General features: G+C 62.3%; 86 protein-coding genes and 1 pseudogene (1 of these 87 only partly in view). 27 read left to right on the top strand and 60 right to left on the bottom strand.

Features of this window, described 5'->3' with window-relative positions; translation table 11 throughout:
- Window positions 1-357: 357 nt before the first annotated feature.
- The 32 genes from J5N58_RS06300 to J5N58_RS06145 all read right to left on the bottom strand — a co-directional run bounded on the left by J5N58_RS06300 (window position 358) and on the right by J5N58_RS06145 (window position 36,773).
- Window positions 358-2,004, bottom strand: a complete 1,647-nt coding sequence (locus J5N58_RS06300; RefSeq protein ID WP_425314454.1) for an acyl-CoA synthetase — start codon at window positions 2,002-2,004, stop codon at window positions 358-360.
- A 181-nt stretch (window positions 2,005-2,185) separates the two neighbouring features.
- Complete coding sequence (locus J5N58_RS06295) at window positions 2,186-3,304, bottom strand: branched-chain amino acid ABC transporter substrate-binding protein (protein ID WP_112828541.1); 1,119 nt, start codon at window positions 3,302-3,304, stop codon at window positions 2,186-2,188.
- Between the two features lie 139 nt (window positions 3,305-3,443).
- Window positions 3,444-3,797: a DUF6867 family protein gene (locus J5N58_RS06290; RefSeq protein ID WP_112828542.1), complete on the bottom strand. Its 354-nt coding sequence runs from the start codon at window positions 3,795-3,797 to the stop codon at window positions 3,444-3,446.
- Window positions 3,798-3,816: 19 nt separating this feature from the next.
- Window positions 3,817-4,545 (bottom strand): ABC transporter ATP-binding protein, encoded by a 729-nt coding sequence (locus tag J5N58_RS06285; protein ID WP_112828543.1) that lies wholly within the window; start codon window positions 4,543-4,545, stop codon window positions 3,817-3,819.
- Window positions 4,545-5,417, bottom strand: a complete 873-nt coding sequence (locus J5N58_RS06280; RefSeq protein ID WP_112828544.1) for an ABC transporter ATP-binding protein — start codon at window positions 5,415-5,417, stop codon at window positions 4,545-4,547. Before J5N58_RS06280 ends, J5N58_RS06285 begins: the two co-directional genes overlap by 1 nt.
- A complete protein-coding gene (gene livM / locus J5N58_RS06275) occupies window positions 5,417-6,808 on the bottom strand; it encodes a high-affinity branched-chain amino acid ABC transporter permease LivM (RefSeq protein WP_112828545.1) in 1,392 nt (463 codons plus the stop codon). The genes J5N58_RS06280 and livM overlap by 1 nt, the downstream gene beginning before the upstream one ends.
- A 4-nt stretch (window positions 6,809-6,812) precedes the next feature.
- A complete protein-coding gene (locus J5N58_RS06270; RefSeq protein ID WP_244710080.1) occupies window positions 6,813-7,715 on the bottom strand; it encodes a branched-chain amino acid ABC transporter permease in 903 nt (300 codons plus the stop codon).
- A 267-nt stretch (window positions 7,716-7,982) separates the two neighbouring features.
- Window positions 7,983-10,409 (bottom strand): GcvT family protein, encoded by a 2,427-nt coding sequence (locus J5N58_RS06265; protein ID WP_244710077.1) that lies wholly within the window; start codon window positions 10,407-10,409, stop codon window positions 7,983-7,985.
- Window positions 10,410-10,938: 529 nt separating this feature from the next.
- Window positions 10,939-11,787 (bottom strand): alpha/beta fold hydrolase, encoded by an 849-nt coding sequence (locus J5N58_RS06260; RefSeq protein ID WP_113424585.1) that lies wholly within the window; start codon window positions 11,785-11,787, stop codon window positions 10,939-10,941.
- Window positions 11,788-11,848: 61 nt separating this feature from the next.
- A complete protein-coding gene (locus tag J5N58_RS06255; protein WP_113437071.1) occupies window positions 11,849-13,351 on the bottom strand; it encodes an ABC transporter substrate-binding protein in 1,503 nt (500 codons plus the stop codon).
- Window positions 13,352-13,427: 76 nt separating this feature from the next.
- Window positions 13,428-14,561: a PLP-dependent cysteine synthase family protein gene (locus J5N58_RS06250; RefSeq protein ID WP_113340582.1), complete on the bottom strand. Its 1,134-nt coding sequence runs from the start codon at window positions 14,559-14,561 to the stop codon at window positions 13,428-13,430.
- A 3-nt stretch (window positions 14,562-14,564) separates the two neighbouring features.
- Window positions 14,565-14,951: a Rid family detoxifying hydrolase gene (locus J5N58_RS06245; RefSeq protein ID WP_113340583.1), complete on the bottom strand. Its 387-nt coding sequence runs from the start codon at window positions 14,949-14,951 to the stop codon at window positions 14,565-14,567.
- A 19-nt stretch (window positions 14,952-14,970) separates the two neighbouring features.
- A complete protein-coding gene (locus J5N58_RS06240) occupies window positions 14,971-15,549 on the bottom strand; it encodes a peroxidase-related enzyme (protein ID WP_112828552.1) in 579 nt (192 codons plus the stop codon).
- A complete protein-coding gene (locus J5N58_RS06235; protein WP_113424580.1) occupies window positions 15,546-16,037 on the bottom strand; it encodes a CMD domain-containing protein in 492 nt (163 codons plus the stop codon). The genes J5N58_RS06240 and J5N58_RS06235 overlap by 4 nt, the downstream gene beginning before the upstream one ends.
- Complete coding sequence (locus J5N58_RS06230; protein WP_244710075.1) at window positions 16,024-18,312, bottom strand: molybdopterin-dependent oxidoreductase; 2,289 nt, start codon at window positions 18,310-18,312, stop codon at window positions 16,024-16,026. The genes J5N58_RS06235 and J5N58_RS06230 overlap by 14 nt, the downstream gene beginning before the upstream one ends.
- Before the next feature lie 5 nt (window positions 18,313-18,317).
- Window positions 18,318-19,235: an ABC transporter ATP-binding protein gene (locus J5N58_RS06225; RefSeq protein WP_112828555.1), complete on the bottom strand. Its 918-nt coding sequence runs from the start codon at window positions 19,233-19,235 to the stop codon at window positions 18,318-18,320.
- Complete coding sequence (locus J5N58_RS06220; protein ID WP_244710073.1) at window positions 19,232-20,242, bottom strand: ABC transporter ATP-binding protein; 1,011 nt, start codon at window positions 20,240-20,242, stop codon at window positions 19,232-19,234. Before J5N58_RS06220 ends, J5N58_RS06225 begins: the two co-directional genes overlap by 4 nt.
- A gap of 7 nt (window positions 20,243-20,249) precedes the next feature.
- Window positions 20,250-21,440, bottom strand: coding sequence for a M24 family metallopeptidase (locus J5N58_RS06215; protein WP_244710071.1), 1,191 nt, complete (start codon window positions 21,438-21,440; stop codon window positions 20,250-20,252).
- Window positions 21,437-22,294, bottom strand: coding sequence for an ABC transporter permease (locus J5N58_RS06210; RefSeq protein WP_244710069.1), 858 nt, complete (start codon window positions 22,292-22,294; stop codon window positions 21,437-21,439). The genes J5N58_RS06215 and J5N58_RS06210 overlap by 4 nt, the downstream gene beginning before the upstream one ends.
- A gap of 11 nt (window positions 22,295-22,305) precedes the next feature.
- Window positions 22,306-23,223, bottom strand: a complete 918-nt coding sequence (locus J5N58_RS06205) for an ABC transporter permease (protein WP_244710067.1) — start codon at window positions 23,221-23,223, stop codon at window positions 22,306-22,308.
- A 34-nt stretch (window positions 23,224-23,257) separates the two neighbouring features.
- Window positions 23,258-24,745, bottom strand: coding sequence for an NAD(P)-binding domain-containing protein (locus J5N58_RS06200; RefSeq protein WP_425314456.1), 1,488 nt, complete (start codon window positions 24,743-24,745; stop codon window positions 23,258-23,260).
- Complete coding sequence (locus tag J5N58_RS06195; RefSeq protein ID WP_244710063.1) at window positions 24,745-25,716, bottom strand: LysR family transcriptional regulator; 972 nt, start codon at window positions 25,714-25,716, stop codon at window positions 24,745-24,747. Before J5N58_RS06195 ends, J5N58_RS06200 begins: the two co-directional genes overlap by 1 nt.
- A 265-nt stretch (window positions 25,717-25,981) precedes the next feature.
- A complete protein-coding gene (locus J5N58_RS06190; RefSeq protein ID WP_112828562.1) occupies window positions 25,982-26,917 on the bottom strand; it encodes a LysR substrate-binding domain-containing protein in 936 nt (311 codons plus the stop codon).
- A 134-nt stretch (window positions 26,918-27,051) separates the two neighbouring features.
- Window positions 27,052-28,545: a carboxylesterase family protein gene (locus J5N58_RS06185; RefSeq protein ID WP_113442207.1), complete on the bottom strand. Its 1,494-nt coding sequence runs from the start codon at window positions 28,543-28,545 to the stop codon at window positions 27,052-27,054.
- A gap of 7 nt (window positions 28,546-28,552) precedes the next feature.
- Window positions 28,553-29,347 carry an ABC transporter permease gene (locus J5N58_RS06180; protein ID WP_112828564.1) on the bottom strand — a complete coding sequence of 265 codons (795 nt, stop codon included), beginning with the start codon at window positions 29,345-29,347 and terminating at the stop codon, window positions 28,553-28,555.
- 8 nt (window positions 29,348-29,355) lie between these two features.
- Window positions 29,356-30,237 carry an ABC transporter permease gene (locus tag J5N58_RS06175; RefSeq protein ID WP_112828565.1) on the bottom strand — a complete coding sequence of 294 codons (882 nt, stop codon included), beginning with the start codon at window positions 30,235-30,237 and terminating at the stop codon, window positions 29,356-29,358.
- Window positions 30,234-31,301 (bottom strand): ABC transporter ATP-binding protein, encoded by a 1,068-nt coding sequence (locus tag J5N58_RS06170; RefSeq protein WP_244710061.1) that lies wholly within the window; start codon window positions 31,299-31,301, stop codon window positions 30,234-30,236. Before J5N58_RS06170 ends, J5N58_RS06175 begins: the two co-directional genes overlap by 4 nt.
- A gap of 24 nt (window positions 31,302-31,325) precedes the next feature.
- On the bottom strand, window positions 31,326-32,408 hold the full coding sequence (locus tag J5N58_RS06165; RefSeq protein ID WP_244710059.1) for an ABC transporter substrate-binding protein: 1,083 nt from the start codon (window positions 32,406-32,408) through the stop codon (window positions 31,326-31,328).
- 131 nt (window positions 32,409-32,539) lie between these two features.
- Window positions 32,540-33,541, bottom strand: a complete 1,002-nt coding sequence (locus J5N58_RS06160) for a dipeptidase (RefSeq protein WP_244710057.1) — start codon at window positions 33,539-33,541, stop codon at window positions 32,540-32,542.
- The gene (locus J5N58_RS06155) at window positions 33,541-34,176 is read right to left on the bottom strand and encodes a 2-hydroxychromene-2-carboxylate isomerase (protein ID WP_244710055.1); all 636 of its coding nucleotides are present in this window, start codon (window positions 34,174-34,176) and stop codon (window positions 33,541-33,543) included. The genes J5N58_RS06160 and J5N58_RS06155 overlap by 1 nt, the downstream gene beginning before the upstream one ends.
- Entirely contained in the window at window positions 34,169-35,650 is a 1,482-nt protein-coding gene (locus tag J5N58_RS06150; protein WP_244710052.1) for an NAD(P)-binding domain-containing protein, read from the bottom strand. Before J5N58_RS06150 ends, J5N58_RS06155 begins: the two co-directional genes overlap by 8 nt.
- A 490-nt stretch (window positions 35,651-36,140) precedes the next feature.
- Window positions 36,141-36,773: a TetR/AcrR family transcriptional regulator gene (locus tag J5N58_RS06145; protein WP_244710050.1), complete on the bottom strand. Its 633-nt coding sequence runs from the start codon at window positions 36,771-36,773 to the stop codon at window positions 36,141-36,143.
- A gap of 121 nt (window positions 36,774-36,894) precedes the next feature.
- Between J5N58_RS06145 and J5N58_RS06140 the strand changes: the two genes are divergently transcribed.
- Window positions 36,895-38,118, top strand: a complete 1,224-nt coding sequence (locus J5N58_RS06140; RefSeq protein ID WP_112828570.1) for a multidrug effflux MFS transporter — start codon at window positions 36,895-36,897, stop codon at window positions 38,116-38,118.
- On the opposite strand, the gene J5N58_RS06135 is transcribed toward J5N58_RS06140, so the two are convergent.
- From J5N58_RS06135 to J5N58_RS06120, 4 genes are all read right to left on the bottom strand, one after another.
- On the bottom strand, window positions 38,101-38,655 hold the full coding sequence (locus tag J5N58_RS06135; protein WP_113340598.1) for a sarcosine oxidase subunit gamma: 555 nt from the start codon (window positions 38,653-38,655) through the stop codon (window positions 38,101-38,103). The genes J5N58_RS06140 and J5N58_RS06135 overlap by 18 nt on opposite strands.
- An 11-nt stretch (window positions 38,656-38,666) precedes the next feature.
- Window positions 38,667-41,723, bottom strand: coding sequence for a sarcosine oxidase subunit alpha family protein (locus J5N58_RS06130; RefSeq protein WP_244710048.1), 3,057 nt, complete (start codon window positions 41,721-41,723; stop codon window positions 38,667-38,669).
- A complete protein-coding gene (locus tag J5N58_RS06125) occupies window positions 41,720-42,001 on the bottom strand; it encodes a sarcosine oxidase subunit delta (RefSeq protein WP_113439407.1) in 282 nt (93 codons plus the stop codon). The genes J5N58_RS06130 and J5N58_RS06125 overlap by 4 nt, the downstream gene beginning before the upstream one ends.
- A 9-nt stretch (window positions 42,002-42,010) precedes the next feature.
- Complete coding sequence (locus tag J5N58_RS06120; RefSeq protein WP_112828574.1) at window positions 42,011-43,264, bottom strand: sarcosine oxidase subunit beta family protein; 1,254 nt, start codon at window positions 43,262-43,264, stop codon at window positions 42,011-42,013.
- Window positions 43,265-43,504: 240 nt separating this feature from the next.
- Here J5N58_RS06120 and cysQ point away from each other — a divergent pair, with 240 nt between their 5' ends.
- The 3 genes from cysQ (at window position 43,505) to J5N58_RS06105 (ending at window position 46,558) form a co-directional block, all read left to right on the top strand.
- Entirely contained in the window at window positions 43,505-44,281 is a 777-nt protein-coding gene (gene cysQ / locus J5N58_RS06115) for a 3'(2'),5'-bisphosphate nucleotidase CysQ (protein ID WP_244710045.1), read from the top strand.
- Between the two features lie 159 nt (window positions 44,282-44,440).
- Window positions 44,441-45,466: a DUF2793 domain-containing protein gene (locus tag J5N58_RS06110; RefSeq protein WP_244710043.1), complete on the top strand. Its 1,026-nt coding sequence runs from the start codon at window positions 44,441-44,443 to the stop codon at window positions 45,464-45,466.
- Between the two features lie 414 nt (window positions 45,467-45,880).
- Window positions 45,881-46,558 (top strand): sugar transferase, encoded by a 678-nt coding sequence (locus tag J5N58_RS06105; RefSeq protein WP_112828577.1) that lies wholly within the window; start codon window positions 45,881-45,883, stop codon window positions 46,556-46,558.
- Window positions 46,559-46,809: 251 nt separating this feature from the next.
- Here J5N58_RS06105 and J5N58_RS06100 read toward each other — a convergent pair whose 3' ends face one another.
- The gene (locus J5N58_RS06100; RefSeq protein WP_113424566.1) at window positions 46,810-47,547 is read right to left on the bottom strand and encodes a helix-turn-helix transcriptional regulator; all 738 of its coding nucleotides are present in this window, start codon (window positions 47,545-47,547) and stop codon (window positions 46,810-46,812) included.
- Window positions 47,548-47,955: 408 nt separating this feature from the next.
- Here J5N58_RS06100 and sciP point away from each other — a divergent pair, with 408 nt between their 5' ends.
- Complete coding sequence (gene sciP, locus J5N58_RS06095; protein ID WP_006725852.1) at window positions 47,956-48,231, top strand: CtrA inhibitor SciP; 276 nt, start codon at window positions 47,956-47,958, stop codon at window positions 48,229-48,231.
- A gap of 81 nt (window positions 48,232-48,312) precedes the next feature.
- On the opposite strand, the gene J5N58_RS06090 is transcribed toward sciP, so the two are convergent.
- Window positions 48,313-48,771, bottom strand: coding sequence for a paraquat-inducible protein A (locus J5N58_RS06090; protein WP_113424565.1), 459 nt, complete (start codon window positions 48,769-48,771; stop codon window positions 48,313-48,315).
- A gap of 109 nt (window positions 48,772-48,880) precedes the next feature.
- Between J5N58_RS06090 and J5N58_RS06085 the strand changes: the two genes are divergently transcribed.
- The gene (locus J5N58_RS06085) at window positions 48,881-49,171 is read left to right on the top strand and encodes a GNAT family N-acetyltransferase (protein ID WP_244710041.1); all 291 of its coding nucleotides are present in this window, start codon (window positions 48,881-48,883) and stop codon (window positions 49,169-49,171) included.
- 112 nt (window positions 49,172-49,283) lie between these two features.
- On the opposite strand, the gene J5N58_RS06080 is transcribed toward J5N58_RS06085, so the two are convergent.
- On the bottom strand, window positions 49,284-49,634 hold the full coding sequence (locus J5N58_RS06080) for a flagellar export protein FliJ (protein WP_112828581.1): 351 nt from the start codon (window positions 49,632-49,634) through the stop codon (window positions 49,284-49,286).
- Window positions 49,635-50,077: 443 nt separating this feature from the next.
- On the opposite strand from J5N58_RS06080, the gene ctrA reads away from it, so the two are divergent.
- Window positions 50,078-50,779 (top strand): response regulator transcription factor CtrA, encoded by a 702-nt coding sequence (ctrA, locus tag J5N58_RS06075; RefSeq protein WP_112828582.1) that lies wholly within the window; start codon window positions 50,078-50,080, stop codon window positions 50,777-50,779.
- A gap of 144 nt (window positions 50,780-50,923) precedes the next feature.
- Here ctrA and gyrA read toward each other — a convergent pair whose 3' ends face one another.
- Window positions 50,924-53,731 (bottom strand): DNA gyrase subunit A, encoded by a 2,808-nt coding sequence (gene gyrA, locus J5N58_RS06070; RefSeq protein WP_113447584.1) that lies wholly within the window; start codon window positions 53,729-53,731, stop codon window positions 50,924-50,926.
- Window positions 53,732-53,919: 188 nt separating this feature from the next.
- On the opposite strand from gyrA, the gene J5N58_RS06065 reads away from it, so the two are divergent.
- Window positions 53,920-54,546 carry a MarC family protein gene (locus J5N58_RS06065; protein ID WP_244710038.1) on the top strand — a complete coding sequence of 209 codons (627 nt, stop codon included), beginning with the start codon at window positions 53,920-53,922 and terminating at the stop codon, window positions 54,544-54,546.
- An 8-nt stretch (window positions 54,547-54,554) separates the two neighbouring features.
- On the opposite strand, the gene J5N58_RS06060 is transcribed toward J5N58_RS06065, so the two are convergent.
- Window positions 54,555-55,172, bottom strand: a complete 618-nt coding sequence (locus J5N58_RS06060; protein WP_280519919.1) for a TetR/AcrR family transcriptional regulator — start codon at window positions 55,170-55,172, stop codon at window positions 54,555-54,557.
- 236 nt (window positions 55,173-55,408) lie between these two features.
- Between J5N58_RS06060 and J5N58_RS06055 the strand changes: the two genes are divergently transcribed.
- On the top strand, window positions 55,409-56,365 hold the full coding sequence (locus J5N58_RS06055; RefSeq protein WP_113442213.1) for a homocysteine S-methyltransferase family protein: 957 nt from the start codon (window positions 55,409-55,411) through the stop codon (window positions 56,363-56,365).
- 50 nt (window positions 56,366-56,415) lie between these two features.
- On the opposite strand, the gene J5N58_RS06050 is transcribed toward J5N58_RS06055, so the two are convergent.
- Window positions 56,416-56,778, bottom strand: a complete 363-nt coding sequence (locus J5N58_RS06050; RefSeq protein WP_162708212.1) for a response regulator — start codon at window positions 56,776-56,778, stop codon at window positions 56,416-56,418.
- 148 nt (window positions 56,779-56,926) lie between these two features.
- A complete protein-coding gene (chpT, locus tag J5N58_RS06045) occupies window positions 56,927-57,571 on the bottom strand; it encodes a histidine phosphotransferase ChpT (RefSeq protein ID WP_112828588.1) in 645 nt (214 codons plus the stop codon).
- A gap of 191 nt (window positions 57,572-57,762) precedes the next feature.
- Between chpT and J5N58_RS06040 the strand changes: the two genes are divergently transcribed.
- Entirely contained in the window at window positions 57,763-58,350 is a 588-nt protein-coding gene (locus J5N58_RS06040; RefSeq protein ID WP_112828589.1) for a DUF1134 domain-containing protein, read from the top strand.
- Between the two features lie 145 nt (window positions 58,351-58,495).
- Complete coding sequence (locus J5N58_RS06035) at window positions 58,496-59,698, top strand: coiled-coil domain-containing protein (RefSeq protein WP_113340605.1); 1,203 nt, start codon at window positions 58,496-58,498, stop codon at window positions 59,696-59,698.
- A 28-nt stretch (window positions 59,699-59,726) separates the two neighbouring features.
- Here J5N58_RS06035 and J5N58_RS06030 read toward each other — a convergent pair whose 3' ends face one another.
- Both J5N58_RS06030 and J5N58_RS06025 read right to left on the bottom strand, forming a co-directional pair.
- A complete protein-coding gene (locus J5N58_RS06030; protein ID WP_112828591.1) occupies window positions 59,727-60,560 on the bottom strand; it encodes a TrmH family RNA methyltransferase in 834 nt (277 codons plus the stop codon).
- Window positions 60,561-60,569: 9 nt separating this feature from the next.
- Window positions 60,570-60,959 carry a hypothetical protein gene (locus J5N58_RS06025; protein ID WP_112828592.1) on the bottom strand — a complete coding sequence of 130 codons (390 nt, stop codon included), beginning with the start codon at window positions 60,957-60,959 and terminating at the stop codon, window positions 60,570-60,572.
- A 178-nt stretch (window positions 60,960-61,137) separates the two neighbouring features.
- Between J5N58_RS06025 and J5N58_RS06020 the strand changes: the two genes are divergently transcribed.
- Window positions 61,138-62,178 (top strand): RluA family pseudouridine synthase, encoded by a 1,041-nt coding sequence (locus tag J5N58_RS06020; protein ID WP_112828593.1) that lies wholly within the window; start codon window positions 61,138-61,140, stop codon window positions 62,176-62,178.
- A gap of 22 nt (window positions 62,179-62,200) precedes the next feature.
- On the opposite strand, the gene J5N58_RS06015 is transcribed toward J5N58_RS06020, so the two are convergent.
- Window positions 62,201-63,073 (bottom strand): DMT family transporter, encoded by an 873-nt coding sequence (locus J5N58_RS06015; RefSeq protein WP_244710033.1) that lies wholly within the window; start codon window positions 63,071-63,073, stop codon window positions 62,201-62,203.
- 158 nt (window positions 63,074-63,231) lie between these two features.
- Here J5N58_RS06015 and J5N58_RS06010 point away from each other — a divergent pair, with 158 nt between their 5' ends.
- Together J5N58_RS06010 and rpoH are read left to right on the top strand one after the other, a co-directional pair.
- The gene (locus J5N58_RS06010) at window positions 63,232-63,915 is read left to right on the top strand and encodes a helix-turn-helix transcriptional regulator (RefSeq protein WP_113424560.1); all 684 of its coding nucleotides are present in this window, start codon (window positions 63,232-63,234) and stop codon (window positions 63,913-63,915) included.
- A gap of 169 nt (window positions 63,916-64,084) precedes the next feature.
- Window positions 64,085-64,987 carry an RNA polymerase sigma factor RpoH gene (gene rpoH / locus J5N58_RS06005; RefSeq protein ID WP_112828596.1) on the top strand — a complete coding sequence of 301 codons (903 nt, stop codon included), beginning with the start codon at window positions 64,085-64,087 and terminating at the stop codon, window positions 64,985-64,987.
- 85 nt (window positions 64,988-65,072) lie between these two features.
- Here rpoH and J5N58_RS06000 read toward each other — a convergent pair whose 3' ends face one another.
- Both J5N58_RS06000 and J5N58_RS05995 read right to left on the bottom strand, forming a co-directional pair.
- The gene (locus J5N58_RS06000; protein WP_244710031.1) at window positions 65,073-67,448 is read right to left on the bottom strand and encodes a hypothetical protein; all 2,376 of its coding nucleotides are present in this window, start codon (window positions 67,446-67,448) and stop codon (window positions 65,073-65,075) included.
- A 61-nt stretch (window positions 67,449-67,509) separates the two neighbouring features.
- Window positions 67,510-68,808, bottom strand: a complete 1,299-nt coding sequence (locus J5N58_RS05995) for an adenylosuccinate synthase (RefSeq protein WP_112828598.1) — start codon at window positions 68,806-68,808, stop codon at window positions 67,510-67,512.
- 194 nt (window positions 68,809-69,002) lie between these two features.
- Here J5N58_RS05995 and J5N58_RS05990 point away from each other — a divergent pair, with 194 nt between their 5' ends.
- On the top strand, window positions 69,003-69,893 hold the full coding sequence (locus J5N58_RS05990) for a DMT family transporter (RefSeq protein ID WP_244710029.1): 891 nt from the start codon (window positions 69,003-69,005) through the stop codon (window positions 69,891-69,893).
- A 104-nt stretch (window positions 69,894-69,997) separates the two neighbouring features.
- Here J5N58_RS05990 and J5N58_RS05985 read toward each other — a convergent pair whose 3' ends face one another.
- Window positions 69,998-70,573: a transglutaminase-like cysteine peptidase gene (locus tag J5N58_RS05985; RefSeq protein ID WP_113437092.1), complete on the bottom strand. Its 576-nt coding sequence runs from the start codon at window positions 70,571-70,573 to the stop codon at window positions 69,998-70,000.
- A 311-nt stretch (window positions 70,574-70,884) separates the two neighbouring features.
- Between J5N58_RS05985 and J5N58_RS05980 the strand changes: the two genes are divergently transcribed.
- Window positions 70,885-71,682, top strand: coding sequence for a creatininase family protein (locus J5N58_RS05980; protein ID WP_112828601.1), 798 nt, complete (start codon window positions 70,885-70,887; stop codon window positions 71,680-71,682).
- On the opposite strand, the gene J5N58_RS05975 is transcribed toward J5N58_RS05980, so the two are convergent.
- Complete coding sequence (locus tag J5N58_RS05975) at window positions 71,670-72,662, bottom strand: LysR family transcriptional regulator (protein WP_112828803.1); 993 nt, start codon at window positions 72,660-72,662, stop codon at window positions 71,670-71,672. The genes J5N58_RS05980 and J5N58_RS05975 overlap by 13 nt on opposite strands.
- Window positions 72,663-72,844: 182 nt before the next feature.
- On the opposite strand from J5N58_RS05975, the gene J5N58_RS05970 reads away from it, so the two are divergent.
- The 7 genes from J5N58_RS05970 to J5N58_RS05940 all read left to right on the top strand — a co-directional run bounded on the left by J5N58_RS05970 (window position 72,845) and on the right by J5N58_RS05940 (window position 80,697).
- Complete coding sequence (locus tag J5N58_RS05970; RefSeq protein WP_112828602.1) at window positions 72,845-73,861, top strand: ABC transporter substrate-binding protein; 1,017 nt, start codon at window positions 72,845-72,847, stop codon at window positions 73,859-73,861.
- Between the two features lie 249 nt (window positions 73,862-74,110).
- The gene (locus J5N58_RS05965; RefSeq protein ID WP_113340613.1) at window positions 74,111-74,941 is read left to right on the top strand and encodes an ABC transporter ATP-binding protein; all 831 of its coding nucleotides are present in this window, start codon (window positions 74,111-74,113) and stop codon (window positions 74,939-74,941) included.
- Between the two features lie 8 nt (window positions 74,942-74,949).
- On the top strand, window positions 74,950-75,789 hold the full coding sequence (locus J5N58_RS05960; RefSeq protein ID WP_112828804.1) for an ABC transporter permease: 840 nt from the start codon (window positions 74,950-74,952) through the stop codon (window positions 75,787-75,789).
- Entirely contained in the window at window positions 75,789-77,108 is a 1,320-nt protein-coding gene (locus J5N58_RS05955) for a cytosine deaminase (protein ID WP_244710024.1), read from the top strand. The genes J5N58_RS05960 and J5N58_RS05955 overlap by 1 nt, the downstream gene beginning before the upstream one ends.
- A gap of 32 nt (window positions 77,109-77,140) precedes the next feature.
- Complete coding sequence (locus J5N58_RS05950) at window positions 77,141-78,547, top strand: FAD-binding oxidoreductase (protein ID WP_113340616.1); 1,407 nt, start codon at window positions 77,141-77,143, stop codon at window positions 78,545-78,547.
- A 301-nt stretch (window positions 78,548-78,848) separates the two neighbouring features.
- Window positions 78,849-79,430, top strand: a complete 582-nt coding sequence (locus tag J5N58_RS05945; protein ID WP_113447595.1) for an NAD(P)H-dependent oxidoreductase — start codon at window positions 78,849-78,851, stop codon at window positions 79,428-79,430.
- A gap of 70 nt (window positions 79,431-79,500) precedes the next feature.
- Window positions 79,501-80,697 carry a low temperature requirement protein A gene (locus J5N58_RS05940; protein ID WP_244710022.1) on the top strand — a complete coding sequence of 399 codons (1,197 nt, stop codon included), beginning with the start codon at window positions 79,501-79,503 and terminating at the stop codon, window positions 80,695-80,697.
- An 82-nt stretch (window positions 80,698-80,779) separates the two neighbouring features.
- Here the strand turns inward: J5N58_RS05940 and J5N58_RS05935 are convergent, their stop codons facing one another.
- The 6 genes and pseudogenes from J5N58_RS05935 to ung form a co-directional block, all read right to left on the bottom strand.
- Window positions 80,780-81,178, bottom strand: a complete 399-nt coding sequence (locus J5N58_RS05935) for a DUF1236 domain-containing protein (RefSeq protein ID WP_113340619.1) — start codon at window positions 81,176-81,178, stop codon at window positions 80,780-80,782.
- Window positions 81,179-81,340: 162 nt separating this feature from the next.
- Complete coding sequence (locus J5N58_RS05930) at window positions 81,341-81,730, bottom strand: RidA family protein (RefSeq protein ID WP_112828609.1); 390 nt, start codon at window positions 81,728-81,730, stop codon at window positions 81,341-81,343.
- On the bottom strand, window positions 81,727-82,635 hold the full coding sequence (locus J5N58_RS05925; RefSeq protein ID WP_113424551.1) for a DMT family transporter: 909 nt from the start codon (window positions 82,633-82,635) through the stop codon (window positions 81,727-81,729). The genes J5N58_RS05930 and J5N58_RS05925 overlap by 4 nt, the downstream gene beginning before the upstream one ends.
- Before the next feature lie 143 nt (window positions 82,636-82,778).
- The gene (locus tag J5N58_RS05920; RefSeq protein ID WP_113424550.1) at window positions 82,779-84,206 is read right to left on the bottom strand and encodes an aldehyde dehydrogenase family protein; all 1,428 of its coding nucleotides are present in this window, start codon (window positions 84,204-84,206) and stop codon (window positions 82,779-82,781) included.
- A gap of 116 nt (window positions 84,207-84,322) precedes the next feature.
- Window positions 84,323-85,609, bottom strand: a pseudogene (locus J5N58_RS05915) (NAD(P)/FAD-dependent oxidoreductase).
- A 113-nt stretch (window positions 85,610-85,722) separates the two neighbouring features.
- Window positions 85,723-86,427, bottom strand: a complete 705-nt coding sequence (gene ung / locus J5N58_RS05910) for a uracil-DNA glycosylase (RefSeq protein ID WP_244710020.1) — start codon at window positions 86,425-86,427, stop codon at window positions 85,723-85,725.
- A 240-nt stretch (window positions 86,428-86,667) separates the two neighbouring features.
- On the opposite strand from ung, the gene J5N58_RS05905 reads away from it, so the two are divergent.
- Window positions 86,668-87,867, top strand: coding sequence for a ceramide glucosyltransferase (locus tag J5N58_RS05905; RefSeq protein WP_244710018.1), 1,200 nt, complete (start codon window positions 86,668-86,670; stop codon window positions 87,865-87,867).
- Window positions 87,868-87,976: 109 nt separating this feature from the next.
- On the opposite strand, the gene J5N58_RS05900 is transcribed toward J5N58_RS05905, so the two are convergent.
- The 3 genes from J5N58_RS05900 to J5N58_RS05890 all read right to left on the bottom strand — a co-directional run bounded on the left by J5N58_RS05900 (window position 87,977) and on the right by J5N58_RS05890 (window position 90,711).
- Window positions 87,977-89,548, bottom strand: coding sequence for a GMC family oxidoreductase (locus J5N58_RS05900; protein ID WP_112828615.1), 1,572 nt, complete (start codon window positions 89,546-89,548; stop codon window positions 87,977-87,979).
- Between the two features lie 105 nt (window positions 89,549-89,653).
- On the bottom strand, window positions 89,654-90,184 hold the full coding sequence (locus tag J5N58_RS05895; protein WP_244710016.1) for a gluconate 2-dehydrogenase subunit 3 family protein: 531 nt from the start codon (window positions 90,182-90,184) through the stop codon (window positions 89,654-89,656).
- A gap of 131 nt (window positions 90,185-90,315) precedes the next feature.
- On the bottom strand, window positions 90,316-90,711 hold the full coding sequence (locus J5N58_RS05890; RefSeq protein WP_244710014.1) for a VOC family protein: 396 nt from the start codon (window positions 90,709-90,711) through the stop codon (window positions 90,316-90,318).
- A gap of 214 nt (window positions 90,712-90,925) precedes the next feature.
- On the opposite strand from J5N58_RS05890, the gene J5N58_RS05885 reads away from it, so the two are divergent.
- A complete protein-coding gene (locus J5N58_RS05885; protein ID WP_113340627.1) occupies window positions 90,926-91,234 on the top strand; it encodes a ribbon-helix-helix domain-containing protein in 309 nt (102 codons plus the stop codon).
- 81 nt (window positions 91,235-91,315) lie between these two features.
- On the opposite strand, the gene J5N58_RS05880 is transcribed toward J5N58_RS05885, so the two are convergent.
- Window positions 91,316-92,647: a dicarboxylate/amino acid:cation symporter gene (locus tag J5N58_RS05880; RefSeq protein ID WP_112828618.1), complete on the bottom strand. Its 1,332-nt coding sequence runs from the start codon at window positions 92,645-92,647 to the stop codon at window positions 91,316-91,318.
- Between the two features lie 246 nt (window positions 92,648-92,893).
- Between J5N58_RS05880 and J5N58_RS05875 the strand changes: the two genes are divergently transcribed.
- The gene (locus tag J5N58_RS05875) at window positions 92,894-94,723 is read left to right on the top strand and encodes a sensor histidine kinase (RefSeq protein WP_244710012.1); all 1,830 of its coding nucleotides are present in this window, start codon (window positions 92,894-92,896) and stop codon (window positions 94,721-94,723) included.
- A gap of 4 nt (window positions 94,724-94,727) precedes the next feature.
- A protein-coding gene (locus J5N58_RS05870) for a sigma-54-dependent transcriptional regulator (RefSeq protein WP_244710009.1) crosses the window boundary here: on the top strand, window positions 94,728-95,907 show its 5' portion. It continues 170 nt past the right edge of the window; only the first 1,180 of its 1,350 coding nucleotides appear in the window; its start codon is at window positions 94,728-94,730; the stop codon falls past the right edge of the window.

Raw genomic sequence — 95,907 nt, 5'->3', positions numbered from 1 at the left:
GACTCTAATCAATTCTGGAGGAAATTCGCAGTGGCAGGTCATAACGACACGTCTTCCGCTGACGGCAACATAGATACCGCGTGCAATACCCTCCCCGATGCCTTGGCGCGAAGCTCCTACAGCTTGCCATCCAGATGCTTGACATGCGGTTCGCGCAACTGATCGAGACCAATATTCTCGATGGCTTCCATGAGACGGATCAAACGCGCCTGAAGCCCGGGAGGCAATCCTGCGATTTCCGCGTCAACCACATCACCAAGGGTCTCAATCGTCCATCGCATAAGCGCTATATAGCAAATACGCAATAAAAGACAAGCGACTCCTCTTTGGGAAACACGGCGGGAGCGCTCGAACGGCTCAAAGCGCCCGCGCCTTTTCTCGCAGAACGAACTTCTGGATCTTGCCCGTCGAGGTCTTCGGCAGCGGGCCGAACACCACCGTCTTCGGCGCCTTGTAATGCGCCATGTTGGCGCGGCAGAAGTCGATGAGTTCCCTTTCCGTCACCGCCGCCCCCGGCTTGAGACCGATGAAGGCGCACGGGGTTTCGCCCCACTTCTCATCCGGCCGGGCGACGATTGCCGCTTCCATGACGGCCGGGTGCCGGTAGAGAACACCCTCGACCTCGATCGACGAGATGTTCTCGCCGCCGGAAATGATGATGTCCTTCGATCGATCCTTGATTTCGATATAGCCGTCCGGATGGCAGACCGCGAGGTCGCCCGAATGGAACCAGCCGCCGGCGAAGGCCTTGTCCGTCGAGGACGGGTTCTTGAGGTAGCCGCGCATGACATTGTTGCCGCGGAAGAAGATCTCGCCCATGGTCTCCCCGTCGCTCGGGACGGGTTCCAGCGTTTCCGGATCGGCGACCATCAGACCGTCGAGAACCGAATAGCGCACGCCCTGGCGTGCTTTCAGCCGCGCCTTCTCGGAAATGTCGTGATCGTTCCACTCGTCATGCCATGCGCAGACGACGGCCGGACCATAAGTCTCGGTCAGGCCGTAGGTATGGGTAACGTCGAAGCCCAGTCCCTCCATCGCCTCGATGACGGCCGCCGGCGGCGCGGCCCCGGCCGTCATCACCGAAACCTTGTGGTCGATCCCCGCCTTCAGCTCATCCGGGGCGTGGGCGAGCAGGTTGAGCACGATGGGCGCGCCGCAGAAATGGGTGACCTTTTCCGAGCGGATGAGATCGTAGATCGGCTCGACACGCACGGACCGCAGGCAGACGGACGTGCCGGCGGCAGCCGCAATCGTCCAGGGGAAGCACCAGCCGTTGCAGTGAAACATCGGCAATGTCCAAAGATAGATCGGATGATTGGCCATGCCCCAGGTGAGGATGTTGCCCACCGCGTTCAGATAGGCGCCGCGATGGTGATAGACGCCCCCCTTCGGATCGCCGGTGGTGCCGGAGGTATAGTTGAGGCTGATCGCATCCCACTCGTCGGCCGGGCGCTCCCAGCGGAAATCGGGATTGCCGTCCGCAATCAGGTCGTCATAGGTCGTCCGTCCGAGGCGGCGCCCGCCGGAGAAACCCGGGTCGACGATATCGACGATTTCGATCGGCCGCCCGGCGATATGGACGGCGCGCTCCGCCACGTCGGAGAATTCCGGATCGACGATCAGCAGGCGTGCCTCGCCATGGTTGAGAATGAATGCGATGGCCTCTGCATCGAGCCGCGTGTTGATGGCGTTGAGTACGGCGCCGATCATCGGCACGGCGAAATGGCATTCGAACATCTCGGGAATATTGGCGGCAATCACGGCCACCGTGTCACCCCGCCCGATTCCGCGCTCCGACAGGGCGCTGGCGATGCGGCGCACGCGATCGTAGGTTTGCGCCCAGTTGCGCCGCACCTCACCGTAAACCACGGCGGTTCGACCGGGATAGACCTGGGCGGAGCGCTCGATGAAACTCAGCGGCGTCATCTGGGAAAAGTTCGCGGCGTTCTTGTCCAGCTCGCGATCGTAGATCCCCTCCCCGTGCGGAATCGTCATTCCATGCATGATGTGAGCCTCCCAACTCTCATAGACGGGAGGAGTATTACTCAATTGAACGCCAGCGCAATATAGTCCGTTGGGCTAAGGGCTATTTCCGGTTGAAACGGACACGCCGATGCCGGCGGAGCCGCAAACAGAAAAGCCCGGCACGAGGCCGGGCTTCCCTTAAGCAGATCGCAAGAGCGTATCAGGTACCCTGTTGGATGTAGGTGTACTTGCCGTCGGCGCCCTTCTTCCATTCGTACATGACGTAGCCCGGAAGCTTCGGGTCGCCCTTTTCGTCGTAGGAGATTTCGCCGAGAGCGGTCGGGAACTTGCCCTTCTTCATGGCTTCGGCAACAGCTTCCGGTTCGAGCGAGCCGGCAGCCTTGGCGGCTTCGGCGATGACCTGAACGGCAGCATAGGAGTAGAGGGTGTAAGCTTCCGGGTTGAAGCCGGCAGCCTTGAACTTCTCTACGAGGTCCTTGTTTTCCGGACGGAGCGTCGGGTCCGGACCGAAGGTGTTCAGCGTACCGGCAACGGCGTCGCCGGCAATCGATGCCAGTTCGTTCGAAACGATACCGTCACCCGAGACGAGCGTTGCCTTCAGGCCCTGGTCGGCAGCCTGACGGATGATGAGGCCGGCTTCGGTGTGCAGACCACCCCAGTAGATGATGGAAACGCCGGCTTCCTTCATCTTGGCGATGAGGGCGGAGAAGTCCTTGTCGCCGGTGTTGACGCCTTCGTACATGACTTCGGTCAGGCCGGCTGCGTTCATGGCTTTCTTGGTTTCGTCGGCAAGGCCCTGACCGTACGGGGTCTTGTCGTGAACGACGGCGATCTTGGCGTCTTTGAAGTGCTCGGCGAGGTAAGCGCCGGCGATAGAGCCCTGCTGGTCGTCACGGCCGCAGGTACGGAAGGTGTTCCACAGGCCGCGTTCGGTGAAGGTCGGGTTGGTAGCGGCCGGGGTGATTTCCAGGATGCCGTTCTCGGCATAAACTTCGGAGGCCGGGATGGAGACGCCGGAGTTGAAGTGACCGACCACGAACTTGACGCCGTCAGCAACGAACTTGTTGGCGACGGAGATGCCCTGCTTCGGGTCGGACACGTCGTCGCCGAGGACGATCTTGATCTGCTCGCCATTGATGCCGCCAGCCGCATTAATGTCGGCAGCAGCCTGCTCGGCACCCTTCTGGAGCTGTGCGCCGAAGGCAGCGTTCGGACCGGTCAGCGGACCGCCGACGCCGATCAGCACGTCAGCCCAGGCGTTGCCGCCGAAGGCCACGAGAGCCGTCAGCGCAACGGCTGAAAGGAGAGACTTCTTCATATTGTTACTCCCAATTTTTTAAGTGGGTTAGGTTTCGAAAACCCTGCGCAATACCCACCATGACTGCGCCGGAAAAGCTGTTCCACTCTTATGAGAGCCGCATTCATTCGCCCAATCTGAGGCAAGAAAAACGCGGCTGTCAATCTTTCTTCTTCCACGAGAACGGTGAGGTCCGCTCGTAGAGCCAGTAGTAATTATCGACCATTTGCGTGGTCCGCCGGCTCTGGAAGCCGGCGATGGAAAATACCAGAAGCAGAACGACGTCGACCAGGTAAAGCACCGGGCTAACCATCGGCCCCTGGAACAGGGCGTAGTGCAGGAAACGCAGCGCGAAACCCAGCAGCAACGTATAGATGACCACCGTCGGATAGCCGTGCCAGCCCTCCGCCACCGCCTTGCCGGTGCGCCACGCGGTCCAGAAACCGAGCAGCAGGACGAGGAAGCGCAGCACGTAGCGAACGCCGGTATCGCTTTCGAAAAACAAGCCTTGCATATCTATTCTCCCCGCCCGCTCAGTGGTGGCCGCCTTCGAGATAGGCCGCGCGGACAGAAGGATCCGCGAGCAGTTCCTTGCCCGTGCCGCTCATCGTCACCTTGCCGTTGACCATGACATAGGCACGGTCGGAAAGTTTCAGCGCGGCAAAGGCGTTCTGTTCCACGAGGAAGACGGTGAGGCCTTCCTCCTGGTTCAGCTTCTTGATCGCCTCGAAGATGCCCTTGACGATCAGCGGTGCAAGACCGAGCGACGGCTCGTCCAGCAGAAGCAGCTTCGGACGCGCCATCAGCGCGCGGCCGATGGAGAGCATCTGCTGCTCGCCGCCCGACAGCGTGCCGCCACGCTGGCTCTGGCGCTCCTTGAGGCGCGGGAACATGGTGAAAACCTTCTCCACGTCCTCATGGAAATATTTGAGGTTGTCGAGGCCTGCCCCCATCTGGAGGTTTTCCAGAACGGTCATGCGCGGGAAAATGCGACGTCCTTCCGGCGACTGGGCGATACGGCGACGGGCGATCAGATGCGTCGGCATCTTGGTGATATCCGTACCGTCGAAGGTGATCGTGCCTGTGCGCGCCTGCGGGCTGCCGCAGATCGTCATCATCAGCGTCGACTTGCCGGCGCCGTTCGCGCCGATCAGGCTGACGATCTCGCCCTGGCGGACTTCGACGTCCACCCCGGCCAGCGCCCGGATGTTGCCATAATAGGTTTCGACACCCTGTACTTTGAGAAGCAGTTCACCGGCCATTACTCTTCACTCCCGGAAACGGCTTCGACCTCGGAAATCGCTTCGGTCAATTCTTCATCCTCGACACCCAGATAGGCGGCGATCACCTTCGGGTCGTTCTTAACTTCGCTCGGCGTGCCGTCCGAGATCTTCTGGCCGTATTCGAGCACCACCACATGGTCGGATATTTCCATGACCACCGACATGTCGTGCTCGATCAGCAGCAGCGAGGTTCCCTCGTCGCGGATGGAGCGCAGAAGCGCGTTGAGCGCCAGGGATTCCTTCGGGTTGAGGCCTGCGGCCGGCTCGTCAAGGCAGAGCAGTTCCGGCCCCGTGCACATGGCGCGGGCGATTTCCAGGCGGCGCTGGGCACCGTAGGGAAGGTCGCCGGCCGGATCGTCGGCACGCTCGACGAGTTCAGCCTTCTCCAGCCAGTATTTCGCCTTCTCGATCGCATCGGCCGCCGCCCGCTTGTAGGCCGGCAGGCCGAGCAGTCCGAGCACGGTATAGCCCGACGCCTTCATCAGCGCGTTGTGCTGGGCGACGAGCAGGTTTTCCAGTACCGTCAGCCCCGAGAACAGGCGGATATTCTGGAAGGTGCGGGCGACCTTGGCGTGCTTGGTGATTTCGAAATCCGGCAGGCGTTCGAGAAGATATTCCCTGCCCGACTTCTGGCGGAGCGTAATCATACCCATCGTCGGCTTGTAAAAGCCTGTGATGCAGTTGAACACCGTCGTCTTGCCTGCACCGTTCGGGCCGATCAGCGCAGTGATCTCGCCGCGCCGGGCTTCGAAGGACAGGTCGTTGATGGCCATCAGGCCGCCGAACTTCATCGAGAGATGTTCGACTTTGAGGATCGTGTCGTTCGTCATCGTAGTGGTTCCGGAAGTCATCAGCCGTGACCTTCCTTGGTAAAGCTTCCCGAGACGGCCTTGCTCTCCTTGAGGAAGGCGGTCGGTTGACGCGAGCCGACGAAACCGCGCGGCTTGAACAGCATGACGACGATCATGGCGAGGCCGAACAACAGCATGCGGTAGAGTTCCGGCGTGAAGTCGGGCCCGAAGACGTGCTTCAGGAATTCCATCTCGCGCAGGAGCTCGGTGCCGCCGACCATGACGATGGCCGCAATCGCGATCCCCGTCAGCGAGCCCATGCCGCCGAGAACGACAATAGCGAGAATGACGGCCGATTCCAGGAAGACGAAGCTTTCCGGGGAAACGAAGCCCTGGCGTGCCGCGAAGAAGGAGCCGGCGAAACCGCCGAACATCGCGCCGGTGGCGAAAGCGGTAAGCTTGGTCGTCACCGTGTTGATGCCGAGCGAACGGCAGGCGATCTCGTCCTCACGCAACGCTTCCCAGGCCCGGCCGATGGGCATCCGGCGAAGACGGATGGTGACATAGGCCGTGAGCAGGCAGAGGCCGAGGATGAGATAGAACAGGAAGATCTTGTAATAGACCGACGACATCGGCAGCCCGAACATCTTGGCAAAGCCGGTCGGAGACGCATCGAACTTGATGCCGAACAGCGTGGCCTTCGGGATGCCGGAAATACCGAATGTTCCCTTGGTCACATCCGTCCAGTTGATGAGCACGAGGCGGATGATTTCGCCGAAGGCGAGCGTCACGATGGCCAGGTAGTCGCCCCTGAGGCGCAGCACCGGAAAGCCGAGGATAATGCCCCAGAAGGCGGCGAGAATACCCGAAAGCGGCAACAGGACCCAGAAGGACAGGCCGAACTGCTGTGACAACAGCGCATAGGAATAGGCGCCAACCGCATAGAAGGCCACGTAACCGAGGTCGAGCAGTCCGGCAAGACCGACGACGATGTTGAGACCCCAGGCCAGCATGACGTAAATCAGGATCTGGATGCCGAAATTGTCGACGTATTTCAGCGAGCCCTGCAGCCCGGTCAGCGCGATGATGACAGGCGGATAGAGCAGCAGCGCCAGAAGCGCGATCTTCAGGAAATGCTGGTGGAAGAAGGAGGGCTTTGCCTCGATCTCGTGCACCGGCACCTGGGCGCGGCGTTCCTTGCGGGCGCGGGCCCAAGGATGGAAGAAGCCGACGACCAGGAAGCGGCCAACCGCCGCAATCGCAACGAAGATCGCCAGCAGGCCCCAGCGGGGATACCAGATCAGGGCATTGTTGATGTCCTGATCGGTCTTGATACCGACGTAGAGGATGAACAGGCCGAGCGCTAGAAGTCCTGCGAAAAGGCCTTCCTTGAGCGCGCGCGCAAGGGTTCCGGGTTGAGACGTGCCGGTCACGTTTGCAGAATTCGTCATGGGATCAGACCTTCTCGACTTCCGGCCGGCCCAGAATACCCGTGGGCTTGAAGATCAGTACGAACGCCAGGATGGCAAAGGTTGCGACATCCTTGTAGGCGATACTGAAATAGGCGGACCAGAGCGACTCGATGAGGCCGATCAGTAGACCGCCGAGAACGGCGCCTGGAAGCGAACCGATACCGCCGAGAACGGCTGCGGTAAACGCCTTGACGCCAGGGATGAAGCCGTCGTTGAACGATGCCACGCCATAATACATCAGATACATCGTGCCGGCGACGGCTGCGAGGGCCGCACCCATCACGAAGGTGATGGAAATCGTCCGGTCAACGTCGACGCCGAGGAGCGCGGCCATCTTGCGATCCTGTTCGGTGGCGCGCTGGGCGCGGCCGAGCGGCGTCTTGTTGACGATGTACCAGAAGGCGAACAGCAGCACCGACGTGATGGCGACGATGACGAGCTGCTTCAGCGAAATGGTGATCGCGCCGAAATGATAGACATCGTTGACCAGCGTCGGGATCGGCTTGTTGCGCGGGCCCTGCGTGACCTGAATGAAGTTGGAAAGCGCGATCGACATGCCGATTGCGGTAATCAGCGGCGCCAGACGGAACGAACCGCGCAACGGCCGATAGGCGACGCGCTCGATGGTCCAGTTCCACAGGCCTGTCATCAGCATCGCGATCACCAGCATGATTAATAGCGCAAGCGCAACCGGGATGCCGGCGAAAAACGATGTCAGGATGAGGAAGACGATGAGAGCGGCAAAGCCGCCGAGCATGAAAATGTCACCATGGGCAAAGTTAATCATGCCGATGATGCCGTAAACCATCGTGTAGCCGATTGCGACAAGGCCATAGATGGATCCAAGAGTCAGCCCGTTGATGAGCTGCTGGACGAAGTACTCCATTACCAATCCCCCGGGCGCGGTCCGAGTGCTTCCCGCGCCTCTTGTATGTTGCCCTTACGGGTTCTTAACATGGAGAAAATCCATAGCGTTTTGTCCGCAAATGTGAAGCCTAAAAGCCGGGCATCGCGCATTTTATTGCCATTTGCTCACAATTTGGCGCAAACGAAATCAATTTCATCAAAAAAGCGGCATCAAATGCCTCTGAAATGAACAGGGCCGCAGCGATGCAGCCCTGTCGTCTATCCCTAAAGGAATAGTCGCCACGGTTCAGGATCGCATGCGCGAACCGTTGGCGTCGAACAGAGGCTGCGGCTGAAGCCGGGCCGGAAGTTCCTCGCCGAGGATTTCGATCGACCAGCCCTCGATCTCGTCCGCGATCTCCTTCGGAACATAGCCGAGCGCAATCGAAACGCCGCTGGCATGGGCAAAACCGCCTGACGTTACCCAGCCCTTCACCTCGCCATGGAGGAAGATCGGCTCGTCGCCGATCACGTCGGCGTCCTTCGCCGAAACCACGAAGGTCCTGAGCCGCAGGCTTCCTCCCTCCGCCTTCTCCCGCAGAGCCGCGTCCTTGCCGATGAAGACGGCTTCCTTGCCGAGCGCGACGAAGCGTGACAGGCCGGCCTCCAGCGGCCCGTAGAGCGGCCGGTATTCGCGCGACCAGCTGCCGAAGGATTTTTCCAACCGGAGCGCATTGAGGGCGCGCGCGCCGAACAGGCGGATGCCGAACTCCGTTCCGGCATCCATGATCGCGTCGAAGAGATAGCGCTGGTATTCCGGGCGAACCCAGATCTCGTATCCGAGATCGCCAGTATAGCTGACACGACCGACAACCGCCGGCGCCATGCCGAGGTCCATCTCGCGAATGTCCATGAACGGAAAAGCGGCGTCCGAGACATCGAGATGGGTCAGCTTCGCCAGCACGTCGCGGGCTTTCGGCCCGGCGATGGAGAGACCGACAAGGCCGAGACCGAGCGAATTGACCTCAACCGAGCCATCGTCAGGCAGATGCTGTTCGAACCAGCGCATGTGGTAGTCCTCGGCAATGCCCGAGCCGATGACGAGGAACTCCTCTTCATCGAGATTGGCGACGGTGAAATCGCCGATCAGTTTGCCGGCCTCGTTCAGCATCGGCGTCAAGGCCATCCGCCGGGCCGGGGGAATGCGTCCCGCAAGCAGCCAGTCGAGCCAGTCGCGCGCGCCGTCGCCGGAAACGGAATATTTGGCATAGCCCGAGGTCTCCATCAGGCCGACGCCCGCCCGCACAGCCTTGGCTTCCGCGCCGACCGAATCGAAATCGGTCGAACGACGCCAGGAGAACGTGTCCTCGACGCCTTCGGGCGCAAACCACAGCGGCGTTTCGAGACCGTAGGACGCGCCGAAAACGGCGCCCGCCGCCTTCAGCCTGTCATAGATCGGGGTGGTCAGCAGCGGACGCGCCGCCGGCAGCTCCTCGTTCGGGAAGCGGATCGAAAAACGGCGGGTATAGTTCTCGCGAACCTTGGCATTGGTATAGGCGAGCGTCGCATAGTCGCCGTAGCGGGAAACGTCCATGGCGAAGACGTCGAAGCCCGGATCGCCGTTTATCATCCAGTTGGCGAGCGCAAGGCCCACGCCGCCGCCCTGGCTGAAGCCGGCCATGACGGCGCAGGCCGACCAGTAATTGGTCATGCCGCGAACCGGACCGACGAGCGGGTTGCCGTCAGGCGAGAAGGTGAACGGGCCGTTGATGATCTTCTTGATGCCGGCCTTGTTGAAGGCCGGGAAATGGCGAAATCCGACCTCGAGCTCGGGCGCGATGCGCTCCAGATCCTCGGCCAGCAGTTCATGGCCGAAATCCCACGGGGTGGTAAGCGGCGACCAGGGACGGCAGGCCTTCTCATAGGTGCCCATCAACATGCCGTTGCGCTCCTGACGGAGATAGATCTCGCCGTCGAAGTCCACGCAATGCTGGATCTCCTTGCCGGTCTTGCGGTTGTATTCGATAACCTCAGGCATGTCCTCGGTGATGAGATACATGTGTTCCATGGCCAGCACCGGCAGTTCGAGCCCGACCATGCGTCCGACCTCGCGCGCCCACAGGCCGCCGGCATTGACGACATGTTCGGCGCGGATCTCGCCCTTGTCGGTGATGACGCGCCAGGTGCCGTCCTCCAGCTGCACGAGGTCCTCGACCCGGGTGTGCAGATAGATCTCCGCGCCGTTCTTCTTCGCGGACTTCGCATAGGCATGGGTGACGCCGTAGGGATCGACATGGCCCTCGTTCGGATCGTAGACCGCGCCGACGAAATGGCTCGGATCGAGCAGCGGCATCATGTCGGCCGCCTCCTTCGCCGTCAGCAGTTCGGCGTCCATGCCGGCATACTTGCCCTTGGCGAGGACGGATTTCAGCCATTCGAAACGCTGCTGGGTCGCCGCGAGCATCAGGCCGGAGGTCAGGTGAAGTCCGACATCCTGGCCGGAGTACTCCTCGATCTCCCTGTAAAGCTCGACCGTATATTTCTGCAGCTTGGCGACGTTGGGATCGCCGTTGATCGTATGGATGCCACCGGCGGCATGCCATGTGGAGCCGGATGTCAGCTCCGAGCGCTCCAGCAGCACGACATCCGTCCAGCCGAACCTGGTGAGATGATAGAGCACCGAACATCCGACGACACCACCGCCGATGACGACGACCCTGGCATGGCTCTTCATGAAAAATCTCCGGTCTTGCGAACGCCCCGAAAGGCCTGAAAATCCGCGTTGAAAGTCTGAAAACCGGGCCAGCCTAGAGGCTATTTGTTTCGTTCAATAGATCGTACTGCGAAGCGAAATGTCGCTTCGGACATGATTTTTATCCCGTCCGCGCCACTTGCGGCAGCCTCGGCCAGGCCGGGTAATGGATGTTCCAACACCTCGCCGCCCCTGCCAGGATCATGTCGGATCACGCTCAAGCACGTTGAAACGTCATGGCTTTTCAGGCTTCCGCATCGGAGGCGGCTTTGGCACGCTGGGGGCTGTTCAAGGGGGTAGCCGACAGCCTCGAGATTCCGAGCGCCGACCGCATGGCTGAACAAAGGCGTGATGGAAAGCGCATCAGGAAGAGACCGGGCGCCTGTGGATGGTCATTGCCCGGCCGCCTCGGCGCCTGCCGATCCGTCCGGAATGCCATACCCAGCAGGTAGAGGTGAATTCCCCACCCGGCTTCAGGGCAAACCGGGAGACGAAACGAAGCTATCCACGGTCATTGTTCTGAAGCGGTCCGCTCCAGAAACGTCCTGATCGCCGCAATGACAGTGACATTCGCTTCGGCATGGACCGCATGGTTCGCCCCCGGCACTTCAAGAAGCTCCCCCTTGGGGATTCGCTCCGCAATCAACCGGGAATGGTTGGGAGGGCAGATCCAGTCCTCCGCACCGCAGATAACCAGCGTCGGCACAGGGATGTCCTTGAGGCGATCACGCAGGTCGTAGAGCCGTTCCTTGAAAAGCGCATTATGGGTTTCCGCATGCAGGTGCATGGTGCGGGTCCGCTCCAGCGCTGCGTCCGGATCAAACTTCTCGTAATAGAGCGGCTGGAGAGCGAGCCAGATGAGACGAAGCTCCGTATCGTCCTTGACCTTGTCGGAAAACATCTTTTCGAGCATCGAAAGCGAGGCGCTCGACGCCTTGTGGAGGCGTTCCTTGAACACCACCATGGCGTCGTCCTCGTGATGGTAGCTCGCCGCCGTGCCGCGCAGGATAAGCCGGGACAGGTTGTGGCCATATTTGACGGCATAGGTCAGCGCGATCATGCCGCCGAAAGAACCGCCCTCGAGAATGATCTTGCGGCCGCCGCACAGGTTCACACGAAAGGCTTCAACGTCATCCGCCAATTGCTCGAATGTATAGGGCGGCGTCAGGCTGGTCTCGCCGCATCCGCGCTGGTCGTAAGCAATCAGGCGATACTTGTCCGACAGCGGCTTGTAGGCGTTGTATTCGCCGCGGCGGTCGCCGATGCCCCTTCCCCCATGTAGCGCGATGATGGTTTCCGCATCCGGATCGCCGATTTCGTCGTAAACGAAGGTGGCGTTGTTCAAAGTCACTGTCGGCATGGATTGTCCCCGATCTGGCAAGCAGGCATCCCGCGCCAAAGGGGCGCGGGACGCGGGATCGTCAATTGGCAGGCTTCATGTCGAAGGCTCGGACCCAGTCGTCGCCGCGCGGCGTCCAGGTGATGCGCTTGGAAATCCCGAAGGTTGCGGGCTGCGTGTAGAGGAAAAGCGCAGGTGCCTCGTCGCACATGACTTCAGTCGCCTTCTTGTAGGCCTCCTGACGCTTGGACTTATCCATCGTCGAGCGGCCCTCCGCCAGCGCCTTGCCGAAATCCGCATTGTCCCAATAGGCGTACATGTTGCCCGGCGCGAACAGGGTCAGGAGACCGTCGGCATCGATCGTCGGCCAGGCCTGGCTGAGCAGGCTCAAGGGGGCAAGATCCTTCGCCTTCAGATACTTGTCCATGTAGGCGCTGAACTGCATCTCGACGATCTTCGTCTTGACGCCGATCTCCTCGAGCTGGCTGGCGACGGCCTGCACCACCTCCCCGCCGTTGAGATAGGTTCCGCTCGGAACATCGAACTCGATCGGTTCCGAAGGAGCGCCGCCTGCCTGCTCCAGCAGTTCGGCCGCCTTGTCCGGATCGTAAGGATAAGGCTTGAGGTCCGGATTGAAGCCGAAATAACTCTTCGACATCACCCCGCAGCCGGCGATCTCGGCCTGATCGTCGAAGATGGCCTTGATGATGCCTTCCTTGTCGACCGCATAGTTGAGGGCCTGCCGGAACAGCTTGTTGTCGAGCGGCGGCTTCGTGGTGTTGAACTTGATGAACACGGTGCGCGTGCTCGGCACGGCGCCGGCCTGGGCGCTGCCATTGTCCTTGATGCGCTGGATTTCGGTGGTGGGAATCGAATTCACGAAATCGACTTCACCGGCGAGAAGGGCCGCGACGCGGCTCGCCGGTTCGGGGATGACGCGGATGACAACCTGATCGAAATCGGGCTTCCCGCCCCAGTATTGCGGATTGGCATCGAGCGTGAAGCTTTCGCCCGGCTTCACCGAACTGAGCACATAAGGGCCGCCCGACGCCGTCTCGGTTGCCGGCTTGTGCTCCGCCGCCCACTTCGGCGGGAGAAGGAAGAACATCGAGAGCTGCTCGATCATCGCCGGATAGGGCGCGCTCGTCTTGATCTCGAGCTCGGTCGGGCTGACGACCTTGACGTCCGAGATCAGCGTGAACCAGGCCTTGATACGGGCGTTGAGCGCCGGATCCCGCACGCGGTCGAAATTCCACTTCACGGCTTCCGCATCGATCTTCTCACCGTCATTGAACGTCGCGTCCGACCGCAGCGTGATCCGCCAAGTCAGGTCGTCGACGCTCTTCCATTCCGTGGCCAGCGACGGCACGATCTTCATGTCCGGGGCTCGCAGCACCAGCGACGGATAGATATGGCTGAGCAGGCTGAGATCGGTGCCCACCGATGCCGTCATGTGCGGATCGAACGTGTTGACCGTATTGGTGATGCCAATCGTCACCGTCTTGCCTTGGGCCAGCGCCGTGGTCGACATCAAGGCGCTCAATGAAACGGCGGCGACCGCCGTAGATATCAGTTTCCAGTCCATGTTCCGTCTCCTTCTGGTTTGAGAATATTATTGTTTTTCATGCTGTTATGCTTTCCTGCAAGGAACGGACTTTCCTCTATCGCGTATCCTTGAGAATAATCGGATCGAACTTTCCGGTATCGAGGAAGGTCTCGATCATCTGCCTGTGGGGTTCGATGTCGATGCCGTTCTCCTTCAGCCAATCGGGGTTGTAGTAGGTGGAGGTGTAGCGGTCGCCGCTGTCGCAGATGAGCGAGACCAGCGAGCCTTCCTCGCCTGCCGCCATCATGCAGCCGGCGATCCAGCACAGGCCGAAGAAGTTGGTGCCCGTCGAACCGCCGACCCGCCGGAACAGCCGCTCCGACAGGACGTGCATGGCTGCAACCGACGCCGCATCCGGGATCTTAATCATGTGGTCGATGACGCCCGGAATGAAGGACGGTTCGACCCGCGGCCGCCCGACTCCCTCGATGCGCGAGGGCCTCTCGCATGTAACGTTCACGTCGCCGGAACAATACGCATCGTAGAAAGCGGAGTGTTCGACATCCACGACGCAGAGCCTTGTCGGGAAATTCCGGTAGCGGATATAGCGTCCGATCGTCGCCGAGGTGCCGCCGGTGCCGGCACTCATCACCACCCAGGCCGGATGCGGATGGCGCTCCGCCTGCATCTGCTCGAAGATACTCTCGGCGATGTTGTTGTTGCCGCGCCAGTCGGTCGCCCGCTCCGCATAGGTGAACTGGTCGAGATAATAGCCTCCAGCCTCCTCTGCCAGGCGCTGGGCGACATGATAGACCTCGCCGGGGCTTTCGACGAAATGGCAGCGACCGCCGAAGCGCTCGATCGCCTCGATCTTCTGGCGGCTGGTCGAGCGCGGCATCACCGCGATGAAAGGCAGTTCCAGAAGATGGGCAAAATAGGCCTCGCTGACCGCGGTGGAGCCGGACGAGGCTTCCACCAGCGTCGTCCCCTTCCGGATTCGGCCGTTGCAGATCCCGTAGAGGAAGAGCGAACGGGCGAGCCGGTGCTTCAGGCTGCCGGTCGGATGGGTCGACTCGTCCTTCAGGTAGATCGAGATGCCCTTCAGCCCCTTGAAGACAGGGTTGACCAGATGGGTGTCGGCCGAGCGGCGGCCGTCACCCTGCAGGATGCCGATCGCGTGCCGCGCCCAGTCCCGATCCTCGCTTTCGGGCAGCCGCATCACCGGCGGACAGGATTGCGTCTCCGACATGGGTCAGGCCTTTGCGGGAATGGCGATGACGGCCTCGACCTCGACCTTGGCGCCCTTCGGCAGAGCGGAAACCTCGAAGGTGGCGCGCGCCGGATAGGGCGCGGAAAAGGCAGCGCCATAGGCCTCGTTGATGGCCGAAAAACCTGAAAGGTCGGTCAGCAGGATCGTGGTCTTGATCGTCTTCGACAGGTCGGTGCCGGCCGCTTCGGCAATCGCGGCGATGTTCTTCAGGCACTGCTTCATCTGCTCGACGGCATCGTCGGAATTGAAATTGCCGGTCGACGGATCGATCGGAAGCTGCCCGGAAACGAACAGCAGATCTCCATGCCGGACAGCCTGCGAATAGGGCCCGATCGCGGCTGGAGCGTTTGCGGTCGATATGGCATTCATGGTGTTCTCCTCGTTCGTGTTATCGGCCCTCGACCGGTGTCGAATGACCAAGTGTATGCATCAGGCGATTGGCCCAGCCGAAGATCGCGGCGGAGTGGATGAGGTCGACGATCTCGGCTTTCGAAAGACCGTGGTCTCGAAGAGCCTGCACCTGATCCCTGCCGACCTTCGCGGGCGTCTGCGACAGCGTCCTGCAAAAATCGACGATCGCCTGGATCTTCGGATCGAATGGACCGTCGAGACCGCGCATGTAGATTTTCTCGACCACATCGGAGCGGCCGGAAAGCTCCACGTAGCGTCGCGCGTGGACGGAGGCGCAATAGACGCAGCGGTTGACGGCGGAAGCGACGAGCGCGCCGAGTTCCCTTTCGGCCCGGTCGAGCCCCCCCTTGGCATACATGATGGCGTTGAAGAGCTTCGTCCGTGCCACATAGGATTCCGGATCGTGCGCGAGCGTGCGCACATAGGCTGACACCTTGGTGTTGGAAGGTGTCACCTGCATGGCCGCAAGCTGCTCCTCCGACGCGGTCACCACATCGACCGGCTCGATATAGGGCGCCCAGGCGAGCGCCTTGACCTTGAAACGCGACGCACTCATGCCACCAGCTCCAACGCTTGCAGGCCGACGATCACCCGCGCCTCGAAATTGACGAAGGCGATCAGTTCCGAGAGTGCGATGATCTGCGGGTTCGACAGTCCGGCGGCACCGAGACGCTCGATATCGCTTCTGGTGTTGTCGCGTGGCGTCTTGGTAACAAGGTCGGCATGGCGGACGAGCGCCTGCGTGAAAATATCCGCATCCGACGGCAGTTCGCCTGCGGAAGCGATCGCTGCGAGCGTTTCGTCGCTGCCTGCCTCCTCGAGCATCAGGTCATAGCTCTGCGCCAGATCGTTCCGGCCGATCAGCCTCGCCATGCGGGCGGCGAGCGCTGCGCGCATGGGATGGCCGATGCCGAATCCGTGGTTGGGCTCCAGCACCGTCTGGCGGCACAGTTCCGTCCCTTCCACATAGTCCGGCCGCTCGCGGCGGATCCGGTACAGTTCGGAATCCGGCTTTATCCCCGACAGGATATCAATCTGGTCCATGCATCAAGTCCTCATGCTGTTGTTCCGGTCCCGGTCCGCGCCATGCACGGATCGAAGCCAGACAGGAATTCGGTGCGGTCGCCTGAGACAGGCGGGAGGCGGCCGTGATCGGCGTCAAAGTATTCGGATTGCCGCCATGATCGACGCCGTCGCCATCCGGGCGGAACCAGCCGCCGGTCGGCAGGACGGCGACACCTGGCATCACGCCCTCATCGATCGTCACGGCTGCGATCACGCGGCCCCGCTCGTTGTAGAGTTCGCAAAGATCGCCATCCTCGACGGCGAGCTCCTTCGCATCCAGGGCGCTCAGCGTCACACGTTCGCAGCCCTTCAGCTTGGCGCCCTGGCTTGCGGGACCGTATTCAAGCTGTCCATGCAGGCGGTGCGCGGGCTGTGGCGAAAGAAGATGGAACCGGTATTGCGACGCAAGCGGCGCGCCGAGCCACTCCTCCGGCTCCATCCATGCGGGATGCCGGCCGATATCGGGATAACCGAAGCTGCCGATCGTGCCGGAGGCAATCTCGATGCGGCCGCTCGGCGTCTTCAGAGGCACCGCTTCGGGGTTGTCCCGAAAGCTTTGGAAGTGATCGGCGGGCGCCGGCGCTTCCTCCCCTTCGTCCAGAACCGCAAAGCCCCGCGAGCGGAAGGACGGGAAATCGGGCAGTTCGGGGTATCGCTCGCGATAGCCTTCATAGATGTGCGCCAGCCAGTCGTCGATGCAGCGGTTTTCATCGAAGGCCTCGCGGCAGCCGAGCTTGTCGGCGATCAGGCAGTAGGCCTCGTGATCGGCAAGCACCCCTTCCGGAGGTTCCATGACGCGTCGGCTGTAGACCAGCCAGTTGTCGCGTGAAGAGGCCACCACGTCGTCCCGCTCGAAGGGAAAGGCCGATGGAAGCACGATATCCGCCATCTTCGCGGTCGCAGTCCACATATTCTCCGTGACGATCACCGTTTCCGGGCGCCGGAAGGCTCCCGCAAGGCGATTGAGGTCCTGGTGATGATGGAACGGATTGCCGCCCGCCCACCAGAGGAGCCGGATATCGGGCAGTTCGAGGACCCGCCCGTCGTAGTCGATCCGGCCGCCCGGATTTTCGAGAAGCTCCGTGATGCGCGCCACCGGAATGAAATGGCGAACGGGATTCTTTCCCTGATCGAATGCCGGACCTTTCAGCCGGCGCACCGGCTGGCCCACCGCATTGACAGCGGTCAGGCCAAAGGCGAAACCGCACCCCTTCCTGCCCACATGGCCGGTCATGGAAGCGAGCGCGATCGCGCCCCAGAACGGCTGTTCACCGAAGCGGGCGCGCTGTAGCGACCAGGCAACGTTAATCAGGCTGCGATAGTCGTGCAGGTCTTCGGCGATTTCGATGATCGTATCGGCCGGCACGCCGGAGATTGCCGACGCCCAGGCCGCGTCCTTGGCAATGCCGTCCTTCTCCCCGATCAGATAGCTTTCGAACTCTCCGAAGCCCGTGGTGCAGCGCTTCAGGAATTCACAATCGAACAATCCCTCGTCCAGCAGCGTGTGGCACATGCCGATCATGACCGCCACATCCGTGTTCGGACGGAGCGGGATGTGGCGCACATTCGGTCCGGGCGGCGCATCGCTCGCCGTCGGGCTGAACACGACGATGCGGACGCCCCTTTCCTGGCAGCGTCTCAGCCACTCGCCCGCGCGATGGCTGCCGGTGCCGCCCGCCTCGACCTGCGCATTGGTGAGCCGGAAGCCGCCGAAACCGACGAGCAGTTCGCAATTCTCTGCAATGTCGTTCCAGGAGGGCGCCGTATCGCAGGCGTCCTTATAGTCGCTTCCCAGGATATGCGGCAAAAGCACGCCGGCCGCGCCGTAGGAATAGCTGTTGACCGAAGACGTGAAGCCGCCGGCGAGATTGAGAAGCCGCTTGAGCTGGCTTTGCGCATGGTGGAAACGGCCGGCGCTCGCCCAGCCGTAGGAGCCGCCGAAAATCGCCTGGTTCCCGTAAGTGGAGCGCACGCGACGCAATTCATCTGCGACCAGTCCTGCGGCCGCGTCCCAGCCCACCGCGACGAATTCCTCCCGGCCCCGACCGACGCCCATGCCGGCCAGCGGTCCATTCTCCAGCCAGGAACGCCGCACCATGGGCGCACGAATTCGCTCGGGATGATCGGCAAGCGCCAGATAACCGAGCCCTATTTGCGAAGGATCGGGATCATGCCGGAAAGGCATGAGCAGCGGTTTCCCGTTCGCGCCAAAGCCGACCTCATAGGTTCCGAAATGGGTCGCGAACAGGTGCATTGCGCCTAGCCTCTCAAAACGAAGTGCCGATTCCCGACCGCCTGTAGCGAGGCATCCTCAGGCGGCAGGTTGGCATTGACATCGAAAGCGACGGGCCGGCGGTTGCGCTCGATATCCGGGTCGGGAACCGGGATCGCCGAAAGAAGCGCCTTCGTATAGGGATGCTGCGGATTCTCGAAGATCGCGTCGCAGGGGCCGATTTCGACGATACGGCCGCGGAGCATGACCGCGACCCGATGGCAGAGGTAGCGGATCATCGACAGGTCATGCGCGATGAAGAGGTAGGTCAGCCCCAGCTCGTCCTGCAGATCCTGGAACAGGTTGACGATCTGCGCCTGGATTGACACGTCGAGCGCAGTGATCGGCTCGTCCGCGACGATAAAGGCCGGATTGAGTGCAATTGCCCGGGCGATATTGACGCGCTGCCTCTGCCCGCCGGAAAACTCGTGCGGATAGCGCTTCATGAACGAGGGGTCGAGGCCGACCTTCCTGAAGAGCGAGGCGACCCGGTCCTGCCGCTCCGACCGCGCGCCGGCAAGCCCGTGCACATCGAGCGGTTCGGCGACGAATTCACCGACCGTCATGCGCGGATTGAGCGAGGCGTAAGGGTCCTGGAAGATGATCTGCATGTCGCGCCGGTAGGGCTTGAGCATAGCCTTGGAAAGACCGGTGATGTTCTTGTTCCTGAACAGGATGTCGCCGCTCGTCGGTGCCTCGAGCTGAAGCAGCACCCGCCCGGTCGTGCTCTTGCCCGAGCCGGATTCGCCGACGAGACCGAGCGTCTCGCCGGCCGCAATGTCGAAGCTGACATTGTTGACCGCCTTGAACGCAACTGTCGAAGACCCAAACATTCCCCCTCTGCCACCATAGGCCTTGCAGAGCTGGTTGACGGAAACGAGAGCGGGCGCGTGATGCTCGGTCATGCCTGCGCCTCCATGCGCGCCAGCTCGGCACGCAGGTCGTACCATGCCGCCACCCGGTGGCCGGGAGTGCTGTCGGCAGCATCGACCAGCGGCGGCGTTTCCGATTTGCATCGCTCCGTGGCGAAGGGATTGCGCGGCGCGAAGGGATCGCCGACCGGTTCCTTCGTCAGATCGGGTGGATTGCCCGGAATCTGATAGAGTCGGTTGACACCGCGCCGGCCGCCATGTGGAAGCGATTTCAACAGGCCCCAGGTGTAGGCACTGCGCGGATCGTGGAAAACGGAGCGAACCGGGCCGCGCTCCATGATGCGGCCGCCGTACATGACCTGCACGGTATCGGCCAGTCCGGCGACCACGCCCATGTCATGGGTGATCCAGATGACGGTCGTGCCGGTCTTGCGTTTCAGCTCGCGGACGAGATCGAGGATCTGCGCCTGGACTGTGACGTCGAGAGCCGTCGTCGCCTCGTCGGCGATCAGGAGCTTCGGGTTGCAGGAAATACCGATGGCGATCATCACCCGCTGGCGCATGCCGCCCGAGAATTCGTGCGGATACTGTCGGGCACGGCGGGCGGCATCGGGAATGCCGACCAGTTCGAGAAGTTCGATCACCCGCGTCCGCGCCTGGCTCGTCGATATGCCGAAGTGCCGGCGCAGCGGCTCGGCGATCTGCCGCTCGATCGTCAGCACCGGATTGAGCGAGGTCATCGGGTCCTGGAAGACGAAGCCGATCTCCTTGCCGCGCAAGTCGAAAAGTTCGCGTTGCGAGAGTTTCAGCAGATCGCGACCGTTGAAGATCACCTCGCCGCGGACGATACGGCCCGGTGGCGTCGCAATCAGACCGACCATCGAAAGCGCATGCACGCTTTTGCCGGAACCGGATTCGCCGACAATGCCGAGGGTCTCGCCCTCCTCAAGTGTGTAGGACACATCGTTGACGGCATGCACCGTGCCGGATGGCGTATCGAACGCGACAGTAAGATTGCGGACTTCGAGCAGCGGAGCCATGGAACGCTCAGACCTCCAGGTAACCGCCGGCGGAGCGGGTCAGGTATTCACGGCCGGTCTCGGTTATGAGTACCGTGTCGGAAATCTGCGTGGCGCAAATGCCGGGCACACGGATATTGGGCTCGAAGGTGAAGATCATGCCCGGCTCCAGCACCAACGACGAATTGGCGTCGAGCGATGAGTGCTCGTGGGCGCCGAGCCCGATGCCGTGACCGATGCGGCCGGGAATATTGGCGCCGTAGCCGCGTTTCGTCAGGCCTTCGCGGGTTTTCTCGAACAGATCTCTGTAGGGGACGCCGGGCCTGATGATCGCGTCAACATCCTCGCGGATTTCGAGGATGGCGTCGAGCGCCCGACGGTTGACCTCCGGCAGCGGTCCCATGGCCACGGTCCGCTCGTTTTCCGCATGGACGCCGTTGGCGATCGTCCAGATAAGGACTGAGACAGCTTCGCCTCGCTGCGGCTTGCGCTGGGTGGGGTTGTCGCAATTGAAGAACATGCGCGGGCCGGAGAGTACCCAGGTCCAGAGGCCGTTCTGAGCGCCGCCCTCCAGGGAGCCGAAATCGCAGACTTCCACATCGGGATAGTTTTCCGCCCAGAACCTGTTCATCGCATGCATCGAGGCGATCGCGACGTCCCGCTCCGTTCCGCCTGCCGCCAGCGTCTCGACCGCCGTATCCATGCCAAGGTCGGCGATCTTCGCGGCGATGCGCGCCTGTGCGATCTCGTCGGGGTCCTTGATAAGCCGGCAATGGTCTATGAGAGGGCTGACATCGGTGAACGTCGCGTCCGGCAGGGCCTTGCGAAGCTGAGCGAGCCGCTGGATCGAAATAAACTCCTCCTCGATCCCGACAGTCTTCGCGGCAACGCCCAGATCGCCGAGAATGGAGGCGAGCGCATCCTGCCAGTTCGGCCCCATTGTCACCTTGGTGGACCATGCGCCGTAGAGGCGGATGTCAGGCACCCAGGCGCTCGCCCGGCCATGATCGTCGCGCAGCGCATGCACAAGCATGATCGGGTCTCGGTCGCGCGCAAGGATGGCGATCACCGGATGCGAATAGATGATCGGGTTGAAGCCGGTGAAATAGAAGCTGTTCTCCGGCTTGAAGGACACGATGACATCGACGTCCTGCTTCGCCATGCCCGCATTGAGGCGTCCGACGCGGGGCGGCAGGCTGGATGGGAATATCTTGTTCATCGCATGGTCCTCAATTTCGGATCGAAATAGTCACGCAGCCAATCTCCCAGGAGGTTGACGCTCAGCACGGTCAAAAGGATCGCCAGGCCCGGAAAGGTGACGATCCACCAGGCCGTCGAGATGTAGACGCGGCCATCGGCCAGCATGCGGCCCCAGCTTGGGTTCGGCGGCTGGACACCGAGGCCGAGAAAGGAGAGCGCCGCATCCATGATGATGATGCGGGCAAGCTCCAGCGTCGCGACCACAAGCGCCGGCGTCAGGACGTTCGGCAGGAGATGCTTAATCATGATGCGCCAGGTCCCGGCCCCGATCGCATGCGCGGAAAGGATGAATTCCCTCTCTCTGAGCGCCAGAACCTGGCCGCGGATGATGCGCGCGTAGCGCAGCCAGCTCGTCAGCGCGAGCACGACGACAAGGTTGGTGGTGGATGGTCCCAGCGCCGCGATCACCAGAAGCGCGAGCAGCATGAGAGGCAGGGCGAGCTGGATATCGACGATGCGCATCAGCACCCGATCGACCATGCCGCGATAATAGCCGGCGACGATGCCGAGAAGCGTGCCGACGATGCCGCCGAGAACGACAGCGGCCGTGGCGATCGTCAGCGTCACCCGGCTCCCGTAGACGATGCGCGAGAGGATGTCGCGGCCGAGTTCGTCGGTGCCGAACGGATGGGCGCCCGGCGAAAAAAGCCCCGTCCAGGTGGGTGGCGCCATGCGGGTGACGAGGTTGGAGCGCGTCGGGACCGGCAGGCCGAGATAGGGCGCAAACAGCGCGGCCAGAACGAAGACGACGACGAGTACGAAGCCGAACAGTCCGGCGCGGCTTTTCAGGAGGGCGAGGAAGAAGGACTTCATGGACAGCCCCCTTATTGCCGGCTGATGCGCGGATCGAGCACGCCGTAGAGCAGGTCGACCAGCAGATTGATGAGGATGAAGATGGCGGCGACGAGAGCGACGCCCGCCTGGATGACCGGGAAATCCTGGGCCTGGATCGCCTGCATGATGATGCGCCCCACACCCGGCCAGGCGAACACCGTCTCGATGACCACCGAACCGCCGAGCAGCTCGCCGGCGATGATACCGATCATCGTGACAACAGGGATCAGCGCGTTCCGCGCGATATGCCAGAAAAATACCGTGCGCGGCATGAGGCCCTTGGCGCGGGCGGTACGGACGTAGTCCTCGCGCATGATATCGAGCAACGACGACCGCAAAAGCCGGGCAATGGAGGCGGAGACGAACACCGCAAGCGTCAGCCCTGGCAGGATGAGATGGGCGATCGTGCCCGAGCCGCCGGTCGGCAGCCAGCCGAGATCAACCGAGAAGACGAGGATCAGCATGATGCCGAGCCAGAAGACGGGCGTCGCCTGCCCCAGCAGGGCTGCAATCATCACGATGAATTCGGAGATGGTGCCGCGCCTTAGGGCGGCTACCGCGCCGGCGGCGGCGCCGATCAGCGTGCCGAACAGCAATGCGGTCCCGGCAAGCTCGACGGTCGCCGGCATGCGTTCGAGAACGACGTCCATGGCGGGACGGCTATGCTGGAAGGAGATGCCAAAGTCTCCGCGCAACATCGCGAACATGGACAGGGCGTATTGTTCGAGGATCGGCCGGTCGAGACCGAGGGAGACCCGCAGGGCGTCGATCTCCTGCTGGTCGGCTCCGACCGGAAGCAGCAGCACCGCGGGGTCGCCCAGCACGCGGCTGACGAAGAATACGATGGTCACCCCCCCCCATATGGCGAGCAGCGCTTCTCCGAGCTTGATTGCCAGGTAGCGGTTCATGGGCAAGGCCCCGCAGCGCTAGGAACCGTGTCTCTCATTCCGCTGCACCCTTTGCGAGATCGTCGAGCATCGAGGCGGAATCGGTCCACTCGTCGCCGACCAGTTCCGGCGTCTCGTAGGCCACGAGATTGGTGAAATGGGTTTCGCGGTCCGCAACGAAGAGGCTGCGGGCGATGCCGCGCGCCAGCCGGCGTCCGCCGTCGCTGACGGCCGGGATATCGCCCGACAGCTTGCCGTGGCTGAGCGAGGCCGGATAGTTGAAGCAATGAACGAGACGCAGCGACGGGCAGCTTCCGGGAACCTTTTCAAGAAACTCGAAATCGGGACCGAGATAGGGCGACGTCGCGAGTTCGCCGTTTTCCATGCCCTCTGCGGGAACGTATGTGTCCTGCCAGAATTGGATGAAGGGTGCGAAATGGTGAAGCTCCGGCCGCGCATTAAGGTCCACACGGAAACCGGTCGCGAAGATCACGAAGTCGTATTCCAGGTCCCCGCGGCTGGTCTCGACGACCACCCGGCCGCCCTTCTCATGCAGACCGCGCACCCCCGTCGCCAGGAAGAAACGGCCGTTGGGATGGCGCGAGACCCGCAGCGTGGAGTCCCGCGGCGGCGGCGTCTGGGCGCCCAGCACATAGTCCAAGAACTTCCACTTCCAGTCGTCGCTCAAGCCTGCAAAGCCGTGGACAACGCCCTGGCTTGAAATGCCGGTGAACTTGTTGACGCGCGGCATCTCCTTGCGGCGGATAATCATGTCGACACCGGCGGCCCCTGCTTCGAGAGCCGTCGCGGCATTGTCCATGGCCGAAGCGCCGGCACCGATCACGGCGACGCGCTTTCCCTTCAGTGCCTCAAAGTCGATGGCGTCGGCCGAATGCGCCCAGAACTTGCGGTCCACACCGTTTGCGAAGTCCGGCACGTAGCCACCGCCGAGACCGTCGCGGCCGGTCGCAAGGACGACATGCCGGGCGTATATCCGCTCATTCTCTCCATCGGACAGGTTGGTGGCATCGAGGGCGATCAGGTCGTCGTTGACCGGCGCCATGCCGGTGACGGCGATGCGGTTTCGAACGGGGAGATCGAGCACCCTGCGATACCAGACCAGGTAATCCATCCATTGTTCTTTCGGGATCTTGCCAAGCGCTTCCCAGGCCTCCGCGCCGAACTGCGCCACATACCAGGCGCGGAAAGTCAGCGACGGCAGGCCGAGGGCCGGGCCCGTCAGTTGCTTTGGCGAGCGCAACGTCTCCATGCGCGCAAACGTGACCCATGGCCCTTCGAGCCCCTGCGGAGCCCGATCCAGGCAGACGACGTTGTGGATACCGAGCATCTTCAGCGATGCGGTCGCCACCAGCCCGCACATGCCGGCGCCGATGACGACGGCGTCATAGACACGCTTGCCATCGTATTCGGTCGCCGGCACCCACTCCTTGGGAGGAAGCTCGAGGAGCGAAAGGTCGTCGGCGAGTCTGCTTTCGAGACCTGCGAGACCCGTCGCCGGCTGCTTGGCTTGGACGTTCAAGATCAATGCTCCTGTGCCTGTTGGCCGGCGCCGAACGTGGCATCGGCAACGCGTTCGATATGACCCGGATCATGCGCGATAAAACCGGGCATGCGGGCGGCTGAAATCCTGATAATCAACTGGATGAGTTCTAGGACACCATCCGGAAGCGGCCTGGAGGCCGCCGAGAAAATCCCCCAGAGAAACGGGACATTCATGTCCAGGGGGCGAATTTCGACATTCTTCAGCTCGACGCCGTAGGCGGTCGCAGGCTCGACGATCGCGATGCCGAAGCCTGTCGCCGCGAGCTGCAACGCATTGAGCGCGGCATTGGTGTCCACGATGCGCGACGGCCGGACAGCGGCAACCTCGAGCGCATGGTTGACGCGGCGGCGCAGGCGGAAGGGATTCGCCATGGTAATCAGGCAGCGATCGGCGAAATCATCCATGGAAATCGTCGCCTTCGCGGCCAGAGGATCGTCCACCGCGACCGCCGCCACGCAAGGCGACTGGAAGAGGCCATGCACCTCGAGACCGGGATGCTCGACCGGCAGCGACGCAACACAGAGATCAGCCGTCCGGGCAAGGACGGACTGGACCGCGGCCTCGGCCGAAACGCTGCGCAGATGGATGTTGCGGGGAAGCAGGCTTTCCGGCATCTCGGCCAGCGCCAGGGGAAGAAGGCCGCTCGCGAAAGCCGGGATCGCGGCAATCTCGATGGGCCCCAGCTCCGCGGACGCAATCGTCTTCGCCCGCTCCTGCAACTGGCCGATGCCGGTCAGGAAACGTTCCGCATCGGCATGGAAGGCAATGGCCTTGGACGTCGGCGTGATGCGCGGGCCGTTCCGTTCGAAGAGCGGAAACCCGACGGAAGCCTCCAGTTCCTGGACGAGCCGTGTCACCTGGGATTGCGAACGGTCCAGAAGGCGCGCCGCGGCAGTGATGCTGCCCGCCGACATGACCGCAAGAAAGACTTCGAGCTGCTTGATTTCCATCGCCAACCCATAATGCGCAAATTGCAGCATTGATCTATGTCAATTCGTTTAATGCATAATGAAGTTTGAGGCAATAGAAAATCCTGCCTAAAAAAGGTGCTTCGGGATTCGGTATTCGGACGCCGGCCTGGCTTTCGGAGCCTCCGTAGATCGGTCAACGCGCTCAAACCAACGAAAGATGCCGGACGCAACCATTGGTTACGCCCGGCATCTTGCGTCGGTTTCAAAGTTGGATGTCACCGTCTGGCGGCAACCATCGTCACGCCTATAGGCTCGGCAGGCTGTCGTACTTGATAAATCTGGTCAGCTTCGATGCCTGATGCTCGATCGCATCGATCAATCGCTGGACGGTCGCAGAGAGCGGAAGTCCCGTCGCCGTAATCACGCCCCAATGGAACGGGACATGGAAGCTCAGGGGGATGACAGAGACGTCCTTGATCGGCAGCCCGCTCAGGGTAACCGATTCGACGATTGCCACTCCAAGCCCCCCGCGCGCCAGCGAAAGCGAGACATAGGTGGCGTTGCTGTCGATGATACCGCCCGGCTGGATGCCATGTTCGGCGAATGCGCGATCGATCCGCATCCGCAGCCGGTACGGATTTGCCGAGGCGATCAGCCGGCGGCCGTGCAGGTCGGCCGGTTGCAGCACGTCCTTCCCCGCCAGTTCGTCGCCAGCGGCCACGATGGCCACGCACGGCACCTCCCCTATCCAGTGGACATCGATCCCCGGATTGTCGAGCGGCAGGCTGGCGACGCCCACATCGGCCGTGCGCGCCAGAACCGCCTGAACGACATTCTCCGAAGCGATGCTCTGCACATGGACATGTTCGGGAAAGAGTTCCGCTGGCAACTCCTGCAACGCAAGCGGGATCACGCTCGCGGCGATCGCCGGGATCGATGCAAGTTCCACCGCCTTCGCCTGGGCCGTCTCGATTTGCCTGGCCCTTTCGCTGATGGTGCGCAGCCCGCTGAGGAACAGCTCTGCCTGCGAGAAGAAGGCGACCCCCTGTTCTGTCGGTGCGATCCGCGGCCCGTTGCGATGCAGGACCGGGAAACCCAGTTCCTGCTCCAGTTCCTGGATAAGCCTCGTCACCACCGGCTGGGATTTTCCAAGCGCCCTGGCGGCACCCGTCATGCTGCCGATGGACATCACGGCCACGAAAGCCTCCAATTGCCGCGTATCAAGATATTCCGGAGGCATAGGGTTTCCCGTCTTCGCTCTTACGAGTGACATTCCAGCATTCGTCAACGTGGTTGGTATAGCCATGTTATCCTTGGCAGACCAGTCCGGTTGAGAACGGGCGCTTCTCGGTTTGAGCGGTCGTGCGATCCTTTTCACGCGCTCGCCGCGCTCCAAAGCGCGATACGCCCATCGAAGGGGTCGGAGACGACACGAAAATCCCCGCTATCCATATGGAGCACCTCTGGCTGCAAGGCGGAATAGCAAGGCCAGTCACCGGCCGGCGACTGCGGCAGCTCGTCGCGAATGAAGGAAACCCAGACATCGTGAACAGCCGTCGCGAAATCCGGTTGGGTGACGGCCTGCCGCATTGGCAGATGGCTGACGTCCATGCCGCGCCGGTACCAGACCTCGCCGACTTCGGCGCCGTGCGGCGCCCCGAGCTCATCCGGCTCGATCGGCCCGTATAGGTATTTGTAAACGGGCTGGCGGATCGCATGCAGCCGTGCGAAACGCGTCGCCGGGTTCTGGAAGACAAGATCGCCTCCGACGGCCCTCCAGATGCCGCGTGGAGAATGATCCGGAAGCGCCTGACGGTAGCGCTCGACGATTTCGGTGCCGGTCAGCCCCATCGGTCGTACGCGTTCGTGCAGCAGGCCTGCGGCGATCTCGAAATCCATGTCTGGCTGCGCCGTCGCATGGGTCACGTATTCGCCGGTCGTGCAGCCGATCATCATCGGCACGGCGACCGTTTCGCCGCCTGCCGCGGCTGCTTCCGGATGCCGAGGAAGCGAGACGCCGTCGATGACCGGGACGAAGGGTACGCCCAGCATCGACGCGGAACCATCGCGATCGAAATCGTGTCGCTCGTAGGATTCGTTGCAGAGATCGCGCTGCGCAACCAGCAGGGCCTCGAAGGAGAGTTCGTGAAGCTCGGCCTCGGTCACCTGCAGAGAGTCGAGCATGCGACGATTGAGCTTCTGCGCATCGTCCATCGTGGAAATGCCGGTGCTCGCTCCGCTTTGCGGCATCGCCCTGGCGAAGAGACCATGCGCCGCCGGCATGGCCATGACCGCGGCAATCGCGAAGCCACCGGCAGAGCGGCCCGCGAAGGTGACACGCCTCGGGTCGCCGCCGAAGGCCTCGATGTTGTCGCGCACCCATTGAAGTGCGGCGATCTGGTCGAGCAGGCCGCGATTGTCCGGCGAACCGTCGTTCAGATGCAGGAAGCCGAGCGCACCCAGCCGGTAGTTCACGGTGACCTCGACGATGCCACTGGCCGCAAAGGCGCCGCTTTGCAGAACGGCCTCGTTCGCCGAACCGACGGCGTAGCCGCCGCCATGGATCCAGACGAGGACAGGAGCGGAGCCGGTAACGGACGGCGTCCGGATATTGACCGTCAGGAAGTCCGTGCCGAATTCCAGTCTCGATGCGGCCGCCTTGCCCACGGGACCGTAGGTCGGGATCTGCGGACAGACTGCGCTGAGTGTCGTTGCCGAGCGGATGCCGAACCATCGGGGCACCGGCTGCGGCGCCGCGAAGCGCCGTTCAGGCGTGACAGGCGCAGCATAGGGAACCCCGAGAAAGACGTGATATCCGTTTTCCCGAAACCCCTCGACGGGACCGCCCGTTGTTTCGACAATTGTCACAGCGACCTCATATCGCCCTGCGCAGGCCGACCAGTCTTTCGACCGCGACCACGACGCCAATCGAGATGAGGATCAGGATGACGGAAAGGGCGGCGATCTGCGGGTCGGTCGAATATTCCAGATAGTGATAGATCTCGGTCGGCAGCGTGGACGCCTTGACCGAAACAATGAAGAGCGAAATCGTCGCCTCGTCGAAGGAGATGAGGAACGCGATCACGGCACCGGCGATCAGGCCGGGACGCACCAGCGGCAGGGTGACGCGCCAGAATACCATGGCCGGAGAGGCCCCGTGCACCAGCGCCGCCTCTTCCACCCGCGTGTCGACCGCCATCAGGCTCATGGTGATCGTTCGTACCGTGTAGGGGATCGTGATGCCAAGATGGGCGAGTATGATGCCGGGATAGCTGTCGAGCAGGCCGATCGGCGCGATCACCAGCATGATGCCGACGGCCAGCACGATGTGCGGCACGAGGAAGGGCGCGAGGATGAGGAAATTCACCGCCGCCTTGCCGCGGAACGTGTAGCGCACCAGCGACAACGACAGGAGCATGCCGGCCGAAACCGACACGATGCCGACAATCGCGCCGATCGCCAGGCTCCGCCAGAAGGCCGAGATGAACTTCGCATTCTCGAAGACCTTCACATAGGATCCGAACGAGAAGCTCTCCGGCGGAAAAGCGAGATACTGGCGCGTGTCGAATGAGATGATGAAGACGATGACGATCGGCGCCAGCAGGAAAAGATAAAGCAGCGCGATCAGCGTGTTCCAGGCGACGCGACCGAGGATCGAGGAGTTCTGCATGGCCGGCCTCACACTTCGAGCGCGCGCAGCGCACGCTGGTAGAGAAGGATAATGCTGCTGAACAGCACGAGCAGCATGACCGAAAGCGCCGCGGCCAGCGGCCAGTTGAGCGTCACCGTCGCCTCGTTGAAGACTTCCGTGCCGAGCACGAAGACGCGCCCTCCCCCCATCAGCCGAGGCGTCACGAAGGAGGAGATCGCCAGCACGAAGACGAGGAGCGCCGCCGTCAGCACGCCGGGCAGGCTGAGCGGCAGGACGATGCGTGTGAACACCTTGAGCCGGTTGGCCCCGAGCATCGCGGCCGCCTCCTCCAGTTGAACGTTCAATCGGCCGAAGCCGCTGAGCATGGCGAGGATCGCATAGGGCATCAGGATTTCGATCAGCGCGACGGTAGCGCCGAAGCTGTTGTTGGTGAGGCGGATGACGCCATCGGTGAGCGACAGCGACTGCAGCGTGCTGTTGATGACGCCCCGGTCTCCGAGAATCACCATCCAGCCATAGGTCCGCACGACCGACGATGTCAGCAGGGGGGCCACAGCAAGCGCCGTCAGCACACCCCGAAAGCGGCTTTGGGTCCGGGCAAGGAAAAGCGCGATCGGATAGGACAGGATCACGGCGAAGATCGCGACATTGAAGCCGAGAACCAGAGTATTCCAGGCTACCCGCCAGTAGAACGGATCGAACAGGACGGTGGTGTAAGCTTCCCATGTCCAGTCGCCGCCGCTCAACGCTCCCACGGCCGAAGAGGCGAATGAGGCGCGCAATAGCCAAAGGAGCGGCAGCAGGAAGGTGATGACCAGCGCGACGAGGCCGGGCAGAAGCAGAAGCAGCAGGATGCCCCGCGAGGTGGTCGGCGCGCCGCTCGCAGGCGCTGTCACGGCGGCGCTCATGCGGCCTCCCGACCGATCAGGGTCACGTCGTCGGGCGCGACGGTCAGGGTGACATCGTCGCCCTTCCTTGGCAGGATACCCGCATGCGTCGGCAGATCGGCCTGCAGCAAGCGCCCGCCGCAGCGCACGCTCAGCGTCAGGAGCTGGCCGCGATAGACGACATGCTCGACCACGCCGCTGAAGCTGTTCGGCTGGCTGGTATCGCCCGCAAGCAGCAATCGGTGGGGCCGCACCATCAATTTGATCGATGATCCAACCGCGGCTTCACCGGCGAAATGAATCGGAGGCAGGCCGTCGACCTCCGCAAGGCCCGGTCCGGCGACTTTGCCCTCGAAGAATGTTCCCGCACCGATGAAGGACGCGACGAATTCAGTCTGCGGCCGGTCGAAGATGTCGAGCGGGGTTCCGATCTGTTCGAGTTTTCCAGCCGACATGACCGCCAGTCGGTCGGCCATCGAAAGCGCCTCGTCCTGGTCATGGGTCACGAAGATGGAGGTCACGCCGGTGCGTGCCTGGATGTCGCGGATTTCATCGCGCATCTCGTCGCGCAGTTTCGCATCGAGGTTCGACAGCGGCTCGTCGAGCAGCAGGAGCTCCGGCTCGATCACCAGCGAACGAGCAATCGCCGCGCGCTGCTGTTGGCCGCCGGAAAGCTGGCTGACCTTGCGCTCGCCCAGACCGGCAAGCTTGACGAGGTCGAGCGCCTTCCTGACGCGCTCCTCCCGCTCGGCCCTGCCGACCTTTCGCATTTCGAGGCCGAAGGAGATGTTTTCTGCGACCGTCATGTGGGGAAACAGGGCATAGGCCTGGAAGACCATGCCCATGTTCCGCTTGTAGACGGGGATGGAGGAAACGTCCCTGCCATCGAGCCTGATCGCACCCGAGGTGGGAGCGATCAGGCCGGCGATCATGCGCAGGATCGTCGTCTTGCCGCAGCCGGAAGGCCCGAGCAGTGCCAGCATCTCGCCGCGCGGCAGCGAGAAGCTGACGTGATCCACGGAAGGCTTCTGGGCGCCTGGATAGGTCTTCACGAGATTTTCGATGATGACGTGATGATCAGCCATGACGGCCACTTCCCTCAAGATAGATCAGTTGAGCGCGATGACTTCGCGGTTGATGCGCTGGATCCAGGCGGAATATTTGTCCGCAACGAAGTTCCAGTCGAGCGACATCTGGGCGGCCTGGGCCTCCTTGGAGCCATAGATGCGCGCGGCAACCGCGTCCGTCAGGGTCACCTTGGTATTGACCGGTCCGTAGAAGCTCTTCTCGGCGAACGTCGCCTGTGCTTCGGTGCCCAGAGCATAGTTGATGAAGAGCTGTGCCGCCTCGGCATTCCTGGAGTTTTCGACGAGACCGATTGTGTTGGTCTGGCCGATCGAGCCTTCCTTCGGCGCGGCAACAGCGATCTTGCCGCCTTGCGTGTCGTGAAGGTATTGCGCGCGGCCGTTCCAGCAGATGGAGAGATCCACCTCCCCGCTCTGGACGACGGCGTAGCAATCCGGCGCCGGCTCCCAGGTCGAAACGTTCGGGGCGATTTCCTTGAGCATGTCGATCGCCGGATCGACGGTGTCCTTGTAGTCGGCTCCCTTGAGCTTATCGAGGATCGGCAGCAGGATGACGCCGCGCGTATCGCCGAGTTTTGCAGCGATCTTCCCCTTGTATTTCGGGTCGGTCAGGTCGTTCCAGCTCGTCGGCGGCTCTTTCACATTGTCGGTATTGTAAAGGATCGCGAGATTGTCCTGAGAGAAGGCGATTGCCTTGTCGCCATCGAGGCGGGCCCAGTCCGGCATCTCGGCAAGGCTCGGGACCTTGGCCGGATCGAGCTTGGCGAAAATACCGCTCTTGTTCGCCTTGATGGCGACCGAGACGTCAATCAGGGCCAAATCGATCTTCGGGTCGGCCTGCTGAAGCGTCAAAAGGGCGAGCGTCTCTGCGGAATTCTTGCTCTGCTGATAGGTCACCTCGATGCCGGGATATTTCTCCTTGAAGGCCGCGATGATGAACTTCTGATAGTTGTCGGCAAAGACGCCAGAAAAACCGACGATGTTCACCGTTCCCTTGATTGAGGCGTCCTGGGCTTCGGCCGCGCCGGCAAAAGCGGCAAGGCCAGCGGCAAGAATGCCGGCGCGGAGGAAGATCCGCAAAATTCCATTTTGCATGCGTATCGTCATGTCCGTCTCTCCAGTTTGAGGCATGGCATTTGTTCTTTTGTCGCCATGCAGTTCCCTGTTCCCGCAAACGCGGCCTCCTGCTCGATTAGCCGAAGCCGTTTCTTCCCGCCGACAATCCATGTCGGAGAAGATCAGGCCATCGGCGTCCAGGCCGCGTCGAGCACACGCAGCCAGTTCCTGCCGAGAAGCTTGAGCACCAGTTCCTCGCTCCAGCCGCGTGCCAGCATGCGGGCCGTCAGGTTCGGCATCTCGGTCATCCGCTGGATTCCCTTCGGCTTCGATATCTTCACGGAGCCGAATTCGGTCAGCGTCCGCGCAGTGCCCTTGTCCTTGTTGGCCCAGAGCAGCCAGGGGCCGGGCCGCGGCCGGTCGAGCGAGAAGTCCGTGCCGATCCCGACATGATCCTCCCCGACAAGGTCGATCACATAGGCCATGGCATCCAGGTAATCCTCGACCGTCGCGTCGTTGCCGGCCGCGAGGCCCGGCGCAAACAGGCTGACCCCGATCAGGCCGCCCTTTTCCGCGCAGGCGAGAAACAGGTCGTCCGGCTTGTTCCGTTTGACGTCCCGCAGCGCCCGCGGCAGGACATGCGAGATGCAGACCGGCTTTTTCGAATAGGCAATGACGTCGGCGCTGGTCTTGTCGCCCACGTGGCTGAGGTCGCAGAGCACGCCGACGCGGTTCATTTCCGCCAGCACTTCCCTGCCGAACCCGGTGAGCCCGCTGTCGACCTCTTCCAGATAGCCCGCGCCGGAATAGTTCTGGGTATTGTAGGTGAGCTGCATGATGCCGACACCGAGATCCTTGAAGATCTCCACGTAGTCGAGCTTGTCTTCCAGCGGCGAGGTGTTCTGCCAGCCGATGATGATGCCGGTCTTGCCTTCCGACTTCGCAGCGTGGATGTCGGCGACGGTGCGGACCGGCCGGATGATGTCGTCGTTCTCGCGCAGAAAGCGCTTCCACTCGGAAACGTAACCGATCCCTTCGCGGAAATTCTCCCAAAGAAGGGAGGAGACGTTGACGGCTGTCAGCCCCCCGGCACGCATTTCCTCGAAGATCGACCGGCTCCACTGGCAGGTCTGAAGGCCATCCACGATGATCGCCTCGTCATGCAGTTTTCTTGCGTCGGTCATCACGCCTTTTCCTCACGCATTTCAGTGGTGTTGCTGGCCTTTAGGGCGCGGTCGACGAATTCCAGGCGATCCTGGCCCCAGAAAAGCTCCGTGCCGACAACGTAAGTCGGCGTCCCGAAGATGCCGAGCCGCTCTGCTTCCGCGAGATTGCCGTGCCACTCCGCGACGATGTCATCCGCCTGCGGATCGGCGACGAGCCCGGTGGCCGCCTCGCCGGCCGTTGCCCGCGCGATCTCGCGGAGCGTGGAGAGGTCGGCGATATCGCGGTCCTCGGCCCAAAGCGCCCGCTGCACGGCGAACGAGAAGGAGATTGCGTCAAGACCCGCCTTCTGGATCGCGATCACCGCCTGCGCGGCGGGCTCGATCGTCCGGCAAGGGTAGAATTTCGGCTTCGGGTTAAGCGGCATGCCGAGATAGTCCCGCCAGCGGCGCAATTCGACCTCGTGGTAGAGCTGGCGCGCATCGGGACGCTTGCGCAGCGGAATGCCGCCATTCGCCTCGATGATGCGGATCGGCCTGAGCCGCACGGCCGCGCCGTTCTCACCGGCAATTGCAACGGCCCGCCGGGCGCCGAAATAGGCCCATGGCGACGAGATGCCGTAGAAGATCTGAAGCTCCGGGCGTCGTTCATCCATTCGCAATGCTGATGTCCTCGTCAATATCCGCATCCGTCCATTCGTCGCCCAGAAGTTCCGGCGTGTCGAAGGAGAGAAAGCGATCGAGATGGTATGTCCGGTCCTCCACGAAGAGCGAGCGCGCGAGGCCCGTCGAAAGGCGCAGCGCACCATCGCTGATCGAAGGAATCCCGCTGGTGATCTTCCCGTGCGAGGGAACCGCCGGATAGGCGAAGCAGGCGATCCGCGAGACCGAGGCGGCAACAACGGGATCGAGCCCCGGCTTTGGCAGGAATTCGAAGGAAGGCCCGAGATAGGGCGTGGAACCGATCCCTTCATGCTCCCAGCCGGCAGGCGGAGTATAAGCATCGCGCCAGAGCAGGATCTTGCCGGCGAGCGCAGAAAATTCCGGCCGCTTGCCGAAATCGACCGAAAAGCCCGTCGCGAAGATCACCAGATCGGTCCGGTAACGCCCTTTCGGCGTTACCACCTCCACTGCATCGCTAGCCTCAACGAGATCGTTTATCGGGCTCGCCAGATGAAAGAAGGCGTTCGGATGGCGCGAGACGCGCAGCACGCTGTGACGCGGCGGCGGAATCTGGGCCCGTTCGCCGGCGACCATATAGGTCCACTTGTCCGCATCCGGCAGGCCGACATATCCGTGCGTCATCCCCTGGCTGCCGACCCCGGTGAACTTGTCGACACGCGGGATATCGGCACGACGCACGAAGATGTCGACGCGCGCCGCGCCCGCCTCCAGGGCGGCCGCGGCATTGTCCATCGCCGATGCGCCGGCGCCGACGACCGAAACGCGCTTGCCCTTCAAGGATGCCATATCGATGAGATCGGCGCCGTGCCTCACGAAGCGCGACGGTATACGCATGGCGACATCCGGAAGCGTCGGAGCGCCGAGCCCGTCGAGGCCGGTCGCCAGAACCACGCGGCGGGCAAGAACCTGCTCCGTCGTTCCGGCCCTGTCGAAGTCAAGAGCGATCAGGCCATCGTCGCGAAAGCCGATCGCCGACAGGGCGGCGTCGTTGACCACGTCGAGTTCAAGGACCCGCCGGTACCAGACGAGATAATCCATCCACATGGGACGCGGGATGAGGCCCATGTCTAGATAGGCCTGCGGGCCGTATTGCGCCTCGAACCAGGCGCGGAAAGTCAGGGAAGGGATGCCAAGCGCCGGCCCTGAGGCATCCTTGCGAGTGCGAAGCGTCTCCATCCGCGCATAGGTGATCCAGGGGCCTTCCCGGCCTTCCGGAGCGCGATCGAAGGCGCGGGCATTGCCGATGCCGATCTTCCTCAAGGCGGCGAGCGTCACCAGCCCGCAGAGACCGGCCCCGATGACAGCGACGTCCAGCACCTCTGCACCGGTGGCTTGGGTCCGGGGAAGCCAGGACGTGGGCGGCTGGTTGAGCCAGAGCAAGTCGAGCGCAAGGCGCTTTTCCAGCGCTTCAAGAGAAGCCGGACGGGTTGGATCGTTTGTTCCCACTTGATCGTCTCATTATTTTAAAACGACATCATAGGTAGATTATGATGCAAAAATAGAAATGTAAATGGGCAAGGTTCAAAATCGATCGGGGCGAGTTGCGGCTCCCCCTCCGCAGTCCGCAAAGGTCGGCGGTGTCGGGAGGTCGCGGTCTTCCTGCCCTTCTGGACAGGGGCACATGCCGTTGTTTGAGAAGACGCTGTTCATTGCCGCAGCGCTCGCGGCACTGTGCGCCCCTGGGCCATCTGCGACCGACATGCATGACGCTGCGATGCCGGCATGGCGGGTGACCTCGCCAAGACCGACACCAAGATCCGGCTCGACATGATGAGCTATTTTGTCAGCTTCGCCCTCGGCGAGCGGTTCCGCAGTCCGGTCTCGGAGCGTACCTGCAGAAAACCCTTGATCTATGTGGTGCTTGCGATCTTTGTCGTGCCTATCCTGCTCGGCCTTCTGGCGGCCTTCGCCGTGCTGCCGCCGCGGCCAGGCCGGGCTATGGATGTTCCACAACGCCCTTCAGCATCGCCGACACGATCTCGACGCGGGCAGCGAGCTCGCGCCGGAGGCTATCCTGATCCATATCCAGCATGAGCGCGCTGATTTGGGCGACGCCGAGCGTCGCCCCAATGAACATATCCGCAATGCGACGGGCCTCCTGCGGGCTTCGTCCGGCAAGGAGCCCGCCCTGCCCCAGTTCATGCGTCGCGAAGGCAATGGTCTTTTCCATGCACTCCTTGTGGAAGCGCTGCGCGAGATCCGGAGACTTGCGCGCCTCGGCGATGACAAGACGTGTCAGCGCAAGCTGCCGCGGAGAAAGGATGAAGGCGGATAGCTCCAGCAACAGATGGCGAAATTGCTCCTCCGCCGTCATTCCCTCGCGCGACCGGCTGCTCCAGTCGTCGATCAGCGTATCGTGGCTGTCGATCAGGGCGCTGAACAGGGACGCCTTGTCGGGAAAGAACTTATAGACCGTCTTCTTGGCCATGCCGCATTCGCGCGCCACCTCCTCCATCGTCGCAGCACCATAGCCGAACGCGTCGAAGACACGCTCCGCCGCCTGGAGGATCAGGCCCCTACGCTCCTCGTCCGGCAGAAACGGCGGACGCCCGACGGCAGATGTGTTCACGAAAGCCTCCCTGACGAATTCATTTGACAAAAGGAAACGAATGCGTTTCCTCTCACAATAAGGAAACGCATTCGTTTCCAAATATCGATTACAACTATTCCATCTTTCACGGAACCCGTTCATGAACAAGAAGACCCTGTCAATCGCCGCGGCACTTGGGGCGCTGTGCGCCCTCGGGCCATTCGCGACCGATATGCATGTCGCTGCGATGCCACGCATGGCGGGTGACCTCGCCACAACCGATGCCACGATCCAACTCAGTATGATGACCTATTTCGTGGGGTTTACCCTTGGCCAGCTTTTCTACGGTCCGGCTTCTGACCGTACCGGCCGAAAACCCATGATCTATCTGGCGCTTGCCGTCTTCATCGCAGGCTCGACCGGCTGCGCCGTTGCCGCCGACGCCACCCAGTTCCTCGCCTTTCGCTTCCTCCAGGGGATCGGCGGCTCGATCGGAATGGTCATAGCAACAGCAACGATCCGCGACCTCTACACGGGCCACGAAGCCGCAAAACTGATGTCGCTGGTCATGCTGGTTCTCGGTATAGCACCGGTCATTGCACCCCTTGCCGGCAGCCTGATTATCCAGACGGGACACTGGCGGACAATCTTTATCGTACTGATCCTGCTCGGCCTTCTCGTGGTCTTCGTCGTGCTGTCGCTGATGCCGGAGACGCGGATGCCGGAACTGCGCGCCAACAGCCGGCCGATGTCAGCACTGCACTGGTATGGGCGCCTGCTCTTTACCCGCAGCTTCATCCCCTATGCCGGTGCGCTCGCCTTGGCGCAAGGCGGCTTTTTCGCCTATATCGCCGGCTCTTCCTTCGTGCTGATTAACGTCTACGGCATGTCGCCGGTGGAATACGCGCTGGTTTTCAGCCTCAACGCGATCGGTATCGGCATCGGAACGCAGATCGGTCCGAGGCTTGCCCGCCGCATCGGCATTCGCGGCCTTGTGAAGGCGTCTTCGGCGATCTATGCGCTCGCCGCCCTCCTGATGCTGGCTCTGGAACTCTCCGGAAACGGCAATCCCCTCTCCATCTGCACACTGCTCTTCGTCATGGTCGTCGCGCTTGGCGCCATCATGCCCTCGTGCAACATCTTGGCAATGGAAGCCCATGGCGCCATATCGGGAACGGCCGCCGCGCTGATGGGCGCGCTCGGTTTCGGCGCCGGCGCGCTCGGCAGTTTCGGCATAGGCCTTCTCGCCGACGGCACTGCGCTGCCGATGCTCTCCATCATCGCGGTCTGCGCCATCGCCACCACCCTGACGACCCACCTGACCTTCGGGCCGTCACGGGTCGCTCATGAAGCGGCCATCCGATCATCAGGCGGAAAGCCCTGATGACATGGCGAACTCGCGACCCATCTCCATCAGTTCGTCGAACACATAACCCGCATAGGAGCGCATCACGACGATCTCGAACTCGTCGTCACCGGTGCGGGCGACATTCGCGCTCACATGGCAGCATAGCATGTTGGCGGATTGCCCGTGCAGGAAGACCTCCGGATGAAGGTCGACGGCAACGCACTTGGCCAGGATCTGGCGGACCTTCGGCCCGGCGATGCGCATGACGACGCGACCGTCGCTCTGCTCGACAAAGGAGGCCCGCCCGGAGCCCAGCGCCGCAAGATCGCGGGCAAGCGCCTCGGCCCCGAGAATTTCCGAGACTACAAGCCACTCGCCCGGAGAGACGAAGCGGGCGGAAATCTCCTCCATGGCATCGAGCGCGCCGGCGACATCCGTCTCATGCCCGGCGCACGCCAGCACGGAAAACACCGTTGGCCGCGTCAGAACCGTGAGATGATGGGGATTGGCGTCTCCTTCGAAACCCGCGATGTGGTCCTCGAGCGCATGCCGGTAGGCGAAGGTCGTTGGCATGGTGGCAATCCTCAAAGGTGGAGCTTCTTGTTTTCTGGATCGATGAAGACCGGGCTGCAGACCTCCGCCAGCACTTCCGTGCCGCGCAGGCCGTCCCATACGACGATCTTCTCGCCCATGCGCTCGCGGCCGGATTTCAGCATGGCGAGCGCGATGAAATGGCCGAGCGACGGCGAGAAGCAGGCCGACGAGACATGTCCCTGGTCGTTGGCCATCGACGGCTTGGCGCCTTCCTTCAGAAGATGCGCGCCCGCCTTGATTTCCTTGTCCGTCTCCACCGGCTTCAGGCCGACAAGCTGCGGCCGGTCCGCAGCCGTCAGACCGAAGCGGCTCGACATGCGCTTGCCGATGAAATCCGGTTTCTGGGTCGAGAACATGCGGCCAAGGCCGACATCGTCGGGCGTCGTGCGCCCATCGAGTTCGTTATGGGTGACATGCCCCTTCTCGATACGCAGCACGTTGAGCGCCTCGACGCCATAGGCGCAGATGCCGTGCGGCTTGCCCGCCTCCATGATCGCATCCGCGACCGCCTCGCCGAAACCGGCGGGCACAGCGACCTCGTAGGCGAGTTCGCCGGAGAAGGAGATGCGGAAGAGCCTCGCCTTCAGCCCGCCCCTGAGCAAGACCTCGCGGGCGGAGAGGAACGGAAACACTTCGTTCGAAAGATCCTCGTCCACGAGCTGATCGAGGATCAGCCGCGCCTTCGGTCCGGCAAGCGACATCTGCGCCCACTGGTCGGAGGAAGAGACGAAGCGCACGTCGAGATCGGGCCAGAAGGTCTGGGCGGCGAATTCCATATGCGTCATCACCTCGCCGGCATAGGCCGTCGTGGTGGTGACGAAGAAATGATCCTCCGAAAGCCGGCTGGTTGTCCCGTCGTCATAGACCATCCCGTCTTCCCTGAGCATCAGGCCGTAACGGGCCTTGCCGACGGGAAGCTTGAGGAAGGCGTTGGAATAGAGCCGGTTCAGAAATTCGGCCGCATCCTTGCCGAACACCTCGATCTTGCCGAGCGTCGACACATCGCAGAGGCCGGCATTGGAGCGGACGTTCATGACCTCGCGGTCGACGCTTTCGCGCCACGACTTCTCGCCATCCCTCGGGAACCAGGAGGAACGGTACCAGAGCCCGGCCTCGACGAAGACCGCGCCGTTCTTCTTGGCCCAGCCATGCAGCGGCGACTGGCGCACGGGGCGGGAATGCTCCGCCCGGCTTGCGCCCGCCATCGCGCCGAAAGATACCGGCGTATAGAAAGGCCGGAACGTCGTCGTGCCGATCTCTGCGGGCGAAACCCCGCGCATGCCGGCGATGATGCCGGCCGCGTTCACATTGCCGAGCTTGCCCTGGTCGGTCGCCATGCCGCCCGTGGTATAGCGCTTGGTATGCTCGACATGGCCCATGGCCTCGCGCTGGGAAAGGCTCAGATCCTTGACGTGCACGTCGTTCTGGAAATCGATGAAGGCCTTCTGCTTGGCGCCGGCAACATACCAGAGAGGCGCGAAGGAAGCGTCGTACTCGCCCTCGACCTCGGGCAGTTCGATCGAACCGACCAGCCGACCCTGTGCGGCAATGATGGTATGGGCCCTGTCGGCACCGTCCTTCAGGCATTCCGCCAAGGAGGCAAGACCGGCTGCCGAGCCCGCGACCGCAAGGCCCGATCCGACGTCAGGGGCGAGGAAGGCCTGATGCGCATCCGACCAGACCGGCTTCGACCCGCGCTGGCAGGCGAGATGAATGACCGGGCTGAAGCCTCCGGACATCGCCAGCGCGTCGCAGGCGATCTCTTCCTGATGCCCGGAACGCTCGACGATCAGGCCGGAAATGCGCCTGCCACCCTTCGTCGCGACAACGGCGCCACCTCGAATGACGCGGACACCGGCCGGTGCCTCATCCGAAGACGCCGCACGTCCGTCGATCACCACCGAAACCCCGATCCCGGCGGCAATCAGATCCTGCGCCGTGCGATAACCGGCCCCGCCATTGGTGAACACCGCCACTTCATGGCCGGGCGCCACGCCGTAGCGGTTGAGATAGGTGCGCATGGCGCCCGCCATCATCACGCCCGGCTTGTCGTTGCCGCCGAACACCAACGGACGCTCTTCCGCCCCCGTCGCGAGGATCGCATTGCGCGCGACAATGCGCCAGAGCCGCTCGACCGGCAGTTCGGGCAAGGGCTGCGCCACATGCTTCTGCACCTTCTCGACAGCGCCGAAGACATTGTCGTCATACCAGCCGAACACGGTGGTGCGCGGCATCAGCGTGACGTTCGGCAGGCTCCTCAGCTCATCCACGACGCGCTGCGCATAATCGACCGACGAAACGCCGCCGACAGAAAGCTTTTCTGAAAGGAGCGAGCCGCCCAGCCGGAAGCCTTCATCGGCGAGGACGACGCGAAGCCCTGCGCGGCCGGCGGCGAGCGCCGCCGTCAGGCCGGTGGGACCGGCGCCGATCACCAGCAGGTCGCAATGCGCCCAGGACTTCTCGTAGCGGTCCGGATCGGCCTCCATAACCGCCTTGCCGAGACCGGCGGCCTTGCGGATCAGCGGCTCGTAGACCTTTTCNCAATGCGCCCAGGACTTCTCGTAGCGGTCCGGATCGGCCTCCATAACCGCCTTGCCGAGACCGGCGGCCTTGCGGATCAGCGGCTCGTAGACCTTTTCCCAGAAGCTCTTCGGCCACATGAAGGTCTTGTAGTAGAAGCCCGCGCCGAGGAAGGGAGACAGCAGGCTGTTGACCGAGCCGATATCGTAGTTCAGCGAGGGCCAGCGGTTCTGGCTCACCGCTTCCAGCCCGTGATAGAGTTCCGCAACCGTCGCTCTTGTATTCGGCTCGGTGCGGCCATCCTTGCCGATCGTCACCAATGCGTTCGGTTCGGCCGAACCGGCAGTGACGATGCCGCGCGGGCGGTGATACTTGAAGCTGCGGCCGACCAGCATCTGGTCGTTGGCGATCAGCGCCGAGGCGAGCGTGTCGCCCTCGAAGCCCTTGAATTCACGACCGTCGAAACGGAAGGAAATGGCGCGGCTGCGGTTGACGATGCCGCCGCTCGACAGACGGTAACCGGTCATCGGCCAGCCTCCTTCGCCTTTTCGGCCGCATCGGTCACGGAATAAATCTCATGGCTCATGGCGTTGTCGCGCTCGACCACCAGCCAGCGCCGGCAGCCGGCACTGTGATGCCAGTATTCCTGGATACGCCCCTTGGGATTGTCGCGCACGAAGACGTAGGAATACCACTCTTCATCGGAGGCCGCGGGCGACGGACGGGCAACAGAGGCATCGCCACGGATGGAAAACTCTTCCTTCGGACGGACCCCGCAATGCGGGCATTTGATAAGGCTGGCCATGGTCTTGTCTCAGTGGAGATTGGGTTGCGGGCCCTTGCCGCCCTCGTCGATGGCAAAGCCGCGACGGAAACGGTCAAGACGCAGCAGCCGTGCGACGGGATGCGGCTCGTTCTTCGCGATCAGGTGCGCGTAACAGAACCCCGATGCGGGCGTCGCCTTGAAGCCGCCATAGCACCAGCCGCAATTGAGGTAGAGATTGTCGATCGGCGTGCGGTCGATGATCGGCGAGCCATCCATGCTCATGTCCATCACGCCGCCCCAGGCACGCAGCACCCGGACACGCGACAGGCCGGGGATCAGCGAAACGCCTTCCTCGATGGTGTGTTCGACCGTCGCCAGATTGCCGCGCTGGGCATAGGAGGAGTAGTAGTCGATATCCGCCCCAAACACGAGCCCGCCCTTGTCGGACTGGGATATATAGAAGTGTCCGGCGCCGTAGGTGATGACATTGTCGATCACCGGCTTGATGCCTTCCGACACGAAGGCCTGCAGCACATGAGTCTCGATCGGCAGTTCGAGGCCGGCCATGCGGCCGACGGTCGTTGTGTTACCGGCGGCGGCCAGCGCCAGCTTGTTGCAGCCGATGAAGCCTTTGGTCGTCTCGACGCCCAGAACCTTGCCGTTTTCGTCACGCCGGATGCCGGTGACCTCGCAATGCTGGATGAGATCGACCCCACGACTGTCGGCACCGCGTCCATAGCCCCAGGCAACCGCATCGTGGCGGGCCGTGCCCGCCCGCCGCTGAAGGAGACCGCCGAGGATAGGAAAGCGGGCGTGATCGAAATTGAGGTAAGGCATCATCCTGCGCACCTGCTCCCGGTCGAGCAGTTCCGCGTCGACGCCGTGAATGCGCATGGCGTTGCCGCGCCGCGCATAGGCGTCGCGCTGTCCGTCCGAATGGAAGAGATTGATGATGCCGCGCTGGCTCACCATGGCGTTGTAGTTGAAGTCCTGCTCCAGCCCTTCCCAGAGCTGCATCGACAGCTCGTAGAACGGCTCATTGCCCTCGAGCATGTAGTTGGAGCGGATGATCGTCGTGTTGCGGCCGACATTGCCCGAGCCGAGATAGCCCTTTTCAAGGACGGCGACATTGGTTATGCCGTGTTCCTTGGCGAGATAGTAAGCGGTCGAAAGCCCGTGGCCGCCGCCACCGACGATGATGACATCGTAATGCGGCTTGGGCGTGGGTTCACGCCACATCGGCGCCCAGTTCCTGTTTCCGGAAAGAGCCTGCCTGAAAATCGAGAAAGCGGAATAACGCATCGGGCACCCTGTCGAGATTTCGATGCACATTCGCATACGCCAGCCAAAGAGCAAGCCAGAATAGGACAGGAAACAACAAGATTGGGACCTTGGATATCTTCTTTTCGGCTCGACCTCGTCCCGGCGCGAAACGCCGGATTCACCTTTCATCGGAAAAGCATGAAGAACCATTGGCACGAGCGCCCGCCTGCCGCATAAGCAACATGACACAAGTTGAATGCGGACCCATACGAGAGAGGCATGCTGGCAATATTCGAGAAGGCGGCGCTGGATGCCGGCCGCGCGATCATGGAAATCTGTCGCGCCGGGCCTGAGGTCCGCATGAAGCCGGATCATTCGCCCGTCACCGCGGCGGACGAGTGCGCCGAGCGGATCATTCTCGCCGACCTCTCCGAAAGTCTTGGTGCGATCCCGGTCGTCGCCGAGGAATCCGCCGCCGCCGGCCATATACCGGAAACCGCCGGCCGTTTCCTGCTTGTCGATCCGCTGGATGGCACCAGGGAATTTGTCGGCGGGCACTGCGACTTCACTGTCAACATCGCGCTCATTGAGACCGGCCGGCCCGTTGCGGGCTTCGTCTATGCTCCAGCCCTTGGCGTCGCTTACGCCGGATCGGCGGAAGGCGCATTCAAGCTGACCGTCGATGAAGATTTCCGCGTAAGCGAACGGAAGACCATCGCCTCCCGCACCGCTCCGGCGAGCCCCAAGGCACTAATCAGCCGCTCGCATAACAGCCCGGCGACGCTGGAATACCTCGAAGCGAACGACATCACCGACCGCAGCGTGGTCGGTTCTTCTCTCAAGTTCTGCCTGCTGGCGGAGGGAAGCGCCGATCTCTACCCCCGCTTCGGCTGCACAATGGAATGGGATACGGCGGCCGGCGATGCCATATTGAGAGCGGCCGGAGGCATCACGCTGACGCTCGATGGACTGCCACTGACCTACGGCAAACGGGGCCGTCCGGACCTTCGCGATTTCGCCAATCCCGATTTCATCGCCTGGGGAAAACGGTCGTAAACGTCGGAAGAAATCCCGAAAACTCCAAGCCTTTTCAAAGTCCGGACACCTGTTTCGTCCCCCTCGGCCGCGCCTGCTTCAGGATGGCTCCATGAACCTCGCACCGGCCCCTTGCACAGACGGGGAGCCGGCAAGCAGCCAAGCGGAGCCCCGAAACCCATGTCCGATATCACCAGCAATCTCGCCCTGCCCTATCTCCTGCCGTCCCAGGCGCAGAAGCATGTCACCCATAACGAGGCGCTTCAGAGGCTGGATGCGGTCGTCCAGTTGACCATCGCCGGCAGCCTGCACGAGCCTCCCGCGGAAGTCGCGGAAGGCGAGTGCTATTGGGTTTTAGCGCCGGCATCGGGTGCATTTTCCGGCAAGGACGAACGGCTCGCCTTCCGGCAGGATGACGCCTGGATCTTCATTGCGCCGAGAGCCGGCTGGCGCGCCACCGATCTCTCCGACGGTCGTCTCAAGCTGTTCGCCGAAGGCGCCTGGCAGGATGTACCGCTGCCCGCCGAGACCGAATTTTCCATTCTCGGCGTTTCCGCCGCAGCCGATACGACGAATCGCCTCTCGGTCGCCGCCCCGGCCAGCCTGTTCAATCACGTCGGCGGCGACCACCGCATGAAGATCAACAAGGCCGCATCCGGCGACACCGCATCGCTCCTCTTCCAATCCGGCTGGCAGGGCAAGGCGGAAATGGGGCTCGCCGGTGACGACGGCTTCTCGGTCAAGGTGAGCGACGACGGCGCGGACTGGAAAACGGCGCTCGCGGTCTCGCCGGACGGGATCGTCAGGATGAATCATCGCCCCGTCGCACGCGCCGCCCGGTCGGCGGCCACGCTGACGATAGCCGACGGGACCGTGACCGGCTTTCACGACCTATTTCTTTCGGCCGGCGGTTTCGCACTCCGCATGCCCCTTTCTTCCGGCCATGGCAGCGGCCTCGTCTTGCCCGCCTCAGGCCTTTACCTGATAGCGCTCGCGGTCACCGTCCTGTCCGAAACCAGCCATGCCGTGGCCCTCCGTCGCAACGACGCCGAGACGCTGATCGTGGCGACAGGGGCCGCCGGAAGTCGCGCGGCGGTCTCAATCGCGAACCTTGCCGCCGGAGACGTGCTGACGCTGCACCACGCAGGCACCGCCCAACTGCAATTCGGCCCCGCGGCAACCGAGGTGTCCGTCTTCATGCTCTGACGGGCGAATCGCGGCAGACGGAGGACGGCCGCTCCCGCGATCGTTCCAATTGCCGCCCATGAACGAGGGGAAGCGCAACGCACCGGAAACCGGGCAACGACGCCCCTCCTGTTTCGGAATGGGACGAAGGGCCTTCGCAGTCATGAAGCCGTTGCATGGCTGCTCCATAATGAGACCAAATTTAGTCGATATCAAATTTCCGCTGGAAATCGGCACCTTATCGACGACCGGTTTAATTCCTGCGTCCAAGAACTGCGACGAGGTTAACCAACAGTTAAAAACAGTAATGACAATGTCGCCAAGCTGTACTATTTATAGGTTCGCGACATCGAGCTGCAATCGAAACTAACGAGCCGGGTAAAGATTTTGAGTTTCCCCCAAGCCCAAAACGACCATGCATCCCGCCGTTTCGCCATGGCGAATCCCGCTATACTTCTCGATGACTACTATCGGGAAGTAGAATTCCTGCCATCAAAAAAGGCAGGACGTGCACATTATTTCATCAAGCGTTGCACGGATATCGCCATTTCCGCAACGGCTCTGATCGTGCTGCTGCCGTTTTTGCTGGCAGTGGCGGCGCTTATTCGCCTCGATAGCCCCGGTCCGATCCTGTTCACCCAGCAGCGTTGGGGAATGGGTTGCCGGAAGATCCGGGTCTACAAGTTCCGCTCCATGCGGACGGACCTCTGCGATGTGACGGGTGTGAACCAGACGGTTGTCGGCGATCCGCGCATCACCAAGATCGGCGCCATTATCCGCCGCACCAATATCGATGAACTGCCGCAACTGCTGAACGTGCTGAAGGGCGACATGTCGCTCGTCGGTCCCCGTTGCCATGCCATCGGCATGCTCGCAGCCGGCATGCCCTATGAGCAGCTGGTGCCGGAATATCACCGCCGCCACGTGATGCGTCCGGGCATGACGGGACTTGCGCAGATGCGCGGCCTGCGCGGCCCGACGGACAAGCCCGGAAAGGCGCGCGCACGAATCGCCTGCGACCTCTATTATGTCGAGAACTTCAATTATTGGCTCGACCTGCGCATCATCGTCGGCACGGTCCTATCCGAACTCAAGGGCGGCAAGGGCTTCTGACGGCACAGAACCGTTTCAGCCTGCCGTGGAAAATGGCAGGCTGATCTTCCCACAGCAGATCGGCGAATTGAGCGGGAAACGGCGCGCGTAAAGGCACGTGTCCTGGAAAAGACCAACGTCCTTACCCCTGGCTAAAGCCTGCCGCGCAAAGCTTTGAGCGCGTTTGCGCCTCCGGCATGCGATGAAAAGCATACGGAGCGCGCCCGGAAGAACTCGATACGCTTGAGGAAACGATCAGGGGAACCCCGGTTTCAAAGCAGACGGAAGCGGCAGGCGCGAGCGACCGCCTGCATGCGATTGACCGAATCGAGCTTGCGCATCGCGCTTTTCAGATAGCTGACGACCGTGTGACTTGAAATATTGAGGATGATGGCGATCTCGTCGCTGCTCTTGCCTGCGGCCGACCAGCGAAGACATTCCAGTTCCCGCGCCGAGAGTTTTTCGCGCGGACCGTCCTGCGGTACCAATTTGCCGAAACAGCTATCGACCAGCTCCACGCAATCGTAGTGAATCGAGGCGAGCTCGGCTCTTTCCGGCGCCTTCCTGTCTCCGGAGAAGGCAATGAGATAATGCGCCAATGCACGGTCATGCAGGCTGAAAGCCAGAGTTGCGTTCAGGCCGTATCCGCGAAACGAATCCCCGAGCGCGCCTTTCGTATCGTCCAGGACGGCGGAAAAAACTGCGTCGGCGGAAAAGACCGGAACGATCGTCGACTTGAGCCGCGACACAAGGACGCTGGAGGCAAAGACATCGCTCGCACCATAGAGGGCGACAAGTTCGCCGGGCCAGTTGTTGAGCAGGAGGTTGGGAGCAAAGCCCGGCTTGTCGGCATTCGGAAAGGTCGTCACCAGAAAATAAGGCAGACCGTGCTCCCGTCCGAGGGCAGCAAATCGCTGGCCGAGCGCGCAAAGGCCGCTTTCATCGGCGGGCACAAGCTTTGACGCCCCGTCATCACCGTCACGACAGACGGCTTCGTTCACCCTGAACATCGCGCTCCTTTCGAGCGATTTACCCTCGCCCGTCCGCTAAAGAATTCTGATCAAACGAGTTTCGCCAGCCAAGCAGGAAACGGGCCATATGCCGGTCCCCCGATCTATCCAGGGTCGCCGATTGACTGTCCTCACTGACGGTGCATAAAAAACGAGCGCGCAGAACTGCTCGGTCCAACGCGGCTTCTACAGCAAATTGAGATCGAATAAATTCCTGAATCAGCATAACTCCTATGCAGATGCCGCAACTTTACGCTGCGTCAACCTGCGTCGACAGGATAACCGCCCCGCATGCCGCGTGGCAACCTGCGAAAATTATTATCAAATGCTTACAATGGGCTTAGGCAAATTTTAAAGGTGGGGAGCTAGGATGCGCTCCTGTGGTCTTGAGTTTGTATAGAGAGTCCAATGACCGAAATGATCCGCCCCCGAGTGAAATATGTCATCGGCCCCGATGGCAGCCCGCTGACCATTGCCGATCTTCCGCCGGCCAATACGCGCCGTTGGGTGATCCGCCGGAAAGCCGAGGTTGTCGCTGCGGTGCGCGGCGGCCTGCTGAGCCTCGAGGAAGCCTGCGAGCGTTACACCCTGACGGTCGAGGAGTTCCTTTCCTGGCAGTCCTCCATCAACGATCACGGTCTCCCCGGCCTGCGCACGACGCGCATCCAGCAGTACCGCCACTGACCGGATCGAACGGGGGAGACCCCGCCTTCGACACACGGAACGCTTTAAACGGGCCGCCGCATCGGCCCGTTTCGCATGTCGTCAGGGACTTTGCGAGCGCTTCAGCAGCGCGTGCAAAATCCCGGCCAGCATGGCCGAAGCCGCGTAAAACCACAGGCCCGGCTGGGTGAAAGCCTCCGCCAGCCCGCTGGTTTTCGCCGCGACGATGACGAGGGCGACGAGCAGCACGTCCATCATCGACCACCTGGACAGAAGCGGCACCAGCCTGCGCAACAGGCCACGTTGCTCGGGCGAGGAAACGGGGGCGAGCGCCTCGAGCGCAAGCCCAAGAAGCTTCAACACCGGAAAGACAATGGAAAACAGCGCCACCAGCACAGCGAGAGCGCCGTCTCCCCCTTGCCAGAGCGAAACGACGATATCGATGAGCGACGGCGTCTCGTTGAAAAAATAGAGCCTCTCAAAGCGGACGAGAGGCAGGATCAGGCCAAGGGCGAGCGAAATCGGCGCCGCCACCAGAACGATCGCTTTCAGCCAAAGCATCCCGAAACTCCCTCTCCCGGTAACCGGGCGCGTTGAAACGGCATGCGCTTTGGCTATCATCGCGCAATCGTCCCGCGCAAGGGACCGAAACCGAGGAAGGGTCCGGCTAATGAATATCGTCCATGAAGAGGAGCGGTCCGGCGGCCGCTATGTCGCGCGCGTAGACGGCGTGGACGAACCTGCCCTGATGACCTATTCGCGCACAAACCCGAAGCTCATTATTATCGATCATACCGAGGTCCCCGACAGCATGCGCGGCCAGGGCGTCGGCCAGGCCTTGGCCAAACACGCGGTCGAGGAAGCCAGACGCGGCGGCTGGCAGATCATTCCGCTCTGCCCCTTCTTTCGGGCGCAGACACTGCGCCATCCCGAATGGAGCGACGTCATCAAGCAGGGCTGACGCAGCCGCCTCCGGAAATCCACGCTGTCGGAAAACGAAAACGGCCGGCAACGGTCGCGGATGACCCGCGCCGTTCCGACCGATCTCCTTTTCGATGCGAATGCGGCTTGCCTTACGCCCGCGCCCGCATCTGGCCGTCCCGCTCTTCCAGAGCCGCAGCCTTTGCATATTCGGCCTCGGCTTCCTCAAGCGCGAGTTCCGCAGCCTCCTGCTGAACCCTGAGTTCTCGGATGGAAACCTGAAGGTTGTCCGCCCGTTGGCGCGCCGCCTTGGCAAATGTTGGATAGGCAAAATGACTTGGATCGCTGATCCCGGACTTCTTTTCCTCGATGGCGATCTGGCTTTCCAGCTCCTTCGCCATACGCTCGAATTCCGACATCATTGACTGCAACTGCTGCAACTGCCGACGCTTTTCTGTGACCTGAAATCCTTTCAGGCGCACTAGGCTCTCACGCGACTTCATACGCAATACTCCCGTGATGCGAGACCCCCCGCCACACATTTTAACAAATGCCTTTGCCGCCTTTTCGACGAATCATTCCCGAAAAAAAACGGCGGCGTTAACAAAAAACTACCGTTGGTAACCTTTCGTTTACGGGCATCGTTAATGATAAGGACGATCGTTTAAGGGTCAGTAAATGCCAGGGCCTAAAAAAGCTCATGACAATGATGAGTCAAATGAATCAGTTACGGGTATTTCCTGAAGTTCTGATTCAACAGTGGCGATGCCGGAAACTTGTGAAAAATCAGGAGACTGCAAAAAATGTTTAATGAATTCGATATTCCTTGCCAGAAGGAATCAGAATTTGTTAACCATTTGGTGGCAGCCTTCAAATCAGGCAACGACTGGATCCGTATCGCGTAGGGGGCCAACTCGACCTTTCGGCGGCGGTAAAGGGGATAATTATGCGGGTTCTACTCATTGAAGACGATAGCGCCACGGCGCAGAGCATCGAACTGATGCTCAAATCGGAAAGTTTCAACGTCTACACAACGGATCTCGGCGAAGAAGGTGTCGACCTCGGCAAGCTCTACGACTACGACATCATTCTGCTCGACCTGAACCTGCCCGACATGTCGGGCTACGAGGTACTGCGTACGCTGCGCCTGTCCAAGGTCAAGACGCCCATTCTCATTCTGTCCGGCATGGCCGGCATCGAGGACAAGGTTCGCGGTCTCGGCTTCGGCGCCGACGATTATATGACCAAGCCCTTCCATAAGGATGAACTGGTCGCACGCATCCACGCGATCGTTCGCCGTTCCAAGGGCCACGCCCAGTCGATCATCGTCACCGGCGAACTGATCGTGAACCTCGACGCCAAGACCGTCGAAGTCGGCGGCCAGCGCGTTCACCTCACCGGCAAGGAATACCAGATGCTGGAGCTTCTTTCGCTCCGCAAGGGTACGACGCTGACCAAGGAAATGTTCCTGAACCACCTCTATGGCGGCATGGACGAGCCGGAACTCAAGATCATCGACGTGTTCATCTGCAAGCTTCGCAAGAAGCTCGCAAACGCCGCAGGCGGCGCGAACTACATCGAGACCGTCTGGGGCCGCGGCTACGTGCTGCGCGAGCCCGATGGTGCGGAGTACATGGAAACGGCATAAGCCCTTCCCTACCCGCTGCCTATCCCCCAAAAATCCCGACCTGCCCTTTTCCGGGGCAGGTTTTTTATTGTCCGGAAGTCAGAACACAAAAAAGCGGCGGTGCCGTCCCGCACCGCCGCTTTTCCCCTTTATTCTCCAGACTTCCTATTCTCCGGAAGCGGCGGGCGCGTCGGTGACGGCGTCCTGCTCTTCGCCAAGCGGCGCCTCTCCGTCCTCGTCGGATTCCGGTTCGGAGATCCGCTCGACGGAAACGACCTTCTCGTCCTTGGCGGTGGAGAAGATGGTAACGCCCTTGGTGGCGCGGCTCGCAATACGAATGCCGTCCACCGGCACACGGATAAGCTGCCCGCCATCGGACACCAGCATGATCTGGTCGTTGTCTTCCACCGGGAAGGCGGCGACCAGTTCGCCGATCTCGCCGGTTTTCGACGTATCGGTGGCGCGGATGCCCTTGCCGCCGCGACCGGAGATGCGGAAATCATAGGACGAGGACCGCTTGCCATAGCCCTTTTCGGAAACCGTCAGCACGAACTGTTCGCGTGCCTTGAGTTCCTGGTAGCGCTCCTCCTTCAGTTCGCCCTCTTCGGCGACCTCCTCGCCGACCAGCGCGATATCCTCTTCATCGACACCGCTGGCGCGACGCTCGGCGGCCGAGCGCTTCAGATAGGCGGCACGCTCCCATGGCTCTGCATCGACATGGCTGACAATGGTCATCGAGATGATGCGGTCACCATCGGCCAGCGAAATGCCGCGGACACCGATCGAATTGCGGCCCGCGAACACGCGGACTTCATCGACAGGGAAGCGGATCGCCTGACCAAGCGCGGTCGTCAGCAGGACGTCGTCACCGGGGATACCCAAATCATGGTTCGGCGCCGTGCAGGTCTCGACGGAGAGGATCTCATCACCCTCTTCCTCGAGCTTCATCGCGATCTTGCCGTTGCGGTTGACCTGAACGAAGTCGGACAGCTTGTTGCGGCGCACCGTTCCACGCGTGGTCGAGAACATCACGTCGAGATTGTCCCAGGTGCTCTCGTCCTCGGGCAGCGGCATGATGGTGGTGATGCGTTCGCCGGGCTCCAGCGGCAGCATGTTGATAAGGGCCTTGCCCCGCGATGTCGGCGTGCCGATCGGCAGACGCCAGACCTTCTCCTTGTAGACGATGCCGCGTGAGGAGAAGAACAGGACCGGCGTGTGGGTGTTTGCAACAAACAGCCGGGTCACGAAATCCTCGTCGCGGGTCGCCATGCCCGAGCGGCCCTTGCCGCCGCGGCGCTGCGCGCGGTAGGTGGTCAGCGGCACGCGCTTGATGTAGCCGAGATGCGAGACCGTCACCACCATGTCCTCGCGGGCGATCAGGTCCTCGTCGTCCATCTCCGGACCGCCATCGACGATCTGGGTGCGGCGCGGCGTGCCGAATTCGTCGCGAACGGCCGCAAGTTCCTCCTTGACGATGCTCTGGATGCGAAGGCGCGAAGACAGGATATCGAGATAATCCGTAATTTCCGCGCCGATCTTGTTGAGTTCCTCGTCGATTTCGTCGCGACCGAGGGCCGTCAGGCGGGCCAGACGCAGCTCGAGAATGGCGCGGGCCTGCTCTTCCGAGAGGTTATATGTATTGTCGTCGTTGATGCGGTGACGCGGATCGTCGATCAGGCGGATCAGCGCCTCGACGTCATGCGCCGGCCAGCGGCGCTCCATCAACTGTTCGCGCGCCGTCTGCGGATCGGGCGCGCGGCGGATCAGGTTGATGACCTCGTCGATATTGGCGACCGCAATCGCGAGACCGACCAAGACATGCGCACGGTCACGAGCCTTGCGCAGCAGGTATTTCGTTCGCCGGCTAACGACATCTTCGCGGAAGGCGACGAAGGCGCGCAGCATGTCGAGCAGCGAGAGTTGCTCGGGCTTGCCGCCGTTCAGCGCCACCATGTTGCAGCCAAAGGAGGTCTGCAGCGGGGTGTAGCGGTAAAGCTGGTTCAGGATGACGTCTGCATTGGCATCGCGCTTGAGTTCGATAACGACGCGATAGCCCTCCCGGTCGGACTCGTCGCGCAGGTCGGAGATGCCCTCGATGCGCTTGTCGCGCACCAGTTCGGCCATCTTCTCGATCATCGTCGCCTTGTTCACCTGATAGGGAATCTCGCTGATGATGATCTGCTCGCGATCGCCGCGCATCGGCTCGATACGGGCAACACCGCGCATGATGACCGAGCCGCGTCCCGTCTCATAGGCAGACTTGATGCCTGCACGTCCGAGGATCAGGGCGCCGGTCGGAAAGTCCGGCCCCGGAATGATCTGCATCAGTTCCGGCAGTTCGATCGCCGGATTGTCGATGACAGCAATACAGCCATCGACGACTTCCGAAAGGTTGTGCGGCGGTATGTTGGTCGCCATGCCGACGGCGATACCGCCCGCGCCATTGACGAGGAGGTTCGGGAACTTGGCGGGGACGACGACCGGCTCCTGCAGGGTGCCGTCATAGTTCTCGCGGAAATCGATGGTTTCCTTGTCGAGATCATCGAGAAGGGCGTGAGCCGCCTTCTCCAGACGGCATTCCGTATAACGCTGCGCGGCCGGCGGATCGCCGTCGACGGAGCCGAAATTGCCCTGGCCGTCGATCAGCGGCAGGCGGAGCGACCAGTCCTGCGCCATTCGGGCGAGCGCGTCATAGATGGCGGCGTCGCCGTGCGGATGGTATTTACCCATCACGTCGCCGGTAACGCGCGCCGATTTCACATATTTCTTGTTCCAGTCGATCCCCATCTCGCTCATGGAGAAGAGGATGCGCCGATGCACCGGCTTCAGTCCGTCTCGGACATCGGGAAGGGCGCGGCTCACGATTACGCTCATCGCGTAGTCGAGATACGACCGCTGCATTTCTTCCATGATGGAAATCGGCTCGATGCCTTGCGGGAACTTGCCGCCGCCGGGAGTGCTTTGCTCAGTCAAATCAGGTCACGATCTCTGTTCGGAATCACTTGGAAGTTTATAGCCGAAAGGGCGCTGCAGCGCCAATTTCACCCCGGGTTTTGAACAGTTTTTAAGGCGGCGGAAAGGCAAAACGATCAAGAACTTGCCCTATCGCTTGCCAGTCGCCATCGCCTCACCCTAAAGTTTGCAAAAAAGGAGGACGACGCATGGCAAACGCAGACGCTCTCGTGAGCGCCTTCACGACGCTGCTCGTCACTGTCGATCCGCCGGGGCTGGCTCCGCTTTTCCTCGGCCTTACCCAGGGAATGAGCGCGCCGCAGAGGCGACAGGTGGCGATCAGAGGCGCGGCGATTGCGTTCGGCATCCTTACCGTCTTCGCCCTCTTCGGCGCAAGCATCCTCGGAGCGCTCGGCATTTCCATGGGCGCCTTCCGCATTGCCGGCGGGCTGATGCTGTTTGCCATTGCCTTCGAGATGATCTTCGAGAAGCGGCAGGAGCGGAAGGAAAAGACCACCGACACCGCGATCACCAAGGATCACATCCACAATCTGGCGGTGTTTCCCCTGGCGATCCCGCTGATCGCCGGCCCCGGCGCCATCTCCGCCACGGTGCTGATCGGTGGAACGCTCGACGGCTGGATCGGCAGGCTTCAACTCATCGGCGTGATCGGCGTCGTACTGGCGCTGGTCCTGCTGTCGCTCGCGATCGCGCAACCGCTCAACCACTTCCTCGGCGTCACCGGTCGGGCGCTGCTGACCCGCCTGCTCGGAGTCCTGCTCGCCGCGCTTTCCGTCCAGTTCGTGGTCGACGGCGTGAAATCGGCGTTCGTTTGAAGCCGGTATCAGGTGCGGCCGAAGCTCGATCTGACAAGGGATCGGTAGGACAGGATCTGCCGTTCCAGGACCGCAGGATCGTGAAGCACCTTGGACATGATGATCGCACCGTCGATGATGCAGGACAGCATGACGGCCAAATCGGCGACCGTGATGCCCGGATTGAGCGGATGAACGGTTTCGATCTCCTCCAGATATGCCTGAAAACGCCCGTTCCAGGAGCGGACGGAATCGGCGCTTAGCTCCCTCACCTGCCGGTCGAAAAGGCGTTCCTGGTAGCAGACCGCGGAAACCAGGCAGCCCGGATGCACGCTCGGCAATTCGCGCATGAGTTCCGCCAAAAGTTTCAAGCCGATCAGAAACGCCTCGAGCGGGTCGTCGCTGAGCTGGCGGCCACGTCCGAAAATATCGTCGAAGATCGCGTCGTTCTCCGCGACGTAGCGGCGCAACAGCGCATGCGCCAGTTCGTTCTTGTCACGGAAATGATAGAAGAATCCGCTCTTGGTCAGTCCGGCCTCGGCGATGATCTCCTCGATCGAGGTCGCAGCGAAGCCCTTGGACAGAACCGCGGCCTGCGCAATGTCCAGAATGCGTTCGCGCGTCGCAGCGCCCTTCTTGAGTTCCAGTCGTTCCACGAACTGTACCTGCGGTCTGGTTTTCCCTTCGACAATACCGGTCCACGCGCATGTCCGGGTCTTCACTTCCGTCGATAACATTTTGTATTAAAAAGATTTTTATAAGCCGAAGGAGGGCCGGTACCGCAAGTTCACTGGAAGGCGACATCCCGGATCTGCGACAAGAGGGCCCTCTTGCGGCTGCGCAAACGGCCGCTCGAGACCCAATCTAACACCGGAGATTTCCAATGGCAAAATACAGGCAGAACCTACCTCAGTTGACCGGCGGCGACTTCCTCGCCGATGGCGGAATGGAAACCACGCTGGTTTTCCACCGGGGGCTCGACCTGCCCCACTTCGCGTCCTTCCCTCTCGTCGATTCCGAGAGCGGACGGGAAGAACTGGTCCGCTATCTCGAGCCCTACATCGCCCTTGCCCATCAACGTGGCGTCGGTTTCGTGCTCGACACGCCGACGTGGCGGGCGAACCCGGACTGGGGCTTGAAACTCGGTTACGACCTTGCCGCCCTCGATGGCCTCAACAGGCGTGCGGTCGACTTCGCCGAACAGTGCCGCGCCCGCTGGGAGACGCCCGGCACGCCGATCGTCATCAACGGCGTGATCGGCCCACGCGGCGACGCCTACAAGCCCGGCCGGTCCTCCGCGCTCGAAGCCATGGACTACCACGGCAGGCAGGTTCGGGCCTTTGCCGCCTCGACCGCGGACATGGTTTCCGCGATCACGATCAACACGGTGGAGGAAGCGACCGGCATCGCCTGGGCGGCGAAAGCGGCATCCATGCCCTGCGTCATCTCCTTCACCGTGGAAACCGATGGCCGGCTGATCGGCGGCACGACGCTGCGGGAGGCGATCGAACGGACGGACGAGGAGACCGGCGGGTCACCCGTCTACTACATGGTCAATTGCGCTCATCCCACGCATTTCGAGGAGGCCCTCAAGGCCGGAGAAGCGTGGGTGTCGCGGATCGGCGGCATTCGTGCCAACGCCTCAACGAAGAGCCATGAGGAACTCGATGAATCGACGACGCTCGACCTCGGCGATCCACTGGATCTCGGCCAGCGCTACAGCGCTCTTCGCGCCGCATATCCCGCAATCCGGATTCTCGGCGGATGCTGCGGCACCGACCATCGCCACATCGCGGCGATCTGCGAAGCCTGCGCCCCGTCTTCGAGCCTCGCCGCGTGAAAAAAGCCCCGCCGAAGCGGGGCATCATTCGGGGAGGAGTGCTTCGGAGCTCAGGCCGCGATGGCCTTGTCGGTGAAGATCGTCGTCAGGATCTTGCGGTCGAAGGGCTTCAGCAGGAAATCGTTGGCGCCGGCGCGCTTGCCGGCCATCATCGTCTTCAGATCCGCTTCGATGACGCAGTAGTAAATCCGGACGCTCTTGCCTTCGGGCAGCGCCCGGATGTTGGCGATCAAATCCAGGGCGCCGTCCAGGCCGGCATCGATGATCGCGAAGTTCGGCAGTTCGGTTTCGCAGCGCAGCAGGGCATCACGGGCGGAAGCGGCTTCAGAGACGAGGAAGCCCAGTTCGGACAAGATCTTCTTGCCAACCTTGCGAACAACGTCCGAGCCATCCACGATCATCAAGCGCTGCATCATCTACTCCCTGCATCCCCGCTTGCTGCAGAGGGGATTTCGATCATGCAACCGAGCATAGGCGCTTTCAACTAAGGAAAGGTTACCGGAAGCCGCAGCCGGTCATCCCGATTTGGGACGGGATGACCCCAATCACAAAGCCGCTGTTTCAGGCGGCGATTTCCGCGGTGAAGGCGATGTGGTCCTCGCTGACCACATGCTTCAGTTCCATGCCGCATTCCTCGGCGAGCAGCACGGTATAATAGGGCTGGATCGAATGAGCATCGATCGCCTCCTCGACCGTTCCGTTGCAGATTTCCGCATATTTCGGCGGCACCCGCATCATCCGGCCCTTGACCACGATCTTGAACTTCGCGTCGTATTCGGGGTTTTCCAGGAAAACATCCAGCGAACCGCCGCGCGGAATCGCGCCATAGGCGACGAGGAAGAGGTTGAGCAGAAGCTTCACCCGGTTCTTCGCGATGATGGCGCGCGGGCCCTCCCAGCTGACTTCCGTCTTCTTTTCGGCGGCAGCGAAGTCCTTGGCGGCCTTTTCCGCCTCGCCGGTATCGATGGAAGCCCCGACCGAACCGGAAGCGCCAAAGGCAAGCCGGGCGAATTTCAGCCGCACCGAGGCGTTAAGCGCGCTGGCGCGAATGAGTTCCATCGCATCGGCATCGGCACCACCCTCGTCGAGCAATTCCAGGCCGTTGTTGATCGCTCCGACCGGAGAGATCACATCATGGCAGACCCGGCTGCACAGCAATGCCGCAAGATCGGGGCCGGCGAGAGTGAGGTTCGGGTTTTTCGGCATCGTCTCTCCTGAAGAACGCAATCCCGACGACGAGGACCGGATATGCCGAATCCCGGCACCCGGCGTGGTCGGATTTCTTTCGGCCATAATGACACCATATTTGGTAAACCGATTATTAAGACGATCCTTTCTAAATAGCCCTATATGCATTGGAGATGCCGATTGCATCGGATTTCGGACGGAGGACCCCTATGCGCCTTGTGAGACTTAGCGCCAACGCCGGCGGCAGGCTGCTGGCAGCCGCCCTCTTCGCCATTGCCGCGCTGGCCCTCGCTCCCCGGCCATCCCACGCCGCCGGCGAATACAGCGTTCAGGAAATCGTCGACGCGGGGCACGGCTTCTTCGGTGAAGCGAGCGGCGGACTGGCCAAGGTGATCGAAAAGGCCTTTCAGCAATACGGCCTTCCCAATGGCTATATCCTCGGCCAGGAGGGCTCCGGCGCCTTCGTCGCCGGCCTGACCTATGGCGAGGGCACCCTCTACACCAAGAACGCCGGCCAGCACGATGTCTTCTGGCAGGGCCCTTCCCTCGGCATCGATTACGGCGGTAACGGCACGCGCGCGATGATGCTGGTCTATGACCTGCCCTCGATCGAAAGCCTCTATGCCCGCTACGGCGGGGTCAGCGGCTCCGCCTATGTGGTGGCCGGCGTCGGGATGACCGTGCTCAAGAGCAGCAATGTGGTGCTCGTGCCGATCAGGACCGGTATCGGTGCGCGCCTTGGCGTCAATGTCGGCTATCTGAAACTCACACGCCAACCCACCTGGAATCCTTTCTGACGATCAGGCCGTACGGCTCGCGCAAGCTTTCTGGATTTTTCTATGCATTGTGCATAGATTGCTTCGGCATGGATGCCCACTTGCTCCGACAGCCAGTGGGCGTCTATTGATTTCGTATGTTCGACAAACCTGAAATGGCGCGCCCGTGATCGAATATGGCCTGCTCTTTGGACTGGGATTTATGGCGGCCGCTCTGGTCGTGATGCTGGTTGCGCCTGCCATTCACAGGCGCATCGTCCTCTACACGGAAAACCGCCTGAAGGCGACGATGCCGCTCAGCCCGCAGGAGATCCGCGCCCAGAAGGACATGGCCCGCGCCGTCTATGCGGCGGAGAATGCGCGCACGACCCAGGAACTCATCCGCGAACGGGAAAAGTCGATCGCGCTGAAGCTGTCGAACGAACAGCTTGGCCACGAGGCCGGTCGCCTGGTCGCCGAAAACCAGGACCTCCACGCGCAGATCAACGAGATGAGCGTGGAAGCCGCCGAATTCCGCTCCAGGCTGCGGCGCGCCGAACTCGAAGCCGACAATCTCAAGGAAGCCCTCAAGCGGACGGAGGAAAACATCGTCGCCAAGGGGCTTGAGATCGAGGCCCAGTCGAAGCGCATGCGACTGATGGCTTCCGAAATCGACAGCATGAAGATCGAGGCGTCGAGCCGCGAAACCGAGATCGAGAACATGAAGATGCGGATACAGACCCTGCGCGACGAGCGCGAGGAGCTGCGCCGCGAAACGAAGCTTCTTACCAAGCGGGCCAAGGATGCCGAAATGCGTCTCGCCCAGGAGGAGCACAAGCTTCTGCGGCTTGACGATCGCCTCGCCCGCCAGATGTCCGAAAATGTCGACAAGGATGCCACCATCGACCGCCGTCTCAAGGAGATCGCCCGCCTCAAGCAGAGCCTGAAGGCGGCAAACAGCCAGCTGCGACAGGTTGCCAAGACGCTGCGGGGAGCCAACCTTCCGGTGCCGGACTTCAAGGCGGTCGAGGCATTGGAGGAAGAACCGGTCGAGACTATTGCCGCATCGCCGGCAAGCGTCGCGCCGGAGATCGATATCGACCGGCTGGCGGAGGAATTGCGCCACCGCCACACGGCGCTCACCGAACGGCTGCTGAAGGCGAAATCGCCGGCGAACGACGACGCGCTGCGCGAGGAGATCGCCGACATCGCCGCCAAGATGATCGTCGTGACCGCCGCACGCGAAGGCGACGCTTCGCCCATCCCCGGCCTGTTGCGCAGCAAATCGGTCAAGGGCGGGAATGCCCATCCGAGCCTCGCTGAACGAGCGCTTGCCCTCGATCCCGGCCTCGCGGTCAAGACGCTCAGTCAACACCCGGCAGCGGAATAAGCCGGCATCGCGGCTCGACGCCGGTCGTTCAGGAAATCCGGCCCATGGCCCGGGCCATGGAATAAAGCGCAATGCCCGCCGCCGTTCCGACATTGAGGCTGTCGATATGGGGCGATTGCGCAATCCGTGCCGTCGCAAAGCGCGACAGTATCGCGGCCGGCAACCCATCTCCCTCGGTTCCGACGACAAGCGCCATGCGGCGGGCGGCCGGAATTGCGTTCAATTCGGTCGCGCCGGCAGGGGAAAGCGCCCATATCGCAAAACCTGCCTCCGCCAGCGAGGCCAGCATGGCCTCGGACGATCCTCCGCGCGCATAAGGCGTCGTCAGCACCGAACCGACCGACACCCTGAGAGCCTTGCGATAGAGCGGATCGCAGCTCGTCTCGTCGAGCAGCACGGCATCGGCGGAAAATGCCGCGGCATTGCGGAACAGGGAACCGACATTGTCATGATTGGAAATCCCGCAGCCGACCAGCACCAGCGATGTCTCGGGCAGACGCGCGACGAGATCGGCCGGCGCCGCGACGGACAGCCGGCGTCCAAGCGCCAGCACGCCGCGATGCAGATGGAAGCCGGCAATGGCGTCGAGCACCGGGGCATCCGCGACATAGACAGGGATATCCACGGGAAAGGCAGCCAGGACATCGCCGACGCCATCCACACGGTTCTTCAGGAGCAGGATCTTTTCCGCCACGAAATCGCCCGCCGCGGCATGCGCCGCCGCCAGCATCCTGAGAACGACGGTGCCCTCCGCGATGAACCGTCCGGAGCGCCCCGTCAGATCCCGCTCGCGGATCTGCGAAAATTCCGCAATCCTGGGGTCCGCCGGGTCCTCGATGGCGATGAAGACGCGTTCCGACACGGAGAACCGTCAGTTTCCGGAGAGCGTGACGTCCGCGACGATGCGGCCGACCGCGATGTCGAAAACATAAGCCTTGCGCTCGCCGCTCGCCATCTCCCCGTAGAAGAGGATCTGGGTGCCGGAAAGGGAGGTGGACAGTACGCGGAAACCGGCTGGCAGCGCAGCCGTCGCAGCAACGGGCTGGTCGGCCGGGACCATGAGGCCGGAAGGAGCCGCGGCGGGCCTCTGCGTGCCGTCAGGACGTGTGACCTTGTAGACGATAGCCGCCAGCACCGCCATGAACATCAGGAGCATGATGCCGCCGGAGACGAGTTGCAGCTTCACCATCTTGCGGCGAACATTTTCCATCGCCGGATCGAGCGGCTTGTCTTCCTGTTCGTCGGGCTCGACATTTGCCATGGCGGGTATCCGGGTCCTTGTCGTTCGCAGGGCTCTTGCATTTTCCCTGCCGCGAACCTTTGTTCAGGGAAAACCGGCCATGAATTTCATGGCCGTCGATTGTGGATCGCATCGGTCTGTGCCAATTGGCAGCAAAACCTCTGCCGCAACGCCGGTGGTAGACACGCGGGATGACAGAATGAACGACCCCTTTAAACAAGCAGAGACGCCAAGAAAAGAGCTGATTGCCGGCGAAGATGCCGAAGGGCGGCTCGACGCCTGGCTGACGACGGCGCTATCGGGCGAATTTTCCCGCAATCGCATCAAGGCGCTGATCGAGCAAGGGGCAATCGCCGTCAACGGCGAAACCGTCACCGAACCGAAGCGCAAGATCAAGCCCGGCGACCGCCTTTCCGTCGTGCTGCCGGAGCCGGAAGACCCGGAACCCAAGGGCGAGGATATTCCGCTCGACGTGCTCTACGAGGACGATGACCTGATCGTCATCGCAAAACCGGCGGGGCTGGTCGTCCATCCCGGCGCCGGCAACTGGACCGGCACGCTGGTCAATGCGCTGATCCACCATTGCGGCGACAGCCTGTCGGGTATCGGCGGCGTCAGGCGGCCGGGCATCGTGCACCGCCTCGACAAGGAGACCTCCGGCGTCATGGTGGTGGCCAAGAACGACGCGGCACACCGTCACCTCGCCGACCAGTTCGCCGACCATGGCCGCACCGGACCGCTGGAACGTGCCTACCAAGCGATCGTCTGGGGCAGGCCCCGCTCCCTTCACGGCACGATCGACGCGCCTCTAGGCCGCGCCGGCGACCGCACCAAGCGGACGGTCAAGCGCGAGGACAGCGATGACGCCCGCGAGGCCATCACGCACTACGAAGTGCTGGAACGTTACGGTGAGAAGCCGGACGCGACCTGCCTCGCCTCGCTGGTCGAATGCCGCCTGGAAACGGGACGCACACACCAGATCCGCGTCCATATGGCCCATATCGGCCATCCCCTTGTCGGCGATCCGGAATATGGCGCCGCCTTCAAGACCAAGGCGAACCTTCTGCCGGAGCCGGCGAAATCGATCGTCAACAATTTCCATCGACAGGCGCTGCACGCCTATCTTCTACAGTTCGAGCATCCGTCGACCGGCGAGACCATGCATTTCGAAGCGCCGGTCCCGGCCGACATGCAGGCGGTGATCGAGGCGCTTCAGGAGATCGAGGCACAGCGGTCCTGACCGGAAGGGCCTCTCCGCCGCTTCAGGCATTTTCCGCCCGTAGGCCCTGTCTCGCCGCCGCGGCAACATGCAGGCCGACGGCCGCAAGCACGATCGTTCCGCCGACCATGGTTGCGCCGGCGGGCACCTCCCCGGCGAACAGCCAGACCCAGAGCGGCGCCAGCGGCGCATCCATGGCGCCGATCAACGCCGCCTCCACGGGCGGCAGGAGGCGCGAGCCGACGATCAGCAGCACCACCCCGAGCGAAAAGCCGAAGATCGCGAAGAGCAGCACAACCAGCAGATCGTCGCCGGAAACGGCGAGCGGAACCGCGAAGGGTGCGGCGAAGGCAGCGCTCAGGACCGTAGACGACACGGAGCAGGCAAGCACCGGCTTGTCCGGATAGCGACGCACGAGAACGGTCCAGAGCGCGACGGTAACGGTCATCGCGAAAGCCAGAAGATCGCCGAAGATCGATCCCTCCCCTCCCTTGCCGATCATCAGCAACACGCCGGCCATGGCGCCTCCGCTGGCGACGAGCGCACCGCGACCGGGTCGCTCGCCAAGCAACAGGAAGCCGAGGCCGGCAGCGGCGAAAGGGCATGTCGCAAAGATGATGGCGACATGGGCGACAGTCGTCTCGTGCAGGGCGGCAATGAAGAACGAGGCGCTGACGGCAGATGCCACGCAGATGGCCAGCCCGGAAAGCCCGAGCCGAGAGAAATCGCCATAGGCGGCCCGCCCCCGGAGCGCGATCAGGCAAAGGAGCAGGAAGGCGCCACTCGTCACGCCCCGCCAGAACAGCAGCGTGGCGCTGTCCATGGCGATGAGGCGGGTCATCAGACCCGCCGTACTCAGCGCTATCGTCGCGAGGGAAACCGCGACAAGGCCGGTGACATAGGAAGACATGTTCATGGATGCACCTGCGGGTTGGAAAGAGCGGCAAGCTGTAGCAGATTGCTGCTGACAGCCTTTTGTCAGCAGCCTCTGTTGCGGCGGCCGGGCCAGTATGCGCTCATGGACGCGCAAAGGCGCCCCGGCTTGTCGAAGCGCGTTTTTTTTTGGGGGTAACCATGGTGCAGCCGAGCCGCATGTTCGACATCATCCAGATGCTGCGCACATCGCAGACGCCGCTCACAGCAGAGACCATCGCCAAGCGACTGGAGGTGACGAAGCGCACCGTCTACCGCGACATCGCCGCCCTGCAGGCGTCCCGCGTGCCGATCGAGGGAGCAGCCGGAATCGGTTACGTCATGCGCCGCGGCTACGACCTGCCACCCCTCATGTTCTCCCCCGAGGAGATCGAGGCGATCGCGGTCGGCCTCTCTCTCGTCTCGCGCACCGGCGACTGCAGCCTGGAGGCCGCCGGCCGCAGCGCCGCCGCCAAGATCGGCGAGGTCCTGCCCTGCGACATGACCGGCATAGACGCGATGCCGCTCTACGTCTCCCGCTGGCACGACATCCCGGAGCCGACGGTCGACCTCGCGACGATGCGCCGCGCCATCCGCGAGGAGCGCAAGCTCCTGCTCACCTATCGCGACGCGGAGAACCGGGAGACGGAAAGAACGATACGTCCGCTCGGCCTCGTCTATTATGTCGACGGCATCCATCTTGCTGCATGGTGCGAAATGCGGCAGGATTTCCGTCATTTCCGCCATGACAGGATCGAGTGCTGCCGCCTTCTGGAAGACGGTTTCCGCGACGGGAACACGCTCCGGAAGACATGGCGTGAGAACCGGAAACTGTTCGATTACTGAACGTTCCCGACATTACCAAAACGTAATGTCATAACGCTTCCGTGATCGCTTGAAACACCGTTTGGCCGCACTTATCTGTTACCTGGGTTTCTGTGGGGTTTTGGAAATCCACGGAGATCAGGCTTGCCCAGGGATGAAGGGGAGCCGCACTTGAAAAAGGGGGTGCTTTATGGCCCGCAATACTTTGCCTACCATTACCGCCGGCGAAGCCGGTCTCAATCGCTATCTCGATGAAATCCGCAAGTTCCCGATGCTGGAACCGCAGGAAGAATATATGCTCGCGAAGCGCTATACCGAACATGGCGACCGCGATGCAGCTCACAAGCTCGTCACCAGCCACCTGCGTCTGGTCGCCAAGATCGCCATGGGTTATCGCGGCTACGGACTGCCGATCGGCGAAGTCGTGTCCGAGGGCAATGTCGGCCTGATGCAGGCTGTCAAGAAATTCGATCCGGAACGCGGTTTCCGTCTGGCGACCTATGCCATGTGGTGGATCAAGGCCTCGATCCAGGAATATATCCTGCGCTCATGGTCGCTCGTGAAGATGGGCACCACCGCCAACCAGAAGCGGCTGTTCTTCAACCTTCGCCGTCTGAAGGGCAAGATCCAGGCGATCGAGGAAGGCGACCTGAAGCCCGAGCAGGTGGCCGAGATCGCCACCAAGCTGAACGTTTCGGAAGAAGAAGTCGTCTCGATGAACCGGCGCCTGTCCGGCGACGCTTCGCTGAACGCCCCGATCCGCGCAACGGAAGGTGAATCCGGCCAATGGCAGGATTGGCTGGTGGACGATCACGACAGCCAGGAAGACGTGCTGATCGAACAGGACGAACTCGAAACGCGCCGCCGGATGCTGGCCCGCGCCATGAGCGTTCTCAACGACCGTGAGCGTCGCATCTTCGAGGCCCGCCGCCTTGCGGAAGATCCGGTCACGCTGGAAGAGCTTTCGGCCGAGTTCGACATCAGCCGCGAGCGCGTCCGCCAGATCGAAGTCCGCGCCTTCGAAAAGGTGCAGGAAGCCGTCCAGAAGGAGGCGCTGGAACGCGCCTCCCAGCTCAGGGTGGTCGAAGCCTGACCGCCTGACGGAAATTGGATGATACAAAAAACCCGGGACCGCGAGGAACCCGGGTTTTTCATTGCCCCAAGACCTGCGGATCTCGTCAGTTGCCGGCCGATCCCAGCGCCGCCCATTCCTTCAGCACCGCGTCGAAGACGGCGGCTCCGGCAGCACCCTTGTCGAGCGTCAGCAGCGCCCGGCGACCGTTGCGGTAGGTGATCGGCATGTCGATCCAGCCGCGCGTGGACAGAAGGTCCAGGTTGCGCTTGATGACATCCTCGAAGTCGTTGAGGGCCACGAGATAGGTGTCTTCCGTCACCTGTGCCGAGACCGCGACCAGCGGGTCGCCGCGATCCTGCTCCGTGCGCTTCATCGCGATTCGCTGAAGGTTGTCGACGGCACCGCCTTCGAAATCAGGCGGTATGGAGAAAACGACCTCGATGATGTGGCTTGCCGGCAGCGAGTTGTCGGTATTGCGCTTGATGGTCATCAGCACCGTCATGCCGCGTTCCGGAATGGCGATCTTGCCCTGGATCTCCGGATTGGGCTTGCCGTCCTCGCCGGTCTCGCGCACCGCGGTCCAGGCGACTGTCCCCGTCACCGCAACAGGCGATGTCTGCCCGAGCTTCTCCTCGTAGAGGAATGCCTTTTCACCCGCAGCCGTGGCGGCGGTGGCGCCGGCTGCCGGAGGGGTCGCGGTCGCCGGCGCTGCGGGAGCGCCCGCATTGGTGCCGACCGGCGGCTGGTCGGTCGGCTCGACGGTCGAGGCGACATTCTGCTCGGAAACAGAACGGCCTTCAGTGCCGGTGCCCGTCGCCGCAGCCGTTCCGGCGCCCTCGTCGACCTCGGACCCGTTGGCCAGCAGACGCTGGGTGAATTTCCGGCCCTGAACGGCCCCTTCTTCCGGCGGCTTTGCCTCGGGAGCGGCGGCGTCATCGGTCGCCGGTGCCGCATCCGCCGGTTGCTCAACCTGGTCCGTCGCCGGCTTCTCGGCGATGAAGGGCGGTTCGGAACCGGTCAGGCCGCTCACGAACTCCGCCATGGAGGCGCGATAGGTCCATGCGGCGAAACCGCCGCCGGCCAGAAGCAGGATGCCGAGCCCACCGAGCACGATCGGGGCGAAATTTCGCCGCGGCTTCGTCTCCTTGCGATAGGCCGATTGCTGCGCGCTTTCCAGGAAGGCATCGACCTCTTCGTCGGGGGAGGCAGAAGTCGCGGCAGCGGCCGCCATCGGCGCGCCCGGCCTTCCTCCATTGCCATTGCCCGGAGCCGGCAGCGGCTCCTTGGACTTCAGGTCGCCGACATCGGCAAACCAGTCCGAAAATGCGTCAGTCTGCTTCGGGGTGCCGGCGGCTGCATTCGATTCGGGCACCGCCGGAGAACGATATTCATCGACATTCCATTCGAGAAGGTCCGGAACCTCCGTCGAAACGGGCTCGGCGCGGCCGGCGGAAGCGAAACTGCCGAAATCATGGTCCCGGCGCGGCTCCGACGCGGCCGGAGCCGGCTCCTGCCGTTGGACAGCCGGCACGACGTCTTCGGCTCGTGCCGGGTGAGGCGTCGTATCCTCCGGGAAATCCCAAGGCTCGTAGGCGACGGGCTCGGAAACCGGCGCAGGCTTCGCGGTGAAATCGGAGCGGGCCGGCGAAAGCCATTCCTCGGCCTCCTCCGTCAGGGGGGCGGTCTCCCTGGCCGGATGAACCGGCTCGACCGGCTCCTCTTCCTGGCGAAGACGCGGCTCCTCGTCCCAGACGGGAAAAGGGGGCACGGCATGGGGCGCCTCGGCCGGCGCCGGTTCGGCCTCCGGCAAGGCGGGCTCGACAGCCTCCGGCTCGCGGGCTGCGACGACAGGCGGATAGGAAGGCGCTTCCGGGTCGGCGTCCTGCCAGGGGTCTTCGACCTCTTCGTATTCCACCGACGGAGCGGCGCGAGCAGGCTCGACATATTCTTCTTCGTGCGCGCGATAAGTCTCGTCGGCGGCAGCCGCGACCGGCTCCTCGGCCCATGCGACCTGCGTGGACGCAGGAGTTACGGGAGCAACATGAGACTCGTCTTCGTGTTCGGGGCGAGCAGCCTCTTCAGGCTCTGCCGCTTCTTCCGGTTCCGGCTCGTAGGCCTGCTCCGGCTCATGAACCGGTTCAGGCTCTTCCACGGCCTCATAGGCGGGCGCCTGCCGGGACTCGGAAACACCGGGAACGTGATCCTCCCAGGATGCTTCGGCGAGCGCAGCGGGAGCCTCTTCGGGAAGTTCCTCTACTTCCGGAAGTGCTTCCGCATGCTCGGCCTCGACTTCGTTGATGGCGGCCTCGAGCTTGTCGAGTTGACGGCGCAGCATCTCCTCCGGCGGGCGCGGCGACATGTTCTCGAGCTGCCGCATGACGGCACTGCGAGCCTTGTCATAGACCTTCGCACGCATCTCGGGTGTATTGTTCGACAGCCCATCCACGGCCCGCCGAATAACTGCGATAAAGTCGGCCATCAGTACTTTCTCTTGGTCGCCGGACCGATTCCGACAGACAAAACGTTAACGATTTCTACCATTAATCCTCAAACGGGTCGGTCACAAGTATGGTGTCGTCGCGCTCCGGGCTGGTGGAAAGAAGTGCTACCGGCGCACCGATCAGCTCCTCCACCTGCCGGACATACTTGATCGCCTGCGCCGGCAGGTCCGCCCATTTGCGCGCACCGACGGTCGACTGCTGCCAGCCTTCGAGCGTGATATAGATCGGCTCGACGCGGGCCTGTGCGGCCTGGGATGCCGGAAGATAGTCGATCTCCTGCCCGTCCAGCCTGTAACCGACGCAGATCTTGAGTTCGTCGAGGCCATCGAGCACGTCGAGCTTCGTAAGAGCAATGCCGGTAATGCCGTTGGTCGCGACCGACTGGCGAACCAGTGCCGCGTCGAACCAGCCGCAACGGCGCTTGCGCCCCGTGACCGTACCGAATTCATGGCCGCGCTCGCCGAGGAACTGTCCGATCTCATCCGTCAGTTCGGTCGGGAACGGACCCTCACCGACGCGGGTCGTATAGGCCTTGGTGATGCCGAGGATATAACCGAGCGAGCCCGGCCCCATGCCCGAACCGGCGGCAGCCTGTCCTGCGACGGTGTTGGACGACGTCACGAACGGATAAGTGCCGTGGTCGATGTCGAGCAGCGATCCCTGGGCGCCCTCGAACAGGATGCGCGAGCCCTTGCGACGTTCCTTGTCGAGCAACTGCCAGACGGTATCCATGAAAGGCAGCACGCGGTCGGCGATGGAGGTCAGTTCCTCCATGATCGTCTTGTGCTCGACTTCGGCCGCGCCGAAGCCGCGACGAAGCGCGTTGTGATGCGACAGCAGGCGGTCGACCTTGCCTTCGAGGGCGGCAACGTCGGCAAGCTCCATCAGGCGGATCGCGCGACGGCCGACCTTGTCTTCATAGGCCGGGCCGATGCCGCGGCGCGTCGTGCCGATCTTGGTGCCGCTGTTGGAGGCGGCGTCCTCGCGCATGCCGTCCAGTTCGCGGTGAAGGGAAAGAATGAGGGTGGCGTTTTCCGCGATTCGCAGGTTGTCCGGGGTCACCGAAACGCCCTGTGCCTTGAGGCGCTCGATTTCGGCCAGGAGCGCGTGGGGATCGACGACGACGCCGTTGCCGATCACGGCCATCTTGCCGGGCCGCACGACACCGGAGGGCAGCAGCGATAGCTTGTAGCTGACACCGTCGATGACCAGCGTATGCCCGGCATTGTGTCCGCCCTGGAAGCGCACGACGATATCGGCCCGCTCGGAAAGCCAGTCGACGATCTTGCCTTTACCTTCGTCTCCCCACTGCGACCCTACAACCACGACATTCGTCATTTCCAAATCCTGTTCATTGCGCAGCACCTGCGCCTAACCCAAACCCGCGCATCTATACTGTGTTGTTTTTGGGAAATCGACCTGTTTGTGACCAGCAATTTGGCTTTTTGCGTGACATGGCGCCTCCCGTCGCCTATCCAAACGGCAAATTGCCGTAAAGCACATCCCTTCCCTTATACCATCTGGTGTTGCAGTTGCTTCTTCGAGCCTATTTTTTCCTCACCGTCGCGACGCTTCTCTGGGGCGGCAACACCATGGTCGGCAAGCTTGCCGTCGGCCATGTCAGCCCCATGATGCTGAACTTCTCACGCTGGCTGATTGCCGTCCTTGTCATTTGCGCCATCTCCGTGCCGCAGATCAGAAAGGACTGGCCGCTGCTGCGCAAGAACTGGCTGCTGCTGCTCGCCTATGGCGCGATCGGCTACACGGCCTTCAACGGCTTTCTCTATACCGCCCTCAAATATACCAGCGCCGTCAACGGCGCGATCGAGCAGGGCGGCATTCCGGTCCTGATCTTCATCCTCAACTTCGTGCTCTTCCGCATCCCGGTCTCGCCGGTGCAGATCATCGGCTTCGCCATCAGCTTTGCCGGCGTTGCCCTTACGGCAAGCCACGGCGATCCGATGTCGCTGCTCCACCTCACCCTGAACTATGGTGACGGATTGATGCTGCTCGCCGTGCTCGCCTATGCGATCTACACCATCGCGCTGCGCTGGAAGCCGCCGGTGCACTGGAAGAGCCTGATGGCCGGCCCGGCGCTCGGGGCGGCGCTGACCGCCCTGCCGCTGGTCTTCTGGGAACGCGCGAACGGTGGAATGATCCTGCCCGATGCAACGGGATGGGCGATCATCGCCTATGCCGGCCTGCTGCCGTCGCTGATCTCGCAGATCTTCTATATCAAGGGTGTCGAAGGTATCGGCGCCAACCGGGCCGGCCTCTTCATCAATCTGGTGCCGGTGTTCGGAACGCTTCTTTCGCTCTTCCTGCTCGGCGAGGCGCTTCAGCCTTTCCATGTCCTAGCACTCGCCCTCGTCCTCGGCGGTATCGCCATCGCCGAATGGGGCAAGCCGCTGAACAAGACCTGACACAAAGGAAAAGGCCCTGATGGTGGTTCACACCATCAGGGCAAATCGGCAGTACAGACAGAAACATTCAGCCGGACGGAAAACTCTCCGCCCCGAAGAATTCTTTAAAGCCCCATCGGGCGAATGCTTGCGGTCGGGATCTCGACGCGCTTCCACTTCTTGATCGCGTTCGAGCGGTCGTCGAGCGCGTAGTCGCCCTTGTTGGTGGTGACCACGAGAACCACCCGGCGCTCGCCGTCGGCCGTGCGGCCGGTGGCAATCGTCAGCGCCTCCGGCGACCAGCCCATGGCGATCAGCATCGCGCGCTTGGCGCCGGCAAGATCGGAACCGAAGTTCACCGGGCTGGAAATCTTCAGAACGTCGCGGCGACCGAACGAAAAGAAGTCGTTGATAAGCCGGACCGAGGCGTTAACCGTGGCGTTGACACGCTTCAGCTGGCTTTCGCGATACGAGGTGAGGACGAACGTGTAGGGGCGCTCGATAGCAAGGCAGTCCTCCTGTGCATCGGTGCAGAGCTTCGCGTCGCTCGACGCAACCCGTTCGCCGGAAATGACGAGACGCATCGTCGGCGCATCGGTGAGATTGCGGGCGAAACCGCCAGGCCCGAAAGCATGGGCCGGATCGGACAGGACGAATGCCGTCGCCGCGACGACGGCGGTTGCGAGAAGTTTCTTCAGCATATCCTCAGGTCCCCGTTCAGAACTCTTTCTTTTGACGGCGCCGGAACAGTTCCTCCGGCTTCCTTGTGTCTCGAACCTACACGGGGTGTTTTTCGGCGCGCTTAAACAGATGCCGACAATTTTAGCGAATAGCGTCTTTTTCTCGAATCGATACACGCATGCTTCCTGCGGCAGGCGGGACCGGTTAGCGCCGTTCCGCCCGAAATGTCTCTGCGCGACCTTTAAGGCATCAGCCTGCACGCAATATGATGCTTTTCTCAGCCCGCGTTATTTCCTAAGCGAATAGGCAAGGAAACAGCGAGGATGCGGACATGGCCAGGCCATTTTTCTGGAACGAACTGAACACGGGCGATTTCGCCGGCCTCGATCCGGAAAAGACCATCGCCATCCTGCCGATCGCATCGACGGAGCAGCACGGCCCCCACCTGCCGATTGCCACCGATGTCGCCATTGCCAACGGCATGCTCGCCGAGCTTCGCAACCAGCGGCCCGACGATCTCGATTTCCTCGTTCTGCCGACCCAGGAAATCGGCAAGGCGAACGAACATGTCTACGGTCCAGGCACCCTGTCCTTCGGTCCCGAAATCCTCATTCCCGCCTGGACCGCGATCGGCGCCAAGGTCGCCGAAGCCGGCATCCGCAAGATGGTGATCGTCAATTCCCACGGCGGCAATGTCGACGTCATGAGCATCGTCGCCCGCGAGCTGCGCGTCCGCCACAAGATGGCGGTCGTCTCCACCCAGTGGGGCCGCTTCGGCAATCCGGAAGGCATGATCTCCGAGCATGAAAGCCGATACGGCATTCACGGCGGCGAGGTCGAGACCTCCCTGATGCTTTACTTCCGGCCCGATCTCGTTCGCATGGAAAAGGCGAAAAACTTCGTCTCCCGGGCCGAGGAAATGCGTGCCAACTCGAAATTCCTGACGCCGCTGCCGCCCCATTCGCTGGCATGGATCGCCCACGACCTGAACCCGAACGGCGTCGTCGGCGATGCCTCCAAGGGCACGGCCGAAAAGGGCGAACTCATCTGCAAGCATCAGGTAGAAGGCTTCATCGAGCTTCTGCGCGACCTCGCCGCCTACCCGCTTTCCAACCTCTATTCGCGCTGATCCCGGTCATCCGGCGCATCGGCTGCGCGATCTGCCGCCTTTTCACCCGCCGGCAGATGCCCTTTGGAACGCAGTTCCTGGATCAGCAGAAGCAGTTCCTGCATCAGATATTCGACGAAAAGGCTGGTCGCCGCATCGAGCGGCGCCCTCGCCCGGGCAAAAAGCCGCATCGGCTGATGTCTGACATGCGGCTCGAAAAGCGGCCGGAACACCAGTTCGCCGGCCCGGCATTCGCTGATGACGTCGAGCGGATTGAGCAGCGTCAGCCCCGTGCCGCACTTTACCAGCTGCTTGATGAGCTCCGACGAGTTGGTCTCCAGCAGCGGCTCGACCGGCAGTGGCAGCGGCGACAGCGCGAGGTCTATGATATTGCGCAGGCTGGTTCCCGATTGCGCCAGCACCAGCTTTTCCTGCACCACGTCGACCAGATCGATCGGCCCCTCCTCCTGTGCGAGCGGATGGGAAGGCGGCAGCACGACACCGACAGGCACATCGAAATTGGCCAGCGTCCGGATGCCCGGCGTCGCCGGAATATTGAAGCCGAGACCGATGTCCACTTCCCCCGTCAGAACCGGATTGACGGTCGTCGAGCCGCTGTCGTTCCTGAGCTTGATGCGCACGCGCGGATGGCTCTCGAGAAAACGGGCAAGGATCGGCGGCAGGGGACCGGAGGCAAGCCCCACCGTCGTCACCAGCGTCACCTTGCCGGCCTGGGGCATCTTCAGTCCGCGAATGCGGGTCTCCAGGCGCTCGTAGTTCTTGAGCACATCCCGGATGTGCTCGACGCAAAGCTCTCCCGCGGCCGTCAGCCGCAAGCCCCTCGGCAGGCGCTCGAAAATCGGCGCGCCGAGCTCTTCCTCCAGCGCCAGGATCTGGCGATTGACCGCCGATGAGGCCACGTTCAGCCGCGCAGCCGCCTTGCGGATGGAACCGCAGCGGACGATTTCGTTGATGTAGAGAAGTTTTCGGGAATGCAGCACCGGCCCACCATTGCGCAAAATTTATTCAGAAAGCATTATTTGTGCAGCCGCCCCTGATGCAGTGCAAAAAAGGCATCAATGCGGACGAATTTTGATGCTTTTCAAAGAGCAACGCAATCGCTCAAATGTCAAAAACGGCCAGTCTCACGATGCCGCAAGGTTTAACAGGGGAACTCATAAATATGCATAGCTCTTTGAAACTGAAGGCTCTCGCACTTTCTCTTAGCCTCTCCGCGGCGTTTTCGCTGGCCGGCCAGGCTTATGCACTGGACGAGGTCAGCTACGGCACCAACTGGCTCGCACAGGCCGAGCACGGCGGCTTCTACCAGGCGGTCGCGGACGGCACCTATGAGAAATACGGCCTCAAGGTCACCATCGTCCAGGGCGGTCCCCAGGCCGCCAACCGGGCGCTGCTGATCGCCGGCAAGGTCGAGTTCTACATGGGCGGCCAGCTGCAGGGTCTGGATGCGGTCAAGGAGGGCGTTCCGCTGGTCGACGTGGCGTCCATCTTCCAGAAGGACCCGCAGATGCTGATGGCCCATCCCGACCAGGGCATCGAGACCTTCGCCGATCTCGCCAAGCTCGACACACTGTTCATGGGCAAGGACGGCTACATCACCTATTACGAGTGGATGAAGAAGAATTTCAAGGGCTTCACCGACGAGAAGTACAAGCCCTACACCTTCAACCCGGCCCCCTTCATCGCCGACCCGAAATCCGGACAGCAGGGCTACCTGACCTCCGAGCCCTACGAGGTGGAGAAGCAGGCCGGCTGGACGCCGAAGGTCTTCCTGCTCGCCGACAATGGCTACTCGCCCTATTCAACGATGATTACCACCAGCGCCGAACTGGTCGAGAAGAACCCCGATCTCGTGCAGCGCTTCGTCGATGCTTCGATCGAAGGCTGGTACAACTACCTCTACGGCGATAACAAGGCCGCCAATGACCTGATTAAGAAGGACAATCCGGAAATGACGGATGGTCAGATCGCCTATTCCATAGAGAAGATGAAGGAATACGGCATCGTCGAATCCGCCGAGGCGCTCGACAAGGGCATCGGCTGCATGACGGATGAAAAATACAAGGCATTCTTCGACGCCATGGTCCAGATCGGTGTCGAGCCGGCCGACCTCGACTACAAGAAGGCCTATACGACGAAGTTCGTCTGCAAGGGCGTGGGCATGGCGTTGAAGAAGTGATCTCCCATCTACCTCTTAAGGGGGAGGTCGCAGCGAAGCTGCGGGTGGGGGTGATCGACCGGATACCGTTGAAGTCACCCCACCACGGCGCCGCGTGCCGACCCTCCCCCTCAAGGGGAGGGTAGAAGCCACCGGATTCCGACCTCCCTCTTGAGGGGAGGATGCCCGGCAGGGCAGAGGGGTAGCCAATCGCGCAACGCCAACGCTGCCGCAACACCAGAATGCAACGCGGATGTAACGCGAGACAGAATGACCAGTTTGCCATCGACGGAAGACCCCATCACCCCTCCCCCCGAACAGCGCCGGGCGCTTGTGGTGATGAAGGACGTGTCCAAGGTCTTCTCCAGCGGCACGGTGGCGCTGACCGGCATGTCGCTTGCTGTCAACAGCGGAGAATTCGTGAGCCTGCTCGGCCCTTCCGGCTGCGGCAAGTCGACGGCGCTCAGGATCATCGCCGGCCTCGGCGACGTATCGAAGGGCACGATCGACTGGCCGAGTTCGCGCATCAATTCCAGGGGACTGCCGGAAGGCGACATTTCCTTCGTCTTCCAGGAGCCGACACTGATGCCCTGGCAGACCGTTTTCGGCAATGTCTACCTGCCGCTCAAGCTGCGCGGCATCTCCAGGGCCGCGGCCCGAGACGACATCATGACCGCACTCGCCACCGTCGGCCTCGGTGACTTCGCGAACGCCTATCCGCGCGAGCTCTCCGGCGGCATGAAGATGCGCGTCTCCATCGCGCGTGCGCTGGTCACCAAGCCGAAGCTGCTCCTGATGGACGAGCCCTTCGCCGCGCTCGACGAGATCACCCGCCAGAAGCTCAACGACGACGTGCTGCGCCTATGGAGGGAGACCGGCATCACCGTCATCTTCGTCACCCATTCGGTGTTCGAAAGCGCCTATCTCTCGAGCCGCATCGTCGTGATGAAGGCTAGGCCCGGCCGCGTCCATGCCGATTTCCCGCTGAAGACCAGCCTCCTACGGGACGCCCATTACCGTACCTCCGAGGAATACCGGCAGGCCTGCGAGACCGTTTCAGAAACCCTTCTCGAAGCCATTGGCGGAGAGGACACACACTGATGTCAGACATGATCGTCAGCGCTTCCGGCACCTCTTCCGCCGCCACCGGTTGGCTCGCCCGCCATGGGGAAACGCTGCTGCGTATCCTCGTCCCCGTCGCGGTCGTCGCCGTCCTGATCGGCCTCTGGCAGATCGGCGTGACGGTGACCGGCGTGCCGCAATACATCCTGCCGAGCCCGGGCGCCGTCGCCATCGCCCTGTTCAAGGACTGGGGCATTCTGGTACCGGCGCTCTGGGTCACCACCCAGATCACCATGGCCTCGCTGGCGCTGGCCCTGATCGGCGGCGTCGGCATCGCGATCTTCCTCGTTCAATCCAAATGGATCGAGACGGCCTTCTATCCGATCACCGTCATCCTTCAGGTCACGCCAATCGTCGCCATTGCGCCGCTGATCCTGATCTATGCGCCGTCCACCCAGGTGGCACTTCTGATCTGCGCCTTCCTCGTCGCCTTCTTTCCGATCCTTTCGAACATGGTTCAGGGCCTGAAGAGCGTCGATCACAATCTCCTGAACCTGTTCGACCTCTATGGCGCGTCCCGCTGGCAGACGCTGCTCTATCTCAAGCTGCCGGCCTCGCTGCCCTATTTCATGACGGGCCTGAGGATCGGCGGTGGTCTGGCGCTGATCGCGGCGGTTGTTGCAGAATTCGCGGCGGGTTCCGCCGGGGCCGGTTCCGGTCTCGCCTTCCGTCTGCTCGAGGCCCAGTACCGCCTCAACATTCCGCGCCTGTTCGCCGCACTCTTCCTGCTCTCCTGCCTCGGTGTGCTGATCTTCGCCATCACCTCCTTCATCTCCTGGCTGGCGCTGCATCGCTGGCATGAAAGCAGCCTCAAGCGAGAAAACTGATGCCCGCATTTCCTCCCCGCCTGCCCGTTGCCGATCGCTTCGTCCTTGCGAATGCCACCCTTCCCGCCGTTTCCGTCGACGGCTTCGATGCGCCCGCGCGCGAAGGGCTGGTCGGCGCCGACCTGGTGATCGCCGGCGGCAGGATCGAGGCCATCCTGCCCGCAGGCACCGCGGCCGCCGAACTTCCGAAGGCGGATCTTGACGACGGCATGGTGTGGCCCTGCTTCGTCGACATGCATACCCATCTCGACAAGGGTCACATCTGGGAACGCAAGCCGAACCCGACCGGAGACTTTCCCGGCGCCCTCGATGCGGTCCGCACCGACCGCGAAGCCCGCTGGAACGCGGACGACGTTCGCGCCCGCATGGAATTCTCCCTCAGGACGGCCTATGCGCACGGCACGAGCCTGATCCGCACCCATCTCGACAGTCTGCCGCCGCAGCACCGCATCTCCTTCGAGGTCTTCTCGGAGGTCCGGGACGCCTGGAAGGACCGGATCGCCCTACAGGCCGCGGCGCTTTTCCCCTTCGAACTGATGGATGACGAAGCCTTCTTCAAGGATCTGATTTCCGTGGTGAAGGCGAATGGCGGCCTGCTCGGCGGCGTCACCCAGATGCTACCCGACCTGAACCAGCGGCTCGATACCCTCTTCCGCGCGGCAGCCGACAACAGCCTCGACATCGATCTGCATGTCGACGAGACGCAGGATAAGGAAGTCCTCACCCTGAAAGCCATCGCCGAAGCGAAGCTCAGGAACCGTTTCGAGGGCTCAGTCACCGTCGGCCACTGCTGCTCGCTTGCCCGCCAGGACGAGGATATGGCGAAGCAGACGATTGACAAGGTGGCGGAAGCCGCGATCTCGGTCGTTTCGCTGCCGATGTGCAACATGTATCTGCAGGACCGCAGCAACGGCTCGACACCGCGCTATCGCGGCGTGACGCTGTTTCACGAACTGGCGGATGCCGGCGTCGCGACAGCCGTGTCCTCGGACAATACCCGCGACCCGTTCTACGCCTATGGCGACCTCGATGCCGTCGAGGTCTTCCGCGAGGCGGTGCGCATCATCCATCTCGACCACCCGCTGGATACCTCGGCCCGCGTCGTCACCCGCTCGCCGGCCGATATTCTCGGCCGACCGGACAAGGGCCGCATCGCCGAGGGCCTTCCAGCCGACCTTGTGCTTTTCGGCGCCCGCCGCTGGAGCGAATTCCTTTCCCGTCCGCAGGCTGACCGCATCGTGATGCGGAATGGCATGGGCATCGACCGCAGCCTGCCGGATTATCGCGACCTTGACCCGCTGATGCGTGATCCCGGCTGAGATCATGCAGTTCAAGAATCTGGAGACCGACCGTGCCTGACTACCAACAGATCAGACAAGAACTCGAAGGGATCGCCGTCGAGGACAATCCGGCGCTCGTCAAGCAGAAGAGCCGCGACTTCTATTGGTACTCGCCGATCCTGAAGGCCCAGCTCGACAACGTGACCGCCGACCTCGTGGTCTCGCCGAAGAGCGAGGAAGAGGTGATCCGAACCTTGAAGGTGGCCTATGCCCACGGCGTCCCCGTCACCCCGCGCGGCGGCGGCACCGGCAATTACGGCCAGGCCATGCCGCTTTCCGGCGGCATCGTACTGAACCTGATGAACATGAACAGGATCAAGGAAATCCATCCCGGCCGCGTGATCGCCGAGGCCGGCATCATCACCGCTGAATTGGATCGCCAGACGAAAGCCCATTCCGGCCAGGAACTGCGCTTCCATCCGTCCACCACCGGGACCGCGACGCTCGGCGGCTTCATCGCCGGCGGCTCCGGCGGCGTCGGCTCGATCACCTGGGGCGGCCTGCGCGACCTCGGCAACATCCTGCGCCTGCGCGTCGTCACCATGGAGGCTGAACCCCGCGTTCTGGAACTTTCCGCCTGGGATCTGCAGAAGGTGAGCCACGCCTACGGCACCAACGGCATCATCACCGAGGTCGAGATGCCGTTGGCACCGGCCTATGACTGGGTCGACGTCATCATCGGCTATGACGACTACATGGATGCCGTCCGCTTCGCCGACGCGCTGACCCATCGCAACGGCATTCTGCTCAAGGAAGTCGCGCCTATCTCCGCCCCGATCCCGTACGACTACTTCACCCGCCACAAGCCGTGGCTGAAGGAAGGCCAGTCGGTCGTCGTGCTGATGGTCGCGCCGCACTCCATGGCACCGCTCGTCGCCTATGCCGAGAAGATGAAGGGCGACATCCGCTTCCGTTCCGACAAGGTCGAGAGCATGAAGGGCATCCCCCATGCCTATGAGCTTGCCTGGAACCACACGACCCTTCGCGCCCTGAAGGTCGATCCCGGCATCACATATCTGCAGGTGCAATATCCGGGACCCGATCATGTCGAGAAGGTCGGCAGGCTGGTGAAGATCTTTGGCGACGAGGTCATCAGCCATCTCGAATTCATCAAGTTCGACGGCGCCATCCAGTGCTCCGGCCTTCCGCTGGTCCGTTACACGACGGAAGAGCGGCTCGAGGAGATCATCAAGATCCACGAGGACAACGGCTGCCCGATCTTCAACCCGCACCGCTATACGCTGGAAGAAGGCGGCATGAAGCAGACCGACACCGTCCAGCTCGCCTTCAAGAAGGAGACCGATCCGAAGGGCCTCCTGAACCCCGGCAAGATGATTGCCTGGGACAATCCCGACTTCGACTTCAAGTCCGGCAAGAACTACCTTTTCCCGGGCCTTCAGTCTTTCATGGAGGCCTGATACCGCCTGAAGCAATTCCAGCAAAAGCGTGAAGCGGTTTTGCGTTCGCAATTGCTTGAAAACAAGGAGATAGAGTATCGGCGGCAACTCGGTTTCCGCCGATGCTTCAGACCAAAACGACTTCCGAAGGTACTCCCGGCCGGGCAAGACGATTGCCTCAGGCGCATGGAACGGACCATGGTGATGACAGGACCGGCTATGGCGGCGGCCTACCCATCATCGGGACAAACGGCGCGGAAAATTTTCAATCGACGCCCGGCGAAGCCTTTTCACCGGGCCAAGACATGGAGCTTTTCTCGACATGCGCGTACTTGTCCTGCATTCCCATCCCCTCGATGAAAGCTATGGCCGGGCGCTTTACCGCCAGACCTGCGAAAGCCTGACGAGAGCCGGCCACGAGGTCGACGGCTGCAATCTCTACGAGGAAGGCTTCGACCCGGTTCTCTCCGCCCATGATCGCCGCGTCTATCACGACTTTCCGGAAAACACGGTGCTGGTAAAATCCTATGTGGAACGGTTGCAATCCGCCGAAGCGCTGGTGATCGTCACACCCGTCTGGAACTTCGGCTTTCCGGCCATGCTGAAAGGCTATTTCGACCGCGTCTGGGTCAAGGGCGTTTCCTTCGACCTCGAAGACGGCAAACTGACGCCGACGCTTCGCCACATAAAGAAGCTGGCCGCCGTCATGACCTATGGCGCTACGCCGTGGCGCGCCTTCCTGGTCGGCAATCCACCGAAGAAGATCGTCACCCGCGTGCTGCGCGCCCAGATCAGGATCGGCGCACCGGTGAAATATCTTGCCCATTACGACATGAACAACTGCACCGACGAAACGAGAGCAGCCTTCCTGGCCAAGGTAAAGCGCGAGATGGAACGCTTCTGATCCGCCTCCCGGCTTGTTGAGCCCTTCGTTTCCTGCGAAAAGATCGTGGGGAACCAACGAAGAGACCGATATGACCGCCGGGCATCCGCTCTACCGACGCATCGTCGCTCCCATGCGGCCACGCAACCCTGATGAGCATCATCGCGTGGCAACGCCTCTGGAACTGCTGTTCGACCTTGTGACAGTGATTGCGGTCGCCTCAGCCGCCGCCGGCCTCCACCATGGCATTTCGGAGGGCCATGCGCTTCAGGCGCTGCCACTGTTCGGCATGGCGTTCTTCGCCATCTGGTGGGCCTGGATGAACTTCACCTGGTTCGCTTCGGCCTACGACAACGACGACACCCTTTACCGGCTCCTCACCATGGCGATCATGGCCGGCTCGCTCGTCATGGCGGCCGGCATTCCGAACCTCTTCGCGAGCGAGCCGAATTTCACCCCGGTCATTCTCGGCTACGTGGTGATGCGCCTCGCCATGATCGTTTTGTGGTTGCGCGCGGCCATCGCTGATCCTGTCCATCGGAAAACGGCCGTCGCCTATGCGGTCGGCATCGGCGTGGTGCAGGTCTACTGGGTGATCTTCCTTCTGGTACAGCCGCTCTCGACCGGCATCGCCTACGGCATGTGGATCGTCGGCGCACTTCTTGAAATCGCTGTTCCCGCCATAGCGGAATCGCTGACCTCGAACACACCGTGGCACCGCCATCACATCATGGAGCGTTACGGCCTGCTCAACATCATCGTGCTCGGCGAAACCCTTCTGGCCGGCACGATGGCGCTGCGCGAAACGGTCGAGCATTTCGACATCATGCTGGTCCACACCGCGCTTTCCGCGCTGGTGATCGTCTTTTCGCTCTGGTGGGTCTACTTCGCGCCGGACGAACACCTGCCGACGCGTTCCCTGAGGAGGTCTCTCATCTGGGGTTACGGACATTTCTTCATTTTCGCATCGGGAGCGGCCGTGGGCGCCGGCTTTGCCGCGCTCGTCGATGTCATTACCCATCATGCAGAAATTTCGATCCTGGCGGGCGATTATGCGGTCGCCATCCCCGTCGCGACCTATTTTTCCGCTCTCTGGATCGTCCGGGACCGTTATGCCGGAAACGGCCTGGCAACGGCGGTCCTGCCCCTCTTCGCCGCGCTGGCGCTTGCCGCGCCCGTGGCGGGGCTCGGTCTGGAGGGCGTCGCAGCCATGGCTGCGCTCTGCGCGGCTTCGCGCTCGTGGTTGATGCCCCGACAAGCCTCGAAAGCGGAAGAACATCGCCACTGAGGCAAAAATCCACGCCTTGGATCGGCATATGAAAACCGGCCGGCGAACACCGGCCGGCCCGCTTATCCGCTACATGCTCCACCTACTGCAGCACCCGAACCACCACATAGGTTTCCGGATCGACGATCACGCGTTGGTTGTTCACCACAGCATAGGCATAGGTCGGGTCCTCCGGCACTGGAGTGAGTACGACCTCCGGCGGCAAGGGTTCACCGATCACGACCGGCTGCTGGATGACGATCGGCTGCGGCGGCAGGGGCTGCTGTTCCACATAGGTGACGACGCGCTGCGGTGGCGGATCGACAGCCGTGCCGGCAACCGCGCCGACAACACCGCCTACCGCCGCTCCGACCGGGCCGCCCACGATGGCGCCGGTGACGGCGCCGCCCGCGGCCCCCGTTACGGTGCCCTCCTGCGCCAGTGCCGGCGCGCCGACAAGCGCAAGTAATGCTGCAGAAGCAGCAAGAATCTTCATGGTCATGGCGAGTTCCTTTCGTTTCTGTCATGCCAATGAAGAAACAACACCAATCACAGAGATTTGTTCCGGCGAGATTCACCCCGAAAAATAGGTAGACAACGCCTCATTTTCCGGACGAAGCAAAAGATATTTTCAGTTTCAACTCAAAGATACGAAGAAACGAAATCAGAACACCTTTGCCGCCGTCACTTCCACCTCGACCAGGAAATCGGCGCGGGTGAAGCCGCCGACGACGATGAGGGTGGATACCGGCTTTGGCTCCAGCGTGTAGCGGTCACGAACGGCCATATAGGCGGGAAAATCCTCGCGCTTCGTGACGAAGCCGGAAATGCGGATGACATCGGCAAAACTCATGCCGGCTTCATCGAGGATCGCCTTGATTGCCTCAAAGCAGAGTTCCGCCTGGCCGGTGACATCCGGGGGAATGCTGTCGTCGACGGCAATGCCCAGCTGGCCGGAGGTTACCAGCAGGCTGGCGCCCGGCGGCACCAGCAGGCCGTGATTGTAGTTTCCGAACGGCGGTCGAACGGATGGCGGATTGAAGATACGTTTCACGGGGTTTCGCTCCTTGGGCTCGCAGCGGCGTCGCTCCGGTTTCGCCGGACTTCGTAGAAGATATGGCCGAACAATGCCGCCAGCACGATCGGGCCGCCCACGAGCGTCGCTGCCGAGGGCGTTTCACCGAGGACCAGCCAGACCCACAGCGGCGTCAGCGGCACCTCGAGCGAAGTCAGCAGACTGGCATCCGCAGCCGGAAGACGGCGCGAACCGGCGGTATAGAGGATGAGACCGAGCGCATTCTGCACCATGCCGAAGACGACGATAAGCCCCATATCTCCGGCGCTGACGGAGAAAGGCGCGGCGAACCAGAAGGTCATAAGCGAGCAGAGCCAGGCCGAGCCCGCCATCGCCGGCAGCATGGGCACGCCGCGATGCTTGCGCATGACGGTTGCGAGAGCGGCGACGGAGAGCGTCATCAGAGCGGCAAGCCCCTTGCCGAAAAGCCCACCCTCTTCGCCGCCGCTGTCGGCCAGCATGACCAGCACGCCGCAGACCGCGACAGCGCTGGCGATCAGCGTCGAGCGCGTCGGCTTTTCCCCGATCCAGAGATAGGCCACCGCCGCGGTGACGAAGGGCACCGTGGCATAGATCACCATCGCATCGGCGACCGAGGTGTAATACATCGAGCCGATGCCGGTAATCATGCTGATGGCGGAAAAGAACATCGCGAGAAGCGATGGGGAGCGCATGCGCCGAAGGATCGAAAACGCCGCGCCACGCTCCAGATAGAAGAACAGGAGGAGCACGCAACTCCCCGACACCAGGCCCCGCCAGAACAGCATGGTCATGACGTCGGTCGTGATCGATCGGATAAACAGGCCGGACGAGGACCAGGCAAGTGCTGACGTCGCAACATACATCACGCCGAGACGATATTGCCGGGGGTCGTCGAGGGTCATGGAAAAACCAGTCTGAATGAGATGCGTGAAGGAGTATCGCGGCTGACCGGCAGCGGCAAGCGCGGGCTGCGGCGGTTTCGGTCGCGGAAAGAAGAAAGGCCCGCCTTCGCGGCAAGCCTTTCTTCGCCGCCGTAGCGACGGCCTCAGTCGCCGTAGCCGACGATGCCCTTTATCTCCAGGAAGTCATGAATGCCCCAGTCGGCATATTCGCGGCCGTTGCCGGACTGCTTGTAGCCGCCGAAAGGCGCAAACGTATCCCACTCCGGATAATTGAGGTAAACGGAGCCCGCCCGCATGCGGGCTGCCACCTTTCGGGCATGGGCGATGTCCTGCGACTGCACATAGGCCGCAAGCCCGTAAACCGTGTCGTTGGCGATGGCCACGGCCTCTTCCTCGTCCCTGTAGGGCAGGATCGACAACACCGGCCCGAAGATTTCTTCCCGTGCGATCGTCATGTCGTTGCTGACATTGCCGAAGACGGTCGGACGGACATAGTAGCCGCGATTGAGGTTTTCCGGGCGGCCGGGACCACCCGTCACCAGCGTCGCCCCCTCCTTGATGCCGGCCTCGATCAGCCGCTGGATCTTGTCGAACTGCAACTGGCTGACCACCGGACCGAGCACGGTCTCGTCCGAACGCGGGTCGCCGACCACGAATGTTTCGGCTTCCGACTTGGCATAGCCCAGGGCTTCGTCGTGACGCTCGGCCGGCACCAGCATGCGCGTCGGGGCATCGCAGGACTGGCCGGAATTGCCGAAGCAGCCCTGAACGCCCTTTCGCACCGCCGTCTCGAAATCCGCGTCCGGCAGGATGATGTTGGCCGACTTGCCGCCAAGCTCCTGTGCCACGCGCTTGACCGTATCGGCGGCCGTCTTGGCAACGATGATGCCGGCGCGGGTAGAGCCGGTGAAGGAAACCATGTCGACATCGGGATGACCGGCCATGACCTGACCGACATCGGGACCGGTGCCCTGCACCATGTTGTAGACGCCCTTCGGCACGCCGGCGGCCTCCATCACCTCCGAGAAGACAACACCCGAAATGGGAGCGATCTCTGACGGCTTCAGCACAACCGTGCAGCCGGCCGCAATCGCCGGAGCCACCTTGCAGACGATCTGGTTGAGCGGCCAGTTCCACGGCGTAATCAGCGCACAGACACCGATCGGCTCCTTGACGACCGTGGTAGAGCCGCGCTTTTCGCTGAACTCATAGGTTTCCAGCGCCGCGATGGTGGCTTCCATATGCGCGCGACCGGCCCAGGCCTGCGCCTCGCGGGCGAAGGAAAGCGGCGCGCCCATTTCCTGGCTGACGGCCTGGGCGATATCCTCGAACCGTTCGTTATAGACTTCGAGAATTTTCTTCAGCAGCGCCAACCGCTCCGCCACAGGCCACAGCGAGAAGGAAGCGAATGCCCGCTTTGCAGCAGCCACGGCCTTGTCGACATCGGCCTTCGAACCCACCGAAATCTGCGTGTAGGCTTCTTCCGTCGAAGGGTCGATCACATCCAGGACCGAGGGCACGACGGGATCGACCCATGCGCCGTCGATAAAGAACTTCAGATGATGGGACATGCCGGGCTCCGTCAAAAAGGAAAGGGGATTTGTCGCGGCGAACTATCGGTCAAGGCAGGGTGGACCGCAAGACGGGCGTGTCACAGGCTGGAAGATTCTCCAGCGATGAAGGGGACTTACTTCTCCAGACTGTCGAGCAGCCGATACCAGGTGATCGCTGCCGCCACGCCGATCTGTCGAAGGCCGTGCAAAGGAATGGGATGGATGGCGGACACCGGCAGCGGCAAGACGGCCCGGTCCCCGGTCTCGATGTATGTCGCAAGATGCGGCCCCATCGCCGTCATCAGTCCGACGCCGCGTCCCTGGCAGCCGGCCACCATCAGCAGACCCTTTTCCGGTTCGTGCACATGCGGCAGGTGGTCCGGCGTCACCGCAACCCGTCCGAACCACCGGCGCTCGACCGGAATGCCCGCGAGATCCGGAAAAATGCGCAGCATTGCCCGTCGCAGATGATCCCAATCCTCCTCGCCCTGCGGCTCGGACATGCGGCCCCGCCCTCCAAGCACCAGTCGCCCGTCCGGGCTTTTCCGATAATAGACGAGGATGCGGCGGCTGTCCGAAACGGCCTGCCCGTGCGGCAGAATGATCTCCTGCTGCGCCTCGCTCAGCGGTGCGGTGGCGATCTGGAAGGAATGCAATGGCACGATGCTTTGGGCCAGCCCCGGCACGAGCCGGCCGGAATAGGCATTCGTCGCAACCAGAACCGCCCGGGCTGAAATGGAATGGCCGCCGGAGAGCAGGACCGTCCAGGCACCGCTCTCCTGTCGCAGATCCGTAACGGTCTCGTTCGTCGCGATGCGCGCACCGGCTGCGATTGCAAGACGCGCCAGTTCGCAGACGAAGGCGAGCGGGTTGATGACCCCGGCCCGTCGGTCGAGCCAGCCGCCGAGATAGCCGTGCGCACCGGTCATCAGCGCGATATCGGATGCATTGAGCAGCGTCACGTCGGCCCCGCGAGCGCGCCACTGCGTGGTGCGCTCCTCGGCATTGTCCATGGCGGTGTGGGTATGGGCGGCCTGTATCCAGCCATTGCGCAGATATTCGACATCGAGCCCCTCGCCCTCGATGAGGTCGAAGACGGCATCCGCCGTGCGCGACGCGAAATCGATCAGGCGCTCGCCCTTTTCCTCTCCGAAGCGGGCAATCAGTCATTCGGGATCGTATTTGAGACCGGGAATGACCTGCCCGCCGTTCAGTCCGGAAGCACCTTCACCGATGTCTCGGGCCTCCACGACCCTGACGACCAGTCCGTTGCGGGCCGCCGCAAGCGCCGTCGACAATCCCTGGAAACCCGCGCCGACGACGACGAGATCCACCACCTCGCGCGATCTGACCGGCGCGACAACGATCCGCTCACGATCGGGCCGCCTCCATACAGGGCAGGAGAACTGCGACGGCGTCATAATCAATATCCTGAAAATATATCAATTAACTGCCGCGCAGACTGAACGCGGCACTTTTCAAAATCAATAGATTTTTAGGGAGCATGCACCCTATCAACAGACACCGGAGGATATCAGTGCGGGCTCTCCGCCCGCTCCGGAAGTCGCCAGTCGATCGGCTCCAGCCCGCGCGACTGCAGGAACTCGTTGGCCTTGGAAAAATGCCGGCATCCGAAGAAGCCGTTATGGGCCGAAAGCGGCGACGGATGCGGCGCCTTTAACACCAGATGGCGGTTGCGGTCGACAAAGGCGGCCTTCTTCTGCGCATAGGAGCCCCACAGAATGAAGACGACATTTTCACATTCGTCATTGACCGCCCGAATGACGGCGTCGGTGAAGCGTTCCCAGCCGTGCCCCTGATGGGCGCCGGCGCGCGCCTCCTCCACCGTCAGCACGCTGTTGAGCAGCAGCACACCCTGCTGCGCCCAGCTTTCGAGAAACCCGTGACGGGCCGGCGCAATGCCAAGGTCGGTTTCCAGTTCCTTGTAGATATTGACGAGGGACGGCGGAATACGGACGCCGGGCTGCACGCTGAAGCAGAGGCCATGCGCCTGCCCGGCGCCGTGATAGGGGTCCTGGCCGAGGATGACCACCCGGACGTTCTGCAACGGCGTCAGATCCAGCGCGCGGAAATATTCGCTACCCCTCGGGAAAATGCGCTTGCCGTTCGCCTTCTCGGCAACCAGGAAATCCTTCAACTGCTGCATGTAGGGGCTGGCAAATTCCGCTCCCAATACCCGCTTCCAGCTTTCCTCAAGCCTGACATCCGACGAAGTCATGTGATCTCACCGTCCTGCGTTTCAGTTCCGAGGCGATTGAAGGACGAATGACGGAACTGTCAATCCCGTAAAGGGCGATACCGCCGGTCGCGAAGGCGGAGAGCGCAAATCCCCTCCCCGACCATGCCAATATAGAGGAAGCCGCGCGGTATATTAGTCCCGGTAAAATCAATAACAGCCATATTTGCCAAACTGTCACAAGCCGATGCTATGCCGAATCTTATACGGTGAGGTTGTGCCATGACTCTGCTGATATGGTTCTGCGCGTTAGCCCTTGTTGTCCATCTGCTCAGCATCGTTCTGGTGCTGATCTGGAGAAGCCACGGACGGGAAGAGCCTCTTCCCGCCAGCCGTCCCGCCGTGACGATCGTCAGGCCCGTCTGCGGGCTTGAGAACAATCTCGAAGCCACGCTGTCATCCGCCTTTCGGCTCGACTGGCCGGACTACGAGATCGTGTTCTGCGTCGCGGCCGCCGGCGATCCGGCAATTGCCGTCGCCCGACGCTGCATGGCATCCCATCCGCATATCCCGGCCCGCCTGCTGGTCGGCGAGGACAGGATCAGCGTCAACCCGAAGCTGAACAACGTCGTCAAGGGATGGCGCTCCGCAAGGCACGACTGGATCATCGTCGCCGACAGCAACGTGCTGATGCCCCAAGACTATATCCAGAGACTCTTCGCACGCTGGCTTCCCGGCACCGGCCTCGTCTGCTCACCGCCGGTCGGATCGTCGCCCGAAGGCGTCTCGGCGGAAATCGAATGCGCATGGCTGAACAGCTTCCAGGCGCGCTGGCAATTGCTGGCCGATGCCATCGGGCTCGGCTTTGCCCAGGGCAAGACCATGCTGCTCAACCGCCAGATCATGGCGCGGGCCGGAGGATTCGAGCGCCTGGGCGAGGAAGTGGCCGAGGACGCGGCGGCAACGGCGCTCATCCGGGAAATGGGACTGAAGGTCAGGCTGGTGAAGGAGCCCTTCTTTCAGCCGCTCGGAGAGCGCAATCTCGCCTCCGTCTGGAAGCGCCAGCTGCGCTGGGCTCGCCTGCGCCGAGCATCCTTCCCGCTCTACTTCGTGCCGGAACTCTTTACCGGTTGTGCCTTGCCTCTCCTAGCGTTGATGGTTCTCGTCGCCTCCGGCACCTGCACGGCACTGAGTGCTTTCCTCTATGTCTCCGCCTGGTATTCCGGGGAAATCCTGATGAACCGCAGCTTCGGCTGGCATATGGGCAGGCTCAGCCTGCCGGCCATGGCGATGCGCGATCTCGCGCTTCCGGTTCTCTGGATCGCCGCATGGTTCGGCAACGGCTTCGTCTGGCGCGGCAACGCCATGTCGGTAGCGTCCGCCGAGGAAACCGAAACGTCATCGGCCAAAACCCGTATCCGCCGTGTCGTCGATAAGACACGGGAGCGTGCGAGAACGCTCACGGCGGCATTCCGGCATTAGGGCAGCGCCCGCCGACACCCCCGCCGCTTGCAGGAAACGCAACGGATGAAAGGCACCCTGCGAGCGGAGGCGATGCCGAAGCGCCACCCCCGCCCGCAGGGAGGTTTCCTCAGATCACGCCCGAGCTCATTTCGCCGGCGATGTATTCGGCCTGCCGGATCGCCAGCGTCACGATGGTCAGCGTCGGGTTCTCCGCTCCGCCTGTGGTGAACTGGCTGCCGTCCGAGATGAACAGGTTCTTGATGTCGTGCGTCTGGCCATGCTTGTTGACCACGCCGTCCTGCGCCTTCTCGCTCATCCGGTTGGTGCCGAGATTGTGCGTCGAGGGATAGGGCGGTGTCGGGAAGGAGCGGGTCGCCCCGACCGCCTCGTAGAGCGCCATGCCCTGTTTGTAGGCGTGGTTGCGCATGGCGTCGTCGTTCGGATGATCGGTGAACCAGACATCCGGGATCGGCATGCCGTACTTGTCCTTCAGTTCCTTGTGCAGCTTCACCGCATTCTGCTCCTGCGGCATGTCCTCGCCGACGATCCACATGCCCGCCATGTTGGCGTAATTGTCGAGCGCCGAGGTGAACGAACGACCCCAGCCGCCGGGATCGAGGAAGGCCGCCATGAAGGGAAGCCCCAACGACAGCGTTTCCAGCTCATAGCCGCCGACGAAGCCGCGCGACGGATCGTGCTTCGCCTCGTCGCGGATGATGCCGGCCATGGTCGTTCCGCGATACATATGTACCGGCTTCTCGAACACGGCATAGACCGAGCCGGTCGTGTGGCGCATGTAGTTCTTGCCCACCTGACCGGACGAGTTGGCAAGCCCGTCCGGAAACATCGAGGAATGCGAATTGAGCAGCAATCGCGGGCTTTCGATCGAATTGCCGGCGACCGCGACGATGCGGGCCTTCTGGCTCTGCAGCTTGCCGTCCTTGTCGGCATAAACGACCGCCGTCACCTTGCCGGACTTGTCATGCTCGATCTTCACCACATGAGAATTCGGCCTGACTTCCAGCTTGCCGGTCGCCTCGCCTTTCGGGATTTCGGTGTAAAGCGTCGACCACTTGGCGCCCCACTTGCAGCCCTGAAAACAGAATCCCGTCTGCTGACAGCCGACACGGCCGTCGCGGTCGGCGGAGTTGATCGCCATCCGTCCGGTATGGCACTCCTGATAGCCGAGCTTGTCGGCACCCGCCTTGAAGACCTTGAAGTTGTTGTTCCCCGGCAGTCCCTCGATGCCGTTGGTGCGGGTCACGCCCATCTTGTCTTCTGCCCTGGCATAATAGGGTTCGAGGTCCGCGAGCGTGATCGGCCAGTCGAGAAGGTTGGCGCCCTCCACCTTGCCGTAATGGGTGAGCGTCTTGAACTCGTGTTCCTGAAAACGCAGCGAAGCGCCCGCCCAGTGGGTGGTGGTGCCGCCGACCGCCTTGACGATCCAGGCCGGCAGGTTCGGAAAGTCCTTCGCCACGCGCCAGCCGCCGCCCGTGGTGCGATGATCGAGCCAGGCGAGCTGGGCGAAGCTGTCCCATTCGTCATTGATGAAGTCTTCGTGCTCGATCCGGTTACCGGCCTCGAGAACGACGACGTCGATGCCCTTCTGGGCAAGTTCGTTGCCGAGCGTTCCGCCGCCGGCACCCGAACCGATGATGACGACCACGCTGTCGTCGTTGAGATCATAAGGCGCTGCCATGGTTTCCTCCCAGGAATATCAGTCGGGAATGTCCTCAATGCGCCGCCGCCCCGCTATCGGCGGGTCTCCTCGGGCGGCTTGGATCGTCGGTATGCAATCGGGGCGTCAGAGCCATTCGAGATCGTCGAAGCCGCGGTGGATATAGCCGCCCTTCGAGAAGGACTCGCCCTCGTAGCCGAAGATCGGCCACAGCTCCTTCTGGTTATAGAGGCTGACCACGAGGTCGCCCCGCACCGCCTGGAAGAAGGGCGTCTTCTCGATGTCGCGCAGGATCGCCACGCGCTCATCCTCCCAGCCAAGGCCGAAGTAGCCGCCGGCGCCGGCGCGCTTGTCGAGATCGGCGATGCCCTCCTCCACCAGCTTCTTGTGCGCGGGCTCCTTTGCCGCGAGATCGTCCTGCCCCTTGACGGCGACCGCATAGAAACGGTCGGCAAGCTGGTCGTGCGGATAGATATCGCGGGCGAGCTTGATGAGCGTCGCCATGGTTTCGGGCTTGAGGGCCTTGGCTTCGAGCGCCCAGGCCGCCTGCGGACAGATCACCGCCGAACCGCTGATGACGAGCAGCGCACCCACGCTGCCGGTCTTCAGCAGGTCGCGGCGCGAAAGCCCGTTGGTCTTTTCGTAAAGCGTTACCACGTCAGTCTCCTCCCAAGGTCTTGTGGCAATCGACGGACCCTCATCCTCCGGTCCGTCAGGAGCGGCGCGCGAACGCGCCGCCCGATGTCATCGTACGGCCGGAAAGTCCTCCAACCCTCCGACGACACGGATCACTTGAACCGTCCGTGACGTTGCAGGACCTCGATCTTGTAGCCGTCCGGATCGGTGATGAAGAAGAAGCGGGCGAAGAGCGCGCCATCGCGGTTGAACTCGACGATCTTGTTCGGGTTGAGCCCAAGATCCGTGAGCCTCTTGTGCTCGGCATCGAGATCGGTGACGCTGACGGCGAGATGGCCGTAGCCGTTGCCGAGCTCGTAGGCTTCCTCGCGGCCCTTGTTGACGGTGAGCTCGAGCTCGAATTCCGTCTCCGCATTGCTGAGATAGATCAGCGTGAAGGTGTCGAAATCCAACCTTTCGGCAATCTGCAGTCCGAAAGCCTGTTCGTAGAACGCGACGGACCGGGCTTCTTCCAGCACCCGGATCATCGAATGGATCATCTTCGCCAAGGGCAACTCCTGATTCATGCATTTCATCGATGCTGAAGAGTTTCCTATGACGGCGGCAAATCGGGTAGCAGCCCACTACCGCATGCATGATTTCGAGTGTTTTTTTTCGTATTCTTTCCGTTTGAGGGAAAGCGTTACGGCGATTTGCGAAATTGACCGCGGTCACGCCCGGTCCCATAATGGCTCAAAACAAGAAACGCCGGAGGAGCATGCCATGTGTGAAGTCTTTGCCGGACAGGACCCGGCCCGCTACCGCGCAGTCAATCGCTCGGTGAGGATCGGCGGCCACTCGACCAGCATCCAGATCGAGGCAGCCTTCTGGGACCTGATCGACGAGATCGCGGCGGGACAGTCGATGTCGACCTCGCGCTTTCTCTCCACACTCTATGACGAAGCGCTGGAGCGGAACGGCACGGTGTCCAATTTCGCCTCGCTTTTGAGGACAAGCTGTCTGATTTACCTGATGGGCAAGGCCCAGCAGCCGGATGTGCAGCAGCCCTTCCACATCATCGCTGCGGAATAGGCAATAAAAAACGCGGCCCGCTTCGAGGTCGGGCCGCGCTTTGCATTGGGTCGCCGTCTTGGGTTGGCGCCGAACGAACGCTTACTCCGCTGCCTGCAGCTCGGGACGCTTGACATCGTCCTCATAGACGACACCGCCGAGAGCCGCATGGAAGAGCTGCTCGTCGAGCTCGCCTTCCCAACGCGCAACGACGACGGTCGCAACCGCATTGCCGATGAAGTTGGTGAGCGCTCGGCATTCCGACATGAAGCGGTCGATGCCGAGGATCAGCGCCATGCCGGCAACCGGAACGGACGGGACGACCGAAAGGGTCGCGGCAAGCGTGATGAAGCCGGCGCCGGTGATCCCGGCAGCACCCTTCGAGCTCAGCATCGCAACGGCAAGCAGCAGGATCTGGTCGCCGAGCGACAGGTGGATGTCTGTCGCCTGGGCGATGAACAGCGCGGCAAGCGTCATGTAGATGTTGGTGCCGTCAAGATTGAAGGAATAGCCGGTCGGAATGACGAGACCGACGACCGAGCGCTTGCAGCCGGCCTTTTCCATCTTGTTCATCAGGCCGGGAAGCGCGGCTTCGGAAGAAGACGTGCCGAGAACCAGAAGCAGCTCTTCCTTGATGTAACGGATGAGCGCGAGGATCGAGAAACCGTTGTAGCGGGCGACGGCACCGAGAACCACCACCACGAACAGGATGGAGGTAAGGTAGAAGGTGCCGATCAGCATGGCGAGGTTCGCGACCGACGCGATGCCGTACTTGCCGATGGTAAACGCCATCGCGCCGAAGGCGCCGATCGGGGCGGCCTTCATCAGGATGGCGACCAGCTTGAAGACCGGGTTGATGACGGCATGCAGGAAGTCGGTGACCGGCTGGCCGCGTTCGCCGACCAGCGCCAGCGAAATACCGAAGAGCACCGAGAAGAACAGCACCTGCAGGATATCCCCATCGGCGAAGGCGCCGACGATGGTCGTCGGGATGATGTTCATCAGGAAGCCGATGATACTCGAGTCATGGGCCTTTTCGGCGTAGGAAGCGACCGCCTTGGCGTCAAGCGAGGCCGGATCGATATGCATGCCCGAACCCGGCTGGATGACGTTGGCGACGATGAGACCGACAACCAGCGCCAGCGTCGAGAAGGTCAGGAAGTAGAGCATCGCCTTGCCGGCAACGCGACCCACCTTCTTCATGTCGGTCATGCCTGCAATGCCGGTGGAAACCGTCAGGAAGATGACCGGCGCGATAATCATCTTGACGAGCTTGATGAAGGCGTCGCCGAGCGGCTTCAACTGCGTGCCGATATCTGGATAGAAATGGCCGAGCAGGATGCCGGCTACGATCGCCGCCAGAACCTGGACGTAGAGATGCTTGTACAAAGGCTGCTTGCCCCCGGAAATCGGGGCCGCGGATGGGATATTCATGATGTCCTCCGTTTCGTACCCTGTCGGAACGAGTTCCGGCCTCCCGGGCACAGCGATATGAACGATAGCAACGGTTCAGCGTTGTATTTACCGAGCAGCAAGACTTGTGCCAGAATTGCGAAATATCGAATAAGCCATTGATATAAATGAGATTAAGCATTCACAGAATTGCCACAACCTCATGAAGAGTGCGACTTTCCGCACAAATCTCTTGGCTTTCCGTGCGATTTGACGCACAGTGAAGCCATGTTCTCTCGCCTCAAGATGAAGGATCATTCCGCCTGGGCTGTCTTTGCCCTTGTCGCGGCGCTCATTCTCGCCGGCGGCTCCTATTATGCGGGCCGCGTCGGCCGCGACGAGGCCCTGGTGACGCTCTCGGAAGACGCCGGCAACGACGTGGCGCTGAAGAGCGCATTGCTCCAGGCCGTTCTGGAGCGGCCGCGATCCCTACCGATGGTGCTGGCCGACGATGCCGAGCTGCGCAGCGCGCTTTTCACCGAAAGCGAGGGCGCTATCACCCATCTCAACCGGAAACTCGAAAAACTGGTAGAGGACAGCCAGGCTGCGGTCATCTACGTCATCCCGCCGAATGGCATCGCCATGGCGGCCAGCAATTGGCGGCAGACGGACAGTTTCGTCGGCAACGATTACAGCTTCCGGGAATATTTCACCCGTGCGATGGCGACGGGCAGCGGCGAGCACTACGCGCTCGGAACCGTGAGCAAACGGCCGGGCCTTTACATTTCCCGCCGGGTCGAAAGCGGCGATGGCAGGGCGCTCGGCGTCGTCGTCGTCAAGGTGGAATTCGATGGACTGGAAAAGGACTGGGGTCTTTCCGGAAAGCCGACCTTCGTCACCGACCGCAACGGCATCGTGCTGATTACCAGCAGGCCGGAATGGCGTTTTTCCTCGATCGCCGCAATCTCCCCCGAAAAGCGCGAGGAGATCCGCGAGAGCCTGCAATTCGGCGAGGCCTCCCTGACGATGTTGCCGATTGCGCCGCCGCTTCAGGCGGGCGGCACGCCCCTCGTCAGGGTCAATGCGTCTGGCATGAGGGAAACCGGACGTTTTCTGGCACTCGCCTTGCCCGTACCGACCACGCCATGGAGCCTGCACCTTCTGGTGCCGGCCGACGCCGCACTGAAAGCGGGCGCGCTGCAAGGCCGCCTGCTGGCGCTTGCCGGATTGCTGCCGCTTGTCGGCCTTGCCGCCTTCTGGCTTTTCCGCTCGCAGCGCACGCGCCAGCGCGAGGCCGAAGAGAGGGCGGCCCGGGACGAACTGGAGCGCAAGGTCAGGGAACGGACGGGAGAGCTCAGCCTCGCCCGTGACCGGCTGGAAACGGAAATCGAGGAACATCGCGCCACCGAAACGCGACTGCAGAAGGTACAGCAGGAACTGGTGCAGGCAAACCGCCTCGCCATTCTCGGCCAGGTCGCGGCCGGCGTCGCCCATGAGATCAACCAGCCGGTCGCCACGATCCGCGCCTATGCCGACAATGCCAGCACCTTCCTTTCGCGCGGCCAGAGCGAACCGGCCGCGGAAAATCTTGCCTTCATCGCCAGGCTCACCGAGCGCATCGGCACGATCACCGACGAACTCAAGACCTTTGCCCGCAAGGGTCGCGCGGCTGCGGAACCGGTGGCGTTGAAAACCGTGATCGACGGCGCGCTGCTGCTGCTCAGGAGCCGGTTCTCCGGCCGCCTCGACATGCTGCGCGTCGCCGACATCCCCGCCAACATTCACGTGCTCGGCAACCGTGTCCGGCTGGAACAGGTGCTGATAAACCTCTTCCAGAACGCGCTCGAAGCCATAGCCGGCCGCGCCGACGGCCGCATCGATGTATGCCTCGGCGAGAGCAACGAAGGCGAAGCCGCAATCGTCGTCACCGACAACGGCCCCGGCATCCCGCCCGAAATCCTCAAAGGTCTGTTCACGCCGTTCAACACCTCCAAGGAAGGCGGCCTCGGCCTCGGGCTGGTGATCTCCAAGGATATTGTCGGGGACTATGGCGGACGCATCGCCGTCGACAGTGGCCCGAACGGCACAACCTTCACCGTGACCCTGAAACGAGCCTGAGACCATGCAGGACAAGACCGATATCATCCTCATCGACGACGACGCCGACCTGCGCCGGGCCACCCGGCAGACGCTGGAACTGGCCGGCTTCGCGGTAGAGGATCATGCCGATGCCAAGTCTGCCCTCGGCATGCTTTCGGCCGCATCTCCCGCCGTGGTCGTGACCGATATTCGCATGCCCGGCATGGACGGACTGGAGCTTTTCGCCCGCATCAAGACCATCGATCAGGACCTGCCCGTCATCCTGATTACCGGCCACGGCGACATCGCGATGGCCGTACAGGCGATGCATGACGGCGCCTACGACTTCATCGCCAAGCCGTTTCCGGCGGACCGGCTGGCGCAGACCGTGCGCCGTGCGGTCGAGAAACGCCGTCTGGTGCTGGAGAACCGGGCGTTGCGGAAGGCGGCGGAGGAAAGCAGCGACGACTTGCCGCTCATCGGCCAGACGCCCGCCATGGAACACCTGCGCCAGACACTCCGCCAGATCGCCGACACCGATGTCGACGTGCTGATCGCCGGCGAGACGGGAAGCGGCAAGGAGGTCGTGGCAACCCTGCTGCATCGCTGGAGCCGCAGGCGAAGCGGCAATTTCGTCGCCCTCAACTGCGGTGCGCTGCCGGAAACGGTGATCGAAAGCGAACTGTTCGGCCACGAGGCCGGTGCTTTCACCGGCGCCCAGAAGAAGCGCATCGGCCGCATAGAACATGCAAGCGGCGGCACGCTTTTCCTCGATGAGATCGAAAGCATGCCGGTCGCGACGCAGGTGAAGATGCTGCGCGTTCTGGAAATGCGGGAAGTAAGCCCGCTTGGCACCAACGAGGTGCGTCCCGTCGACCTCCGGGTCGTCGCCGCGGCGAAGGTCGATCTCGGCAATCCGGCGGAGCGCGGCGATTTTCGCGAGGACCTCTACTACCGCCTCAATGTCGTGACGGTTTCCATTCCTCCGCTACGCGAGCGGCGGGCGGACATCCCTCTCCTGTTCTCCCACTTCCTGACCCGCGCCGCCGAACGCTTCCACAGGGAGGTACCGCGGCTGACATCCGCCGTGCACCGACATCTCGAAAGCCATTCCTGGCCGGGCAATGTCCGTGAACTCGCCCATTATGCGGAGCGGGTGGCCCTCGGCCTCGCCGAGGCGCCCGCGTCCTCCCCGACCTCGGGCGCAATAGCGTCCAACGGCC

Source organism: Paenirhizobium cremeum, assembly GCF_022884085.1.
GTDB lineage: Bacteria > Pseudomonadota > Alphaproteobacteria > Rhizobiales > Rhizobiaceae > Allorhizobium > Allorhizobium cremeum.
Note: the sequence above shows the minus strand (reverse complement) of the source record. Positions and strands in the feature narration are given on the sequence as shown.

What these genes read in the sequence shown, in the direction of transcription:
- J5N58_RS06300 (WP_425314454.1), bottom strand. Translation starts at nt 2,004, where the DNA reads ATGCATGGAATGACGATTCCGCACGGGGAGGGGATCTACGATCGCGAG.
- J5N58_RS06295 (WP_112828541.1), bottom strand. Translation starts at nt 3,304, where the DNA reads ATGAAGAAGTCTCTCCTTTCAGCCGTTGCGCTGACGGCTCTCGTGGCC.
- J5N58_RS06290 (WP_112828542.1), bottom strand. Translation starts at nt 3,797, where the DNA reads ATGCAAGGCTTGTTTTTCGAAAGCGATACCGGCGTTCGCTACGTGCTG.
- J5N58_RS06285 (WP_112828543.1), bottom strand. Translation starts at nt 4,545, where the DNA reads ATGGCCGGTGAACTGCTTCTCAAAGTACAGGGTGTCGAAACCTATTAT.
- J5N58_RS06280 (WP_112828544.1), bottom strand. Translation starts at nt 5,417, where the DNA reads ATGACTTCCGGAACCACTACGATGACGAACGACACGATCCTCAAAGTC.
- livM (WP_112828545.1), bottom strand. Translation starts at nt 6,808, where the DNA reads ATGACGAATTCTGCAAACGTGACCGGCACGTCTCAACCCGGAACCCTT.
- J5N58_RS06270 (WP_244710080.1), bottom strand. Translation starts at nt 7,715, where the DNA reads ATGGAGTACTTCGTCCAGCAGCTCATCAACGGGCTGACTCTTGGATCC.
- J5N58_RS06265 (WP_244710077.1), bottom strand. Translation starts at nt 10,409, where the DNA reads ATGAAGAGCCATGCCAGGGTCGTCGTCATCGGCGGTGGTGTCGTCGGA.
- J5N58_RS06260 (WP_113424585.1), bottom strand. Translation starts at nt 11,787, where the DNA reads ATGCCGACAGTGACTTTGAACAACGCCACCTTCGTTTACGACGAAATC.
- J5N58_RS06255 (WP_113437071.1), bottom strand. Translation starts at nt 13,351, where the DNA reads ATGGACTGGAAACTGATATCTACGGCGGTCGCCGCCGTTTCATTGAGC.
- J5N58_RS06250 (WP_113340582.1), bottom strand. Translation starts at nt 14,561, where the DNA reads ATGTCGGAGACGCAATCCTGTCCGCCGGTGATGCGGCTGCCCGAAAGC.
- J5N58_RS06245 (WP_113340583.1), bottom strand. Translation starts at nt 14,951, where the DNA reads ATGAATGCCATATCGACCGCAAACGCTCCAGCCGCGATCGGGCCCTAT.
- J5N58_RS06240 (WP_112828552.1), bottom strand. Translation starts at nt 15,549, where the DNA reads ATGAGTGCGTCGCGTTTCAAGGTCAAGGCGCTCGCCTGGGCGCCCTAT.
- J5N58_RS06235 (WP_113424580.1), bottom strand. Translation starts at nt 16,037, where the DNA reads ATGGACCAGATTGATATCCTGTCGGGGATAAAGCCGGATTCCGAACTG.
- J5N58_RS06230 (WP_244710075.1), bottom strand. Translation starts at nt 18,312, where the DNA reads ATGCACCTGTTCGCGACCCATTTCGGAACCTATGAGGTCGGCTTTGGC.
- J5N58_RS06225 (WP_112828555.1), bottom strand. Translation starts at nt 19,235, where the DNA reads ATGACCGAGCATCACGCGCCCGCTCTCGTTTCCGTCAACCAGCTCTGC.
- J5N58_RS06220 (WP_244710073.1), bottom strand. Translation starts at nt 20,242, where the DNA reads ATGGCTCCGCTGCTCGAAGTCCGCAATCTTACTGTCGCGTTCGATACG.
- J5N58_RS06215 (WP_244710071.1), bottom strand. Translation starts at nt 21,440, where the DNA reads ATGAACAAGATATTCCCATCCAGCCTGCCGCCCCGCGTCGGACGCCTC.
- J5N58_RS06210 (WP_244710069.1), bottom strand. Translation starts at nt 22,294, where the DNA reads ATGAAGTCCTTCTTCCTCGCCCTCCTGAAAAGCCGCGCCGGACTGTTC.
- J5N58_RS06205 (WP_244710067.1), bottom strand. Translation starts at nt 23,223, where the DNA reads ATGAACCGCTACCTGGCAATCAAGCTCGGAGAAGCGCTGCTCGCCATA.
- J5N58_RS06195 (WP_244710063.1), bottom strand. Translation starts at nt 25,716, where the DNA reads ATGGAAATCAAGCAGCTCGAAGTCTTTCTTGCGGTCATGTCGGCGGGC.
- J5N58_RS06190 (WP_112828562.1), bottom strand. Translation starts at nt 26,917, where the DNA reads ATGCCTCCGGAATATCTTGATACGCGGCAATTGGAGGCTTTCGTGGCC.
- J5N58_RS06180 (WP_112828564.1), bottom strand. Translation starts at nt 29,347, where the DNA reads ATGCAGAACTCCTCGATCCTCGGTCGCGTCGCCTGGAACACGCTGATC.
- J5N58_RS06175 (WP_112828565.1), bottom strand. Translation starts at nt 30,237, where the DNA reads ATGAGCGCCGCCGTGACAGCGCCTGCGAGCGGCGCGCCGACCACCTCG.
- J5N58_RS06170 (WP_244710061.1), bottom strand. Translation starts at nt 31,301, where the DNA reads ATGGCTGATCATCACGTCATCATCGAAAATCTCGTGAAGACCTATCCA.
- J5N58_RS06165 (WP_244710059.1), bottom strand. Translation starts at nt 32,408, where the DNA reads ATGACGATACGCATGCAAAATGGAATTTTGCGGATCTTCCTCCGCGCC.
- J5N58_RS06160 (WP_244710057.1), bottom strand. Translation starts at nt 33,541, where the DNA reads ATGACCGACGCAAGAAAACTGCATGACGAGGCGATCATCGTGGATGGC.
- J5N58_RS06155 (WP_244710055.1), bottom strand. Translation starts at nt 34,176, where the DNA reads ATGGATGAACGACGCCCGGAGCTTCAGATCTTCTACGGCATCTCGTCG.
- J5N58_RS06140 (WP_112828570.1), top strand. Translation starts at nt 36,895, where the DNA reads ATGAACAAGAAGACCCTGTCAATCGCCGCGGCACTTGGGGCGCTGTGC.
- J5N58_RS06135 (WP_113340598.1), bottom strand. Translation starts at nt 38,655, where the DNA reads ATGCCAACGACCTTCGCCTACCGGCATGCGCTCGAGGACCACATCGCG.
- J5N58_RS06125 (WP_113439407.1), bottom strand. Translation starts at nt 42,001, where the DNA reads ATGGCCAGCCTTATCAAATGCCCGCATTGCGGGGTCCGTCCGAAGGAA.
- J5N58_RS06120 (WP_112828574.1), bottom strand. Translation starts at nt 43,264, where the DNA reads ATGCGTTATTCCGCTTTCTCGATTTTCAGGCAGGCTCTTTCCGGAAAC.
- cysQ (WP_244710045.1), top strand. Translation starts at nt 43,505, where the DNA reads ATGCTGGCAATATTCGAGAAGGCGGCGCTGGATGCCGGCCGCGCGATC.
- J5N58_RS06110 (WP_244710043.1), top strand. Translation starts at nt 44,441, where the DNA reads ATGTCCGATATCACCAGCAATCTCGCCCTGCCCTATCTCCTGCCGTCC.
- J5N58_RS06105 (WP_112828577.1), top strand. Translation starts at nt 45,881, where the DNA reads ATGGCGAATCCCGCTATACTTCTCGATGACTACTATCGGGAAGTAGAA.
- J5N58_RS06100 (WP_113424566.1), bottom strand. Translation starts at nt 47,547, where the DNA reads ATGTTCAGGGTGAACGAAGCCGTCTGTCGTGACGGTGATGACGGGGCG.
- sciP (WP_006725852.1), top strand. Translation starts at nt 47,956, where the DNA reads ATGACCGAAATGATCCGCCCCCGAGTGAAATATGTCATCGGCCCCGAT.
- J5N58_RS06090 (WP_113424565.1), bottom strand. Translation starts at nt 48,771, where the DNA reads ATGCTTTGGCTGAAAGCGATCGTTCTGGTGGCGGCGCCGATTTCGCTC.
- J5N58_RS06085 (WP_244710041.1), top strand. Translation starts at nt 48,881, where the DNA reads ATGAATATCGTCCATGAAGAGGAGCGGTCCGGCGGCCGCTATGTCGCG.
- J5N58_RS06080 (WP_112828581.1), bottom strand. Translation starts at nt 49,634, where the DNA reads ATGAAGTCGCGTGAGAGCCTAGTGCGCCTGAAAGGATTTCAGGTCACA.
- ctrA (WP_112828582.1), top strand. Translation starts at nt 50,078, where the DNA reads ATGCGGGTTCTACTCATTGAAGACGATAGCGCCACGGCGCAGAGCATC.
- J5N58_RS06065 (WP_244710038.1), top strand. Translation starts at nt 53,920, where the DNA reads ATGGCAAACGCAGACGCTCTCGTGAGCGCCTTCACGACGCTGCTCGTC.
- J5N58_RS06055 (WP_113442213.1), top strand. Translation starts at nt 55,409, where the DNA reads ATGGCAAAATACAGGCAGAACCTACCTCAGTTGACCGGCGGCGACTTC.
- J5N58_RS06050 (WP_162708212.1), bottom strand. Translation starts at nt 56,778, where the DNA reads ATGCAGCGCTTGATGATCGTGGATGGCTCGGACGTTGTTCGCAAGGTT.
- chpT (WP_112828588.1), bottom strand. Translation starts at nt 57,571, where the DNA reads ATGCCGAAAAACCCGAACCTCACTCTCGCCGGCCCCGATCTTGCGGCA.
- J5N58_RS06040 (WP_112828589.1), top strand. Translation starts at nt 57,763, where the DNA reads ATGCGCCTTGTGAGACTTAGCGCCAACGCCGGCGGCAGGCTGCTGGCA.
- J5N58_RS06025 (WP_112828592.1), bottom strand. Translation starts at nt 60,959, where the DNA reads ATGGCAAATGTCGAGCCCGACGAACAGGAAGACAAGCCGCTCGATCCG.
- J5N58_RS06020 (WP_112828593.1), top strand. Translation starts at nt 61,138, where the DNA reads ATGAACGACCCCTTTAAACAAGCAGAGACGCCAAGAAAAGAGCTGATT.
- J5N58_RS06015 (WP_244710033.1), bottom strand. Translation starts at nt 63,073, where the DNA reads ATGAACATGTCTTCCTATGTCACCGGCCTTGTCGCGGTTTCCCTCGCG.
- J5N58_RS06010 (WP_113424560.1), top strand. Translation starts at nt 63,232, where the DNA reads ATGGTGCAGCCGAGCCGCATGTTCGACATCATCCAGATGCTGCGCACA.
- rpoH (WP_112828596.1), top strand. Translation starts at nt 64,085, where the DNA reads ATGGCCCGCAATACTTTGCCTACCATTACCGCCGGCGAAGCCGGTCTC.
- J5N58_RS06000 (WP_244710031.1), bottom strand. Translation starts at nt 67,448, where the DNA reads ATGGCCGACTTTATCGCAGTTATTCGGCGGGCCGTGGATGGGCTGTCG.
- J5N58_RS05995 (WP_112828598.1), bottom strand. Translation starts at nt 68,808, where the DNA reads ATGACGAATGTCGTGGTTGTAGGGTCGCAGTGGGGAGACGAAGGTAAA.
- J5N58_RS05985 (WP_113437092.1), bottom strand. Translation starts at nt 70,573, where the DNA reads ATGCTGAAGAAACTTCTCGCAACCGCCGTCGTCGCGGCGACGGCATTC.
- J5N58_RS05980 (WP_112828601.1), top strand. Translation starts at nt 70,885, where the DNA reads ATGGCCAGGCCATTTTTCTGGAACGAACTGAACACGGGCGATTTCGCC.
- J5N58_RS05970 (WP_112828602.1), top strand. Translation starts at nt 72,845, where the DNA reads ATGCATAGCTCTTTGAAACTGAAGGCTCTCGCACTTTCTCTTAGCCTC.
- J5N58_RS05965 (WP_113340613.1), top strand. Translation starts at nt 74,111, where the DNA reads ATGACCAGTTTGCCATCGACGGAAGACCCCATCACCCCTCCCCCCGAA.
- J5N58_RS05960 (WP_112828804.1), top strand. Translation starts at nt 74,950, where the DNA reads ATGATCGTCAGCGCTTCCGGCACCTCTTCCGCCGCCACCGGTTGGCTC.
- J5N58_RS05955 (WP_244710024.1), top strand. Translation starts at nt 75,789, where the DNA reads ATGCCCGCATTTCCTCCCCGCCTGCCCGTTGCCGATCGCTTCGTCCTT.
- J5N58_RS05945 (WP_113447595.1), top strand. Translation starts at nt 78,849, where the DNA reads ATGCGCGTACTTGTCCTGCATTCCCATCCCCTCGATGAAAGCTATGGC.
- J5N58_RS05940 (WP_244710022.1), top strand. Translation starts at nt 79,501, where the DNA reads ATGACCGCCGGGCATCCGCTCTACCGACGCATCGTCGCTCCCATGCGG.
- J5N58_RS05935 (WP_113340619.1), bottom strand. Translation starts at nt 81,178, where the DNA reads ATGACCATGAAGATTCTTGCTGCTTCTGCAGCATTACTTGCGCTTGTC.
- J5N58_RS05925 (WP_113424551.1), bottom strand. Translation starts at nt 82,635, where the DNA reads ATGACCCTCGACGACCCCCGGCAATATCGTCTCGGCGTGATGTATGTT.
- J5N58_RS05920 (WP_113424550.1), bottom strand. Translation starts at nt 84,206, where the DNA reads ATGTCCCATCATCTGAAGTTCTTTATCGACGGCGCATGGGTCGATCCC.
- ung (WP_244710020.1), bottom strand. Translation starts at nt 86,427, where the DNA reads ATGACTTCGTCGGATGTCAGGCTTGAGGAAAGCTGGAAGCGGGTATTG.
- J5N58_RS05905 (WP_244710018.1), top strand. Translation starts at nt 86,668, where the DNA reads ATGACTCTGCTGATATGGTTCTGCGCGTTAGCCCTTGTTGTCCATCTG.
- J5N58_RS05900 (WP_112828615.1), bottom strand. Translation starts at nt 89,548, where the DNA reads ATGGCAGCGCCTTATGATCTCAACGACGACAGCGTGGTCGTCATCATC.
- J5N58_RS05885 (WP_113340627.1), top strand. Translation starts at nt 90,926, where the DNA reads ATGTGTGAAGTCTTTGCCGGACAGGACCCGGCCCGCTACCGCGCAGTC.
- J5N58_RS05880 (WP_112828618.1), bottom strand. Translation starts at nt 92,647, where the DNA reads ATGAATATCCCATCCGCGGCCCCGATTTCCGGGGGCAAGCAGCCTTTG.
- J5N58_RS05875 (WP_244710012.1), top strand. Translation starts at nt 92,894, where the DNA reads ATGTTCTCTCGCCTCAAGATGAAGGATCATTCCGCCTGGGCTGTCTTT.